The organism is Streptomyces sp. NPDC087428, assembly GCF_044744085.1.
Taxonomy (GTDB): Bacteria; Actinomycetota; Actinomycetes; order Streptomycetales; family Streptomycetaceae; genus Streptomyces.
This window is the reverse complement of sequence record NZ_JBIUXR010000004.1, coordinates 1-115,343: the sequence shown is the minus strand read 5'-3', so window position 1 is coordinate 115,343 and position 115,343 is coordinate 1. Positions and strand designations below refer to the sequence as shown.

Below are 115,343 nucleotides of genomic sequence, written 5' to 3'. Positions count from 1 at the left end.
CGTCGGCTGCCGGCCGAGGCGGTCTGGAGATGCGCAAACGGGTGTATGGCACCACGCTTGAACCATGGCTGAACACCTCGTACAACCCGGAGAGACGCCTCCCGTCGAGGGCTGCATCGCCGAAGCGCATGAAGAGCGCGCGGACGGCGGCATGTGGGAGCACCCATGGATCTGGCTGGGGCTCATCGTCTTTGGCGCGGTTCTCATCGCCGCCTTGTTCATCGCCCGCATATTCGCTCTGTGATCTGGCCGGCTACACCTCCCCACACGTGATGTCTCTGACAGACGAGGAGTTGGACTGCCCGGTCAGGGCTGTTGCGAACCGGGTGCGGAGGGACCCAAGGCCCGTTGGAGCGCTGCCGGAAGCTGTTGGGAGACCTCATCCCCCAAACGCCCGAACTCCCTCTTCAGGAGGGGGGTCGCCAGTCGCGCGATCCCGTGGAACTCGACCTGCGCGCCGTAGGTGATACGGGTGCCGCCAGGGTGCGGTTCGAAGTGCAGGTCGTCCGTCGATGTCGCGGTCTTGTTGCGCCCGACGAAGGTGAGCCGCTCGTTGCTCATCCGCGTCAATTCGTAGCGAAGCTCTGTGCGTCGTCCGCGGAACGAGGACACATTGAGCCACTCCGTGCCCACCTCCACCGGATCATTGGCATTGACCTGTCGGCAGGTGATGGTGCCAGGGTCCCACTGTTCGGCGTGGGAGAAGTCGGCCATGTAGGCCACGATCTCGTCGCGCGTTCGGTTTGAGTGCATGACTCGTTCGACCTTGATCACTACGACTCCTGGTGGTGTCACATCGTGTTCCGTGCGCGGACTGCCCGACTGCTCACGATTGTGCTCCTTCCCTGTGCGCGATCATCGGACGCAGGCCGTTTCGACTGACGAGTGACGGGCGCCTCCTCACAGCCCGTGGATGAGGGACGTCATCCACGGAGACGGTGCGAAGAGTGGAGTCGGTGGTGCTCGGTGACAGCCTGTCGGCTGCCGTCTGCTTGATCGCAGTGGCGCCTGGATTCGACGGGCGGAACATGTTCGGGTGGAGTTGTGAGGTTCGGCCCTCCCTCGCGTACGACGCGTCGTGCGCGGCGCATTTTGCGCGGGAGCGCCTCAGGTGTGATTCAACAGGTTGAAGAGCAAGCCGGAGTATCAGCTCACGATGTACAGAGGTCCGCGCCGGAGGAAGAGGAACATGAACACTCAACATCGCCGGACTCCGGACATCATCGTCGTCGGTGCGGGCCTTGCCGGCCTGGCTTGCGCTCTGGATCTGTGCCGCTCCGGGCAGCAGGTGACGCTTCTTGAGGCGTCCGACGGCGTGGGGGGCCGTATGCGCACGGATCGGGTGGACGGGTTCTTGCTGGACCGCGGATTCCAGGTGTTCAACACCGCCTATCCACAGGTGAAGCGGCGCGTGGAGTTGCGGAGCCTGCGATTGCGGCCCTTCACCCCGGGCATCATCGTGCATACGTCGACGGGGCCCGTGTCTCTCGCCGACCCGACTCGGAGGCCGGAGAAGGCCGGAACGCTGATGCCCGGCAGGGTTCTGTCCGTGCGGGACCTGGCCGCGATGGCGGCGCTCATCGCGCGAGACACCCTCCTGCCCGCCGATTGCCTCAAAAGACGGCCGGACCTTTCCACGGCCGACGCCTTGTCCCGCGCAGGGCTGTCGGCGAAGGCGGTCACGGAAGTCCTGCGGCCGTTTCTGGCCGGTGTGTTTCTCGAAGACCGGCTGGAGACCTCCGCCCGTTTCTTCCATCTGGTTCTGCGGAGCATGATCCGGGGAACGCTCTGCCTGCCGGCCGGCGGCATTGGCGCCGTACCCGCCCAGCTGGCAGACGGTCTCCCTGACGGCGTCCTTCGGCGGGAGACACCGGTCGCTGGAGTCACTGCATCGGGGGTCCTACTGGCGGATGGCAGTGAACTGCCGGCCAGATCCGTCGTGGTGGCGGCGGAGGCTGCTGCGGCGGCACGCCTGCTGCCCGGCCTGCCCGTGCCGGAGGGCCGGACGGTGACGACGTATTACCACGCAGTGGCGAGGACACCCCTGGCGGAGCCGACCCTAGTGTTGGACAGCACTGGACCGGTGCTGAACACCTGCGTGCTCACGGAGGTCGCGCCCACCTATGCTCCGCCAGGTACCGCGCTCGTCTCCAGTTCCGTACTGGGCGCCGAGCAATCCGGCGCGGACGGGGTCGTGCTCCCACGGCTGGCCGACCTCTACGGCACCGACACGAGCGGCTGGCAGCAGGTCGCCGTGCACACAGTCGAGAGGGCCCTGCCCGCGATGGAACCACCTTGGCCGCTGAGCCGTACGACGCGCTTCTCACCGGGCAGGTACGTCTGCGGGGACCACCGTGCGACCGGTTCCGTGCAAGGCGCGCTGGCGTCGGGCGCGCGGGCCGCCCGGGAAGTGCTGAGTGATCTGGCGCGAGGTTGACTAAGGCCGGACGCCGACCGCCGCATCCAGTCGCGGCCGGTCCGGGGAACAGAAGGTGGTGGTGCCTGCGCGGATGTAGTCGTGGCTGCGGCGTTCGGGAACCCCGGGCATCATCGGCAGTACCGGCTGGGACCGGTCCGGGGCCTGGATCTGCGACTTCTCGTCCACGCACAGCACGAGGGCCTTCTCCGGCGGGTCGAGGTAGAGGCCGACCACGTAGCGGACCTTGTTGATGAACAGCGGATCGGTGGACAGCTTGAAGGTCTCGGACCGGTGCGGGGCCAGGGCGAAGGCCCGCCGGATCCGCGAGATCGCCGACTGTGACATCCCCGTCGCCTGTGCCATCGACCGTGTTGACCAGTGGGTGGCATTCGCCGGCCGTTCTTCCGGAGTCTTGACGATCACCCGCTCGACATCCGCGTCGGTGATCTTGCGCGGCACACCGGGCCTGGGGCCGCAAGCTGGACGGAAAGGCCGCTGCTGCCAAAACGGCCCGCTGTTAGCGTGCCGCCTTCAGCGAAGTGCTCAACACGGCAGTCGAGAAAAGATACTTCCCCGGTAGTCCCCTCATAGGGATCCGATGGACAACCCCAGCAGTCAACGACGAGGTGGATCCCGCAGCGACACCCAATCCGGCGCAGGTTGCCCGGCTCCTTGGCGGCGTTGCCCAGCAGCGGGGGCGCGGCCCTCATCTGGAGGCGTTCTTCGGTTGTATGTACTACGCGGCCATGCGCCCGGCGGAGGTCATTTGCGCCACGCCGGGATCTCGTTCGGGCTGTACTCCGGCGTTGATCCAGCTGAATGCGCGCGTCGGGCAGAGCATCGGAGTCCTCTTCCGATATTACGCAAAGTTCCCGGACGGCGTACAAGACCAGGCGAACCGCGGAAGTAGGGCGCCTGCCGGGAAAAGTCCCGGGTCAGGCGCCTTCCTTTGTGTCTTTAGAAGAAGCCGAGCTTCTTCGGCGAGTACGACACGAGAAGATTCTTTGTCTGCTGGTAGTGCTCCAGCATCATCTTGTGGTTCTCCCGGCCGATCCCGGACTGCTTGTACCCGCCGAACGCGGCGTGGGCCGGGTACGCGTGGTAGCAGTTCATCCAGACCCGGCCTGCCTGGATGGCCCGGCCCGCCCGGTACGCGGTGTTCGTGTCGCGGGTCCAGACGCCTGCCCCGAGCCCGTACAGGGTGTCGTTCGCGGTGCGGATCGCGTCGTCGAAGTCCGAGAAGGACGTGACGGCGACGACCGGGCCGAAGATCTCCTCCTGGAAGACCCGCATCCGGTTGTCGCCCTCGAAGATCGTCGGCTGTACGTAGTAGCCGCCCGCCAGCTCCCCGTCGTACTCGATCCGCTTGCCGCCCGTAAGGATCTTCGCACCTTCCTGCTGGCCGATGTCCAGGTACGAGAGGATCTTCTGGAGCTGGTCGTTGGAGGCCTGGGCGCCGATCATCGTGTCCGTGTCCAGCGGGTGGCCCGGCACGATCTGTTCGGTGCGGGCGATGCCCGCCTCCAGGAACTCGCTGTAGTGGCCGCGCTGGATCAGCGCGCGCGAAGGACAGGTGCAGACCTCGCCCTGGTTGAGGGCGAACATGGTGAAGCCTTCGAGGGCCTTGTCGCGGAAGTCGTCGTCGGCCGACCAGACGTCGTCGAAGAAGATGTTCGGCGACTTGCCGCCCAGCTCCAGGGTCACCGGCTTGATGTTCTCCGAGGCGTACTGCATGATCAGCCGCCCCGTCGTGGTCTCCCCGGTGAACGCGATCTTCGCGACGCGCGGGCTGGACGCCAGTGGCTTGCCGGCCTCCGCGCCGAAGCCGTTGACGATGTTCACGACGCCCGCCGGAAGCAGGTCCGCCACCAGGCTCAGCCAGAAGTGGATGGACGCGGGGGTCTGCTCGGCCGGCTTGAGGACCACCGCGTTGCCCGCCGCGAGGGCAGGCGCCAGCTTCCAGGTGGCCATGAGAATGGGGAAGTTCCACGGAATGATCTGCGCGACGACGCCGAGCGGCTCGTGGAAGTGGTAGGCGACGGTGTCCTCGTCGAGCTGGCTGAGCGAGCCCTCCTGGGCGCGCAGCGCGCCCGCGAAGTAGCGGAAGTGGTCGATGGCCAGCGGAATGTCGGCCGCCAGGGTCTCCCTTACCGGCTTGCCGTTCTCCCAGCTCTCGGCGACGGCGAGCTCCTCCAGATGAGCCTCCATCCGGTCCGCGATCCGGTTCAGGACCGAGGCCCGGTCGCCCGCCGACGTGGCACCCCAGGCCGGTGCCGCGGCGTGTGCCGCGTCCAGGGCCAGCTCGACGTCCTCGGCGGTGCCGCGGGCGATCTCGGTGAACGGGCGGCCGTTGACGGGGCTCGGGTTCTCGAAGTACTGGCCCCGGGCCGGCGGTACGTAGGCGCCACCGATCCAGTGGTCGTAGCGCGACTCGTACGAGACGATCGCGCCCTCGGTGCCCGGCGCAGCGTAACGGGTCATCTCTGTGGCCTCCCGGATCCGGTGCCGCCCGCCGTTGGACGGCCCTCGGCGCGAGGCTAGGCAGCGCGACGTTGCAACCCCGTTGCGTACCGGGGGCGGGCGGTCAGTGCCGAATGGGTTCGCCGGGTTGCCGGTTGGGACGGCGCCGGCCCATAGCGTTCTCGCCGCGGATGCGTGCGCGCTCGCGGTGCTGGGCGGCGAGGACGTCGGGATGGCGGGCCTGAGCGCAGCGCCGGCGCAGACAGTGGTGGAGTTCCCTTTCTGGACCGAGTAGTTGGGGTGAGGGGAGTGAGACGACATCGCGCACCGTGTCCTCGTTCCCGGCCACCGGCTTCGCGATCACCGGCACGGTGTTCCCACCGGCCCAGGCCGGGCAGTACCATCGCCCGCCGGTAGCGCACCGTGCCGGTGGTGCTCTGCCGCGCAGTCTGCGGCAGCTTCCGCCTCTCCTGATCGGTCAGTCTGCGGACCGTCGCTGGTGGCGCCACCGTGCCTCCCCGCACCTGGGCGGACGCAACTCGCCCATCCAGACCACGCAGGCGCCGCCACCGGGCGGAAGCCGGTGAAGCCATCCGGGCACAGCGCTAACGCAGTTCCGAGTCGAGCGTCCTTGCACGGGCCAGCAGGGCGGGCCGCTGCGCTGCCGGCACGGCCGCGGCCAGGGCCTGCCACGCTGGGAGGTCGTCCTCGCCCCACGGGCTGGACGCCCAGTCCGCCAGCAGCCCCGGATCGCCGCGCGCGATCAGCGCGGCCCGCAGTGAATCGCCGAGCCGGCGCCGCAGCCGGACCACCGACGGTGCCTGCGAACCGGGCAGCAGAGGCCCCGCATAGGCACTCAGCGCCGCGGCCACAGCACCCGAGGCCAGTCGGCGCGCAACGGTGTCGAAGTCCGCGTCGACGGGGGAGGCGAGACGGTAGGGGCGGGAGAGCAGCAGATCGGGGCCGAGCAGACGGCGCAGCCGGGAGAGTTCGGCCCGCAGCGTCACCGGGGTGACCGACTCGTCCTCGTACAGTTCGACGAGGAGTTCCTCGCCTCCGATGCCCTCGGGGCGCCGGGCCAGCGCGACCATGATCTCGCTGTGCCGCCGGCTGAGGCGGAGCGCCCGGCCATCCACGATCAGCAGCGCCTCGTCCCCTGCCGAGGGCGGTCAGCCGTACCGTTCCGGCGGCCGGGGACGGGGCGAGCAGGGCCAGTTGGGATTCGGCGGCGCGGGCGACGGCCTGCACGAAGGCCAGGCTGTGAGGATGCGCGAGCCCGTTTCCGCCGGTGATGTCGACCGCGCCCAGCACGCGTCCGGTGTGCGGGTCGTGCAGGGGCGCGGCCGCGCACGTCCACTGCTGCACCGGACGCAGGAAGTGCTCGGCCGCGAACACCTGGACCGGGCGGTCCACGGCGATGGCCGTTCCCGGCGCGTTGGTCCCGGCGACGGATTCCGCCCAGCGGGCGCCCTCAACGAAGTTCATCCGCCCGGCACGCCGTCTGGTTACCGGGTGTCCCTCGACCCACAGCAGTCTGCCGTGGGCGTCGCACACCGCCAGGAGGTGTTCGCCGTCCGTCGCGTAGGCGCTCATCAGCTCCCGGATCACCGGCATGGTGCGGGCGAGTGGATGGGACTCGCGGTACGGTCCGACATCGTCGGCGTCCAGATCGAGCAGGGCCGCGCCGTCCGGGCAGACACGGGCCCGCGCCGAGCGGCGCCAGGACTCGCCGACCACCGGGCGGACCGGTCGCTCCAGGCGGCCGGCCGCGGTGAACACCTCATGTGCGTGCCGCAGCTCGCCGAGCCGTTCACCGGGGTCCGTATCGGCCGCCAGGGCCAACCAGGGGTCCGTCAACTCACCCTCCCGTCCAGGGGTGCCGTACACCCCCATCGTCGTCGCAGCGGCCGTCTGCGACAACCGTGGTGCGGAGAGCAGTCGGAAGGGCCGGACCCGGACACCGGTCAGGCGGTGCCGAGCAGGTTGACGAGGCGGATGTACCGGACCCAGTCCCAGTTCGGGCCCGGGTCGGTGTGGTCGGCGCCCGGGACCTGTGCGTGGCCGAGAATGTGCGCGCGGTCCTTGGGGATGCCGTAGCGGTCGCAGACCGAGGCGGTCAGCAGTGCCGACTTCTCGTACATGGCGTCGGTGAAGTACGCGGGCTGGTCCACATAGCCCTCGTGCTCGATGCCGATGCTCCGGGTGTTGTAGTCCCAGTTACCCGCGTGCCAGGCGATGTTCTGCTCCCGGACGCACTGGTCGATGTACCCGTCCACCGAGCGCACCACATAGTGCGCGGAGACCTGTTTCGCCGGATTCCGGAAGATCGCGACCGCGTCGGAGAACGTCTCCTGGGTGACATGGATGATCACATACTGCACGGGATACGCCGAAGGGCGCGTCGAAACAGTGTAGTTGGACGTCGATGCCGGCACCCAGTGGGCCGACGGATAGTCCGTGTCGCCCGCGGTCGCCGCAGCCGCCCGTGCGGAGGCAGGGAGCAACGCTGCCGCGGCCGCGGCAGCGGCGCCCTGAAGAATCCTTCTCCGGTGCATGTGAACTCCAGCTGTGTGTGGGGGAGTGGGAGAGGCGAGAGGGGGCCGGTGCGGACGGATCCAGGAGAACGGCTCGGGCGTCTGCGGCAGCAGGTCCTCGTGGGGGAGGGGCCGCCAACCGATTCCCCCGACATCCGGGAACTCCCTCATGTCCGATGACCGGAATGTGTTGTCCGATGCACGGCCGATCGGCTCGCGGACCTTACCGTACGGGCGCCGCACGGGTGACGGAAGACGGCAGGAGCCCGAAATCACCTCGGTGTGAGGGCTGTTGGACCACTCTGCCCACCCTGGAAGCCGGGGACGGTGGCGGTTTTCCGGTCTCCCCGTGCCCCGCCGGGACAGTCCCGGCGCTCAGAAGCACTCAGAGGCACTCAGCGGCGCGGGGCGACGGTCAGCGGACTACCGGGGCGCTCCGAGGGACTCGCAGGCCGCCCGGTCGGTGCGCTGCCGTTCCTGGGGACCGCGACGGCGGTGCGGGGGAGAAGCGCTCGCCCCCGCACCGCCCGCCGGTGCGCCGCCGTCAGACCTCGGCCTGGTCCGCGTCGGCCAGGGCCGCCGCCGGATCGTCGTCCGGGGGACCGGCCGGGATCCACCGCCCGCTCTCCTTGCGGTACGGATACCAGCGCCCGTCCCGTCCGTAGCGGAGCTGGACCGTGCCGTCCACCGACGTCCAGCGGTTGTGCTCGGCCCGCAGCCGGGGTGCCTCGTCCTCCTCCCAGGCGACGGCGAGCCGCGACCTGGCATGGGCCAGCGAGGCCGCGTCCGGGGTCCACTGCTCGTCGAGCACGGAGAGCGCCGCGGGGCCGCCGTACTGCCAGGCACGTACGGCGATCCGCAGGCCGGCCGGTGCGCGCCCCGACCCGGTCGCCAGCCGGGACGCGATCCACGGCACGGGACGCGCGTCCGCGGCCAGCCGCACCGCGTCCTGTTCCGGTGTCAGCCCGACCGGTAGGGGCTGCAGTTCGTGGCCCGGGGCCAGGGCGTCCGCGAGCATCCGGTGCGCACGCGCCGCGCTGTCCGTCGCCAGCATCTCCAGTGCCGTCGGGTCCACGCCGGGCTCCGGATCGGTCTCCGTGTCCAGCGAGGGTGACACACCGGCCTCGGCGGGAAGCCCGGGGAGCGGGGGCAGCGGCGGAAGGGCGTCGCCGGCGGCGTGGGCCTCCGCTGCCGGAACCCCGCGCACACCCCGCTCCCGGGACCCCGGTGCGGAGGCGTCGGCGGGCCCGGAAGGTCCGTGGCCCGCGGCGCGGGCGGTGATCCGCACCTGGAGGTCGTCGAGCAACTGTCGCTCGCCGCGTCCCCGCATCAGCAGCAGGACGAACGGGTCCTGGTCCAGCAGCCGCGCCACCTGATAGCAGAGGGCGGCGGTGTGCGGGCAGTGGTCCCAGGCCTCGCAGGTGCACTCAGGATCGAGGTCACCGATGGCCGGAAGCAACTCCACGCCCGCCGCGGAGGCGTCCTCGACCAGATGCGGCGGCATCTCCCGGTCGAGCAGCGCGGCGATATGCCCGGCGCGGTCGGCCGCCATGTCCAGGAACCGGTTCCACTCCTCCTCGCTCAGCTCCTGGAGCAGCACGTCGCTGCGGTACGCGCCCGCGTCCCGGTCCTGGACCACGGCGGTGATCCGGCCCGGTCGCACGGACACGACACCGACCCGGCCCTCACGGGCGAGCCGGCGCCCCTTCTTGAGCTGCTGACCGTCCAGCGCGGTGTCCTCCAGCGCTTTCAGCCACGCCCGGCCCCACCAGGAATGGGCGAAACCCCGGCCGCTCGGGGGCGGCAGGGCGGCAAAGGTGCGTTCCTGCGCGGGGGCCGAGGGCGCCGTGTCGTCCTGCTCGTCGCCCTCGTACCGGTCGGCGTATCCGTCGTGGGCGTACCCATCCGGCTCGTAGGCATCCGGCTCGTAGGCATCCGGCCCGTATCCGTCACTCATCGTGCGCCCCCTCGCAGCTCCACCAGGTCGGCCAGTTCCGCATCGCTGAGTTCGGTCAGGGCGCTCTCGCCGGAACCGAGGACCGCGTCCGCGAGCCCCTGCTTGCGGGCCAGCATGTCGGCGATCCGGTCCTCGATGGTTCCCTCCGCGATCAGCCGGTGCACCTGCACCGGCTGGGTCTGACCGATGCGGTACGCGCGGTCGGTGGCCTGAGCCTCGACCGCTGGGTTCCACCAGCGGTCGAAGTGCACCACATGGCCCGCCCGGGTGAGGTTGAGACCGGTTCCGGCCGCCTTGAGCGACAGCAGGAAGACCGGGGCCTCGCCCGCCTGGAATCGGTTCACCATCGACTCCCGCGCGGCGACCGGAGTGCCGCCGTGCAGGAACTGGGTACGGACCCCGCGTGCCGCCAGGTGCCGTTCGAGGAGCCGGGCCATCTGCACGTACTGGGTGAACACCAGAACAGCCGCACCCTCCGCGAGAATGGTGTCGAGCAGTTCGTCGAGCAGCTCCAGCTTTCCCGAACGGCCGGCGATCTGCGGCTCCTCCTCCTTGAGGTACTGCGCCGGATGGTTGCAGATCTGTTTGAGCGCGGTCAGCAGCTTCACCACCAGGCCCCGCCGGGCGATGCCGTCGGCGGCGGCGATCGCCGCGAGCGTCTCCCGTACCACCGCCTCGTACAGGCCCGTCTGCTCGGCCGTCAGGGAGACCGCGCGGTCCGTCTCGGTCTTCGGCGGCAGCTCCGGAGCGATGCCCGGATCCGACTTGCGCCGGCGCAGCAGGAACGGACGCACCAGCGCGCCGAGCCGCTCGGCCGCCGCGGGGTCGCTGCCGCCCTCCACCGCACGCGCGTACCGGGTACGGAAGGTGCCGAGCCGGCCGAGCAGGCCGGGGGTCGTCCAGTCGAGGATCGCCCACAGTTCGGAGAGGTTGTTCTCCACGGGGGTGCCGGTGAGGGCGACGCGGGCCTGCGCACCGATCGTACGCAGCTGTTTGGCCGTCGTCGAGTACGGGTTCTTCACGTGCTGCGCCTCGTCGGCGACGACCATGCCCCACCGGGTGGCGGCGAGCTTCGGTGTGTCCAGCCGCATCGTCCCGTACGTGGTGAGGACGAACTCGCCGTCCGCCAGGTTCTCCAGGCTTCGCGAGCCGCCGTGGAATCGGCGCACCGGGGTGCCCGGCGCGAACTTCTCGATCTCTCGCTGCCAGTTGCCCATCAGGGACGTCGGGCACACCACCAGGGTGGGGCCCGCGGCCGATTCGATGGTCTGCCGGTGCAGATGCAGCGCGATCAGGGTGATGGTCTTGCCGAGCCCCATGTCGTCGGCGAGACAGCCGCCGAGTCCGAGCGAGGTCATCGTGTGCAGCCAGTTCAGGCCACGCAGCTGGTAGTCGCGCAACGTCGCGGTGAGCGCCGCGGGCTGACCGAGCGTCGGCTGCCCGCCCTGCGCCGGCCGGGACTCCGGATCGGCGACCCGCTGCCGCAGCGTCTCCAGCCAGCCGGTCGCCCGGACCTCGACCCGGCGGCCGTCGATCTCGGTGGAGCCGGTCAGCACCGCGCCGAGTGCGTCGATCGGAGTGACCTTGCGGTCCTGGGTCTCGCGGGCGCGACGCGCTTCGTCGGGATCGATCAGCACCCACTGGTCGCGCAGCCGCACCAGTGGCCGGCCCGCCTCGGCCAGCCGGTCGAGCTCGGCGCGGCTGAGCTTCTGGTCACCGAGCGCGAACCGCCAGTCGAACGCGAGCAGGGCGTCCGCGGACAGCAGCGGTGCGGTGTCCGACTCGGTACGCCGAGGCTCCCGGGAATCGTCCGGCCCGCCCTCGCCGTCCTCGTCGTCGGGCGGTCCGATCACGGCGCGTGCCGTGAGCTTGCGGGCCAGCTCCCTGGGCCAGTGCACCTGCACGCCCGTCGCGGCCAGGGCCCGTGCGGCGGGGCCGAGCAGTTCGGAGATCTCCTCGTCGGCCGGTTCCACGGCGTCGGGCACGGCCGCCGACAGCAGCGGGGTCAGGGGCGGCCAGGCGCGGGCGGCCCGGCGCAGCATCAGCAGGGCGTCCATCCGGGCCTTCGGCCCGAGGGCGGCAGCGACCGGCCCGTTGCCCGTCCAGATCGTGGCGGCGTCGGTGACCAGGGTGGGGTCGCTGACGCTGTGGATCTGCGGAACCACACGGAAGGAGGGGCCGGACAGCTGTCCCCCGGACGCCTCGTAGGTCCGGTCGAGTCCGGACACCTCCACGCGCAGCGAGAGCCTGACCCCCGCGTCGTGCCCGGCCGCGACATCGGCGACCCAGGCCCGCTGGTCGGGCAGCCGCCGCGGAGCGTCCGCGGCGAACGCCGGGGCGCCGGTGGCGAGGGCCGCCGCGGGTGTGCGCGGCAGTCCGTCGGCGACCGCGTCGAGGAACTCCCGTACCAGCCAGTCCGGTTCGGGTAGCAGTAGGGGCTCAGCCGTCGCATCGAGCGGCACCGCGTGGGCACTTGGCGGCATGGAGGCGGCCAGTGCGCGGATCCGGGCCTGGTCGTCGGCCGTGAGCGGTCCGGCCCGCCACGCGTCGTGATCCGTGGCGCTCAGCCCAGGCAACAGCAGCCCACGCGCGGTGAACTGAAGGGCCAACAGCCCAGCGGCGCCCCAGAAGGAGGCCGCCGGCGAGGCGTGTGCCGAGGCCCGCGCGCGGGTCAGTACCGGCAGGGCGTCCCGTACGGGCAGCAGTCGCGCCGGTACCTCGTACGGCCGGCCGTCGGAGCCGGTCACGGTCAGGCCCTCGACGGTCCCGGGGGCATCGGGCGGGCTGCTACCGTCGGGGCACCAGAAGGCGACGCGTCCGGTCCGGGAAGGATCCGCGGGCAGGAACACCACCGAACAGCCGGCGAGTGCGGAGATCTCGGAGGGCGTTGCTGCGGGGAGGCTGTGCACAGCGATGTCAGATTCCTCAAATTTGACTAGTTGGCTGAGGTCGCCGAGGGTACTCCATCGCATCCGGCGGCGGGGCTAGTCGTCACGTGATTCACCTCACACACCTGAGTCCGGTATGTCGGCCAGGTGTAGCCAGCCCCCCTCCGGAATGAGGGGGTTGGCACCAGGAAACCTCGGGTGGTGGCTCCATGGCTGCTATACATCTGCGACCCGTACGTTTCATCAGGTCAGCGCACTTCTAGCGCACCCTTTAAGACCGGAGACATCATGCCTCAGGCCGCAATCACCGTCGCGGAACGAACCCGTGACAGTGCCGGAAGTGCCGGAAGTACAGGAAGTGACTTCGCGCCTCTGCTGCGGGCCGTCAAGGGACAGGGACTCCTCGAACGCCGCACCGGCTGGTACGCGGCGGGCATCACCGCGAATCTGCTCGCCCTGGGCGCCGTGATCACGGGAATGTTCCTCCTCGGCAACACCTGGTGGACCCTGCTCCTCGCTCTGCCCCTCGCCGTCTTCTGGTCCCGCACCGCGTTCGTCGGGCACGACGCCGGACACGCCCAGATATCCGGTGACCGCCGGGCGAGCCGGGCCATCGGCCTGGTGCACGCCAATCTGCTCCTCGGCATGAACGAAGCGTGGTGGAACGACAAGCACGTACGCCACCACGCCAACCCCAACCATGTGGACAAGGACCCGGACGTCGGCGTCGGCGCCCTCGTCTGGACCCAGAAGCAGGCCGCACAGCGCGAGGGCTTCGCCCGCTGGCTCACCCGCAACCAGGCCCGGCTGTTCTTCCCGATGCTGCTCCTGGAGGGCATCGCCCTGAAGATCTCCGGCTTCCAGTACCTGCGACAGCAGCCCGCCCGTGAGCGTGTCCTCTCCGCCCTGCTCCTGGTCGCACACCTCGGCCTCTACGCCACGCTGCTGCTCACCGTCATGTCGCCCGGAAAGGCCGTCGTCTTCGCGCTCGTGCACCACGCGCTCTTCGGCCTCCACCTGGGCATGGCCTTCGCCCCGAACCACAAGGGCATGGAGATGCCCGACCCCGACGGCGACCGCTGGGGGCACCTGCAGCGCCAGGTCCTCACCTCACGCAACGTACGGGGCGCCGTCCTCACCGACTGGTTCCTCGGCGGGCTCAACTACCAGATCGAGCACCACCTCTTCCCGAGCATGCCCCGGCCGCATCTGCGGCTGGCGCAGCCCTTGGTCAAGGGCCACTGCGAGGCTCTCGGCATGCCGTACGCGGAGACCGGACTCATCGAGTCCTACCGCCAGGCCCTCGACCACATGCACGAGGTCGGCGCGCCGCTCAGGTGACCGTTCCCGACGGGTTCGGGCAGGCTGGAACCGATGAGCACGCACAGGCGTTCTCACAGCAGGAGCGGCCACTGGCCGCGAAGGAGGCGTGGACGATGTCGAACAGCGCAAAGATCGCCATCGGGGGAGTTGTCGTCGCAGTCGTCCTGATGCCGTTCATCGGGTTCTGGCTGTCACTGCTGGTGCTCATCGGAGTCCCCGCGATCGCCTATCTGGTACTGGATCCCAGCCAGCGGCGCAGGCTCCGCAGAATCACTCGCAAGGAGATCGGCCGCTGAGCGATGCGGTCCTCCCCGATCCGGGCCCAGCGCTCCGGATCGGTGCCTCCGGGCCCCGGCTCCGGTGCCGGTGACGGCACCGGAGTCCGGGCGTCTCAGGAGGGCCGTACGGCCAGTGCGTCCAGGGCCTTGAGCAGACCGGGCAGTTCCGTGCCGCGCCCGACCGGCAGTATCTCGCCCGGTATCTCGTCCAGCAGCAGGAAGGCGATGTCGTCGGTCCTGGCCACCATGGACCAGCCGGGGCCGTCGGCACGGATCGTCCGGGCGTCCCCGGGGGCGAACGAGGAACGGACCCGTCCGGGCGGCGGCGGGGCATCGACATAGGCGTGGGCTTCGGCGAGAGCCCGCCTGACACCGGGATGCCTATCGGAGGAAGCGCTGTGCTCGGCGGCACCTTCGCTCTCCGCGGCGTCCTCGCCGTCTGCGGTGCTGTTGTCCTCGGCGGCGCGGGAACCCGTATCCGTACCGTTCCCACCGTCCGCGCCTGACGCGGCACCGTCGCCCCCGACGGCGCCCTCGCCCCCCGTGCCCCCGCCGCCCGCCGGCACGAACGTGGTCTCGTCGTCGATCTGTTCGCGCCAGACCGCCCACTGCAAGGCGATCGCGTCCGCGCCGAGGCGACGCTGGGCCGGGCCCCACTCATCGGTGTCCGGTGGAGCCAGCGGCGGCAGATCCCCGCCCTCCGCCCCGGGATCCGGCGCCGGGTCGTGCGGGGCAGGCACGCCCGGCGCGGCGATCGCCACGGCGAGCGGCCAGCCGGGGAGAGCGCAGACCACCGTGCGGTCGTCGGGCGACAGGTCGTACTCCATGCCGCAGTCCCAGGACGCTATCGCCACGGCCACCAGGGACACGTCATCGACGACGACGGTCCACCTGGCCCCGTCGCCGTCCTGGCCCATGACCAGGCCGAATCCTCCGGCGTACGGCTGGAGGCCGAGCGCCGCGCACGCGGCCGGGTAGTCGTCGCCGAGAACGCTCGGGAACTGCGCGGGGGTCAGCAGGACCGCGGTCAGCACATACAGTGCGTCGTCGTCGGCGACTGTGTTGTCCGTCCCGGTCACTGCACCCTCCTCGTCCGTCATGGTTGTCCGTCGGCGCACCTTAACCAGTGGGTAACCCACTCGTCGAGGCCCTGACAAGGCAGAACATCTTGCCCGGGTGCGCCGTGGACGGGGCTCCTACTCGTCGGCCAGGCCGAGCAGCGTACGGGCCACCGCTTCGGGTGACTCGTCGCGCTCACGGGCTAGCGCGATGACCGCCCGGCAGGCCAGTTCTCCGACGCCGAAGGAGAGCGCTTCCGGCGACACCCAGCCGCTCGCCTCGTCCATCCGCTCCTGGTCGTCCTCCACCGATGCCGCGACGAACGTGGCTGCCGCATCGAACAGGTTGTGCTGCCGGCGCTCCGGCGCCCTGGTGGCCACGCCGGACCGGCCACTCTTGCGTCCGGGGTTCACGGCTCTGCGGAGTATGCCGAACATGTCGGTCATGGAGACCGCCTTTCCTGGATATGTATGTGCCGGACAGGGCGTGCGCGCGCTGGGGGGACATGCCACGCCGTGCGCGGCGTCCCTGTCCTCCGTGCGTACTCACGTCCTGCCCGCAGACATAGGGTCGGACACTCGACCTGGACGAAGAGAGGAACGGTGCGGTGAAGCGTTACGACCGGCTCAGGGAGATCCAATGCCTGGATCCGGAGAGGGACTTCCTGGAGATCTACCGGATCACGGCCACGTACGAGTTCCCCTGGGACATCACCCGCGCCCTCGAACTCGCCCTGTACCGGACGTATGCCGTTCCCAGCATCGGCAGGCTCCTCTCAGAGACAGCGGAGCTGACAGGCCGTTCGCAGAAGAGGTACGACGACACCGCGTTGCTCCTGGACGCCGTGGTCGAGCACGGTTTCGACAGCGACCCGGGGCGTACGGCCATCCGCCGGATCAACCAGATGCACCGCAGCTACGACATCAGCAACGACGACATGCGCTATGTGCTGTGCACCTTCGTCGTCACCCCGAAGCGCTGGCTCGACGCCTATGGATGGCGCCGGCTGTCCGGGCACGAGCTGCGGGCCTGCGCCGCCTACTACCGGACTCTGGGCGCCCACATGGGCATCAAGGACCTGCCGCACACGTACGAGGACTTCGAGCGCACCCTCGACGCCTACGAGAGCGAGCACTTCGGCTGGGACGAGGGAGCGCGCGAGGTGTCGGACGCCACGCTGGCGCTGATGGCCTCCTGGTACCCGCGCCCCCTGGCGCGGGTCGTGCGTGGAGCGAGCCTCGCCCTTCTCGACGACTCGCTGCTGCGGGCCTTCCGCTACGGGCGTCCGGGCCCGGTGGCGCGGGGCCTCACCCGGGGCGCCCTGCGCCTGAGGGCCCGCGCGGTCCGTCTGCTGCCACCCCGCAGGACCCCGCACTACGCCCGCCAGAATCCGGAGATCAGGGGCTACCCGGGTGGTTACGAGGTATCCGCGCTCGGCACCCTCCCCACGCCCGGCCTGGGCGGCTGCCCGGTCCGGCACCTCCGTGGCCCGGACGTCCGGGCGGAGTGAGCGAGGGGACCGGCCGGCACGGTAGGCCAGACCCCTCGGACCTGGTCCTGATCCGGACGACAGCCCGAGGGGTCTCAGCCCGTCCGTTCGGCGAGGACGAGGAAGCGGTCCCTCTCGTCGACGTACGTATTCAGCCGCCAGCCCGAACGGGCCAGCAGCGGGCCGAGGTTGGGCTCCGCCCGCAGATCGTCGTCGGTGAGCGCCCGGCCGTGCCGCGCGGCCAGTGCCGCCCTGCCGATGGGATGGAACAGCGCCAGCAGCCCGCCCGGCCGCACCACGCGCGCAAGCTCCGCCAGGTCCCGTTCCGGTCGCGGCAGATGCGCGATCAGTCCGGCCGCGAACACCGCGTCGAGCGCGTGCGTCCGCACCGGCAGCCGGGCGGCGTCGGCCTGGAGCAGCAGCCCGCCGCGGTCACGGCCCGCGCGTGCCGCGGCCTCCAGCATGGCCGCGGTGAGGTCGGCGCCCAGCACCGTGCCCCCGGGGCCGACCGCTGCCCGCAGAGCGGGCAGCGCCCGTCCCGTACCGCAGCCCGCGTCGAGCACGGCGTCGCCCGCGCGCAGGCCGAGTGCGGAGACCGCCGCGGCGTAGGCCGGACCGTCGTCGGGAAAGCGGGTGTCCCAGTCCGCGGCGCGGGCGGTGAAGAAGTCCTGGACGCGCGTGTGGTCATCGGCCATGCGGACATGATCGCGTAATGACCGCTCGAACGAAACGGCATGGATACCAGGCGCATGTTTCGACCGTGCGGCGCGATCATTCGGGAGCGTGCCCGCCCGGGGCGCCCCGCCGGTCCGCCGGAAAGCCCCTAGCTCAGGGCCGCCGCCCGTCCTTGCGCAACTGGGCCAGCTCGTCGTTCATGGCGTCCAGGAAGCGCACCACGACCGCCAGTTCGGCCTCGTCGAACTGGCGCCGGGCCGTCTCCGTGCTGTCCGCCAGTGGCATGAAGAAGTCGCGGGCCACCGCCTTCGCCGCGGCGGCGTAGTGCAGATGCACCACCCGGCGGTCGCTGTTGTCCCGGACCCGCCGGATGTGCCCCGCGCGCTCCAGCCGGTCCAGACACGCCGTCACCGCCCCCGAAGTGAGGTCCAGCTGCTCACGCAGTCCTCCTGGAGTCATCGCCGCCCCCGTCCCCGTGCGCTCTGCGTCGAGGATCGCGATGAGCGCCTGCACATCCGTGGGGTGCAGGCCCTGGGACTGGGCGAACTCGTGGGCGATGCGATTGAACTCGCTGTTCATTCGGCGCAGCAGCACTGCGAACGACTGGAGCCCGGTGGGTCCGTCGTCCGTGCCTCTGTCCGGGCCTCCGTCTGCGGTGCGCATGTGTCCAGAGTAATATCTCTCAATCATTGAGATAATGAATGATCGAGAGAAAATGATCGTGCACCGACTTCTGGGGAATCAATGAAGCGCGTACCGCGGCACCGCATCGTCCGTTGGCTGGTGCCGGTGGCCCTGCTCGTCGTCTGGCTCGGCATCGGCGGGACGCTGGGCCCGTACGCCGGAAAGCTCGGCGAGGTGTCCACGAACGACCAGGCCGCGTTCCTGCCGCGCAGCGCGGAGTCGACGAAGGTGTCCGAGGCGCAGAAGGAGTTCCAACGGTCGGGGACCGTGCCCGCGATCGTCGTCTGGACAAGTGAGCGGGGCCCGCTCCCGGCGGGTGCGCGGGCGGCGTCCACCCGAGCTCTCGCATCCCTGGCCGGGGTGCCGGGAGTCGTCGGAACGCCTTCGCCGGCGCTGCCTGCCGACGACGGCGAGGCGCTCTCCGGCGTCGTACAGCTCGACTCCGACCTGGGTGACGCGCTGCCAGGCACGCTCGACCTGGTACGCGAAGCGGCCGACTCGGTGCCGGGCACCAAGGCCGGGATCGCCGGCCCCGCAGCGAGTCAGGCCGACCTCAAGGACGCCTTCGCCGGGATCGACGGGCTGCTGCTGGGAGTCGCGCTCGCCGCCGTGCTCGTGATCCTGCTGCTCGTCTACCGCAGTCTGCTGCTGCCGTTCCTGATCATCATCAGCTCCGTCCTCGCCCTCGGACTCGCCTGCGCGATCGTCTACGTCCTCGCGGACCACGACGTCGTACGCGTGGACGGCCAGGTCCAGGGCATTCTGTCGATCCTGGTGATCGGCGCGGCCACCGACTACGCGCTGCTGCTCACCGCACGCTTCCGCGAGGAACTCACCCGGCACGGGGACCGCACGGCCGCGGCCGTCGCCGCGCTGCGCCGCTCCTTCGGGGCCGTCGTCGCGAGCGCCGCAACCGTGGCCCTCGGCCTGCTCGCCCTGTTGTTGAGCGATCTGACGAACAACCGGGCTCTCGGCCCGGTGGGGGCCATCGGTATCGTCTGCGCGGTGCTGAGCACGCTGACCTTCCTGCCGGCGGCACTGGTCCTGTGCGGCCGGGCCGCCTACTGGCCGGCGAAACCGCGTCCGGCGGACGAGGCGGCCGGAGGACACGGCATCTGGCGACGGGTCGCGGCCCGCGTCGACCGCACCCCGCGCAAGGTCTGGATCTCCACCGCCCTGGTCCTCGTCGCCTGCGCCGCCTTCGCGCCCACGCTGAAGTCGCAGGGTGTACCGCTGGACGAGATCTTCGTGAACGACGCCCCGTCCGTATCGGCGCAGGCCACCCTCGGGAAGCACTTCCCGGGCGGATCGGGCAACCCCGCCGTCGTCGTCGCGAACAGCGCCCGCGTGGCAGAGGTGACCGCGGCGGCCGCGAGGACGCCAGGCGTTGCCTCCGCGGCACCCGTGACGGCCTCCGGACGGCCGGGCGCAGGGCCGCCCGTCGTGGTGGACGGCCGCGTGCGCGTCGACGCCACACTCAAGGACGCCGCGGACAGCGATGCGGCCAAGGCCACGATCCAGCGCCTGCGCGCCGCCGTGCACGCGGTTCCAGGAGCCGACGCGCTCGTCGGCGGGTACACCGCGCAGCAGTACGACACCCAGCGGACGGCCGAGCGCGACCGCGGCATCATCGTGCCGGTGGTGCTCGTGATCATTCTGGTGATCCTGATGGGGCTGCTGCGGTCGGTGCTGATCCCGGTCCTGCTGGTGGCCACGGTGGGCCTCAACTTCCTCGCGACTCTCGGCGTCTCTTCGCTGGTCTTCCGGCATGCCTTCGGGTTCAGCGGGACGGATGCCTCCGTCCCGCTGTACGGATTCGTCTTCCTGGTGGCTCTCGGCGTGGACTACAACATCTTCCTGATGTCCCGTGTCCGGGAAGAGGCGTTGGTGCACGGGGCCCGGCAGGGCGTGCTGCGGGGACTGGTCAGTACGGGCGGGGTGATCACCTCGGCGGGGGTGGTGCTGGCCGCCACGTTCGCCGCGCTGATCGTCATTCCGCTGGCGTTCCTCGCTCAGATCGCCTTCATCGTGGCTTTCGGCGTGCTCCTGGACACCCTGGTGGTGCGTTCACTGCTCGCGCCCGCGCTGGTCGTGGACATCGGCCCGAAGGCCTGGTGGCCCAGTGCGATCAGCGGCCGCGGGGCGAAGGCGCGGGAAGCCGCCGGGCCCCGGTGAAGCGGTACGGGTCCCGGTCCGCACCCCGTGTGCCGGGGTGCGGACCGGGACCCGTATCTGTCCGGTCGCCGTACTGAAGAAGTCAGACGTTGACGCCGTAGTCGGAGGCGATGCCCGCCAGGCCGGAGGCGTACCCCTGTCCGACCGCGCGGAACTTCCACTCCGCGCCGTGCCGGTACAACTCGCCGAACACCATCGCCGTCTCCGTCGACGCGTCCTCGCTGAGGTCGTAGCGGGCGAGCTCCACCCCGTTGGCCTGGTTCACCACACGGATGAACGCGTTGCGCACCTGGCCGAAACTCTGCCCCCGGCTCTGTGCGTCATGGATGGACACCGGAAAGACGATCTTCGCGACATCCGCCGGGACACCCGCCAGGTCCACATTGATGGACTCGTCGTCGCCCTCGCCCTCACCCGTCAGGTTGTCACCGGTGTGCTGGACGGAACCGTCCGGGCTGTTGAGGTTGTTGTAGAAGACGAAGTGCAGGTCGGAGAGGACCTTGCCGGTGTCAGAGCACAGCAGCGCGCTGGCGTCGAGGTCGTGATCGGCGCCCGTCGTCGTCCGTACGTCCCAGCCCAGGCCGACCGTCACCGCGGTCAGGCCGGGCGCCTCCTTCGACAAGGAGACGTTGCCGCCCTTGGCCAGGGTCACACCCATGAACTTCCTCCAATGATCCAGTGATCCGTTGATCAGCACTGCTTCGGCCGTCACCGAGTTGAACGACGGCCCTTCCCCTGTGGTTCCCTGATTGCGCAAGCCGTGAAGTGGGAGCGCGGCGCAGAGCCTGCGGTCGTGCCGCTCACTGAGGTGTCTCCTCCTTCATGGCCTTCGCCTCACTCTTCAGGATCCGCATGGATTTGCCCAGGGCGCGGGCGGTGTCCGGCAATTTCTTCGAGCCGAACAGCACCAGCACGACGATCGCGACGACAAGCAGGTGCCAGGGTTCGAGGCCGTTGCGCAGCATGCGCTTCACGCCCTTTCTTCGGGTGTCTTCCGGTCAATGTTTCCGGTAGGCGTTTATGGACGGTGGATCGGACCGACGATGGACGGGTCCGGTGATCCATCCGGACAGAGACAATTGCTACATTGCGCAACTGTACAACCATGCGTATGCGGTGAGAGTCCGACTCCATGGAAGCCGGACGATAGCTGGGGTGGACAATGGCTGGCGGTCACCAAGGGGCGGCGACAGGGGGGCGGCGGAGCCGCCTGCGCAGGACAGCCCTGTTCGGACTCTCCTTCCTCGTGCTCCTGGTCGCCGGAGTCGGCTGGGGATACCTCAAACTCACCGGAAGCATCGATACGTTCAGTGCCGACGGAGTCTCCGGCGACCGGCCGCCCGACACATCCGAAGGCCAGAACGTCCTCGTCATCGGATCGGACTCACGGTCGGGTGCCAACAGCGGCCTCGGCGGCGGTACGGGCGACGTCGGACGCTCCGACACCGCGTTCCTGCTCCATGTGTACGCCGACCACAAGCACGCCGTCGCCGTGTCCATACCCCGCGACACCCTGGTCGACATCCCGGCCTGCAAGAAGCCCGACGGCGGCTGGACGGCTCCCCAGCACAACGCCATCTTCAACGGGGCGTTCTCCGTGGGGGAGACGGCCGAGGGCAACCCCGCCTGCACGCAGAACACGGTCGAGCACCTCACCGGTCTGCGGGTCGACCACACCATCGTGGTGGACTTCGCCGGCTTCTCCGCGCTCACCTCGGCCGTCGGAGGGGTGCCCGTCTGCCTGCCGCAGGACATCTACCAGCGCGACCTGAATCCCAAGCGAGCCACCCAGGGGTCCCTCGTCTTCGGCAAGGGACCGCAGTCGGTCTCCGGGCAGCGGGCACTCGACTACGTACGGATCCGGCACGGCATCGGCGACGGGTCCGACATAGGGCGCATCAAGCGGCAGCAGGCCTTCGTCGGCTCCCTCGTGAAGAAGGTCAAGTCCCGTGGCCTGAACCCGACCACCCTGCTGCCGCTCGCCAACGCGGCGACCGACGCGATGACCGTGGACCCGGGGCTCGGATCGGCCGACCGGCTGCTGTCGTTCGCCATGTCGATGAAGAACGTCGACCTGCACAACACCAAGTTCGTCACCATCCCCTGGCGCTACCAGGGCGCCCGCGTCGCGATCGTGGAACCGGACGCCGACGCGCTGTGGGCGTCCCTCAAGGCCGACCGCACCCTCGACGGCCAGAACGCCGCCGGCAAGAAGGCGGGCGGCGGCCCCGCCGCATCCGGCGGGGCGTCCTCCTCTCCCACCGCTCCCGTCTCCGGTGCGGGAATCGACGTAGCCGTCTACAACGGAACCACCGTGACCGGGCTCGCGGCGCAGGCGGCGGAGCTCCTTCGCTCGCACGGGTTCACCGTCACCGGTACGGCCACCGCGAACGCCCAGGACCGGACCGGCACTCTCGTCACCTACGGCCCCGGCCTCCAGAACAAGGCGGAGACCACGGCCCGGCTCTTCCCGGGAGCGCGGACCACGGAGTCGGCCGACGCCGGAATCCAGGTGATCGTCGGCAGCGTCTACGCCGCGAACCCCTCGGCCGCCCCTGCGACACCGACGCCCGATACCGTGCCGTCCGCCGTCGCAGACGATGCCCGCTCGGCCGACGACGACCCGTGCAGCGACCTCTCGTACGGCTGAACCGACCACGGACGACTCAGGACGACGGCCGACCGTCCGCGGCTGCGAGGAGGGGCACCGGGGCAGGGCCCGTACCGGCCGGCCGCGAGAGCTTCGCGCCGCCGGGTCCGCCGCCCGGTCCGCCGCTGGTCCGTCGCCGGTTCCCGAGCGATCGGTGCTCGCCTTCGTTACGAAAGTCCCCGCTTCCGGTCGTAGCGGTTTCGCGCCGCCGCGAGGCCGCACGCGTACAGCGCGAGGACGCTGGCGAGCAACAGGTAGTAGAGCGGCGGCAGCGCGCTCATGCCCAGGGGCGGGCCGAGCGGGGTGAGAGGCAGCAGGACTCCGACGACCGCCAGGCCGGCCGCCGCCGCCCGCAGCGGTCCGCCCGAGCGGCCCTCCGCGGTCCGCCGGCCGGTGCGCAGCAGCAGCATCACCAGGGCCTGGGTGAGGAGGTTCTCGGTGAACCATCCCGAGTGGAACGCCGCCTGGCCGTCCGCCCGTGAATCGTGCAGAGCAAGGGCCAGCACGGCGAAGGTCGCCAGGTCGGCGGCGGCGTTCAGCAGCCCGAACCCGGTGATGAACCGCAGGAAGTCACGCGGACGCAGCACCGTCGGCCGCCTGAGCACGGAGGACGCGGGACGGTCGAAGGCGAAAGCGAGCTGCGCCGCGTCGAAACACAGGTTCTGGACCAGCACCTGCGCCGGAAGCATCGGAAGGAAGGGCAGCAGCAGACCCGCGGCCAGCATCGCGATCACGTTTCCGAGATTCGAGGAGAGCGTGATGCGCAGATACGTCGCGATGTTGCCGCTGCTGCGCCGGCCCGCGGTGATCGCGTGGTCTATGGCACCGAGATCCTTCTCGGCGAGGACGACATCGGCGGTCTCCCGCGCCACGTCGACCGCATTGCGCGGGCAGATGCCGACATCGGCGGCGTGCAGGGCCGGCAGGTCGTTGACACCGTCACCGAGGAATCCCGTGGTGCGGCCGGACGTCCGCAGCGCGGCGACGATCCGGGCCTTGTGCCCAGGGGTGCAGCGGGCGAAGACGGTCGCCCGGTCGGCCGCGCGGGCGAGCTCCGCCGAAGTCAGCGCGTCGACCTCCTCGGCGGAGACGACCTGTCCCGGATCCAGCCCGAGGTCCCGGCAGGCACGGGCCGCCGTGCCCGGGTGGTCCCCGGTGAGCACCTTCACGGCGACACCCCGGCGTGCCAGTACCTCCAGGGCCTCGGCAGCGCTCGGCGTGAGCGCGTCCCGCAGGGCCACGAAGCCGAGAAAGACCAGCCCGTGTTCGTCGGCCGGTGTGTACGTACCGAGCCGTGCGGGCCGCTCGGTACGGGCGACGGCGAGCAGGCGCAGCCCTTCGGCCGCCTCGCGCGCCGCCACCCCGGCCAGCCGCTCGCGTTCCTCCGGATCCAGGTCGCACCGCTCCAGGACGGCCTCCACCGCCCCCTTGGTCACCAGCACATGGGTGCCCAATCCGCCGGGGAGCCGGACGACCGCGGTGGAGAGGCGCCGCACCGGATCGAAGGGCAGCGCGGCCACGGCGTCGTACGACCCGACGGCGGTACGAGCAGTTCCGCCGCCCGTATCGGACGGCGGGTCCTCCAGTTGCTCCGAGGCGTCCAGCACCGCCTCGTCGAGGGCATCGGGCGCCGGAAGGTCGGCGAGCTGAAGCGTCCACATCGCGTTGACCGCCGCCCAGTGCAGCGCCTGCGGATCGGGGTTCCCGGCCCGGTCCAGCGAGCGGTCGACGACGGGCCGGTCCTGGGTGAGGGTGCCGGTCTTGTCCAGGCAGAGCACGTCGATCGCGCCCAGGTCGTGCAGCGCGGGCAGCCGTTTGACGATCACCCCGCTGTTCCGTGCGAGCTGCGAAGCGCCCCGGGCCAGCGCCGTGGTGACGATGACCGGCAGCATCTCGGGCGTCAGCCCCACCGCCACCGCGACGGCGAACGGCAGCGTCTCCAGCCCCCGTCCGCGCAGTGCGGCGTTGGCCATCAGGACCAGCGGCGGGGTGAGCAGCATGAACCGGATCAGGGTCCAGGAGATCCCCTGCACCGACCGGTCGAACGCGCTGGCCCCGCGGCGGTGTGCCGACCGGTCGTACGCCGCGGCGAACCGGGTGTCCGCGCCGGTCGCGACCACCACCGCCGTTCCGCTGCCGGACGTCACACTGCTGCCCTGGAAACACAGCTGACGCTGTGCGAACAGGCCCGCCGCTTCGTCGGGCACGCTGTGCAGCACGGCCGCGGCCCCCTCCCGCTGTCCGGCGTCCGCGGGATGTTTCCCGACGGGCGCGGACTCCCCGGTGAGGGCGGACTGGTGCACGGTGAGGCCGCTCGCGCGCAGGAGCTGCACATCGGCCGGCACGAGGTCTCCGGGACCGAGCCTGATCACGTCACCCGGCACGAGCTCGCCGATGGGCAGGTCGCGGGCCTGCGGCGCCGCGTCGGGGCCGCTGCGACGCAGGACCGTCGCGGTCGTCGCGACCAGCTCGCGCAGTGCGGCCGTCGCCCGGTCGGCGCGGTGCTCCTCCGCCGACCGCAGCAGACAGCTGACCACCACGAGCACCAGCGTCACGGACGCCGTACCCCACGCGTCCACCGCGGCCGAGACCAGCCCGAGGCAGAACAGTACGGAAGTGAAGGGGTCCCGCAGGGTGCGCACGAAGCGCAGCGGCCAGGGGACCGGGCGCCAGGCGGGGAGGATGTTCTCGCCGAACCGGGCCAGCCGTTCCTCGGCCTCCGCCTCCACCAGTCCCCGCGGCCCGCTGTCCAGCGAACGGAGGATCTGGAGTGAGGTCGGGGCGACGGGCGGTCGCACGGTCGCCGGGGGGTCGGCGGTGGCGCCGGGCATCGGTACGACGACGGCCGGCCGGTCGCCCGTCCCCGCCGCGGCAGCGTTCTCAGGCACCGAGCTCATGGAGCCGTACCGGTTGCGAGGCCGGGTAGCCGGCCCGCTCCGCGAGCTGGCCGACCATGAGCCGCACGACGGTCACCACATCGGGGTCGTCGACCAGGTACACCTGCCGACGGCCCTCGCGCCTGGAGCGGACGAGACCGGCCAGCTTCAGCTTCGTCAGATGCTGGCTCACCGACGGCAGCGTGCCGCCCACCCGCTCCGCGAGGCCCGTCACATCGCTCTCGCCCTGGGCCAGCGCCCACACGATGTGCAGTCGGGCGGGCGTCGCCAGCAGACCGAAGGCGGCAGCCGCCTGGGCCAGCACCTCCGCGGGTGGATCCTGGAAACCGCCGCCGGCACCTGTCGACACTCTTGTACTCCCGTCCGCGTGGGCCGACTCCTCGCACCCGAGGGGACCAGTGTAGGCGCCGGACGCGGCGAGCTTCCGGGGCGAGCCGTCATCGGCCGACGGTGAGCGGAGCACCCTTGGCGCGATCCCGTCCTGTCCGATCCGCGGAGGGACGCTTGCCCGTACGTGACCGGTGCGCAAGGCTTACACGCAAGTGGGGCACGGGGAACGTATGAACGGGGAGGAACGGAATGGCACTGGACAGGGGACTCGACTGGCTCCTTGACGATCTCACCAGCCGGGTGGAGCAGATACGGCACGCCCTGGTGCTGTCGAACGACGGCCTGGTGACCGGAGCGAGTACAGGTCTGGCCCGTGAGGACGCGGAACATCTGGCGGCGGTCTCGTCAGGGCTGCACAGCCTCGCCCGCGGTTCGGGACGGCACTTCCGTGCCGGAAAGGCCCGGCAGACCATGGTGGAGTTCGACGAGGCACTGCTTTTTGTGACGGCCGCAGGGGACGGCAGTTGTCTGTGCGTACTGAGTGAGGCCGAGGCCGACGTGGGTCAGGTGGCGTACGAGATGACGTTGCTGGTCAACAAGGTCGGGGAGCACCTCGGTGTGGCGGCGCGGCAGGACGGGAGCGCCGGAATCAACCGGATCTGACGAGACCCACCGGGTCCGACGAAACCCACTGCTCAGCACTGCCGCCCGGCCCGGGAGTTATCCACAGGCCGGGCGGCAGTCGTTCTCCCCGAGCTACCGTGGTCACGGAGAGTATTCGGATCTCACGGGGGAGAATCGTCATGCCGGTGACGGATGCGGGACACATGAACGGCGCTCAGACGGTCGCCGCAAGCCGGGCGGCTGCGGAACTTGTCTTGAAACGAGGGGAGTTCGAGCTGGCGGTGCACCTGGGAATTGTCCGGGTGGAGGCGGGGCGCAGCGGTGGGCGGCCCAGGGTCCGCCAGGAGGAGGTCGACCGGCTCAGGGCGGAGGACGGCTTCCCGGGAACTCTGCGGGAGCGGGTGCGCACGGTGGGGACGGCGGAGGGTGCGCGGCTGCTCGGCATCAGCCCGGTGCGCTTCACCCGGCTGGCCCGCGCGGGATGTGTCACACCGGTCGCGCTCTATCTCAATCGCTACCGGGCGGTGGTGTGGCTCTATCTCGCCCAGGAGCTGGGCGGGCTTGCGGCCCGCTCGCCCGAACTGCTGGTGGGCAGGAGTCCGGCCTGGATGCGCGACCGGCTGGACTCCGGTACGGACTGCCGCCCGCGCAACTGGCGCTCACGGCGGATCGAACGGCTGCTGACCCTCACCGGCGATCCCTGGGCGCGCGCGGCGGTCGTGGCCCAGGCGCTGGACCCTGCCCAGTTGGCGGAAGTGGTCGACGACCCGTACGAGCGCGCCTACTTCGCCAGGGTCCTGCCCGAACCGGTCTTCGGACAACGGGGGTCGTCAGCCACGCGGGACGCGTTGGAGCGTCTGATGCTGGCCGATGAACCGGACGAGATCCTCTGGCGACGGGTCAACCTCATCATGGAACTGGACAGTGCCCGCGAGCTCCGCCAGGCGCCACGCCCCGGGGACGAGCCGCAGTCGGGTCTGGATGCGTTTGGCCGACTGCCTGTGTCGGCCGAGCCTTACGAGCCGGCTGAGCGAGTAGAACCGGCCGAACCGAGCGGATCAGTACATCGTGGCGAACCGACCGAACCGACCGAACCGACCGAACTTGGCGAACTTGGCGAACTGGGCGAGCCGGCTGTGACGGCCGAGCCAGCCGGCGATCCGGCCAGGCCTGTCGAACCGGCCGCGCAGGGAAGCTCCGTCGGCCTGCTGGCCAGGCTCCGGCCGCGTCGGTGGAGTGCGGGTCGGCACCCTCGGGTGCGTGCGGGCCGCGCAGCTGCCCGCACCGCCCGGCGCGTCACACCCGGCGGGCACCGTCCGCTCGCCCGGCCGCGGGGAGGCTCACAGCGGGAGGATGCCGCGGGGAGGGAATAAGGGTTCGCGAACGGCGGTGGGAGCGGGCAGTCTTTGCGCCATGTTGATCAGGGAAGCAACTACCGGGGACTGGCCGGCCGTGTGGCCGTTCTTCCACGAAATCGTCTCCGCGGGCGAGACCTTCACCTACCCCCTCGACCTGGGGGAGAGCGACGCCCGTGATTGGTGGCTCGTCAAGTCGCCGAACCGTGCGGTCGTCGCGGTCGCCGACGACGGGACGATTCTGGGTACGGCGAAGATGAACAGAAACCACATGGGCAACGGCTTCCACATCGCGAGCGCCAGCTACATGGTCGACCCCCGGCACACCGGACGCGGCGTGGGACGGGCCCTGTGTGCGTACACGATCGACTGGGCCCGCACGGCCGGGTACCGCGCCATGCAGTTCAACGCAGTGGTGGAGACGAATACCGCTGCGGTCGGGCTCTACCGCTCGCTCGGCTTCGAGGTTCTGGGCACGTTGCCCGAGGGCTTCAACCACCCGAAACACGGGTTCGTGGGGCTGCACATCATGCACCGACGGCTCTGACCGCCGGCACCCGGCGTGCGGATCCGGTGTACGGATCCGGTGTACGCATCCGACTCCCGGCCCCCATCGCTCGCTCGCCGGCTCACTCGCTCCGTCGACCGGCGTGATGGAGGGGGCCGAGCGATACGGTCCGGTGCCGTGCGCTTACTTCGCGCCACCGCCGGATCGGCCGAGGCCCGTCGATGGTGTCCGGCATGTCCCAACCGGCGACGATGTGCCGCCAGTTGTGACACCGAATGGTGTGTGGGGCGGGTGCACATACCGGGGACGAGGGCAGTACTGTGCGCCCCACCGCCATTCGGGCGATGAAACATTTGCGGAGGAACAATCCATGACCATACCCAGGAGATCGCTGCGTGCCGCGGGAACCCTCGCTGCCGCTGCGGTTGTCGGCCTGACCGGCGTGGTACTTACCGCCGGCCCGGCCGCAGCTCACACCCCCACCTGGGACGTGACCTGTACCGAAGTGAGCCTTCACCTGACCGCCTACAACGACAAGGTCACCAACCGGGTGACCGTGACCGTTGACGGTAAGGAGCTGCTGCCGACGGAGAGCTTCGGCAAGGGGCTCGACAAGACGATCGACCTGCCCGAGCACGACAAGGCTCTGACGGTGCACCTGTCCGTCAAGGCCGGTGACGGCGACCAGTACTCGAAGGAAGACACCAAGCAGGCACCGGTGTGCGAGGGCAAGACGCCCACACCGACGCCGACGCCTTCCGAGACGAAGCCGTCCGAGACGCCCACCACGGCGACGCCCACCCCGGCAGACACCCCCAGCGACACCCCCAGCGACAGCCCCAGCGAGTCCGCTTCGTCGTCTGCGCCCGCCGCAGCCACGCCGAGCCCCAGCTCGCCGGACCTGGCCGAGACCGGTTCGTCGTCCGCCACCCCCATCATCGGTGGTGCGGCTGTCGCCGTCCTGCTGGCCGGTGGCGGCATCATGTGGTCCGTGCGCAAGCGTCGCACCGCTCAGCACTGACGTAGTCCGGCGGTCCGGGCGCGTTGAGTGCCTGGCAGTCGGACGAGGGGCGTGCCGCATCGCGTTCGGCGTGGCGGCGCGCCCCTCAATGCTGTCCGCCCGGCCCCGCCCCGCCGCCTCTGCCGACCGACGGATTCACTGGTTCCGCTGTGTCCCGGTGTCCCGATGGACCGGAGGGGACGTGGGCGGCGCAGCCGGACCGATCTCGCACCAGACGGCCTTCCCCTCACCGCGGGGCTCGATGCCCCACCGCGTGGTGACTGCGTCCAGGAGGAGCAGGCCCCGTCCTGAGGTTGCTGTCTCACCCGGTGTCCGGCGCCTGGGCCAGACGCTGGAGCGGTCCTGTACCGACAGCCGTACCCGTCGCACCGGTTCGGGCAGTACCTCCAGCGTGAGCACCGCTCCGCCCTCCGTGTGCAGCAGCACATTCACGAGCAGTTCCCCCGTCACCAGCTCGGCATCGTCCGCGAGTTCGGCCATGTCCCAGTCGGTCAGGGCCTGGCGTACGATCGTCCGTGCGTCGGAGAGCCCCTCCGGGTCGGCCTGGTGGATGTACTGATGCAGGCGGGGCGCCCGGGGCGAGCCCGGGTCCGGGCTGCGGCGCAGCACCAGCAACGCGACGTCGTCGCCCGAGCCCCAGCGTTCCCAGAGCCGGTCCGACAGATGATCGGCAAGCGCCTCCGCGCCCGCCGGACCCGCGCTGACCTCGTGGACGAGCGTGCGCACCCCCGCGTCGATATCGGCGCCTGGCTCCTCGACCAGCCCGTCCGTGTACAGGACCAGCGTTTCGCCGGGGACCAGGTCGAGCCGGGTCTCGGGGAACTCCTCGTCCTCGAAGTGGGTCGAGATGCCGAGGGGCAGACCTCCGCGTACCTGCGGGCTGCCGACCCGGCCGTCCATGTGCCGGATCAGCGGACCGAAGTGACCGGCCCGCACCACCCGCACCGTTCCGGTGCCGAGATCGACCTGGGCGTACGTACAGGTGGCGAACCGGTCCGTGTCCAGTTCGGCCAGGAACCGGGACGCCCGCGCCAGCACCGTCGAGGGCGGGTGCCCCTCCCCGGCGTACGCACGCAGCGCGATCCGCAACTGGCCCATGATCGCGGCCGCATGTGTGTCATGGCCCTGTACGTCGCCCACCACGATGCCGAACCGGTCCTTCGGCAGGGGGATCACGTCGTACCAGTCACCGCCCACCTGACGGCCGCTCCACGCCGCGTGGTATCGGACGGCGATCTCTCCGCCCTCGATGTCATGGATCCGCCGGGGCAGCATCGTGGACTGGAGACCGGTGGCGAATTCCCGCTCCTCGTCGAAGAGCGTCGCCCGCTGGAGGGACTGGGCGACGATCGCGGCCAGCCCCAGACACAGATTGCGCTCGTCGGCGTTGAACGCCGTGCGCTCGCGGTAGAAGAGCGCCAGCACGCCGAGTGAACGCGCCTGCGCGACGAGCGGCAGGTAGGCCGCGGCCTGGAACTTCAGCTGCCCCATATACGGTTCCAGCACCGGATAGCGCCGGGTGAGCGCGCCGAGCGAGCTCACGAAGCGTGGCCGGCCGCTGAGAACGGTGTCGGCCAGCGGGAACCTCCGGTCGAGACGGCCCTGCCCCCGCTCGTCGATGACCTCCAGGGACTCGCCGCTCAGAGCGATGACATTCAGCGCGGCGTTGTCCAGCAGTCCCAGCGCCAGCCCGTCGGCGCCGAGCCGTGCCAGCCCGCCCGGACCGGTCAGCGCGGCCGTCACATCGTCCACGGTCACCGCCCGCGACAACGCACTCGTCGTGCGTTCAACAATGTCGGTCTGGCGCTGACGGCGCTTTTCCAGTTCCAGCACGAAGGCCGAATGGGTGACTTCGGCCGTCGCGTCCCGCACCACGCCGATCACCCGGTGCGCCCGCCCGTCGGAGCCGCGCAGGATGCGCGCCTGGATATGGGTCCACTGATCGCCGCCCTCTTCGGTCGGGACCCGCAGGTGGACGCTGTACGAGCTGCGCCCGCTCCTGACGGCCTCCTCGATCGCCACGTCGAGACGGATCCGTTCCGAGGGCTCCAGCCGCTCCACCAGGGACTCCGGCCGCGAGTCGAATGCGGCCGGGTCCAGGCCGAACACCAGCACGCCGGCCTCGTCGATGTCCAGCGTCCGGGCATCGAGATCCCACTCGAAGCTCCCGGTGCGGTTCATGGCGAGCCGCTCCGCCGTCCCGGTGTCGCCGATGCGCGCCTTCTCGACCAGCGTGCGGGGTCGGGCGGGGATGATCGGTGGCCGGTCGTGATCGGTCATTCCTGCTCCGAAGATCGTCCGGCGGGGCTGCCGTCCTGCGTGACCCAATTGTCTGGCCGGTCGGGTACGGCTGCCACAGCGGATAATTCTCCGGACGCTGTCCCGGCCCCCGCCACGTGCCCGGGACACCCCTGGTACCCGGGCTTCGGGGCCGCCCCGCACAATGGCAGCGGAAGGCCGTCCGTGACCGGCGGACCGGCACGTACTGGGGCTGACCGGAGCGCACGTATGAACCACGAGGATCCCGTCCTGCTGCACACCGAGGGGCGCGTCCGCCACATCACCCTCAACCGGCCCCGAGCCCTGAACGCGCTGAACCACACCATGGTGCTGCGCATGGCGGAAGCACTCGACGCGGCGGAACGGGACGACTCGGTTGCCGCCGTACTGCTCACGGGGGCGGGGGAGCGGGGACTCTGCGCCGGCGGTGACATCCGCGCCATCCGCGACGACGCCCTGGCCGGCGGCGGGACCGCACGGGACTTCTGGCGCGACGAGTACCGGCTCAACGCCCGTATCGCCCGGTTCCCCAAGCCGTACGTCGCGATCATGGACGGCATCGTGATGGGCGGCGGTGTCGGTGTCTCGGCCCACGGCTCGGTCCGGATCGTCACGGAGCGTTCGCGCATCGCGATGCCCGAGACCGGCATCGGATTCGTCCCGGACGTGGGCGGCACATACCTGCTGGGCAGGGCGCCCGGCGAGCTCGGTACACACCTGGCGCTCACCGGGGATGCCGTCGGCGCGGCGGACGCCCTGCTCTGCGGGCTCGCCGACCACTTCGTCCCCTCGCGGGAGCTTCCCGGCCTGATCGCAGCCCTGGACGCCTGCGCCACGCCCGCGGACATCTTCGCGACGGTGGAGCGGTACGCCGTCGCGGCTCCCGGCGGCCTGCTGGCCGCACAGCGCGACTGGATCGACGCCTGCTACGGCGCCGGCACCGTCGAGGAGATCGTCGAGCGCCTCGCCGACCACGGGGCGCCTGCCGCGAAGGAGACCTCGGTGACGATCCTCGCGAAATCACCGACCTCACTCAAGGTGACGCTGGAGGCCGTCCGCAGGGCCCGGCGCCTCGACGGTCTGGAAGCGGTCCTCGACCAGGAGTTCCGCGTCTCGTCCACCGCCTTCACCCGGCCCGACATGGTGGAGGGCGTACGAGCCCAGATCGTCGACAAGGACCGTGATCCGCAGTGGAACCCCGCCGAACTCGCCGAGGTCACGGAGGCCGACGTGGCGCGGTTCTTCGCACCGCTGGGCGATGGCGAACTCGGTCTCGGCCCCGGAGCCCCGGCGGCCCGCTGAGGCGCCGCTCGGGTCAGAGGGCGCTCGGCCCGGTCACGGTACGGAACGCGATGCCCAGCAGGTCCGCGACGGCCCGGAAGTCCCTGGCGCGGTGGCCGGTGCACAGTGCCCAGTGGTGACCGATGCCCGTGGCGGACCAGGCATCGGTCCACTCGCCGGGATCGAAGCCGAAATCGACCCGGGAGGTCGTGTTGCCGATTTCCAGATGGGGACCGGGCACGACCTCTCCCTCGGACGCGATCAGAACGAAGGAGCCGTCGGCCTCCTGACCGATCCCGAAGGTGGTGACCGGCCCGTGGACGACGTCGAATTCGACGCTGACCCCCCAGCCCCGCTTGCCGTGGAACACACCCAGACCGCGCAGCAGCGGGTCCTTCGCGCTGATGGCCAGATGGGCGGGGCCGTCGTGCCCCATCTCCACGACCCGGTCGCGGAAGTTGAGCGCCTGCAACTCGGTGAACGAACCGCCCGCCCCCATGGTGTCGGCGATCAGCATGGCGAGGCTGGTACGGAGCTCGTACTCACCGGCCATCGGCACCCCGCGGGCGGTCAGCAGCGAGGCGCCCAGGATCATGCCGGCGCCCAGCCGTTCGTGCGTCTCGCCCTCCAGCCCCCGGTGGTAGTAGGCGAGGCTGTCGAGCGCGAAGTCCTCCACCAGCCGGTCCAGACCCACCGAGACCCTGGCCGCCCAGGTGAGGTCGCCCTCGTCGACGGAACCGTCCAGGGTGAAGACCTCGCGGGCCAGCGCCACCCGTTCCGCGGTCTCCCCTTCCGTGACGGCCGCGACCCTGACCCGCAGGTCGTCGAACTCCAGGACCTCGACATGACCGCCGAACTGCGCGGAGACCAGCGTCATGTCGGTGGAGACGTCGAGCATGCCCGGGTACAGGTGCCCCATCAGCCCATGACGGCCGTGACGCAGGGCCCCGCGCACACCGGCGGCCGAGATCCACCGTCGGATCCTGCCCCAGGCGTTCTCGTCACGCAGATGGCCGGAGACCGAGCGGAACGGGATGCCGCTGCGCCGGAACACATTGGCGACCTCCGGCAGCGGGCACTGACCGCAGTACGCCAGCCACTCGCCCGTGCCGGTGTTCCGATGGTCCATGGCCTCGGTCGGCTGGAGGTCGATCACCAGCACCGGTGTGTGGGTGCGCTGGGCGATCGGCAGCACCATCGACGCGGTGAGGTACGTCGTCAGGAACGTCACCACCAGATCGCAGTCGGCCCGGCGCAACTGCTCCGCGGCCCTGGCCGACTCCTGCGGATCGGAGACGAAACCCGCGTCGACCACCTCGCAGCCCATCTCCTCGAACCGGGCGGTCACGAACCGGGCCGACTCCCGCAGCTGATCGAGAAGGCCGGGGAACTGCGGCCAGTACGCACCGAGCCCGCCCGAGACCAGGCCCACCCGGGTGCGGCGGCGCGACGTCCGTACAAGGGGACTGCCGGGTTCGGCGGCGCGGTCGTCAGACATCAGTTACTGCCCTTTCTCATCAGCGATTCCTCGGTACGGTCCGCTCGGTAGCGATCCGGTCCGACGGAGGCCCGAACCGGGAGTGGTCCGGTCAGGCGTCCGCCGGGACCGGCCCCGGGCTGAGCCGGGCCTCCGCCCGGTCCCAGTGCTGCCCGTCTCCCCGCGGTTCGTAGTGCCGCAACTCCTGCGTACGGGCGACCAGCCGGCGCATGTCGGCGAGGTCGCCCACCAGGCCGTGGGCGCGGGCCTGCAACAGGATGTTGCCGAGCGCCGTGGCCTCGGCGGGCCCCGCCGTCACCGGCAGCCCGCTCGCGTCCGCCGTCCACTGGCACAGCAGCTCGTTGCGCGAGCCGCCGCCGACCAGATGGATCCGCGTCGGCTCACGCCCCGCCAGCTCCGCTGCCCGCCGCAACGTCCGGCGATGGGCCAGTGCCAGGCTCTCCAGCACACACCGCACGTACGCCCCGGGGCTCCCCGGAGGCGTCTGCCCCGTCCGCAGCAGATACGTGTCGATCCGGGACGGCATGTCGCCCGGCGCGAGGAACGCCTCGTCATCGGGGTCGATCACCGCGGCGAACGGCTCCGCCGCGGCCGCGTCGGTCAGCAGCGCGGCCAGAGCACGGTCCGGGCCCTCGCGGCCCCACGCCCGGCGGCACTCCTCCAGCAGCCACATGCCCATGATGTTGCGGAGGTATCGGACGGTGCCGTCGACCCCGCGCTCATTGGTGAAGTTCGCCGCCCGGGACTCCTCGGACAGCACGGGAGCGTCCAGTTCCAGACCGGCCAGCGACCAGGTGCCGCACGAGACGTACGCGAATTCCGGCTCCGTCGCCGGCACCGCCACGACCGCCGACGCCGTGTCGTGCGAGGCGACGGTGGTCACCGGGGTCCCGGCCGACAGACCCGTGGCCCCGGCGACGTGCGCCAGCAGCGTCCCCGCCGGATCGCCCGGATCACGCAACGGCGGAAAGAGCGAACGCGCCAGCCCCAACCGCCCGATCAGCTCGTCCGACCAGTCACCGAGGCGGGCATCGAACAGTCCGGTCGTCGACGCGTTCGTGATCTCCGCCCCCACCGACCCCGTCAGCCAGTGCACCAGCAGATCCGGCATCAGCAGCAGCGTCCGCGCCGCCTTCCACTGGGCCGTCGACCGGTGTGCCAGCAGTTGGAACACCGTGTTGAACGGCAGGTGCTGCAACCCGTTGACCGCATAGAGCTCCGCCGCACCGCAGCCTTCCGGCAGCCGCTCCGAGATCCCGCTGTTGCGCCCGTCCCGGTAGTGGAACGGCACCCCGAGCAGCGCCCCGTCGGCGTCCAGCAGACCGTAGTCCACCGCCCAGGTGTCGATGCCGATGGAAGCGACCGGACCACTGCGCCCGGCCGCCCGCAACCCGTCCAGCATCCCCTGGTACAGGGCCAGCACGTCCCAGCGGAGCCCGTCCGGCAGCCGCACCGGTGTGTTGGCGAACCGGTGTGCCTCGGCCAGCACCAGCGTCCCGGGACCGACCCGGCCCGTCATCACCCGGCCGCTGGTGGCACCGAGGTCCACGGCGGCGAAGACGGCGTCGTCGGCCGGGTGGTCGAATGAGTTCACAGCCATGGCGATCGTGTCCGGGTCATCGCAGGAAGGCCGCCGCCACACCGGCGTCGACAGGAATGTGCAGACCGGTCGTGTGCGTGAGGTCGCCACCGGTCAACGCGAACACGGCATTGGCGACATGCTCGGGCAGCACCTCGCGCTTCAGCAGCGTCCGCTGCGCGTAGAACTCGCCGAGCTTCTCCTCCTCGATGCCGTACGTCGCCGCCCGCTGCGCGCCCCAGCCGGCGGCGAAGATCCCCGAGCCGCGCACCACACCGTCCGGGTTGACGCCGTTCACCCGGATCCCGTGCTCGCCCAGCTCCGCCGCCAGCAGCCGCACCTGATGGGCCTGGTCTGCCTTGGTCGCCGAGTACGCGATGTTGTTCGGACCCGCGAACACGGCGTTCTTGGAAGCGATGTAGATGATGTCGCCGCCGAGATCCTGAGCCAGCATCATCCGGGCGGCCTCCCGCGACACGAGGAAGGAACCGCGCGCCATGATGTCGTGCTGCAGATCCCAGTCGCGGGCCGTCGTCTCCAGCAGCGGCTTGGAGATGGAGATCCCCGCGTTGTTGACGACGAGGTCCACACCGCCGAAGGCGAGCACTGCGGCCCTGAACGCCTCGGCGATCTGCTCCTCACTGGTGACGTCGACGGTCACCGCGACCGCCCGGTCGGCCCCGCCGAGATCCTGGGCGACCGCGGCGGCGTTCTCCGCGTTCATGTCCGCGACGACCACACACGCGCCCTCGGCGGCCAGTCGGTGCGCGATGGCCTTCCCGATGCCCGATCCCGCACCGGTCACCAGCGCCACCCTGGTGGCCAGCGGTTTGGCCTTCGGCATCCGGCGCAGCTTGGCCTCCTCCAGGTCCCAGTACTCGATCCGGAACTTCTCGGACTCCTCGATCGGCGCGTACGAGGAGACGGCCTCCGCGCCACGCATCACGTTGATGGCATTGAGGTAGAACTCCCCGGCGACACGGGCAGTCTGCTTGTCCTTCCCGAAGGAGAACATGCCCACCCCGGGCACCAGCACAATCGCCGGATCCGCACCGCGCATGGCGGGGGAGCCGGGGACTGCGTGCCGCTCGTAGTACGCGCGGTACGCCTCGCGGTACTCCTGGTGCAGCTCCTTAAGCCGCGCCCCGGCCTCGGCCACCGGCGCGTCCGCGGGAAGGTCGAGGACCAGCGGGCTGACCTTCGTGCGGAGGAAGTGGTCCGGGCACGAGGTGCCCAGCGCGGCGAGGCGCGGATGCTCGGCGCGGGAAAGGAAATCGAGCACCGGCTCGGCGTCGGTGAAATGACCCACCTGGGGGCGGTCCGTGGACGCCAGACCGCGGATCAACGGGGCGAGAGCCGCTGCTCGTTCCCGGCGCAGCTCGGCGGCCGGTGCCACCCGGTCGGGCAGTACGGGGCCGAAGGGCTCGGCCCTGCCGTGATCCTTCAGGAACGTCTCGGCGGTGCGGATCATCCACAGCGCGTTCTGTTCGCACGCGTCCGACGTCTCGCCCCAGGCGGTGATTCCGTGACCGCCCAGAATCACGCCGACCGCCTGCGGGTTGGCCTCCTTGACGGCCGCGATGTCCAGACCGAGCTGGAACCCCGGCCGGCGCCAGCCCACCCACGCCACCTTGTCACCGAAGCACTCGGCGGTCAGCTTCTCGCCTTCGGCCGCGCACGCCAGCGCGATCCCCGAATCCGGGTGCAGGTGGTCGACGTGCGCTGCCTCGACCAGGGCATGCATGGCGGTGTCGATGGACGGCGCGGCACCGCCCTTGCCGTGCAGGCAGAAGTCGAAGGCCGCCACCATCTCGTCCTCGCGCTCGATGCCCGGGTACACCTCCTTGAGGGCACGGACCCGGTCCAGGCGGAGCACGGCGAGACCCGGCTCCATCAGGGTGCCGAGGTCGCCCCCGGAACCCTTGACCCAGAGCAGTTCCGTCCCGCCACCGGTGACCGGGTCGGCGCCGACGGCCTTCACCGACGTGTTGCCACCGGCGTAGTTGGTGTTGCGGGGGTCGGAGCCGATCCGGTGCGCGCGCTCCAGGAGCGCTGCGACCTCGGGGTGCGTCGCGGACGTCATAAGGGTTCCTTCGGGGGTGAGAAGTGCGTTGGACGGCGAGGAGGACGTACGGACGGCTCAGGCGCCCCAGCCGGCCTGCGTGCCGCCCACCCGGGCGGCGGCGATGCGTGCCTGGTTGCCGGAGGCGAGGTAGGCGGCGAACGGGTCACGGGCCAGACCCTGTTCCTCACGCACCTCGGCGAGCAGTGGCCGCACATCCGTGTTGTATGCATCCATCAGGACGGCGTTCGAGGCGAGCACGTCGCCCGACTTCTGTGCGGCGCCGAGCGCGTCCCCGTCGACCAGCAACGCCTTGGCGGTCGCCTCCTGCACATTGGCGACCGACCGGATCACCGCCGGGATCTTCGCCTCGATGTTGTGGCACTGGTCGAGCATGAAGTTGACGTTGGTCTCGGACCTGAGACCGCCGTTCTTGACCACCTCGTGCATGATCCGGAAGAGCTGGAAGGGGTCGGCGGCCCCGGCCATCAGGTCGTCGTCCGCGTAGAAGCGGGAGTTGAAGTCGAACGCGCCGAGCTTTCCCTCCCGCAGCAGGATCGCCACGATGAACTCGATGTTCGTGCCGGGTGCGTGGTGACCGGTGTCCACGACCACCTGGGCCTTCGAGCCGAGCTTCAGGCAGTGCGCGTAGGCCGTACCCCAGTCCGGCACGTCCGTGGTGTAGAACGCCGGCTCGAAGAGCTTGTACTCCAGCAGCAGCCGCTGGTCGTCGCCCAGCCGCTCGTACACCTCAGTCAGCGCTTCCGACAGCCTGTCCTGGCGGGCAACGATGTCGTCCTGGCCCGGGTAGTTGGTGCCGTCGGAGAACCAGAGCTTGAGGTCGGGCGAGCCGGTCTCGTCCATGACGTCGACGCACTCCAGCAGATGATCGGTCGCCTTGCGCCGCACCGCCGCCTCGGGGTGGGTGACCGACCCCAGCTTGAAGGCGTCGTCCTGGAAGACATTGGAGTTGATCGCGCCGATCCGCAGCCCGAGGCTCTCGGCGTGCCGGGTCAGTGCGGCATAGTCCGCCACCTTGTCCCAGGGAATGTGCAACGACACCTTCGGTGCGACCCCGGTGAACGCGTGCACCTGCGCCGCGTCCTCCATCTTCTCGAACGGGTCGCGCGGCACGCCGGGCTGCGCGAACACCTTGAAACGGGTCCCGGAGTTGCCGTAACCCCACGAAGGAGTCTCGATCACCTGAGACTTCAGGGCTGCCTTGACGGCCGACACATCAGACATGAACACCTCGTAAGCAGAGTCATCCGGCGACCGGAGCCGTCAGGACGATGTGAATCGTTTCATCTGGAACGTACGCTAGGTTTGACGCCAACCACTAGTCAAGCAGCTAGCCAGTCTTCTTCTGGGTTTGAATCAATTCACCACGGATCGGGGCGACCCGGCCGAAGACGGACCGGGCCGGCCCGAGGTACTTCTCGGACCGACCCGATCGGGTCGGCCTCCGTCGCGTGGGGCGGCCAAGTCAGGTCAGGCGGCCCCCGCCACGTGGCCTCCGCCAGAAACTAGAAGGCGGTGCGGTCGTCGCTGCGGGCGTCCTCGACCAGGTACCCGTCGTAGAGACCTGCCCGCGCCTTGCGCCGCCAGGGCCTGGCCAGGGCGCTCGCGGGGTCCTGCGGGCCGAGGTCGGCGACGGCCAGTGAAGGCGTCCCGTCACGCGGGCACCGTGCGGCCCACTCGCCGTCCGGCCCGATGATTCCCGCCGGGGTGTCACCGTTGAGCCGGGCGGGGATGGCGAATCCGCCCCAGTACCGGTTGGTCGCCGCGTGCGCCCGCATCTCCGTGGCGAAGGCCGTTCCGCCTCCCGTGACACCTCCTGTTGTCGAGAACAGCACGCAGTCGACGTCGAGCCTTTCGTACTCCCCGAAGAGTTCCGGGAAGTGCGCCTCCATGCCGAGCGCGCAGCCGAACCGGACGCCGTCGACCTCGAAGGTCACCGGTGCCGAACCCGGTGCGTACATGTAGGAGACCTTCGTGTGGGACAGCATCCGTTCGTCGTAGCGGGTCGCCACCTCGCCGCGGTCGGAGATCACGTACAGACTGTTGTGCGGCCGGTTGGGTGCGGTGAGCCGGTGGACCGAACCGAGCACGGTCCACAGCCGGAGCTCCCTCGCCAGCCATGCGGTCAGGGCCAGTTCCTCCTGGAGCACGTCCCATCGGAGCCGGCTCCAGTCCGACGCTCCGACCTCGTCGGGGCCGTTGGCGGACAGCAGCCGCTTGTGCGGAAAGCAGACCGCGCCCTCGGGGAACTGCACGACCCTCGCACCGGCCGCACGTGCCCGGTGCATCAGACTCCGTACCTCGGCCCCGCCGGCCCTCAGTTCGGCGCTGCTGCGGGGGTTCTCACGGGCCGTGGTCTGAGCCACGGCCAAACGCAGGTGGTTCTCTTCCGGCATGACGTCTCCTCGAGGAGCCGAACGGAAATGCCGGAGGGCAGTCGAATAGGACTGGCCGGTCTTGGCGGCGCGGGCGCGCACCCGGCGCTTGAGATTCCTGTGGGCTGTCATCTGGCCTTCCACGCCACGGGCGCGAGCCCCCCAGCGACCACACCCGAGACGATCGGACCACGACAGCGACCTGAGACAGGAAGTCCCTTTGCCTCCGTGGAAGACCGAGCTGGGGACGGTCGGGGGAGGTGAGGCGTAGGCCGTCGCGGGCGGATCCCGTCAAGACCCGGATCCAGTGGAGCAGGACCCGGAGGCGTCAGGGCCGGGAGCCGGGCGGGCAGCGGAGCGGCTCCTGGCCCCGGGGGCCCGAAGTCGCTCCCGTGGCCCTCCCGGCACGGTTCGGTGTCAGCTGCCCGACATGCTCGGCTGGAGCGATCGGACGAGGTCGAAGAACTGGGACTCGTTGCCCGAGAACCCGGCCCGCCGCAGCGCGCCGTCGGCCTCCTCGATCGGTGCGGCGAGCAAGGGCATGTACAGAGGGGCGTCATCCGGGTCGGAGAGGACAGCCCGGGTGGCCTCCAGTAAACGGACGTACGCCTGCGCCGCGGCGAGTTCGTCATTGCGCATCTCAGCATCTCCAGGTCAGAGGTGTCGGACCCACAAGCATCCCCCATGGGTCTGACAACGCTGCGGTGCGACGGCACGGGGTGACGCCCCGAGAACGTCGTTGGCAGGTGGTGTCGTAGGTCGGGAAGCGCTGGTACGGGCCACCTCCAGTAACCATTACGGCACCGGCCCGCCTGTTGTGCGACTGACGTACGGGCGCGGAGCCCGGCCGTGGGTCGGGCCGGGAGCCGCGGGGAGGGTCGGCACGGTCGTCGCGGCGGGCGGTCCGGCCTTCGAGCCGCATAGACATGGTCCACTCCGTTGTTTGGTTCTCCGCTGTGAAGGCGAACGGCCGGGCCGCGTGGGGCCGTCGACCGGACGCGGCCCCGGACAGCCAGGGTGCTGTTCCACTGTGCGACGGAAAAATGGACCCGCACGTCCAGAGAAATGGCGAGACCGTGCCCGCGGCGTCGGGTGAGTGAGCTTGCAAGGCGGGGATCATTCCCGCACGGAAGCACGTGGACGGTGGACGACTGGCGTCAACGCGGCGCGTGCGTGTGCGGGCGTGGTGGGCCGGAGGCGCCACCACCGACCAGGCACACGAGCCCGTTGGCGGCACTACGGGCGACGCGCACCGGCCGGTGGTTCGACCTCCAGGAATCTTCGGCGCCGTGGCCCGCGGTACAGCAGCGCGGTCCAGCCCGACTCCCGCAGCACCTCCGCGCACCGGGGCAGTTCGGCGTCCTCCTCGTGAGCCGCCCCGCTGCCGGGCGGCCCGAGCCACTCGACCCGTACGGTGCCCGGCGTCGCGCCGGCCACCACCCGGTACCCGGTCGCCGTGCGCCGCCCCGACGCGTCAACGGCCGACGCGGACAGGCCCGATGCCTCGAGTGCGAGGGCGACGGCCCGTACCGGCCGGTGCAGTTCCCACGGGGCCGGCACGGACTCCGGGGCCGGGTGACCGGTGTTGGTCAGCCGCCGTATCTGCACCATCCCGGCGAACGCGGTCCGCACCGCGGCGGCGCGCCTCGCGGCCGGGCCAGGGGGCGACGGACCGTCCCCGGTGGCCGGTTCGAAACCGGTCTCCTCCTCGGCGCTCATCCGCCTCCCCTTCAACCCGTACGTACTTGCTGCCAGTGTGCGCCGCCCCACTGACAACGGGCCCCGCACACGGACGGCGAGGTCAGACGCGGCTCCCGAGCACCTTGCCCGGGTTCAGGATGCCGTGCGGATCGAGCGCCGCCTTCACCGCGTGATGCATGGCGAGCGCCGCGGGTCCCAGTTCCTTGTCCATGCCGCGCATCTTCAGCAGCCCGACCCCGTGCTCGCCCGTGACCGTGCCGCCGAGCGTGATCGCGTCGTCCAGGATGTCCTCGAAGGCCGACTGGGCACGGGCGCGTGCGGCTTCGTCACCCGGCGGCGTGATGATCAGGGGGTGCAGATTGCCGTCTCCGGCATGGGCGATATTGGCGATCAGGATGTCGTGCCGGGCCGCCGTCCGCTCGATCCGCGCCAGCATCTCCGGAACCGCGGTCCGCGGTACGCACACGTCCTCGGTCAGGACCGGGCCGAGCCGCTCCAGTGCCGGATAGGCCAGCCGCCGGGCCTGGAACAGGGCATCGGCCTCCTGCTGGTCGGTGGAGACCGCCGCCCAGCTCGCGCCGGCCCGGTCGAAGCACTTCCGGATCAGTTCGGCCTCGGCGTCACCCTCGGCTCCGGGGGTGTCGACCCGGCCGAGCAGCACCACGTCCGCGTCCGCGGACAGCCCCATCTTCTTCCAGGCGTCCACGGCGGCGAGACAGTGCCGGTCGACCAGTTCGAGCGCGGACGGGATGACGCCGGACGCCGTCACGGCGCTCACCGCCTCACCCGCGGCGACCACCGACGAGAAGTACCCCGCCACCGTGCGCTCCTGGAGCCGTGCGGGACGCAGGCGCACGGTGATTTCCGTGATCACCCCGAGCGTGCCCTCGGAGCCCACCATCAGCCCCGCCAGGTCGTATCCCGCCACGCCCTTGGCGGTACGGCGGCCCAGCGAGACGACTTCACCGAGCCCGTTGACGACCTCGAGGCCCAGCACGTAGTCCCGCGTCACCCCGTACTTGACGCAGCACATGCCCCCGGCGTTGGTCGCGACGTTCCCGCCGAGGGTGGACCACGGTGAACTGGCCGGATCCGGCGGGTACCAGAGCCCGTGCTCCGCACAGGCCGCCCGGAGGTCGTCGTTGACCACGCCGGGCTGCACCACTGCCAGCCGCTCGGCCGCGTCGATGTCGACGATCCGGTTCATGTCCTCGAACGACAGGATGACCGCTCCGTCGACGGCGTTCGCGCCGCCGGACAGACCGGTCCCCGCGCCGCGCGGCACCAGCGGAATGCGGTGGGCGACGCAGTGGCGCACCACGTCCCGCACCTCGTCGGTGCCCTGTGGGCGCACCACCGCGAGGGGCATCCCGTACGGAGCCCACTCGGCCTCGTCGTGCTGGTACCGGGCCAGGCCCGCCGGATCGGTCAGTACCCGCCGGGCCGGGATGCTGTCGACTGGTGCGTTCGCCACGATGGTGACCACCTCCCATAAAGATGTATTACCCACCATTGTCGCGCGGAGCAGCCGGTCCGTGGGGTAGGCCCCCCGTTCGGCGGTTTCCGGAGGCTCTGTCGCGGTGCCCGGCCCGGCAGGACCCTTGGCGAAATGCACCAGGTGGATCGGGCCCGCGGTGAAGCTCGGTAGGCTCGGTCGCTCATGAACCCCGTCCACCGGAGGATGCAGGCGCCGTGCCCGATATCGACCGAGCCCCCGGCACCGACCACGCGGACAGCACCGGCCGCGCCGGCCTGCGCGCCGACTGCGGGAACTGTTTCGGCCTGTGCTGTGTCGCGCTCACCCTGACCCGGTCCGCGGACTTCGCCATCAACAAGGACGCCGGGAAACCCTGCCGCAACCTTCAGGACGACTTCCGCTGCGGTATCCACACCCGCCTGCGCACCGAGGGCTTTCCGGGCTGCACCGTGTACGACTGCTTCGGAGCCGGCCAGAAGGTCTCCGGGGAGACCTTCGGCGGACAGGACTGGCGCGCGGCCCCGGAGAGTGCGCAGCAGATGTTCCAGGTCTTCCCGGTCATGCGTCAGCTGCACGAGCTGCTCTGGTACCTGACGGAGGCGGCCGAGCTGGCGCCGGCCCGTCCCCTCCACGGCGAGATCGGCCGCCTCCTCGACGCGACCGAGCGCCTCACCCACCTCGACGCCGACGCCTTCGCCGACCTCGACGTCGCGGCACACCGGGACGAGGTCGCCGCCCTGCTCTCGCGCACCAGCGAACTCGTACGCGCCGGCGCTCCCCGCAAGAAGAAGCGCAACCAGCGTGGCGCCGACCTCATCGGGGCCCGCCTCAGGGGAGCGGATCTGCGCGGCGCCGACCTGCGCGGTGCCTATCTCATCGCCGCGGACCTCACCGGCGCCGATCTCCGGCTCGCCGACCTCATCGGCGCGGACTTCCGGGACGCGGACCTGTCCGGTGCCGACATGACCGGAGCGCTCTTCCTGACGCAGTCACAGCTGAACGCCGCCCGGGGAAACGGCGCCACCCGGCTCCCTCGGTCGCTCGGCCGCCCCACACACTGGGAGCGTTGAGGGCGGCGGCCGAAAGTCATGCCCGGGGCGCGTCCCCGTTCAGTGGGGCCTCCAGTGCTGCCTTCAGCTGCTGGAGCGTGGTGCGGATGTTGCCGCGCTGGAACTCGGCGAACGTGTGTCCCCGGGTGGCCACCCTGTCGAAGGCGTTGGCCAGGAAGTCCGGCCAGCTTCGGCGGTCGTCGGTCCAGGTCTCGGTGACCCGTGTGCCACCGTCCACAGCCTCGAACCGGTACTCCCACGTGGCGATCGCGCCGGGAAGCCGCGGCCGCCGTGCACCGATCGCGTGGACCCGGAAGGCGAACCGCTCGCCCGGATCGGCCGCGGTCACCGTGCACCGCGTCGTCCAGCGCATCCGCCCACGCTTGTTTCGGCCCTCGAAGACCATGCCGACGTACGCGTCCCGCCGCTCCCCGAGCACCTTCGCACCCCGGTTCTCCGGACTCCAGCGCCCCATCGCGGTCGGGTCACTGAGCTGCTCGTACACGGCCGAAGGGGAGGCGAGAACCACGATGCCGTCCGACACGGACATGGTGCGGGGCATGAAGCACTTCCGATCCGCGGCCGACTCCGGCAACCACCGGGCGTCGGGCCGACCGCACGGCCGACGGGCTCCCGGATCCCACACCCTACTCACCGGTCACATAGGTCGCGGCGGCGGGCGCCAGCAGAACGTTCCCGGCGGCCCCGCACCCCGCACTCCGGGTCGAGGACACCCCGCTACCGAGAACGCCTCCCTGATCGAGAACGGTTCCGGTCCGTGGTTCGTTGCACAGGGTGGCGTATCCGGAACACCACCGACAACCGGACCGAGGAGCCCCGCACATGCCCAGCCGCACAGACCCCAGCCGTACCGAGCCCGGCAGCACCGAAGCAGGCCGCACCCGCTTGATCGAACGGCTCATGGAGCAGTTCCCGCACGTGCCGCGGGAGGCCGTGATCAAGGAGGACCTGCTGCGCGGCGGCCTGGCCTTCGACGAGTCCGCGCTCAGCGACAACGAGGGCGGTGACGTCAAGCCGAAGTCGTACTTCATCTTCTCCTTCGACCACGGCACCCTGCCCGAACTGGGGGCTGCCGCCCTGCGCCGGCCGCCGGAGGAGATCGTCCTCACCGGCGGACCGTACGAGCTTCGCCGCACCGTGGTCTCCGTGCGGGTCAACCCGGCTTCTCCCTATCGGGTCGCGGCCGACGACGACGGAGTGCTCGGGCTCTACCTCGACGGCCGGCGGATCTCCGACGTCGGCCTCCCCCCGATGCCGGACTACTACCGGCACACGCTGGAGAACGGCAAGTCCGTGATGGAGGTCGCGCCCACCATCCAGTGGGGCTACCTCGTCTATCTGACAGTCTTCCGCGTCTGCCAGTACTTCGGTGCGAAGGAGGAGTGCCAGTACTGCGACATCAACCACAACTGGCGCCAGCACAAGGCCGCGGGCCGCCCGTACACCGGAGTGAAGCCGGTCGAGGAGGTCCTTGAGGCACTGGCCATCATCGACCGGTACGACACCGCGAAGACGTCCACGGCCTACACGCTCACCGGCGGTGCCATCACCTCCCACATCGGCGGCCGGGACGAGGCCGACTTCTACGGCCAGTACGCGAAGGCCATCGAGGAGCGCTTCCCCGGCCGCTGGATCGGCAAGGTCGTCGCCCAGGCCCTTCCCAAGGCCGACGTGCAGCGGTTCCACGACTACGGCGTGCAGATCTACCACCCCAACTACGAGGTGTGGGACCCCCGGCTGTTCGAGCTGTACTGCCCCGGCAAGGAGCGATACGTCGGCCGCGACGAATGGCACCGCCGCATCCTGGACTCCGCCGAGGTCTTCGGCGCCCGCAACGTCATCCCCAACTTCGTCGCAGGCGTGGAGATGGCCGAGCCCTTCGGCTTCACCACGGTGAAGGAGGCCATCGAGTCCACCACCGAGGGCCTGCGGTTCTTCATGTCGCACGGCATCACGCCCCGCTTCACCACCTGGTGTCCCGAGCCCACGACTCCCCTGGGGAAGACGAACCCGGACGGCGCTCCGCTGGAGTACCACATCCGGCTGCTGGACGCCTACCGCTCGACGATGGAGGAGTACGGGCTCAGCTCGCCCCCCGGCTACGGTCCGCCGGGCCCCGGACGCGCGGTGTTCTCCGTCAGCTCCTTCATGGACAGCCTGCCGGCCCGCCCCGACGACGAGAGGCCCTGACCGCCGGTCAGCCGGCCGGCTGTGGATCCGCCGCGGCGGCGAGTTCCCGTACGACCTGGGCGAAGCCCCGTACAAGCGGGGTGTCCATGCCGTCCGCCCAGGCGGGCACCACCCACAGCGGTTCCACGTCGGTCAGCGGGGCCCAGGAGAGGCCCGGCCGCGCGTAGTACCGGGCCATGCTCAGGGGAGCGAAGCAGACGGAGGAACCCTCCGCCACCTGCTCCAGCATCTCCTCGACGTTGTCATTGGGCGGGCCCCACTTCGGACTCGAACCGTCCGGCCGGGGGTTGACCGCCCGCTCTCCGCCGCACGGTCGAGCTGCCGGAGGGCACGCTCCCGTTGTACGAGACGGGCCGCACCGCTGAGCGGCAGCGTACGGAGGTGCGCCAGCGGGTGGGGACGAAGTACAAGCAGTCCCAGGCTCGACAGATCGCTGAGGCGACGATCCGCAAGGAGGTCACTGCGAAGAATCGCCCCGCCGACCTGATCAATATCGCGCTGGAGAAGGTGGTGGCGGCCGGGCTGGAACTGCCGACGTTCTCCACCTTCGACACGATGGCCTCCACGATCCGCACCGAGGTGAACACCTCGATCTGCTGGGGCATTCACAACCGGATGAGCCTCGCGGAGCAGGCGCGGATGCTGTGGTTGCTGGAAGAGCGAGACAGCGACGGCATCACGCAGTTCAACCGGTTGAAGCAGACCGCCCAGGGCCCGAGCTGGTCGCACTGCAAGCGCCTGTTCACGCACTTGCAGTGGCTGGACGAGCTCGGCGACACCGCGGTGTGGGTGGACGGTGTCGCCGCACCAAAGGTCACCGACTTCGCCCGGGGAGGCAGATGCGGCAGACGCCTCCGAGCGCTCGGCGAGGACGGCAAGACCGTCGACATCGCCTTCTCCACGCAGAACTGGCGCAAGGCCGTGCTCGACGAGACGCGGCCCGGCCGGTTCGTCCGCAAGCGCTTCGAGGCGATGGTCCTCACCCACCTCGCCGAGGAGCTGCGCACCGGGGACGTCGCGGTGGTCGGCTCGGAGGAGTACGCCAGCTGGTCCGAGCAGCTGCTCGCGTGGGAGGGCATCCAGGAGAAGCCGGCCGACTGCCTGGTGGAGGTCGGACTGTGCGAGGAGAGCGAGGCCGGCGCCTTCGACGCGACGTCCTTCCGCCGGTAGCTGGAGGACAAGCTGCGCGGCGCCGCCGCGGCGGCGGATGCCGGGTACCCGGACAACGAGGGCCTGGTCATCGGCCCGGAGACCGGCATCCCGTCACTCAAACCGCACCGTTCCAAGGGGCAGCGGCCCTCGGCATCTCCCAGGCGTGGGGCGACGGCACCGCCGTCAGCGCCCCCGGCACTGTCCCGAGGGGCAGTACGTGGGGGTCGTCCGCGGCCAGACCGGCTTCAATCGTCAGTACCTCAATGCGAAACTGCGCTACTACCGCGACTTCCGGACCCGGTGGCCGGACCTGGAAGCATGGTTCGCCGAACCCCTGGTGGAGCGGGCGGGCCGGCTGCCTGGGGAGCCTTTCCACCGCCCGTCGTTCCCCACCTCCCACCGGGCCCGGACCTACCTGACCTATCTGGGCCTGCGCGGGTACGCGACATTCGACTACCGGTGGATGTTCGCCGTCGGCCAGCTGCGCGTTCACGACCAGGCCGCCCTGCTGGGGATCGATCCGGGCACCATGGTGCTGGTCGAGGAAGCTGTCGCACTCGGCTATAACCGGATGTCGGCAGGCGATGCACTGGTCGGTGGCCCGGATCGTGTTGCGCAACGGCCTGACCGATGTCGCCGACATCACTGGCGGCCACGTCGCCGAGGTCCTGGAAGCCATCCGTCTGTTCCCCGAGGACCCGGAGTTCGCGTCCTTTTACCCGTCGGCGCAACAGTTCTACGAGGGCCCGGCGAAGAGCTGGATCACGCACCTGCACCAGCTTGAGGTGGTGCTCTTCCATCGCGGCCAGGTCGCCAAGCAGCCACGCAAGCTCATGCCGTCGTGGAAGCCGCCGCTGACGCTGCCTCCCCGGATGCTGGCCGTCGCACAGAAGTGGCTGGCGGCCCGCAAACTGACCGACGCTCCCTCGACAGTGGACAAGCTGGAGCTCGCGGTGCGCACGTTCTGCCGGTGGCTGGAGGCCAACCATTCCGGTATCACGACGTTCGCCGACGTCACACGCGACCACTGCCTGGGCTGGATCGGGCACATCGCCGAAGCGCCAACCGAGAAGACCGGCAAGCCGCTCGGTGTCATGTCACGGATTCAGCGGATCTCCGGGCTGTCGCAGTTCTTCCGGGACACCGCGCTCTGGCAATACCCGGACGTGCCCGGCCACCACACCCTCATCGGCGCCGGTGACGCACCGAAATTCCCGCTGAAAGTGCCCCGCTTCATCCCTGACGACGAACTCGACCAGTTGATGCCGGCCATCGACGCGATCGTCTGCCCGTTCCAACGCGCCGCACTGCTCGTGGCCCGCTGGTCCGGCGCCCGACGCACCGAGATCCAACGGCTGCCCATGGACTGTCTGGACCGCTACCCCGACGGCACCGCACGACTGCGTCTCTCCGGTCGCAAAATCCACCTGCCTGGCCTGCCCCGTCCGCCCCCAGTGCACCAACGCGGTCAGCGGCCCGCGCGCGCTCGCACTGCTGCCCACCCGCGAACTGCACGAGATCCAGCAACAAAACCGTCTGGACCAGCACACCAAGGACTGGCAGCACCGATACGCGATCCGCGCCGGCATCGAAGCCACCCTCTCCCAGAACGTCCGCATCTGCGGCCTGCGCCGGACACGCTACCGAGGCCTGCCAAGAACACACGTCCAGCACGTACTCACCGGCCTGGCCTGCAACTTCACCCGCATCACCGACTGGATCGCCGACCCGACCCGACCCCGACGAGCCCCAAGTCATTTTCACGCCCTCTGTACGGCCGCCAGCTGACCCACACAAGATCGCCAACAGAGTCACGGCATTGGCCCTAGACCTGGCCTCCGTCTCCGCGCATGCAGCACTGACGACGAGATGCTTCCACTGGGCGGCCCGGCACCCCCAACGTCTCCTGGTACCGCTGTGGTTATGGGCCGGACTGCGCCTGCCCTGACCGGTACCGTGTCAGCCGTGAACGATTACACACAGCGGGCGCAGGTCATCGAACAACGACAGGTGGTCGACGCCTGGCAGAGGATCGAGTCGTGGTTGCATCAACATGCTCCGGCGACATTGGCTAGGCTTCGGCCCGGTGCATCCGAGGCGGAAATCGCGGCCTTGCAGCAGACACTGGGCGTTCGGCTTCCTGAGGGGCTAAAGGCGCTGTGGCGTCAACACTCCGGATCTCTTCCCGATCCACTGGCGAGCTTCATGCTCGGCAAGGGTGCGTTGATAGACTTCGATGCAGTTCTCAGCGTTTACCGGCAGAAGATGCTGCTGCAGCGACGCGAGGATGAGTTGAAGCGGCAGAGGGGGGGCGGTGATGAATTCACTATGTGGCGCGCAGCGTGGATCCCCTTCTGCTCTTTCGGTGTAGATTGCCTCTCTGGTCTCTGCCTGGACGTCGAATCGGGGAGGTTGTGGTACTGGAGCGAGTACGCCGAGCGCACTGTTAGGTTCGAGTCGCTCACCGCCTACTTGGAGGAGATGGCCGACGTTCTTGAAGTGCCGTCCCTGGCAACTGGTGACAAGCCTGGCCTGGTAAACGGCGTTCTGGTGTGGGGGTCGCCTCGTAATGCTGTGGAACGAGCGTTGTGGGAACCGATTGCTGAGTGAGGCATGTGGGGGCGGCAGGTCGAGCCCGCCCCCACACATCAAACAGAGCTAGCTGACCTGCTTCCAGGCACAAGCGGCGGTGGAAGTACAGTGCTCGAAGCCGGGGTTGCTGAGGTAGAACGCGTCGTTGTCCAGCATCCGCCACGAGGGGGCCGGAAATTTGCTGAACACCCCGGAGTTCTGATCACCGGGGATGGTGGCCCTACCACACTTCTCCTGACTGGAAAGGCCGTTCTTATCTTCCCGGGTATCGGCGAAGATTCCGAAGGTGGATCCGGATGGGGCTGCGTAGAGCTGCGCGCACTGGTCGCCCGACGTTACCTCGTTGGCACCGCCAGGGAAGCCGCCGCTCTCATGGGTGGAGGCCATGGCAAACTCGTCACAGGTCGGCGAGCCCAATGCGGTGTCCATCGAATGCCGTGTCCAGGAGTCCGGGCACACCACCTTTCGACTGTCGTCGCTTGTCCACGTCGAGCCGTCGTCGGTCTTGACCGCGGTGTCCGGGCCAAGGTAGTGCAGGGGTGCATCGCCTGTGCCCGGGATGCCCGTCATCCTGTGCTGCATCAGCCAGTAGTAGGCACCGGCTGCCGGGTAGAGATTGGTGTCGGCGGTGTAGACCGGGGTGAAGTACGGCAGCACGCAGCCTGGCGTACTACCCCCGGGAACGAGGTCGTCGCAACGTACCTTGAGCTCGTCACCGCTGGAGCCGAAGTCGGCGTTCGCCATCAGATCGAGATCGACATCGACAAACCCCGTCATGTCCCAGGTGAGACCGATGGTCTCCTTGCCTGTGCCCAGCCACTTTGTCGTGGTACTGGCAACCTGAGTCTCGTATACGTCGCTGGGCAGCCAGTACGCTGCTTCGCTCGCGCCCGTCTCGTAGTTCTTCCACGTCGGCAGTGTGCTGTCGCAGGCGCCACAAACCACCCCAGGTTTCCACGTCAGACGGACACCCAGCAGAGCAGGGTCGATATACGTCGGAGTGACAAACAGCTGCTGGTCGAACTCGGCGAAGTCACTGCCACCGGCGCCCTTGTTCGGGTAAGTCTTAAGTTGCTGCTGGAGCTTGAACGTAGCCGTTCCGAACGGCGGCTTGGTCTCGTCGCCACCGGACGTAAATATCAGCGTCGCTTCGCCCAGATCGTTCAGACAAGCGTCGGTGCGGTTCATGTAATCATGGCCCGACGGCTTGCCGCCGCACCACTCCACCAGATCCGACACCGCAGCTTGGGCGGATTTTAGAGACTCTGCATTGTCCTTCGATGCTGGATGGAACTCGATGCACACCTTCTGCCCTTGCGCATTGGGCTTCGAGCAGCTCCGCCCGCCGTCAGCGGACCGGACCGCCAGGGCTCCCGGATCACTGCGGAAGATCTCCTGCTCGGTCTGGGCCACCGGGTCGATGGTGGAAGACGACTGCGGAGCGGGGAAGGTCACGTACGGGCTGATGCGGAACTTCGCCCACGGCGACCAGTCTGTCTCGTACAGGGCACCGTCGAAGGCGGAGGTGTGGAAGGTGTAGGTGACGCCCTGCTTCAGTCGCCCCTCGGGAACGGTGACCTCGGCGGTCCCTCCGGAGGGAATGAAGTCTGAAACGAGGACGCCGTAGCTGTTCTCGTCGGTGAGCTTGACCTGGTCCTTTGCGTTGCCGTTCGAGTCGGTAGTCCAGACCTCGAATGTCACGTTGCTCTTGTCGCCATCGGCATCGGTCACCGTGTTACGCAGTACGGTCTCCGGGCTAGTGACAGTCCAGACACTGGCCGCCTGCTTAAACTCCGGCCCTGCCTTCGGAGTTGTACCGGATTTTGGCCGGCTGCCCGCAGCAGCCACCCGAAGTTCGGGACCGGCTGCTGGACGTGTCGACGGCGCTGCGTTGGGGTCGACGCTACCGATGGAGTCGGCGGCGAATGCAGGGCTGGATCCTATGAGGAGCGCGAGAGCGGCGCCTATGGCCGCCCTGCGCAGGAATCTCACTGTTCGTCTGCGTCTCAAGTCTGCTTTTCTCCTTGCGAGTTGGGCGAGTGACGTGACCTCGCTGCCACCCTGTCTATGCGGACCGAGACCACCCCAGCAAGACCACTAAGTGGGGCGTACACCTGGTTTCAGGGCGTGTCGGATGTGGCGATGGACACGGTTGCACGTCCAGCGATCACGATCGTGCGAGGAAATCGTGCATCCGCGCTGTGCTGGTGCCGGTGTGACGGTAGCTCTCAGGCCACCAGCGGCCGGGGCCCGCTGAACCATTCGACGGACCTCGGGCCCCTCACCTCAGACCGGTTGCGGAGCGTCCGTGGACCGCGCCTACAAACCGCTGGGCGGTATCAGGTCTCAGCTCGAAGACTGCCGCGATGTGCAGAGGATCGCGGACGTCTACGGCTTCGACCTCGTCCAGGTTTCGGTCCTGTCGCAGGAGGTCGAGGCTGGCTTCCTGTCCACGCAGAGCAGCTTTGAGCCACTACCGGCTGACCGGGCCCGGACACAGCGCGGCGACCCGGGACCGGGCGACGGGCCGCGTCTGGCTGATCACCGGGGCCTCCACCGGATTCCGCCGCGCCCTCGCCGCCCGGGACACCGTCGTTGCCACGGTCCGCAGGCCGGAAGCGCTCGACGACCCCGTCGCCGCACACCCCCGACCGCGCCGTCGCACTTCAGCTGGACGTCACTGACACGGCGCGCATCGCGGACGTCGTCGCGGACACCGTGCTCTGGTACGGGCGGATTGACATGGTGGGCAACAACGCCGGGATGGGGATGATCGGCGCCGTCGAGGAGACGGGTGACCGCGAGCTGCGTGACCTGATGGACCTGCGCTCCTTCGGGCCCGCCGCGCTGGTGCGCGCCGTGCTGCCGTACATGCGCCGCAACGGCTCCGGCGCCGTGGTCCAGACGAGCGGCATGGGCGGCCGCTTCACCTTCCCCGGTGTCGACGGTCGACGACTACTCGGCGACGAAGCTCGCCCTGGGAGGTCGGTCCGAGGCGCTCGCCGACGAGGTGGCCCCGCCCGGGATCAAGGTGCGATCGTCGAGCCCGGATTGTTCGGACCGGGTTCGACGGGGGCGGTGCCCTGCACCAGACCGCTCCGCTCGCCGCTTACGAGGAGACCGTGGGCCCGGTCCGCACCTGTCTGCCCGGCTCCGACGGCAAGCAGTGGGGTGATCGGGACAAGGCGGCCGAGGCCATCCTGACCGCTCTGGCCGCAGAGCACACCCCCGCTCCGGCTGCCCCTCGGCAACGACGCCACGGGCCTGGTCCTCGCCGGCCTCGACGTCTCTCGCGCCGAGGTTCTGACCTGGGAGAAGCTCAGCCGCAGCACCGCATTCGAGGACTGAAGCGCTAATGCCCCCGGTCCGTGGGCGCGGAACAGGGACCCGCACGAGCATGTATCCCGAGATCCCGCAGGCGAGGTCCGGCCCTCACGCCCGGACCTCACACCCCGCGCCCGGCCTCAGGCCCGCCACTCGGCGGTGCGCTCCGGGGACGCCGAGACCAGGGCCTTGTCGATCGCCGCCGCGTCACCCCGGTTGCCGTACACCGGAGTCCCCGGCTGCTGGCGCCACGACGTGTCGAGCCCGCCGGCGTCCACCGTGTCGAAGCCCAGCTCGTCGATCAGCTCACGGACGGTCTCCTTGGCGGCCGTGTCGTCACCGGCCACCGGCAGGGCCTGCCGGTCCGCGGTGCCGGCGGGCCGGCCATGGGTGATGATGTCCTGCGCGTACGTCCCGTTGAAGGCCTTGATGACGGGGTGGCCGATCTGCGTCTCCGTCCAGCGGCTCTCCGGCAGGCCTTCCTCGATAGCGGCGATGCGGCCGTCGCGCTGCGGGTAGTAGTTGCCGGTGTCGATGACCGCGACGCCCTCGACGGCGGCGTCGAGGAAGCCGGCGGGCAGTGCCGGAACGGCCTTGAGCGGAATGGTGACGACCACGACCTGGGCGCCCCGGGCGGCCTCCGCCGCGGTGACCGCGGTGGCGCCGGTCTCCTCGGCCAGCGCGGCGAGCGTCTCCGGGCCGCGTGAGTTGGCGACGGACACCTCATGGCCCAGGCCGGTGAGGCGCCGGGTGAGGTTGCCGCCGATGTTCCCTGCTCCGATGATGCCGATCTTCATGGATCCGACCTTCCGATGGTCCCTGCGCTGCGTGAAATGCTCCCTGCCGGTTCACCAACCCGGCACTGCCCAGAGCTATTCCGGGTGACGAAGAAACGATTCCTCTGCCACTCCGACGGATGGGACCCACAAGTCGCGGGCACTGAACGGATGAAAGCGGAATCACGCGGACCACTTGAAGGCGGTGCCCATGCTCCATGGTGTCGATGTCAGCTCGCATCAGTCGTCCTTCGACACGGCCGGTCTGGACTTTGTCTTCATCAAGGCCACCGAGGGGCGCTCGTACGTCAACCCGCATCTGACCGAGCAGACGAAGCGCGCACGGGACGCGGGCTGCGTCGTCGGCTTCTACCATTTCCTGTGGCCCGGGAACATCACGGCGCAGGCGGAGTACTTCCTGAGCAAGGCGCCGGAGAAGGCGGGGGAGCTGCTGGCCGTCGACTGGGAGGAGAACGGTGAGGGCACCCGTGCGAGCAACGCCGAGAAGGACCGGTTCATCCGCGAGGTCAAACGGCTGCGGCCGCACCACCGGGTCCTGCTGTACTGCAACCGCTACTTCTGGCTGAACCACGACACCACGTCGTACGCCGGGGACGGTCTCTGGATCGCCGACTACGTCACCGCGGGCAAGCCCCGCATCAAGGCCACCTGGCGCATCCACCAGTACACCGACCATCCTCTCGACAAGGATGTCGCGAACTTCTCCTCGCGGTCCGCGATGCGCACCTGGGCGCGGGGGTAACGACCGGGCCGGTAGCGAGAAGGGGCGAGAACCGGCCATCCGAAATACTCTGTTCCGAGGCTTGTGTGCCTGGCGGGCGCGGTTTCGCGCAGGAGGCCGGGTACACCGCACCGAAGCGGAGGAGTACTCATGAGAGCCGCCGTCGTCCGCAGCTTCACCGAGCCTCTCGTCATCGAGGACAGGCCGGTCCCCACCCCGGCCGGACAACAGGTCCTGGTACGCATGGAGGCCTCGGGGCTGTGTCACACCGACATCCATGCGGCCCACGGGGACTGGCCGGTCAAACCGAGTCCGCCCTTCGTCCCCGGCCACGAGGGCATCGGCATCGTCGAGGCGGCCGGCGACCAGGTCACCCATCTCGCGGTGGGGGACCGGGTGGCGATCCCCTGGCTCGGCGAGGCGTGCGGACACTGCGACCACTGCGTCTCCGGCTGGGAGACGCTCTGCCTGGCGCAGCAGAACAGCGGCTACTCGGTCGACGGCAGCCATGCCGAGTACGCCCTCGCCCACGGCACGTACGTCGTGCCCGTGCCCGACGGCGTCGACCCACTGGACGCGGCGCCCCTGACCTGCGCGGGCGTCACCACGTACAAGGCGGTGAAACTCTCCGGGGCGCGTCCGGGGACCCGCGCCCTCGTCTCCGGGATCGGCGGGCTGGGGCACCTCGCCCTCCAGTACGCGCGGATCTTCGGCGCCGAGACCATCGCCGTCGACGTCACCGACGAGAAGCTGGCGCTCGCCCGGGAGCTGGGTGCCGATCATGTCATCGACGCCCGCGTCCAGGACGTCGCGGAGGAGACGCACCGGCTCGGCGGCGCCGACGCAGCCATCTCGCTCGCGGTGAGCAACGAGTCGTTCGGCGCGGCCTACGGTGCGCTGCGCCGGGGCGGCACGCTCGTTCTCGTGGCGCTTCCGGCGGAGGGGAAACTGGAACTCCCGGTCTTCGACACGGTACTGAACGGCACGAAGGTCGTCGGCTCGATCGTCGGGACCCGTGAGGACCTGGCCGAGGTCTTCCGGCTGCACCGGCTCGGCCGCACCCGTGTGGTCCGCGAGAGCCGCGATCTGGCGGACATCAACTCCGCGATCGACGAAGTCCTCAAGGGGAAGGTGTCGGGACGCCTCGTCTTCGACCTCGCCAGCCCGCCGGCGTGACCGTCGGCCCCGGGGCGCCGGGCTCCCGCCATCGGCCCGGTCAGTAGGACTGCAGCTCGATGAGGTGGCCCCCTCGGGGTCCCTTACAGGGGCGGTGCGGGGCCGGGGCCCCCCGGCCGGGGCCCCCGGCCGGGGCTCGCATGTCCCCGCGACCGGAACGGCGTGCTGAGCCAGGCAGCGCGCCGTCCCGGCATCGACGTCCGCGACCCGGCAGACGGACACCGGCGGTGCGACTGCATCCGTAGGTTGTCACCCATCGTTGGTGACGCCCTACGATATAGGTGATGAACACGAACGAGACCCCGCCCAGCCTCCTGGGACTCACGACCTATCTGATGTCCAGGACCGGCAAAGTCGCGCGCGGCCGACTGGCGGCCCGGCTGACGGAGCGCGGGCTGCGGCTCTGGCACATGGCGGTGCTGGCGGCACTGGCCGACTTCGGCCCTCATGTGCAACGGGAGCTGGCGGCCCGGCTCTCGATCGACCGCAGCGACGTCGTGAAGATCGTGGACGACCTGGCCGTCGCCGGACTCGTGGAGCGGGCCCGCGACGCCACCGACCGGCGCCGCGTCACGGTCACCGTGGCGCCGGAGGGCCGTACGCTGCTCGACCGGCTCCACGCGGAGGCGCTCACCATCCAGGACGACCTGCTCGCGCCCCTGACCGTCGCGGAACGTACGCAGCTGGCAGCCCTGTTGAGACGCGTGCACGACCACGTCCAGGACGATGCCGGGGCGCGGCGGCCAGGTCGATGACTGATTCGGGCCCCGTGGTGCGGCAGACTTCTGCGGTGACCACAGCCGCGGCTCAGCCGCCTCGTGACCGTGCGCTCGGGCGCGGTATCTCCACCCTCATCCCGCAGGCCGCGACGGAGTCTCCGGCCGAGCAGGCCGCTGCGGTTCTGACCGCGATGCAGAGCGTTCCGGTCCGTGTCGGTGTGCTCCAGGCGGCGGTGGTGCTGCTGGAGGAGCGGGTGCGTGCGACGAGTGACGAGGCGGAACGCGCGGCGGCCGCGACCACCGTGGCGATGCTCCGCACGGCGATCAGCCAGGCTCGCTGACCCGGCGCGACGGCACCGCGACGGCCCGGCTCATTCCGGCCAGGGCGAGTCGAGGATCGTACGGACGAAATCGCCCCGCTCGAAGCCCGGCACGTAGTGCTCCAGCACATCCGCCTTGACGTTGCCGAACGTCGTCCCCGGCTTCTGGCGGATGCCGTCGGTGAACGCGCCGAGGATGCGTTGCTTGAAATCCGGCCGTGGGTGCAGGGCGACGATCCGGGACCGGTCCTCCTCGGAGATGTCCTGGTAGCCGATGCCGAGTACGTCGTACTCGACCCCGGCGGTCACCAGTGCCACCTCGGGCTCCAGGTACTGCGGGATACCCGGTGTGGTGTGCAGCGCGATGGCGGTCCAGACCCTGCGGACGCTGTCCTCCGGGACGTGGTGCCCCTGGAGGAACCTCCGCGCCTCGTCCGCGCTGTCCACCTCGAAGCGGCGCCCGCTCGTACGGAAGCGCTCACCGAGACCGAGGTCGTGGAACATCGCGCCGATGTAGAGGAGTTCGGGGTCGTAGCCGAGATCGCGGTTGCGGCCCTGGAGTGCCCCGAACCAGAAGACGCGGCGCGAGTGGTGGAAGACGAGTTCGCTCGTGGTGTCCCGGACCAGTTGGGTCGCCTCGCGTGCCAGAGCCGTGTCCGGGACCCGTAGTCCGGCCACGGAAGTGGGTTCGTTGGTCACGGGGTTCACCTGGCTCTCCGGGGCGTATGGCCGACGGACGGTATGGGAGTCCCATCCGTCCGGCGGGCGGTGTGACGAACCGCCCGCACCTCCACCATCCGCGTCCGTCCCGCGGGCCACAACCCGGCGCCGCTCCGGGCGGGCCGCCTGCCGGTGCTCGGACCGGACGGCCGAAAGTCGTTCCTCGGCCGGGGCTGTGATGGCTGTGCCTGCGCGAACCATTGACACCCCTCCCGGCCTCTCACTACCGTCACGCCAGCATTTCGAACGTACGACGAAATATCGAACATCAGTGATGCGGCTGCTTCGCCGTCCGACTCGACAGAGGTGGTCGGAGGTGGCCGTCCGCTGTGCCGAGCGCTCTTCGGCCGCACTGCCCGAACCATGTCCGAAATACCGAACAATCCATGTGGGGCATCCCCGGCCCGCCCAGCCGTTTCCCTCGCACCCGGAGGATCGACATGCGCACCTCACTCACCGCGACCGTTCCGCGTGCCGCACGGACCGCCACGGTCCTCACCGCCCTCGCCCTGTCCGTCACTCTCGCCGCCTGTGGACAGAGCGGCGAGGGCGGCAGCAAGGAGAAGGAGTCGGGCGGTAAGGGCTCCACCATTGGAATCGCCATGCCGACCAAGTCGTCGGAACGCTGGATAGCCGACGGCAAGAACATGGCTGCCGAGTTCAAGAGGCTCGGCTACAAGACGAATCTGCAGTACGGCGAGGACGGCGTCGACCAGCAGGTCTCCCAGATCGAGAACATGATCACGAAGGGGGTGGACGTCCTCGTCGTCGCCGCCATCGACGGCCGCGCACTCAGCGACGTACTGCACCAGGCGGGGGAGCAGGGCATCAAGGTCATCTCGTACGACCGGCTCATCCTCGGCACCCCGGACGTCGACTACTACGCCTCCTTCGACAACGAGAAGGTCGGCGAGCTCCAGGCCGGTTACATCCTCGACAAGCTCGGGCTGAAGTCCGGCAGTGAGAAGGGCCCGTTCAACATCGAGCTGTTCGCCGGATCCCCGGACGACAACAACACGCGCTACTTCTTCCAGGGCGCCTGGAAGACCCTCAAGCCCTACATCGACAAGAAGCAACTGGTCGTCCGCAGCAAGCAGACCGAGCTCGACCAGATCACCACCCTGCGCTGGGACGGCGGCACCGCCCAGAGGCGTATGGACGACCTCCTGACGAGCGCCTACTCCTCCGCCCAGGTCGATGCCGTGCTCTCCCCGTACGACGGCATCTCGATCGGCGTCATCTCGTCCCTGAAGTCGGACGGGTACGGCACCGGCGCCAAGCCGTACCCCGTCGTCACCGGCCAGGACGCCGAGGTCGCCTCCGTGAAGTCGATCATCGCGGGACAGCAGACACAGACCGTCTACAAGGACACCCGCGCCCTGGCCAAACAGGCGGTCCAGATGGCCGACGCCGTACTCAACGACAAGAAGCCCGAGGTCAACGACACCAAGACGTACGACAACGAGAAGAAGGTCGTGCCGGCCTTCCTCCTCGACCCGGTGAGCGTCGACAAGAGCAACTACCGTGCCCAGCTGGTCGATTCCGGCTACATCAAGGCGAGCGACCTCCGATGACAGGCACCACGGAGGGCCCGGCGGCAGGGCCCGCCCCGGTCCTGGAGATGCGGTCCATCGTCAAGACGTTCCCCGGCGTCAAGGCACTCTCCGACGTCTCCCTGACCGTCGCCGAGGGGGAGGTGCACGCCATCTGCGGGGAGAACGGCGCCGGGAAGTCGACCCTGATGAAGGTCCTCAGCGGAGTGCATCCGCACGGCAGCTACGAGGGCGAGATCCGCCTCCGGGGCGAGGACTGCGCGTTCAAGGACATCCGGGCGAGCGAGGCGCGCGGCATCGTGATCATCCACCAGGAACTCGCCCTGGTGCCGTACCTCTCCATCGCGGAGAACATCTTCCTCGGCAACGAACACGCCCCACGCGGCTTCATCCGCTGGAACGAGACGCTGCGCCACGCGGCTGACCTCCTCGACCGGGTCGGCCTGCGGGAGAATCCGCAGACCAGGGTCGCGGACATCGGAGTCGGCAAGCAGCAACTCGTCGAAATAGCCAAGGCCCTGGCCAAGAAGGTCGAGCTGCTGATCCTGGACGAGCCGACCGCCGCGCTGAACGACGAGGACAGTGCCCAGCTCATCACCCTCATCAAGGAACTGAAGAGCCAGGGAATCTCCTCGATCATCATCTCGCACAAGCTCGGCGAGATCGCCGCGGTCGCCGACTCCGTCACCGTGCTGCGCGACGGCCGGACCGTCGAAACCCTCGACGTACACGCCGAATCGACCACCGAGGCCCGCATCATCCGGGGCATGGTCGGCCGCGAACTGGACAGCCGCTTCCCCGAACGGACCCCGTACGAAGGGGAGCCGGGGGCCCACCCCGCCCTGGAGATCCGCGACTGGACCGTCCACCACCCGATCGACCGGCACCGCAAGGTCGTCGACCACGTCTCCGTACGGGCCCGGCGCGGGGAGATCGTCGGCCTCGCCGGACTGATGGGCGCCGGCCGCACCGAACTGGCCATGAGCGTCTTCGGCCGCAGCTACGGGACAGACATCAGCGGCACGGTCCTCAAGGACGGCCGGGAGATCCGGACCCGCACCGTCTCCGAAGCGGTCCGCCACAAGATCGCCTACGTCACCGAGGACCGCAAGCAGTACGGGCTCAACCTCATCGACACCATCGGCCGCAACATCAGCCTCGCCGCCCTGGGCAAGGTGTCACGGCGCGGGATCGTCGACGAGCACGAGGAGACCCGGGTCGCCGAGTCGTACCGCACCTCCATGAACATCAAGGCCCCCACCGTCTTCGAGCAGACCGGCCGACTCTCCGGAGGCAACCAGCAGAAGGTCGTCCTCAGCAAATGGATCTTCGCCGGTCCGGACGTCCTCATCCTCGACGAACCCACCCGCGGGATCGACGTCGGCGCGAAGTACGAGATCTACACCGTCATCGACCGGCTCGCCGCCCAGGGCAAGGCCGTCGTGCTCATCTCCTCCGAACTCCCCGAACTCCTCGGCATGTGCGACCGCATCTACACCATGTCGGCCGGCCGGCTCACCGGCGAAGTCCCGCGCGCGCAGGCCACCCAGGAGATCCTCATGCGCCATATGACCAGCGACAAGAGGTAGCAGGAAATGGCCCAGACCCCCACCGCCACCCCAAAGCGCACCGACAGGGCGGCCGCCGCCCCCTCCGTGGCGACCGGCACGGTCCTGCTGGACGCGGTCCGCCGCAACACGCGGCAGTACGGGATGCTCATCGCCCTCGGACTGATCGTCGTGCTCTTCGGGATATGGACCGACGGCGTCCTGCTCAAGCCGAACAACGTCACCAACCTCGTCCTCCAGAACAGCTACATCCTGGTCCTGGCCATCGGCATGATGATCGTCATCATCGCCGGGCACATCGACCTCTCGGTCGGCTCGCTGGCCGCCTTCGTCTCCGCCGCCTGCGCCGTGATGATGGTCGAGCACGACGTGCCCTGGGTGCTCGCACTCGTTCTCGGCCTCGCCCTCGGGGCGGTCGCGGGCGCCTGGCAGGGCTTCTGGATCGCGTACGTCGGCATCCCCTCGTTCATCGTGACGCTGGCCGGGATGCTGCTGTTCCGCGGCGGAACGCAGATCCTCCTGGGCAGCCGCTCGCTCGGCCCGATCCCCGACGGCTTCCAGAAGATCTCCACCGGATACCTCCCGGAGGCCGGACCGCACACCGACTATCACAACCTCACCCTGCTCCTCGGGCTCGCGCTGCTGGCCTTCGCCCTGCTCCAGGAGGTCCGCGACCGACGCCGTCAGAAGCGCTACGAACTCGACGTCCTGCCCCGGAACCTCTTCCTCGCCAAGTGCGCGGCCATGGCGGCGGCCGTACTCGCGTTCACCATGACCCTGGCCAGTTACCGCGGTGTCCCGGTGGTGCTGCTCCTGCTCGCCGCCCTGCTGATCGGGTTCGGCTACGTGATGCGCAACGCGGTGATCGGCCGTCATGTGTACGCACTCGGCGGCAACCGCGCCGCGGCGAAGCTGTCCGGCGTCAAGGACCAGCGCGTCACGTTCCTCGTGTTCGTGAACATGGGCGTGCTCGCCGCACTCGCGGGCGCCGTCTACGCGGCCCGCCTCGGCGCCGGCGTGCCTCAGGCCGGCACCAACTTCGAACTGGAGGCCATCGCCGCCGCGTTCATCGGCGGCGCCTCCATGAGCGGCGGCGTCGGCACGGTCTTCGGCGCCGTCATCGGCGGCCTCGTGCTCGGCGTGCTGAACAACGGTATGTCGCTGGTGGGCATCGGCACCGACTACCAGCAGGTCATCAAGGGACTCGTGCTCCTCGCCGCAGTCGGCTTCGACGTCTGCAACAAACGCAAGGCCGGCTCGTGACCACTCGTCCCCGGACGGCGGCCCGGCGCCCTCCTCGCGGTGACGAGCATTTCGGTGGCGCCGCGACCAGGGGCTCTGCGATCCTGCTCACCGCGCCCGGCAGGGGCGGTGAGCGAAGGACGGCAGAGCAGCCTTGACGAGAGTCTTCGACACGACATGCGGTCAGGTACGGGGAAGCGCCCCGGACCGGGGTGTCGTCGCCGTCCTCGGCATTCCGTACGCCGAGCCGCCGTTCGGAGCGGACCGGTTCCTGGCACCACGCCCCCGCCGCCCCTGGGCGGGCATCCGCGACTGCGTGGACTTCGGGCCCGTCCCACCGCAGTCGGCGCAGTTGCCGGGAGCCCCGAGCTGGTCGCCCGGTGACGAGGACGTCCTCAGCCTCAACATCTGGACCCCGGCCGCGGGCAGCGCCGCCCCCGGCCACCCGCGGCCGGTGCTCGTCTGGATCCACGGCGGCGCCTACACCTTCGGGTCCGGTGCGCAGCCCGACTTCGACGGCGCCGCGCTCGCCCGCGCAGGCCTGGTCGTCGTCACGCTCAACTACCGCCTCGGCTTCGAAGGCTTCGGCCACGTCCCGGCCGACGGCGATGCCCCCTGCCCGCCCAACCGCGGGCTGCTCGACCAGGTCGCCGCCCTGACGTGGGTGCGCCGCAACATCGCCGCCTTCGGCGGGGACCCGGGAAACGTCACCGTGGCAGGGCAGTCCTCCGGAGCGACGTCGGTGGCCTGCCTGATGGTCATGGACGGCGCGCGGGGGCTGTTCCGCCGCGCGATAGCGCACAGTGCGGTCGGCCCCTGCTACTCACCGGAACTCGCCGGACACCTCATGGAGAAGGTGGCCGTCGAGGCGGCGGTCCCCGCGACGCGCGCCGGACTCACAGCCGCCTCGCCGCAGACGCTGGTGAAGGCATCCGACGCCGTCGTGGACGGATACCGGCGGAACCCGCATTCAGGACGCCACCACTGGGACCCGGTCATCTACGGCCCGGTCGCCGACGGAGTGCACCTGCGCGCCGACCCGCTCGCCGCCCTCGCCGACGGGGCGGCCTCCGGCATCGACCTGCTCGTCTGCCACACCACCCAGGAGTACTGGCTGCTGGACGCCGTCGGCAGCAGCGCGAAGGTCACCACGGAGGAACAGCTGAACCGCTTCGCCGCGGACTTCGGGCTCCCGGACTCCTTGACGCGGGGCTACCGCGGGCTCATGCCCGAAGCCCCCGTGGGCGACGTCCACCTCGCCCTGTACGGAGACCTGATGTTCGGCGAGTACAGCAGCCGGCTCGCCGACGCCCACACACGGGCCGGCGGGCGCACCTTCCTGTCCCGCTTCGCACGGCAGCGGGGCGGATCGCAGCCGGTCGCGTACGCCTGGCACTGCGCGGACGTCCCGTTCGCCTTCGGGAACCTCGGCGAGGAGAGTGTCCGGTTCCTGACCGGTGGCGCGCCGACGGCCGCGGATCACCACCTCTCGGACCGGATGGCCGCCGCCTGGGCCGGATTCGCCGCCACCGGCGAACCGGGGTGGGAGCCGCCCGGCGCCTCCGGCGGCCCGGTCCGGACCTGGGAGACAACGGACACCAGCAGGGCACCGGCCCCTGGCCACTGGTCGGACAGCGGTACGGTCCGCGCACTGTGGCGGAGCTTCGGCTACCGGCCCCTGCGGCCGTGACACGATGCGCCCGGCGGCCCTTACAGGGGCGGCAGCCGCAACGGCCCCCTGCCCTCCCGCACCTTGCCGGCCGGCCGCACCTCGCCCACCGGCTCGCCCCGCGCATCCGTCGTCACCACCACGGCCCGGTCGCCCAGGCACCGCTTCTCGCCGTCCGGCCGCTCGCAGTAGAGCACGTACCCGGTGAGCCGGTCGACCGTTCCCGGTTCCAGCCTCCACACCCCCTGGTACGCGCTCATCTGCACATTCGGGTATGACGCCCGGAGCCGCGCCCTCACCGCGGCCCCGACGGTCGCGGCGAACTTCTGCCGTGTCTCGAAGGGCTGGACGATCCGGGCGCTGCCCGTGGTGTCGATGCGCCCCTGCGAAGCGGAGTAGCTCGCGACGAAGTACGGACGCGACTGCAAGGCGGCCAGCAGACGTGTTTCGCTCAGCCGCATCGCGGTCGGCTGCGACTTCTTGCCCGCCGGGCGGCGCCTGGCGACGGCGGGGGAGACGATGTTCACCGAAGCCCCCCGCGCGTGCGCGGTCCCACCGCTGCGCCCGTCCGCCTCCACCCAGCGCCGGACGCAGGAGCCGATGTCATCGAGCACGCGTGACACGGTGGCGTTGGCCGGCGAGGCCACGATCCACGGGGCTCCGGACGAGGGTTCCACCCCGATCACCTCGTGGCCGCAGCTCCTGAACGTACGGGTGAGGAGCCGCAGCCGGGCTGCTTCGGACCGGCCCCGTCCGATCGCGTCGGCGAGGACTTTCCGGCAGTCATGCGTATTGCACGTTCCGGCCTCGGCGTCGACGCGGATCCGGACGACCGCGTCGGGGTCGCCGGTCACGGAGAAGGCGACCTCCGAGCCGCCCGCCTGCGGGAACAGCTTGTGCACCTCGACCACTCGGAGCACTCCCGGGTAGTACTCGTCGGCCAGCGTCTCGGCGAACCGGCGGTCCTCCTTCGTGCTCAGCGTTCCGCAGCCGCCGAGCACGAGCGCGACCGAGCACATCAGGGCACCGGTCAGCCCGGCTCCGAGCCTGCGCGGCGTTCCCGACGAACCGCGCCCCGACGAACCGCGTCCCCATGACCCGTCTCCCCACGATCTGTGCATATCCGCTCTCCTCGCCCCGCCCGCCCCGAACGGCACCCTCCGGCGCCGCCCCGTTGTTCATCTGACGTGACCGTAGGGCGAGTTCGGGGCCACAGGATGAGTACGCCTACTCAACGGGTGAGCCCGACCGGCCACTCATGCATTGGCATGGACCTGCAAACGACTCTGGGCTACAGTCCGGAGCGGCACACTCTGAGAGCGCTCTCAGGAGACGTCTCCCGGACGCCTGCTGTTCCTCCCCCACTTCGCCGGAACAACAGAAGGGCCAATGCCTTGAGACGCATCACAGCTCTGCGAACCGCTCTGTCCGCCGTGCTCCTCGTCGGAGCCTGGGCGGGCGCGGGCTTCCCCTCCGCCTCCGCCGCAGACACCCCCGCCACCGTCTCCGACGCCCCTCCGGCGTCCGCCGGACTGCTCGCCGCCATGCAGAAGGACTTCGGACTGACGGAAAGTCAGGCCAGGGCGAGGCTGTCCGCGGAGAAGACGGCGACCGCGATACAGGGAAAGGCGAAGCGCGCCGCCGGAGCCGCGTACGGCGGCTCCTGGATCGACCAGTCGACGGGCGGCCTCACCGTGGCCGTCACCAGCGACAAGCAGAAAGCGGCCGTACGGGCGACCGGCGCGGCCGTACGCCTGGTCACCCACACCGCGCGGCGGCTCGACACCGTCAAGGCCCGGATCGACAAGCTCGACGCGCCCGACGGGGTCAGCAGCTGGCACGTCGACCCCGAGGCCAACAAGGTCGTCGTGAACGTTGTCGCCTCTGCGCAGGATGACAACGATGTCCGCAAGTTCGTCGAGCGGGCCCGCGCGGCCGGACCGGTCGTCGTCGAGCAGACCGCCCAGGCACCGCGGACCTTCGCCGCCGGGACCGTGGGCGGCGACCCGTACTACACGGGCAACGTACGGTGCTCCATCGGCTTCTCCGTGTACGGCGGCTTCGTCACCGCCGGACACTGCGGACAGGCGGGTGGGGGCGTCAGCGGATGGGACGGCTCCGCCATCGGCAACTTCCAGGGCTCGTCCTTCCCCGGCGACGACTACGCCTGGGTGAGCGTGGGCAACGGCTGGTGGACCGTCCCCGTGGTCCTCGGCTGGGGCACCGTCTCGGACCAGCTCGTACGCGGCTCCGCCGTGGCCCCCATCGGTGCCTCGATATGCCGCTCCGGATCCACCTCCCACTGGCACTGCGGCAACGTACTGGCCACCAACGAGACGGTGAACTACAGCCAGGGCGCCGTCTACCAGATGACCAAGACCAGCGTGTGCGCGGAGCCGGGCGACTCGGGCGGCTCCTTCATCAGCGGCGACCAGGCACAGGGAGTCACCTCGGGCGGCTGGGGCGACTGCACCTCGGGTGGCGAGACCTGGCACCAGCCGATCAACGAGATCCTGAACCGCTACGGGCTGACGCTCCACACGGCGTGAGCGCCGAGATCCTGAACCGGTACGGGCCGGCGCACCACACGGCCTGACCACCACCACCGGTCCCGAGGGCCTGCCGCGCGGAGCTCACCGCTTCCGCGCGACAGGCCTTCGCACGCCACCGGCCTCCCCGGCGGACGCCGCCGCGCACGTTCCCGCACGACCGGTACGCGCCCCACTCGCGCCCCCGCCGGGATACCCCCTGCCCCCGGCCGGCACGACGACGGGGACCCGGCGCGGCCCCCGGGACGTACACTCCACTCATGGGCCATACAGACGCGGTGAGGGAGTGCCTGGGACAGGCACCTCACCTGCTGTGCCCCGCCGCCCCCCAGGCGCGATGCCGCGCCCTGCACGGGCACGGCTGACCAGGACCCAACAGCCGGCCGCGCCGCGACGCCATTCCGCTTCCGGCCGTGCCCGCCCCTCCGTCATCGGAGTTCTTCCGCCACCGGAGTTCTTTCACCGCCTTCGCTGCACAACACGGCAGCACCCCACACCATGCGCAGCTCCTGCGGCGCGCCGTCGGCAACCCCGCGGCGGCGGCCGCCGGGTGGCGAGCCGCATTTTCGAGAGGACCCTGCATGAAACTGAGGGAGTTGCTGGCCGGGCACGATCACGAGGTCCTCCTCGGCGATCCGGAGACCCCGATCACCGCCGGAGCATGCTTCGACGCCCACCGCGTGACACCGGGTTCGCTGTACATCGCCGTACCCGGCCACCGTGAGGGCGGTCCCGAGGCCGTCGGCCCGGCGCTGGCGCGGGGCGCCGTGGCCGTGCTGGTCGACAGCGAGGCACCGGAGATCCTCGCGGCGGTGCGGGCATCGCCCGACGGCGCGTGCGTGGTGCGGGTGGCGGACACCCGGACGGCAGCGGCGGTCGTCACCTCCCGCTACCACGGGGAACCCGGCCGGACCATGGACATGGTGGCCGTCACCGGCACCAACGGAAAGACCTCGGTCTCGTACATGGTCGAATCCGTACTCAAGATCGCCGAGGGCGCGCGAGTCGGAGTGATCGGCACCGCAGGAAGCCGGATCGGTGACGAACTCATCCCGATGCCGCGTTCCGTCCTGACCACCCCCGAGTCACCGGACTTCCAGTACCTCCTGGCGCACATGCGCGACCACGAGGTCGGCACGGTCGTCCTGGAGGCCACCTCGATGGGCCTGCTGCACCACCGGGTGGACCGCGCCTTCCTCGACGTGGGCATCTTCACCAACCTCACGCAGGACCACCTGGACGACCACGGCACCATGGAGAACTACCGCGACGCCAAGCTCCGCCTCTTCCAGGGGCTGTGCCGGAGCGCCGTGGTCAACGCGGACGACCCGGTGGGCGCGGCCATCGCCCCGTCGATGCCGGGCATGGTCACCACGTACGGCATCGACGCCGAGGCCGACTACCGGGCCACGGACCTGAGCATGAACGCCTTCGGCACCCGCTTCACCCTCCACCACGAGGGCAGCAAGTACCCGGCGGCGATCCCGGTCCCCGGACGGTTCTCCGTGTCCAACGCGCTGGCCTCCGTGGCGGCCTGCCACCTCCTGGGCCACGACCTCGCCGGACTGGTGGCCGCACTCGACCGGATGCCTCCGGTGCCCGGCCGGCTGGAACGCTTCGAGACTCCGCGCGGCACCGCGGTGATCGTGGACTACGCCCATTCCCCGGACTCCCTGGACAAGGTCCTCAGCGCGGTCCGGGACTTCTCGCGGGGCCGGGTCATCACCGTCTTCGGCTGCGGCGGAGACCGGGACGTCACCAAGCGTGCCCAGATGGGTGAGATCGCCGGGACCCGCTCCGACCTGTGCGTCCTGACGTCGGACAACCCCAGGAACGAGGACCCCGAAGCGATCATGGACCAGATCGCCCCGGGTCTGGAGGGCAGCGGAACCAGGTTCGAACGCTACGCGGACCGGCGCTCCGCGATCGCCTTCGCCCTGGAGTCCGCCGGACCCGACGACATCGTGCTGGTGGCGGGAAAGGGCAGCGAGCCGTACCAGATCGTCGGCGAACAGCTCATCCCGTTCAGTGACATGGCGACAGTGCGCGAGATCGCCGCCCTGCAGGTCTGACAGCCGGCGCTCTGCGACCGCCGCGGAGCGCCACCTCCCCGCAGGGCGTCAGCCCCGGCCCTGGATCGGTGAGCGGCACGCTGCCACCCGGGCAGTACGCAGCTCTCGCTGGTGGGCAGACCCATGACGCCCGTCCGCGGGCCTGCCGGCCGCCCATTCCGGAACCACAGCCCTACGCGTAGTACTTCGGAGCTACACGACAGGTGTGCCCCACGGGGGGACTCCGACTACAGAGCGCAGTTCATACCTTCCTTCCGGAAGCACGAAGCACATCCGGAAGGAAGGACGCACCCCCCATGCCCGCTCGCTCCCGCAACAGCCGGCTGCGCCGGACCCTGTTGGCCGCGCTCGTCGTCACCTCGGTCGCCGCGCCCGTGTCCGGGGCCGCCGGTCCCGCAGCCGTACCGGCACCCGCTCCGGCCGAGTTCGCCCCGCTGCGGGACGCCACGCAGGCCGCTCTCGACGCCCGCTACGCCGCCACGCGCCACGGCATCCTGGCAGCCGAGCGCATGGCCGCGGGCCACGGCGACCGGAAACGGGCTGCCGCACTGCGCGGGATGGCGGACCCCCGCCGCCACTTCCTTCTCTTCGACGGCCGCGACGGCGGCCGGACCGCCGAGGTCTTCGGAGACCTGGCACAGGCCGAGCGGATCGCCGTACTGGTGCCCGGCGCCGACACCAACCTCGACAGGTACTGGCGCCTGACGAACGATTCCGCCTCCCTGCGAAGGGAGTTGGGCCCGAAGTCCGCCGTCGTCGCGTGGCTCGGCTACGAAACGCCGGCCACGTTGAGCCCGGCGGCCCTCACCACCGGTCGAGCCGACGCGGCGGCACCCGGGCTCCGACGGTTCACGCACGACCTGCACACCGCCGGACCGGCCGCCAGGCTCTCCCTGCTCTGCCACTCCTACGGCTCGGTCGTCTGCGCTCGGGCCGCGCCCGGTCTGCGGGACGTGGCCGCCCTCGTCCTCTACGCGAGCCCCGGCACCGGAGCCGACAACGTCCACGCGCTGCACACACGTGCCACCGTCTGGGCCGGCCGGGGTGCGGACGACTGGATCGCCGGCATTCCGCACACCCGTCTGCGCCTCCCCTTCGTCTCCATAGGCTTCGGAACAGACCCGGTGTCACGGAATTTCGGAGCCCACACCTTCGACGCGGGCACCGGCGGACACAGCGACTACCTCAGGCCCGGTTCCCGGTCCCTGAGGAACATCGCCCGCATCGTCGCGGGCACGGCGCCCTCAGGGAGCGGCCGTCATGCGTGAACTCATCCAGCGGATCGACGCCGCGACCCCGCACCACCGCGACCGGTCCCTCGACGCGCTGCGTGCCCTCGCCATCCTGGGAGTCGTGCTCGGCCACTGGCTGGTGACCGCTCTGGTCGTCGACAGCGGCACGGTCCATGTCGCCAGCCCGCTCCAGCACATGCCCGAACTCGCCCCGGTGTCCTGGGTATTCCAGACACTCGCGGTGTTCTTTCTGGTGGGCGGACAGGTAGCGGCCAGGAGCTATGCGTCGGCCCTCGCCCGGGGCACCACGTACAGCCGCTGGCTCGGTGCCAGGACCGGCCGGCTGTTCCGGCCGGTCGCGGCGCTGCTGGTGGTCTGGGCCGTGACGGCGGGCACGATGCTCGCCTCCGGAGTCGGCTACGACAACCTGCACGCCCTGCTGAGACTCGTCCTCTCACCCCTGTGGTTCCTGCTGGTCTTCGCCGCGCTCACCGCCCTGACACCACTCGTCGCCCGGCTCCACCCGCTGTGGCCCGTCGTCGTGGTCGTCCACGTCGACATCATCCGGCTCGGGCTCGACGGGCCCGCCCGGCTCGGCTGGATCAATGTGGCCGCGGGCTGGCTCGTCCCGTACTGCCTCGGCGCGGCTTGGGCCCGCGGTGACCTGAGGTCCCGCACGACCGGCTGGATCCTGCTCATCGGCGGCGCGGCGGCCACCGCCCTGCTGGTCCTCCTCGCCGGATACCCCGCGGCCATGGTCGGCGTACCGGGCGCCGGTATCTCCAATCTCAACCCGCCCACCCTGGCCGCGGTCACCTTCGGACTCGCCCAGTGCGGGGCGGCACTGCTCCTGCTCGGGCCGCTGGGGCGGGTACTCCTGAAGCCTGCCGCATGGGCGGCGGTGGCCCTGGTCAACCTCAGCGCCATGACCGTCTTCCTCTGGCACCAGACGGCGTTGATGGCGGTTACCGCGACCGGCCTTCTCACCGGCCGCGCACTGCCCGGCCTGCACACGCGTCCGGACGGGATGCAGTGGATCGTTTCCCGGCTCCTCTGGCTACCGGCCTTCGCCGTCGCGCTGACCGTGTGCTGGGCGGCGTTCAGATCGTACGAACAGCGCAGGCGGGGACGCACCACAGTGGTGAGGGAAGCACGCCCCAGCCGGACCGGTGAGGCTCACCGTGCATAAAGTGACAGCCATGCGTAGGCGATGGGCTCGGTCCGGGGCACTGCTGACAGGGCGTCTGAAGGCACTCCCGCGCAGCGTCGCCCACGATCTGTGGACCACGGCCGGTGACCCACCGCCCCGTCCGGACCGGCCCGGACTGCACGACTGGCTCCCGGCCCTCCTGGTGCCACTCGTGCTGTGCACGGTGCCAATCGCGGCCTTCAGCATGAACACCCTCGCGTGGCAGTACGGGCTGGGCCCCCGGAGCGCAGTTCTCCTCGGCGGGATTCAGTCCGCGGCACTCATCGCCGCCCTGTACCGGCCGGTGCCCGCCTGGTGGGTGGTGACCACCGTCATGATCATTGTCACGCTGACCGCGAGATTCCAGGGCGCCGACGCCGCGCTTCCCTGGACCTGGCCCGGAATCGTCGTACAGGCAGGGGTACTGCTCATGATGGCGTTGCGGCTGCGCCCCCGGATCGCCGTCGAAGCACTCACCCTCAGTGTTCTGGCGGGCCTGGCCTGCGCCCCGTACGGCTTGGTGGATCCCACCGGCGACACAGGCGTCGCCGTGACCGTCCTCACCACGGCCGTCGTGGTCGGCGCCGCACTGCGCGGCCGTCAGGTCGCCCGCACCGAACTCGTCGTGCAGGAGGAACGCACCGCCGAGGAACGCAGTCGCCGCACTCTCCTGGAGGAGCGCAGCCGCATCGCCCGCGAGCTCCACGACGTCGTCGCCCACCACATGTCGGTGATCTCCATCCAGGCCCAGGTCGCCCCGCACCTGGTGGATGATCCGTCCGACGAGCTCAGGGAGAACCTCGCGGGTATCCGGGAGAACGCAGTCGACGCGCTCACCGAACTGCGCCGCGTTCTCGGCGTGCTCCGCTCCGAGGACGCCCGGTCCGCCGAGGCGCGGCACACGCCCCAGCCCACCCTCGACCGCCTGCCCGAACTGATCGACAATGTACGAGGAGCCGGCCTCAGGGTCACCACGGCCATCACAGGAACCCGCAGACCCGTCCCACCCGGCGTCGCGCTCTCCGCCTTTCGCATCGTGCAGGAATCCCTGAGCAACGCCATGCGGCACGCGCCCGGAGCAGCGGTGAGCGTCCGGATTGCGTACCGGCCGAACTGCATCACCGTCCGGATCACCAACACCGCGCCGGACACCCCGGCCCCGCCCCCGCGCGACATCGGCCACGGACTGCTCGGTATGCGTGAACGCACCGCCATGCTGTCCGGGGACTTCGCCAACGGGACTACCCCTGACGGCGGTTACGAGGTAGTGGCGATACTTCCGCTGGAGGAACCCGTATGACCATTCGTGTTGTCATCGCCGACGACCAGATGATGGTCCGCCAGGGATTCACGGTCCTGCTCGACGCCGAGCCCGGGATCGAGGTCGTCGGCCAGGCGGTCGACGGCCTGGACGCGGTGGCCAAGGTCGCCGCACTCACGCCGGACGTCGTGCTGATGGACATCCGTATGCCCGGGATCGGCGGCATCGAGGCTACGCGCCGCATCACCGAGCCCGCGGGGTCCACGGTCAGGGTTCTCGTCCTGACCACATTCGACCTCGACGAGTACGTGTACGAAGCGCTGCGTGCGGGTGCCTCCGGATTCCTCCTCAAGGACGCCTCAGTGGCCGAACTGGCGCAGGCCGTAAGGGTAGTGGCGGCGGGCGACGCCCTCCTCGCGCCGAACATCACCAAGCGGGTCATCGCCGAGTTCTCCCGAGTCACCCGGACACCCCGGATTCCGGAAAGGGGCCGCGCGGGCGTCCTGACGGAACGCGAGACCGAGGTACTGGGACTCGTCGCGCAGGGGCTCTCGAACGCCGAGATAGCTGCGTATCTGGTGGTCGCGGAACAGACGGTCAAGACCCACGTCGGCCGGATCCTGGGCAAGCTGGGACTCCGGGACAGGACCCAGGCCGCGGTGTTCGCCTATGAGAGCGGCCTGATACGCCCTGCCGGCTACTGAACCCGGGTCAAGACACGGCGGAGGCCGTCGAACGCCGTGGGGCCGCCCGCCGGAAGAGCGCGGTCCACAGGAAGGACTCGCCGAACAGCGACGACTCGGACGGCTCGTCCCGCATACGGCGCAGCTCGATCTCCGTGAGGTCGGAGAAGATCCAGCGCAACGCCTCGGGCGTGTAAGCGAGTCCGCCGTGGAGACGTGACTGGTGGTAGAAGTCCCGGTCGCTCAGCTCCGAGCCCATCGCACCGGCCGCGAAACAGGTGAGGGCGAGGTGACCGCCCGGTGCCAGGGCCCGGTCGAGCAGGGCGCGGTAGCTGATGCGCCGGTGCGGCGGCAGATGGTGGAAGCAGCCGGAATCGTAGATCAGGTCGTACGGTCGCTCGGGTGCGGCGGCGAGGAGGTCGAAGGCGTCCCCGCAGCGGAAGCGGACGTTGACACCCGCTTCCGCGGCCCGGCTTCCGGCCCAGGCGATCGCTGTCGGCGACAGGTCGACGGCGTCCACCTCGAATCCCCTGGACGCGAGACGGATGGCGTTGCGGCCGGGACCGCAGCCCAGATCGAGGGCCCGCCCAGGCTTGAGCAGACCCCGGTCGAGCAGTGATTCCAGGTTCTCGTCGGGCTTCGACACGAAGAACGGCACGGGCTTCGAGCGATCGGCGTAGAAGTCGTCCCACCAGGAAGCCCCGCCCGTCGTCCAGCGGTCGGCCTCCGGCGCGAACAGGCCGTCGAGCAGCCTCAGCACGTCGTCCACGGTTCGTATGTTCCGGTCCATCCGGACCCCCTTTCCCGATACCGGAACGATAGGTCCGCAACGCATGGAAGGCCAGGTCAGATGGGTTGCCCCGAGCCTTGTCGCGGGTTCCTGAGAGGCTCGTGCGCAGACCGGTGGACGCCTTCTGCGCACCGGCGGCGAACGGCTCCGCGAAGGCCCGTCGGGTGGCGCCACGGGCCCGTTCCCGCTGCCGCCGAGCCCACTGTTCCGGTCTGTTCTCCGCACCACCGGCCGGACCCGGAATCAGACGCCGAGCCCCTGTGCGGTGAAGCCCGCGCGGGCCGCGAGCGCGGTCAGCTCCTTCACCCGCGCGGTCCGCAGGCACACCACCGGGTAGCAGTCCGACTCGATGTCAAGGACGGCGAGCGCCGCACCGACGTCGCGGTAGTGCCGGCCGCACGCCTCCAGGAAGTCGTGGGTCGGCAGGAGCATGTCCGCCGCCCCGGCCAGCACCCAGGGATCAACCGACGGCCGGGACGCCAGCCCCCGCAGCTGCGACCGTATCTCCTCGGAGTCTTCCTTCCAGTCCAGCTCCGCCAGCAGCCGGTGCTCGGCCAGCGCGTCGACGAGCGCTATCCAGGCGAGGCCGGGCACGGGCTCATCGATACCCCGGTCCTCCAACACGGCGGCATGGTCGCGCACGTACCCCGAGGGGTCGTCGTGAGCGTGCAGTACCCGCTCGGCGACCGCCTCATGGGCCGGAGCGAGCAGGGCCACGACAGCGGCCAAGGAGGTACGGGCTCCGTCGGTACCGGACATGGCGTCGCTCCTTCGGCAGCTGTGCGACTGCGTCCCACAGTGTGATGAGGGCACCCGTCCGGCGCCCTGGAAAAACCCTGCCACAGGGGTACGACAACGAGGCCCCGGAAAGCAGCGTCGCCCTGGGGTGCCGGAGAGGCCTCGGACGACGTATCAGCCGTCGAGGACACCGATTTCCAACCTGCGGAGCCGGTCCGGATCCGCCACCACGTCGATCCCCGTGACCAGTCCGTCGACGATCGTGAAGCCGAGAACCAGCCGCAGCCGGCCCAGAGGCGCCATCGCGAGCGCGACCGCACCGTCGACCAGCGCGACCCCGGTGAAGAGCGCCCGCCCCGTGGCCGCCATCGCACCCTTCGCCACGGTGTGCGCGCCACGGACCACGACGGGTTCGGGGGTGGGCACGACGGAGCGGTCGGCGTGAAGCACCACGTCCGGATGGAGAAGTGTGACCAGGGCGTCGAAGTCACCGCCGCGGGAGGCGGTCAGGAACGCTTCGACGACCCGTCGGCGCCGCGTCAGGTCCGCGTCGGGCAGGGCCGTGCGCCCCTTGACCCGGCGACGGGCCCGGCTCGCGAGCTGCCGGGCCGCGGTCGGCGAACGGTCGAGCATCGGGCCGATCTCGTCGAACGGCACGGCGAACATGTCGTGCAGGACGAAGGCGAGGCGCTCCGCCGGCGCCAGTGAGTCGAGGACCACCAGCAGCGCCAGCCCCACCGAGTCGGCGAGCAGCGCCTCCTGCTCGGGATCGCCGTCCTCCTCGGCGCCGCCGGCCCGGTCGCCGTACGTGTCGAGCGGATCCTCGCGCCGCGTGCGACGGGCGCGGAGGATATTGAGACAGACCCGGCCCACCACGGTGGTCAGCCACCCGGTGAGGTTCTCCACGTCGCCGATGTCGGCCCGGTCGGCCCGCAGCCAGGACTCCTGCAGGGCGTCGTCGGCCTCGCTCGCCGAACCGAGCATCCGGTAGGCCACGGCCTTCAGACGGCCCCTGTCCCGCTCGAATTGTTCGGCCAATGACGTGAGGTCGTCCATCGGGCGCAGTCCTTTGTCAGCGGGTGTCACGCAGTTGACACCCGACAACCTACTGGTGTGACCGTGGACGAGGACCGCGCACCTGACGGTCCGCTCAGGGACGGCGCACCGTCCCTGAGCGGACCGGCTCAGACTCCGGCCGCTCGCGCCGCCTCGTACACCTCGGTCGCCACGTCGATGAGCTCCGTGGCGTCACGGGCTGTGCTCTGGAGGTCCAGCATGAACTCCGGAACGCCGGTGGCGGCGTGTGCCACCAGGTCCTCGACGATCTGCGCAACGCTTCCGTGGAACGGCTGCCGGTCCCGGGCCGCCACCGGCTCGGTGCTGTACCGCGCGTTGGCACGGGCACAGACACCGACCGGCCGCTCACGCCCCCGCTCGGCCGCGACGTCCCGCACCCGCTGCCACTGCTCGGCCAGTTGCGACGCGCCCATGGCCACGGGCATCCAGCCGTCGGCCCGGTCGACCAGCCGGCGAGTGGCCCGGGGTCCGTTCGCCGGGAGGAAGACGGGGATGGGACGGGCCGGTTTGGGGCCCACCTCGGACGGGGCGATCGTGGTCAGATCCCCCTTGTACGAGACGGGGTCCGGCCCCCAGACGGCCGCGCAGACGTCGAGCAGCTCGTCCAGGACCGCGCCGCGCTTCTCGAAGGGAGCGACGGCCGCGGCCGCGTACTCGTCCAGGGACCAGCCCGTGCCCAGCCCCGCGATCACCCGGCCACCGCTGGCGGCGTCCAGCGAGGCGAGTGAACGGGCCAGCTGGAAGGGGACGTGCAGTGGTGCGACGAGAACACTCGTCCCGAGCCGGGCGCGGTCGGTGGCCGCGGCGGCCAGTGTCAGGGTGACCAACGGGTCGGCGACGCTGCGGTACTGATCCGGCCAGGCCAGCCCCGGGACTCCGTACAGGCCCTGGGTGGCCGGCTCGGGGAACAGGACCCTCTCGAACACCCACAGGCTCTCGTACCCGACTGCTTCCGCGGCCCGTGCCACGTCGGCCACGTCGCGGCCGAGCTCGTACTGCTTCATCTGCGGAAGGCCAAGACCGAGCGGGATCGGCATACGTGTGGCTCCCTCTAAGAGATGTATGGGACAACTACCTTACGCCGAAGCAGTGATGACGGGACGTCCTACCCGGTGAAGCGGTGGCTCCCGGAGCCGACCCGGTACACCGCGCAACCCCCTTCCTCGCGCAGGAACGTCGCACGGGTGTGGGTGACCGAGGCCGTGGTGTCCGTGGGGACCCACACCTCGGCGCTCGTGTTGGGAGGCACGGTGCACCTCAGATCGATGCTGCCGGAGCGCAGTTTCCACTGGGTGGAGACGGGGCCGTAGACCGAGGCGAACGTGGCGCGGGCCGAGGTGACGTCGCCGCCCGGCCGGGGACGGATCACGATCTCGCGGAAACCGGGCCGGCCCGCCGAGATCCCGGCGATGTTCGTGTACATCCACTCGCCGACGGACCCGTAGGCGTAGTGGTTGAAGGAGTTCATGTCGGGGGTCTGGAAGCCGCCGTCGGGCTGGATGGAGTCCCAGCGCTCCCACATGGTGGTGGAGCCCTTGTCGATCTGGTAGCCCCAGCTGGGGAAGGAGCGCTGCCGGAGCAGGCGGTAGGCGACATCGGTGTGCCCGGTGTCGGTGAGGACCGGCAGCAGCCTGGGCGTACCGAGGAAGCCCGTCGACAGATGCCAGTCCTTGGCCTCGATCAGCGCGACGAGCCGGTCGGCCGCCGCCTCCCGCAGCGCGTCCGGCAGCAGGTCCATCGACAGGGACAGGACATACGCGGTCTGTGTGTCGCCCTTCACCCGTCCTTCGGCGGTGACGTAGGCGGCCTGGAACGCCTTCCGCACGCGCGCGAAGAGATCGAGGAAGGCGGCGGGGTCCTCACCGAGTTCCTTGGCCGTCCGGGCCGCGAGATCGGCACTGTGCGCGAAGTACGCGGTGGCGATGACATCTTTCGGGGTCTCGTCGGAGACGTTCAGCCAGTCGCCGTACCCACTGGCCGGCCGCAGCAGGCCGTCGCTGTTCTTCTCCAGGTACCTCAGCCAGGCCCGGATGGACGGCCAGGCGTCCTCCAGGACCTGCCGGTCCCCGTACGCCTGGTACAGCGACCACGGGACCGTGACGCCCGCGTCGCCCCAGCCGGCCGCGCCGTTGCCGACATTGCCGACGACGGGAGCCACATCCGTGAAGGCACCCTCCGCGGTCTGGGCGTCCCGCAGGTCCACGAGCCACTTGGTGAGGAAGCGGGCCGACTCCATCGTGTAAGCGGCCGTCGGCGCGAAGACGTTGATGTCGCCCGTCCACCCCAGACGCTCGTCGCGTGCGGGGGTGTCCGTCGGGATGGAGAGGAAGTTGCCCCGCTGGCCCCAGGTGATGTTGTCGTGCAGTTTGTTGAGCATCGGGACGTCGGTCTCGAACTCGAAGGTGAACGGGGCGGACGTGTGCATGACGCGACCGGTCAGGGCGCCGGCCCGGGGAGTGCCGGGGAGCCCGGTCACCTCGACGTAACGAAATCCGTGGAAGGTGAAGCGCGGTTCGTACGTCTCTGCGCCGCCGCCCCTGAGGACGTAGGTGTCGGTCGCCGCGGCGCTCCGAAGGTTCGCGGTGTAGACGGTGCCGTCGGGATTGAGGACCTCGGCGTGCCTCAGCCGTACCGTCGTACCCGCGTCGCCCGAGAGGCGCAGCCGCACCGAGCCGACCATGTTCTGGCCCAGGTCGAAGACGAAGACCCCGGGCGCGGGCTCGGTCACCTTCTTGGCGGGAAGCTCCTTGGCCACCCGGACCGGGCCGTCCACCTGCGCGACGATCAGCCGGGGTGCGGTGTCACCCGCGCCACGGACCTCGGACCAGGTCCGGTCGTCGAAGCCGGGAGAGGTCCAGCCCGCGGTCTCCTTGCGCGCGTCGTACGTCTCTCCGCCGAGGAGATCGGCGGAGAGGATCGGCCCGGAGGCGGCCCGCCATTGCGTGTCCGACGTGATGCGCCGACTCGTACCGTCCGTGTACTCGATCTCCAACTGGGCAAGCAGCGCGGGGCGTTGTCCGTACTGGTGGGGCCCGAACATGCCGACATTGCCCGCGTACCACCCCGGCGCCACATACGCACCGATGGCATTCGCGCCGGGCCGCAGCAGCGCGGTGACGTCGTACGTCTGGTACTGGACGCGCTCGCGGTAGTCGGTCCAGCCGGGGGCGAGCTGATCGCGGCCCACGCGGCGGCCGTTGAGATGGGCCTCGTACAGGCCGAGAGCGGTGGCGTACAGGCGCGCCCGTGCGACCTTCTTGCGCGGCAGCTCGAACTCGCGCCGCAGTTGGTTGGCCGCGAACACCGCCGGAACGACCTTGCCCCACGGGCCGGCTCCCCACGCGGCCGCCTCCTTCGCCGGCGGCCAGCCGCTGTCGTCGAAGTCGGGTCCGCGCCAGTCGCCCCCGGGCTCCTTGTCCATCGACTTCCAGGATGCGTCGGTGACGACGTGCTGTTCACCGGATGCCATGCGCAGGGTGAGGGCGGCGATCAGGCCGGCGGCCCCTTCGCTCGCGTTGGCCGCCGATACCGCGAGGACATTCTTTCCCGGACGCAGGTGGGCGAGGACGTCGACGACCGCCGGGTGGCGCCAGCCCTCGTTGTCGGTCGCGAGGTCGGTGTGCGCGACCTCGGTTCCGTTCACGGAGACCGCGTACACGTTGTCGGCGCTGATGGCGAGGGTTGCCGCGGTGACCCCGTCCGCGACATCGATGGTGCGCCGGAACCAACGAGTGCCCTCCGGCGCGCTGTTGGCGGGCTCGCCCTCGGGGAACCAGATCCAGGAACTGCTCTCCAGCGACGGCGCGTCCGTGAGGGACGGGGGAGCGGACACCCAGGTGGCGGACCACCGCGCGGGGTCCATGAGGCCGGTCTCCCACCACGAGGGCGCGCTCCAGCCGGACTCGCCACCGGCCGTGTCCCACACCCGGACAGACCAGAAGTACCGTGTCCGCGGCGTGAGCGGAGGCCCTGCGTAGGGGACGAGAACCGATTCGCCGGAAACCACCTTCCCGCTGTCCCAGACGTCCGGGTGCGACAGCCCGGACGCGCTGGAGGCGACCCGGATCTGATAGGCGCTCTGCTGAACATCGGCCTCTTCCGAGGCGACCGGCCAGCTCAGCCGAGGGTGCTGTGTGTCGAGGCCCAGGGGATGCTGAACGTACTCGACGGTCGGTGTGGTGACGCGTGGTGCACCGCGCCGCGTCTGTACCGGGGAGGGTACCGATACCGGTGCGGCGACGGCTGGTGCGGCTCCTGCTGCCACGGCGCCCACCGTGGCAGCTGCGCCCGTCAGGATGTTCCTCCTGCTGATCAATGCGGCCCCTCACAGAGAAGTGATGAATCGATTCACAGAATGGACGTAGCTGAACGTAGAGGTGAGCGAGGTGTGGGTCAATGAGTGTGCAGGGAGTTTCTTGATGGTGCGATACCCGGCTGCGCCTCCTTCGCATTCCTTGCTGTGTAAGTGGGTTGAGGATTTGAACGGTTTCAATCGATCAGTGAGAGGGGGTGACACGAACGTCTCCAACGGCTGTATCCGGCCACCCCGGCGACGCCCGCGCCGCTGGCCCCGCACCAGCATCTCTGACTAAAGTCAGAGAATGGATGCGGAACAGATCGACCAGGTGCGGCGGTTCAACCGGACCGTCACCGAGCGCGTGGGCGTGCTCCAGGACAGCTACCTTGCCTGCGACCGGCCCATCGGCGAGGCCCGGCTGCTGTGGGAGATCGGCGAGCAGGGCCAGGACGTACGGCGGCTGCGCGAGCGTCTCGGGCTCGACTCCGGATACGTCAGCCGGCTGCTGCGCGCCCTGCGGGCCGACGGTCTGGTCACGGTCGAACCTGACCCCCGGGACAGGCGGGTGCGTCAGGTCCGGCTCACCCGGGCGGGCCACGCGGAGCGTGCCGTGCTCGACGGCCGCAGCGATGAACTGGCGGGCTCCCTGCTTGCCCCGCTCGACACCGGCCGGCGCGCCCGGCTCGTCGCCGCGATGGCCGAGGTCGACCGTCTGCTGACCGCCTCGACGGTGACCCTGGACGCACTCGACCCGGAACACCCCGATGCCCAGCACTGCCTCCGGTCCTACTCCGGCGAGCTGGCGGAACGCTTCGAGACCGGCTTCGACCCCGTGCTGAGCCTGCTGTCCGATCCGGCGGGGCTCCGCGTGCCGTACGGTCTGTTCCTGGTCGCCCGGCTGCACGGCGAGCCCGTCGGCTGCGCCGGTCTGAAGCTGCCTCAGGACGGTCCGGCCGAGATCAAGCGCATGTGGGTCGCGCCCCGCGCCCGGGGCCTCGGCCTCGGACGCCGGTTCCTGGCCGAGCTGGAGGCGCGGGCCCGCGAACACGGCCGCGACGTGTTGCGTCTGGACACCAACCGGGCGCTCACCGCCGCCATCCGCCTGTACCGTGCCACCGGCTTCGAGGAGGTCCCTGCCTTCAACGAGGAGCGGTACGCCGACCACTGGTTCGAGAAGAGAATCCCCGCGGTCTCACCGCGGTGACGTCACGCACGTTGTCCAGCGGCAGTCACGGGCAGGCCGGCCGGCCCGAACCCGGCTGCCCAGGGGCGCCGCTCAGCGGCCGAGTTGACCAGGTGTGCGACGCAGCCGCTCCGCCAGTTTCCGTCGCGAGGGACGGGCGGTGATGTCACCGCCGCGGGACTGCCCGGCCAGGAGCACGCGCAGGACAGGGGAAGATTCGGCGTCGGAGGCCGGCCGGATCCTGATCTCGCCGCCGCTGCGCTCCAGGCCGTCGGTGTCGACCACGATCCCCGGCCTGGTCACCAGAATCAGATTCCTCCCGATGCGCAGGTCGACACCGATGTGAAGGGTGTTGTGGGTGATCAACGCGTCGGTGAAGTCGAGCTTCGCCTCGCAGCACATCAGGCGGATTTCCACGGCGTGGAACCAGCCAGCGGCCGGTGCGCGAGACCTCACCGAAGCGCTGGTCGATCCGGACCAGATCCTTGGCCTGCGGAGGCATCCCTTCGGAGGGCAGGCCGGCGGTCAGCCGGGCCCGATCGCCGGCGGTGCGGGCGGACAACGCCGCGTCCAACCGCTCGTCCAGCTCGGCAGAGGTGATCCGGCCGTCGCCCGCGGCAACCTGAAGGACCTCCACGACCTGGTCCCGGTCCCGGTCGGACGCCCGCATGCCGGCCTTCGCGAGGGGGCCGGAAGAGTCGTCGGCTGGCCTGAGTTCACCCGTCATACGGGCATTCTGGTGTACCGCCCGGAGCTCCGCGGCGTTGGCGATCACGCCCCCTGCGGAGAGCGGGAAACCACCGTCCCCACCGGTCTCCCGCTCCCCAAGGGAGAGCGCCACCCAGAGATCCGAGCGGCCGCACATGTGTCAGGACCTGCCCCTACTCGGCCAGGGCCCAGACCTGGTTCTGCTGATTGGGACGGGAGTTGGCGCAGGTGTCGACGAGCAGGGGATTGCTGTCGGTGGTCCGCGAGGCATACGCGTCGAGGCAGTGCCCGGGGGCTCCGGTGTTCTCCAGGAAGCCGTTGCGCCCGTACGTCCACTTCTGGGTGGCGCTGCCGTCGCAGGGGCTGAGCACGGCCCAGTAGCCGTTGTACGTGCTGTCGTTCCGCCGCACCGCGTCGAGGCACTTGCCCAGGGTGCGGACGGTGCCGTCGGCCGGCAGGGACCAGCGCTGGTTGGCTCCGGCGTTGCAGGTGTACAGGACGACCGGGTTGCCCGCCGCCGTGCCCGCGCCGCTGTCGTCGACGCACTTGCCGCCGATGCCGGTGATCTGACCGGTCGGCTGACGGCCGGTGCAGCCCGCGCCGGGGGTGACCCGGAAGATGGCAGTGCCGTGCGGGGGCACGGTGGCGCCGATGGTGGCCGTGGTCGTCGTGGCTCCGGTCCAGAGGTCCTTGACCGAAACCGAACAGGAGCCGCCGCCCAGGAACCCGATGTCGGCCGGCGTCGTGCCGGCCCGGACGGCCGTGGAGCCACGGTTCAGGAGGGACACGGCGAGGTCGCCGCCGGCCAGGGGCCGGGCCAGTACATCTGTGGTGCCGTTGCGTGAGACGACTCCGGCCTGTCGGCCGAGCGGATCCTGATCGATGGCGATGATGTCCGTATTGCCCACGGTGGCAAGGGAGGAGGGGCTGAGCGCGGCGACGTCCGTGCTGAGGATCAGCGGCGAGGCCATCATCGACCAGAGTGCGAACTGGGTCCTGGACTCCTCGTCGGTGAGCGCGTCACCGGTGATGAGGAAGTCGGGGTCGTTCCAGCTTCCGGGAGCCGCATAGCGCGACAGCAGCGAGTTGTATGCGTATTGCGCCATGACTCCGGCACCGTTGGTGCCCTTGTCCCACGCGGATCCGCCCATGTTGCGCATCTTGACGTCGTACCCGCCCCGCCAGAGCTGCCCGCTCCCGGAGGCTCCGTCGATCACGTCGTACCAGTCGGACAGATCGGATGCGCCGATGTAGAAGTACGCGGGGGACGATTCGGAGAACACCATGTCGCGCCCTGAGGCATTGGCCTTCATCGCGGCGGCGAAGTCGTTGTACGCGGAGATGTAGCCCGTGGCGCTGCTCGCGGAGGTCGGCATGTTGCAGCCGTCGAGCTTGATGAAGTCGACGCCCCAGGAAGCGAAGAGGTCCGCGTCCTGCCGGAAGTGACCCCAGCTGCCCGGGAAGCCGCCGCAGGTTGTCGTGCCGATGTCTCCGTAGATACCGAACTTGAGCCCCATTTTATGCAGTTGGGATCCGATGTATCCCATTCCGCTGGGGAACTTGGCGCTGTCGGCGGCGAGAGCGCCGTCGGCGCCTCGGGTCATGGTGCTCCAGCAGTCGTCGACGGTGACGGTGTCGTAGCCCTTCGCGGCCAGACCGGTGTCCACAAGTGCCTGGGCCTGCTGGAGGATGAGCTGCTGCGTCGGCCCCTGGTCCCCGTTGTTCGGCACGTTGGTGCCGCAGCCGTAACGCGCCCAGTTGTTGAAGCCCATGGGCGGCGTGAGGGCCAGGGCGTTGCCGTTGGGGCTGGTGGCCGTGGGGGATGCCGCAGCCGTCGGTGCAGTCACCGTTCCTGTCAGCGTTCCTGCCAGCGCGACGGTGGCGGCCACGGCTGTGAGGGCCGTCTTCCACCCGCGGGACCGTTGGGTTCTCTTCATGATGACGCCGGTACTCCTGTCACTCAGCTTGAGCATGACAAAGGTAGGAGTTGTCAGTGCAGTACGTGAACCGGGTTATGTCAATGGATGCTCGAAAGGTCATTGTTGCAATCAACTTCAGCCACCAGTGGCACGCCTTGGTCGCAACTGGGTTACTTGGCAGTCTCGTTGAGATCCGATGTATGGACGCTCCGGTGGTTCCGTGAGAGGGGCATCCGGTTGTGCGCGGCGTCGGGAGCCGGTGTGAGGACCGTTGACAAAAGTGTGACCTGCTAGAAACCTGTCACCTCGGCACCGCAAAAAATTGACCAGATCACTCAAAATACTAGGCAATGAGCGTGAGTTTCCCGGCAGGTGGCTCACTCTCCCTCCTGCCGGCGTACCTGATCGCCCCCATCGGTGCACCGGCAGCCCACACCCCGGCCCCTGCCGGCCGCGTGACGCGGTACGCGTCGTGCGGCCGGTGACGCGTCGTCGTGCCCTCCCGGTCCCGCAGCCCCACGGAACAGAGGACAGCATGAGATGGAAGCAATTCAGATGGCGGTTCCTCATCGGTGCGGTGACAGCCGCGCTGATGACGGTCGGGCTCCTGCCGGTCACCGCCTCGGCAGCCGTACAGGGTCCCGACCTCGCCCTCGGTAAGCACGCGACGGCCAGTGGGTCGAACGGCGCCTACCCGGCGTCGAATGTCACCGACGGCAGTCAGCAGACGTACTGGGAGAGCTCCGGCGCTCTCCCGCAGTGGGTGCAGATCGACCTCGGGGCCCGGTTCGACGTCGACCAAGTGGTGCTGAAGCTGCCGAACACCTGGGAGGCACGGACCCAGACCCTCGACGTCCAGGGCAGCGCGGACGGAAGCAGCTTCAGCGCCTTGTCCGCCTCGGCCGCACGGGTCTTCACACCGTCGGCGGGCAACACCGTCACCGTCGGTTTCACCGCCAAACAGGCCCGGTACATCCGGATTCAGGTGACGGCCAACACCGGCTGGAACGCGGCACAGCTCTCCCAGGTGGAGGTCTACGGGGAGGACGGAGGGGACGATCCGGGCCCGCCGACGACCGTCGGATCCAACCTGGCACTGAACAAGCCGATCGAGGCGTCCTCGTACACGCAGAACTTCGTGGCGTCCAACGCCAATGACGACAAGCCCGGCACGTACTGGGAGTCGAACGGCTACCCGGCGACGCTGACGGTGAAGCTCGGCGCCGACGCCGACATCGAGGCAGTCGTCGTCAAGCTCTCACCGGACCAGGCCTGGGCGGCCCGCACCCAGGGGCTTCAGGTCCTCGGCCGCTCCCAGTCCGCCACCGGCTTCACCTCGCTGAAGGACCGGGCCGACTACGCGTTCAGCCCCACCGGCAACCAGAACACGGTGACGATCCCGGTGACCGGGCGGTACGCGGACGTCCAGCTCAAGTTCTTCTCCAACACCGGTGCTCCCGGTGCGCAGGTCGCCGAGATCCAGGTCGTCGGCACCGCCGCCCCCAACCCGGACCTGATCATCTCCGAACTGACGTGGTCGCCCACCTCGCCGTCCGAGAAGGACGACGTCACCGTGAGCGCCACCGTGCGCAACGTGGGTACGGCGCCGGCCGCTGCGACAACGGTCGATGTCAGTCTGGAGGGCGTGGTCGCCGGCAGCGCGCCGGTGAGCGGCCTCGCCGCCGGCGCCTCGGCCACCGTTCAGGTCGACGTCGGCAAGCGGCCGATGGGCACGTACAGCGTCTCCGCGGTGGTCGACCCGACCGACACGGTCATCGAGCAGGACAACAGCAACAACAGCCGCACCGCGTCCTCGAAGCTCGTGGTCGCCCAGAGCCCCGGCCCCGACCTGGAGGTGCTCGGCATCACCTCCAGCCCGGCGAATCCCGCAGTGGGCTCCGCCGTCAGCTTCACCGTCTCCGTGCACAACCGCGGCACCACCGCGGTGAGTACACCGACGGTGACCCGACTCGCCGTGGAGAGCACCACGCTGAACGGCACGACCGGCGCCATCCCCGCCGGAGGCACGGTGAGTGTGCCCATCAGTGGGAGCTGGACCGCGAAGAGCGGGGGTGCGAACCTGACCGCCACCGCGGACGCGACCGATGTCGTCGCCGAGACGAACGAGAACAACAACGTCTTCTCGCGCGCCATCGTCGTCGGCCGCGGGGCTGCGGTTCCGTACACCGAGTACGAGGCGGAAAAGGGCGACTACCAGGGCACGTTGCTGACGTCCGACAAGAAGCGCACCTTCGGCCACACCAACTTCGCCACCGAGTCCTCGGGGCGCCAGTCCGTGCGGCTCAACTCCACCGGCGAGTACGTCGAGCTCACCTCGACCGTTCCGTCCAACTCGATCGTGGTCCGCAACTCCATCCCCGACGCCCCCGGCGGCGGCGGAACGGAGGCCACGATCAGCCTCTACGTCAACGGCACCTTCGCCCGCAAGCTGACTCTCTCCTCCAAGCACAGCTGGCTGTACGGTGACACGGACAGCCCCGAGGGTCTGACCAACAGGCCCGGGGGTGACGCCCGCAGGCTGTTCGACGAGTCCAACGCACTGCTGGGCCAGACCTACCCCGCCGGTACGAAGTTCCGTCTCCAGCGCGACGCGGGCGACTCGGCCTCCTTCTACATCATCGACCTCGTCGACCTGGAGCAGGTGGCACCGGCGGCCGCCCAGCCGGCCGGATGCACCTCGATCACCGCATACGGAGCCGTCCCGAACGACGGGATCGACGACACGGACGCCATCCAGCGGGCCGTGACGGCCAATCAGAACGGTGACATCGGCTGTGTGTGGATCCCGCCGGGGCAGTGGCGGCAGGAGCAGAAGATCCTGACCGACGATCCGCTGAACCGGGGCCAGTACAACCAGGTCGGTATCCGCGACGTCACGATCCGCGGTGCCGGCATGTGGCACTCGCAGCTGTACACCCTGACTCCGCCGCAGGACGCGGGCGGCATCAACCACCCGCACGAGGGCAACTTCGGCTTCGACATCGACGACAACACCAAGATCTCGGACATCGCGATCTTCGGCTCCGGCACCATCCGGGGCGGCGACGGCAATGCCGAGGGCGGCGTCGGTCTCAACGGACGCTTCGGCAAGAACACCAAGATCACCAACGTGTGGATCGAGCACGCCAACGTCGGCGTGTGGGTCGGCCGCGACTACGACAACATTCCGGACCTCTGGGGACCCGGTGACGGCATCGAGTTCACGGGTATGAGGATTCGCGACATCTACGCGGACGGCATCAACTTCGCCAACGGAACCCGCAATTCAACGGTGTTCAACTCCTCCTTCAGGAACACCGGCGACGACGCGCTGGCCGTGTGGTCGAGCAAGTACGTGAAGAACCCGTCGGTGGACATCGGCCATGACAACCACTTCCGCAACAACACGATTCAGATGCCCTGGCGGGCCAACGGCATCGCGATCTATGGCGGTTACGGCAACACGATCGAGAACAACATCATCTCCGACACCATGAACTACCCCGGCATCATGCTGGCGACGGACCACGATCCGCTCCCGTTCTCCGGGCAGACTCTGATCGCCAACAACGAGCTCTTCCGCACGGGCGGGGCGTTCTGGGGCGAGGCCCAGGAGTTCGGCGCCATCACACTGTTCGCGGCCAGTCAGGACATCCCGGGCGTCACGATCCGGGACACCGATATCCATGACTCGACCTACGACGGGATCCAGTTCAAGTCGGGCGGTGGATCGGTGCCCGGAGCGCAGATCTCGAACGTCCGCATCGAGAACTCCGTCAACGGGTCGGGGATTCTGGCCCATGGAGGTGCACGGGGCAGTGCGACCCTGACCGATGTGACCATCACCGGTTCGGCCGACGGCGATGTCGTGGTCGAACCCGGATCACAGTTCGTCATCAACGGCAGCGCCGGCAAGGCGTCCGCCAAGAAGTAGCTCAGGTCCTCGGACCGGACACGACCCGGCCCCCGGCCGGCACGCCATCACGGCGCGCCGGCCGGGGGAGCGGTGTCGGGGCTGACCCGGCCCGTTGCCGTCGCCTCAGCCGCGGAGGACCTTGCGGAGGAGCTCACCGAACTCGGCGGGATGCGTGGTCAGGCCGGTGTGCCCGCCGGGGAAGTGCTGGAGTTCGGTGCCGAGGCGCTCGGCCAGGAAAGCTGCCGGACGGTAGGGCAGCTCACCGCGTGAGCCGTCACCACAGGCGAGTACGAGCCGGTCCGACAGTGCTTCGAGCCGGTTGATGTCCGGGGCGTAGGACATGAAGGCGGGCACGATGCGTCCGACGAAGTACGGCAGGTTGGCCATCGTCTGCTCGGCCCGCGCCGCTGCCTGCGGCGGGAGCCCGACCGAGGCCGCCGGCTCAGCCGTGTCACTGTCCTTCTTCAGCCCCGCGGCGAATACCGCCATCGCCGGCATGAGCCCCTCCGTACGGAGCGTCTCGGCCACCCGTGCGACGAGCGCGCGATGCCCGGAAGCGTCGGGAAGGACCTCCACCATCGGCGGCTCGTGCGCCACGACGCGTTCGACGTGTCCGGGACGGGCGGTGAGCAGGTGCACGGCGACGATCGCGCCCGAACTTGTACCGAAGACGCGGGCGGGCTCACCGGGCGAGAGCAGCTCCAGCACGCGGAACGCGTCATAGGCATGCTCGGCCACTCGCTGTTCGGCCCCGGGGTCGGCAAGCGTGCTGCGGGACATACCGCGCGGGTCATAGGTCGCGACGGTGTATTCGGCGGCCAGATCGTCGGCGACCGCGTCGAAGGACGCCGCACCGCCCGCCCCTCCGGGGATCAGCAGGAGAAGCGGACCGTGACCGCGCACCTCGTAGTGCAGGGTCGCACCATCCACGCGAAGGCTTCCGATGGTCGGCTCCGTCATGAGCAGTCCCCTTCCAGGGGCGGCGGCCAGTGCTCCAGCAGGGTGTGCAGGGCGTCGAGGGCCCGGACCCAGGACTGCTGCGGGGAACGTGCGTGCGCGAACCCTCCCGCGGCCTCCAGGGCGACGAATCCGTGGAACGTGCTGCGCAGGAGGCGGACCGCGTCGGTGAGGTCGGGCTCGGCCAGTCCGTAGCCCCGCAGCATGCCGTAGGTCAACTCGACCGCGCGCCGCGGTCCGGGCGCTTTCACGGCCAGCTCGGGATCGATCTGCATGGGGGTCTGCGTCGCCATGTAGCGGCCCGGATGCTCGTGGGCGTACTCCCGCCAGGCATCCGCGAACGCGACCAGCGCGTCTCGGCCCGCGCGCCCGGCGGTGGCCTCCGCGATGCGCACGGTCTTCTCGTCCGCCGCGAGCAGCGCGATCCGCCCACGCAGGTCGTCCAGGCCGCGGACGTGCGTGTAGAGGCTCGCGTCCTTCACCCCGAGCCGCCGTGCCACCTGAGACATCGTCACCCGGTCGAGCCCGACCTCGTCGGCCAGTTCGGCGCCCGCGACCGTCACCCGTTCGACTGTCAGACCAGCCCGCACCATGCATCCTCCCAAGAACCTAGGATCTCTAGATATAACCTAGGGGTCCTAGGGATGGCAACCGGGAGAGAGGCCCTCAGTCCTTGCGGCCTGTCGTGGCGACGGTGACGCCGAGGCCGATCATCGCGAGTCCGCCGGCACCGCCGACCAGCGCGAGGCGCTGCGGGGAGCGGGCGAACCAGCATCGCGCAGTGGCGGCGACCAGGCCCCACGCGCTGTCGGAAGCCACCGCGATGACATTGAAGACCAGGCCGAGCAGCAACGTCTGCACCATGACGTGCCCCTGTCCCCGGTCGACGAACTGGGGCAGTACCGCGGCGAAGAACACGATGGTCTTGGGATTGGCCACGCCGACCGCGAACCCCTCCCACAGGGTGCGCAGACCGCCCTGGGCGGGGCCGCCGCCGGTGAGAGCGGCGTGCAGCGAACCGCGCTGCCGCACCGCCTTGACGCCGAGGTACACGAGGTACGCGGCGCCCGCCAGCTTCAGTACCGTGAAGACGAGGACCGAACGCTCCACCACGGCCCCGACTCCCAGGGCCACGGCCACGACCAGTGCATAAGCTCCGAGTGTGTTCCCCGCGACGGTGGTCAGTGCGGCACGACGCCCGTGCGCCAGCGCCCGTCCGATCACGAACAGCACGCTGGGGCCAGGGATCACGATCAGCAGGAATGACATGGCAGCGAATGCCGGCAGTCGGTCGGTGGACACCATGGAACTCATGTAAGCACGGGAGCCGTTGACGCCCACAGCCCCTTTCCCGTGCGGACCGTGAGACGGCATCGGGTCAGGCGTCCGCATGCGATATGCCCGGCGTTCCCCGTCGCGCAGGCCGGTGACTCCCCGGAATCCCCGGCGCCACGGACGTGGCCGTTTCCGGTGTGATCCGCGATCCAACGGAACGCCCGCAGGTGCGGCATGACCTGCTGCGTGGTGCCGGCTCGGCGAGCGGGAATGAAACGAAAAGAATACTAAGTAACCCACATTGGCGACAGGGGGGCCTCTCCCTATTTCTTCCGGACCGAACGTCCGGTTCAATGACTGCGAGGTCAGTCACGGCACTCGGGGGGAATCTCATCAAGTCGTCGGTCGAGGATTGAAGCCGCTGGAAGCGGAAAAGAATGTAGCGGGCTCGTGCAGGACATCTCATGCGAGCTCACCGCATCGGGTCGGATCTCATTCTCGCCCAACCGCATTCACCCTCAAGGGTGTGTGGGTGCTTGGTATCAAATTCCGTTACGCCCCTGGGGCTTTCGTCTTCCGCATGAAGCCGGCAGCCCTGGTTCCCCTTGCAGCGACGCAGGCGGCGCGGCCGGTCAGCATGTCCACGGAGGTGTTTCGGGTGTACGAATACGAACGACGCGCCGACGGCTGCATTCACCCCGCGCGGCGATTATCGGCGAGGTACCACCACCAGAGCATTCTGCGTGTCCTCGCTTATCCTCTGCTCCTGGCGGCCACCTTCGTGGTGGCTGCCGGCTCGCTGATTCTGCACGTGGATCCCGGTCGGGTCAGCCCGCTCTTCCTGGTGGGTACGCTCCTCTACCTGACCGTGCTCGAGCGGCTGATCCCGCACCGGCGCGACTGGCATCCCAGCAGGACGGAATGGCGCTGGTACGGCGTCTACTTCCTCCTCACCATGGCAGGCAGTGCCCTGGCACAGTTCGGGGTGACGACCGCGGTCGGGAGGATTTCGCCGGCCGATCCGGCGCTCCCTCTGTGGGCCGAGATCCCGGCCGCCCTGCTGAGCGGTTCGCTGGCCAGCTACCTGGTACACCGGCTGGGGCACACCAACCCACTGCTGTGGCGGCTGCACGGTGTGCACCACGTACCGCAGAAGGTCAACGTCGCGAACAACGGCGTCAACCACGTCCTGGACATCGCCCTCGCCCAGGGCGCCGTCCAACTCACCCTGTCACTGGCCGGATTCTCTCGTGAGTCCGTACTCGCCACCGGGCTGTTCGTGGCCGCGCAGGGCTACTTCGTCCACGCCAACATCGACGTACGCATCGGCCGGCTCAACCACGTCCTGGCGAGCCCCGAGCAGCACCGGCTGCACCACAGCACGGATCTGTCCGAGGCAGGCCACTACGGATCCGACCTGTCGTGCTGGGACCACCTCTTCGGAAGTTTCACCTGGCGGTCGGGGCGTGAGCCGGCCGCGGTCGGTCTCTGCGATCCCACGTCCTTCCCAGGGACCGGCGAGATTCTCGGAAGCCTTCTCCATCCGTGGCGCCGTGTGAAGAGGACCGGGGGCGAAAGCGTCTGACCCCGGAACCCGGGCCCCCGGCCCTGCACCACTGACTTCGGCGCTGCCTCCCCGGCAGCGCGTCCACCTGATGAGGAGTGTGCGAACTTGGCTGACGCGATCAATGACGCTTCTACGGGCAAAGTTGCGATCATCGGTATCGGCTGCCGCTTTCCCGGCGAAGCATCGGACCACCGGACCTTCTGGCAGAACCTGCTGGACGGCAAGGACTGCGTCATCCCCACGCCCGCGGACCGATACGACGTCAACACCCTGAAGAGCCGCCACCGGGACAAGCCCGGTCGCCTGGCAGGCGGCAGGGGCGGATACATCGAGGGTTTCGACGAGTTCGAACCGGCCTTCTTCGGCATCAGCCCCCGCGAGGCCGACCACATGGACCCCCAGCAGCGCAAGCTCCTGGAAGTGGCCTGGGAGGCACTGGAGGACGGCGGTCAACGGCCCGCCGATCTGGCAGGCAGCGACACGGCCGTCTACGTCGGTGCGTTCACGCTGGACTACAAGATCCTTCAGTTCGCCGACCTGAGCTTCGGCACGCTCGCCGCTCACACCGCGACCGGCACGATGATGACGATGGTGTCGAACCGGATCTCGCACTCCTTCGACTTCCGCGGCCCCAGCCTCTCGGTCGACACCGCGTGCAGCTCGTCCCTCGTCGCAGTCCACCTGGCGTGCCAGAGCCTCAACAGAGGAGAGACCGGTCTCGCACTCGCGGGCGGGGTGCTGCTGCACATGGCACCGCAGTACACCATCGCGGAGACGAAGGGCGGATTCCTGTCGCCCGAAGGACGTTCCCGCACATTCGACGCCTCGGCCGACGGCTACGTACGTGCCGAGGGCGTCGGCCTGGTCGCGCTCAAGCGGCTGGAGGACGCCCTGCGGGACGGGGACCCGATCCACGCGGTGATCGTCGGCAGCGGCGTCAACCAGGACGGCCGGACCAACGGCATAACCGTCCCCAACGGGGAGGCCCAGGTCTCACTCGTGCGACGGGTCTGTGCCGAGGCCGGCATCACCCCCGGCGATCTGCAGTACATGGAGGCGCACGGCACCTCGACACCCGTGGGCGACCCGATCGAGGCCAACGCCCTGTCCCGCGCACTCGCCATCGGACGCGCCCCGGGCGCCGCCTGCTACGTCGGCTCGGTGAAGGCGAACATCGGTCACACGGAATCGGCTGCCGGGATCGCCGGACTGATCAAGACCGCCCTGGCCCTCAAGCACCGCCGGATCCCGCCCCACATCAACCTCGAAAGGATCAACCCCGCCATCGACCGGGCCTCCTCGCCGTACGACATCCCCACCCGGGTGACGGACTGGCCCGAGCACGAGGGGCCGGCGCGGGCCGGGGTCAACGCCTTCGGCTTCGGCGGCACCAACGCCCACGCGGTCCTTGAGGAGGCACCCGCACACACGGCGCGGCCGGCACCCTCCCGGTCCTCCCACGCCTCCCGGCCCTTCCGGTCGCAGGAGCGGAGCTGGAGCATTCTCCCCCTGACCACGCGTCACCCGGACGCCCTCCCACAGATGGCGCAAGGCATCAGCCGCGAGCTCGCGGGCGGCCACGGACCCACGGTCGCACTCGACGACCTCGGACACACACTCGCCCACCGGCGCCAGCACCTCGAATCGCGTCTCTCCGTCGTCTACTCCTCCAAGGAGTCACTGGACGAGGCGCTGGACACCTATCTGCGGGGCGATCCGCATCCCCGGGTGGTGCAGGGGCGGCAGCTGGACGCCCCGGACCGGCGACTGGTCTGGGTGTTCACCGGCATGGGCCCGCAGTGGTGGGCCATGGGACGCGGGCTGCTGGCGAGCGAACCGGTGTTCCGGGACGCGGTCACCGCGTGCGACCGGGAGATCCGGAAGATCGCGGGATGGTCCCTCATGGACGAGATGGCGGCCGACGAGAACCGGTCGCGGATGGCGGAGACCTGGCTCGCACAGCCGGCCAACTTCGCTGTACAGATCGGTCTGGCGGCCCTGTGGCGTTCGTACGGCGTCCGCCCGGACGCGGTGGTGGGGCACAGCACCGGAGAGATCGCCGCCTTCTACGAGGCGGGCGTCTACTCGCTGGAGGACGCGGTCAGGATCGCCGTCCACCGCAGCCGCCTCCAGCACACCCTGTCCGGAACGGGCACCATGCTCGCCGTCGGCCTGCCCGAGGCCGAGGCCGACCGCTGGGTGCGCCCCTACGGGGACCGGATCTCCGTGGCCGCCGTCAACAGCCCCGCCGCGGTCACCCTCGCCGGGGACGGAACGGCGCTGACCGCGCTGGCCGACGCGTTGCGCACCGAACAGGTCTTCACCAAGTTCCTTGCGGTGGAGGTCCCTTACCACAGCGCCGCAATGGAACAGATCAAGGACGAACTGCTCACCGCGCTCGCAGATATCGAGCCCCGTCCGGCGACGGTTCCGGTCCACCTCACGGGCCAGGAGGGCGTCGCCGAGCACGTCGAGCTGGACGCCGCCTACTGGTGGAAGAACGTCCGTGACCGCGTACGCTTCCGCGCGGCCGTGGACCGGCTCGCCGACGACGGATACCGGCTGTTCCTTGAGATCGGCCCCCACCCGGTCCTCGGACACTCCATCCGCGAATGCCTGGAGGCCAAGGGGCGCACCGGCGTCTCGGTACCCTCGGTGCGCCGCGAGGAGGACGAACCCGAGCGCTTCGCCGTGTCCCTGGCGACACTCCACAACTTCGGGCTCGGCATCGCATGGGACGTACTCCAGCCCGTCGGGGAGACGGTCCCGCTGCCCCGCTACCCATGGCGCCGCGACCGCCACTGGACGGAGCCCGGCGCCGTCGCACAGGTCCGTCTCGGGCTGCTCGACCACCCCCTGCTGGGCCGCCGCACGGACCACACCGAACCGACCTGGCAGGCCCGGCTCGACACCGAGCGGCTGCCGTACCTCGCCGATCACCGCATTCAGGAATCCGTCGTGTTTCCCGCGGCCGGCTATCTGGAGATGGCCGCACAGGCCGTGCGGGAGCTGACCGGCGGCACGGACGTCGTGCTGGCCGACATCGATCTGCGCAAGGCGCTCTTCCTCGCCGAGGACGACGTCCGCACGGTCCACCTCTCCGTTTCGCTGGAGGACGGCGGCTTCGTCGTCGCGTCCGCTGCGGCCGGTCCCGAGGGGGAGCGCACCGTGCATGCGAGCGGAGTGGTGCGTACCGCGCAGCGCCGCTCGGCCGGGCCGGCGCTGCACGCGGGCCCGATCAGGGAACGGAGCCTGCGCCGGCTCGACAGCCAGGAGTGCTACGCCGCACTGGCCGCGCTGGGCTACCAGTACGGTCCCGCCTTCCAGGCCATCGAGGAGGTCTGGATCGGCACCGACGAGGTCTTGGCGCGGATCAGTCCGCCCGCGGTGATCGGTGACGGCGCGGCAGGCCACCACATTCACCCGGTGCTGCTCGACGCCTGCTTCCAGGCTCTGCTGACGCCGCAGATCCTGGCCGGGGAGACATCGTCGGCGGGCACCAGCATCCGGCTGCCGCTGTCGCTCGACGAGATGAGCGTCTCGCCCGTCGGGGACCAGCCCCTGTGGGTACACGGCACGGTGCGCCGCCACGACGGGGACGAACTGGTCGGCGACCTCGCGCTGTACGCCGAGGACGGGACGGCGCTGGGCCGTGTGCGCGGTTTCCGTGCGGCTGACGTGGAGAAGGCCTCGGGGGCCGTCTCCCGGAGCACCGTCGACTCCTGGCTCGCGGAACCCGTCTGGACCGACCGCCCGTGGGCGGCCTCCGGGGAAGTGGCGCGGGGTCCCGGCACGGAGGAGCCACAGGACTGGCTGGTCCTGGCGGATGACGGGGGAGTCGGGGACGCCTTCGCGGAGCTGGTGACCGCGCGCGGCGACCGCTGCCGCACGGTACGCGTGGGCGACCACGACGACCGGTCGGCGGAGAACGGGAAGTTATCCGGCGCACCTGACCGCGCTGCCCTGCTGGAGCAGCTCTTCGCCGAGCTGGACCGGGACGGCGCGCCCTTCCGCGGAACGGTCGTGCACCTGTGGAACCTCGACCTGCCCGACATCGCGGACTGTGAGCGCAAGGATCTGGCACGGGCCGCGGACAGCGGCGCGTACTCCCTCGTCGCGCTCGCCAGGATCCTCCTCGCCCGGCAGGCCGGCGGACGGCTGCACGTGGTCACCCGCGGTGCCCAGCCCGTGTCACCGGGGGAAGGGGCCGAACCGCTCGGGGCGCCCGCCTGGGGTGTGACGCGCGTTCTCCGGCACCAGGAACTGGCCGGACACCGCGGCAAACTCGTCGACCTCGACCCCGCGCAGGAGCCCGGCGCACCCGGCATCCGCGCGGACGCCGAGGCACTGCTGCGCGAGTTCCTCAACGACGACGAGGAGGAGATCGGGCTGCGCGGGGGCCTCCGGGCGACCAGCCGCATCCGGCCCGCCGAGGGGCTGACACGCCCGCTGCCGCTCCGCCTGCGGGCAGACGGGAGCTATCTCGTCACCGGCGCGTTCGGGGCACTGGGCCGACTGCTGTGCCGGACGCTGGTGAAGCGCGGGGCGCGTCGGCTCATCCTGATGAGCCGGACCCCCGTGCCGGGACGCGAGGCCTGGCAGGCGACCGACCCTGCCACGGCGCAGGGCAGGGCCGTAGCCCTCCTCAGGGAGCTGGAGGACGCCGGCGCACAGACGGTCCTGGCGCCGGTCGACGTGACGGACGAGCACGCGCTGACCGCCTGGCTCGACCAGCACCGGCGGGGCGGAGCACCGCCAGTGCGCGGCGTGTTCCACCTGGCCGGCCAGGTACGGGACAGGCTGGTCGCCGACATGGACCGCCCCACGTTCGACGCGGTGCTCGACCCGAAGGCCGTGGGGGCGTACCTGCTGGACAAACACCTGCGGGACGAACCACTCGAACACTTCGTGCTCTTCGCCTCGATCGCCTCGCTGCTGACGACCGCGGGCCAGACCAACTACGCCGCGGGCAACGCCTTCCTGGACGCGCTGGCCCATCGGCGGCGTGCGCAGGGCCTGCCGGCCCTGAGTCTCGACTGGGGCCCCTGGGCGACGGGAATGATCGAGGAACTGGGCCTGGTCGACCACTACCTCCACAGCCGGGGAATGAGCTCGCTGTCCCCGGAAGCGGGAATGACCGTACTGGAACGCGTCATCGGACAGGACCGTGCACAGCTGCTCGTCGCCACGGTCGTCGACTGGCCGACCTTCCTGGCCTGGTACGACTCCCCGCCACCGCTGGTCACCGAATTGGCCGCGGCCGCTCAGGAACACGCGGTGGAGGAGGGTGGCGGATTCCTGGACGCGTTCCGCGACGCCGGGGAGACGGAACGCCGCCGCCTGGTGACCGACCGGTTCACGGCGCTCACCGCCACGGTCCTCCGGGCCGCGGCGCACGAGATCGACCCCGCGGCCGGGCTCACCGGGCTGGGGCTCGACTCACTGCTCGCGATGGAGCTGCGCGCCAGGACACAGGCCGATCTCGGCATCGCCCTGCCCGTGGTCGCCCTGCTGAGCGGTACCTCCGTCGGCGAACTGGCCGGCCGGCTGTACGACGGCCTGGCAGAACGGGTGGCGGCGGGCAGCGCGGGGGAGAGCGACGCGACGGCCGTCGAGGTGTTCACCGACGAGCTGAACCATCCCCTGACCCAGAACCAGAAGGCGCTCTGGTTCCTCAAGCAGCTCAATCCCGACGGCTACGCCTACAACATCGGCGGCGCCGTGGAGGTGCGCGCCGAACTCGAACCCGAGCTGATGTTCGACGCGGTGCGCACACTCATCGCGCGCCATCCGTCGCTCCGTGCCAACTTCCATCTGGAGGACGGCGTGCCGGTGCAGCGCACGACCTCCGGGACGGAGCCCGACCTCGGCCTGTTCGACGTCCAGGGCCAGGGCTGGGAGGACATCCAGCGAACGATCATCCGCGAGTACCGCAAGCCGTACGACCTCGAACACGACCGGCTGGTGCGGTTCCGGCTGTTCAAACGCGGGCCGAGCCGCTGGGTCATCATGAAGGCCGTTCACCACATCGTCTCGGACGCGATCTCCACCTTCACCTTCATCGAGGAACTCCTCGCGGTGTACGAGGCACTGAAGCAGGGCCGGGAACCCTCGCTGCCGCCGGTGGGCGCCAGGTACCTGGACTTCCTCAACCAGCAGAACCGGTTCCTGGCAGGCCGCGAGGCCGGCGGAATGCTTGAGTACTGGCGCTCCCACCTGCCCGCCGAGGTCCCGCTCCTGGACCTGCCGACCGACCGGCCCCGTCCAGCCGTGCAGACACACAACGGCGCCTCGGAGTTCTTCGTCCTCGACGACGAGCTCAGTGCCCGGGTCCACGCGCTGGCACAGGAACACGGCGTGACACCGTTCATGGTGCTGCTCAGCGCCTACTACGTACTGCTGCACCGCTACTCCGGCCAGGACCACGTCGTCGTCGGCAGCCCGGTGACCGGCCGCACCCACCAGGAGTTCGCCTCGGTCTACGGCTACTTCGTCAACCCGTTGCCGCTGCACGCGGACCTGTCCGCGGGCCCCACGGTCACGGAGTTGCTGGAGCAGGTCCGCAGGACGGTCCTGAACGGCCTGGACAACCAGGAGTACCCGTTCGTCCTGCTGGTCGAGGAGCTGGGGCTCCAGCACGACCCCAGCCGCTCGGCCGTCTTCCAGGCCATGTTCATCCTGCTCACCCACAAGGTGGCCACCGAGCAGTACGGATACCGGCTGGAGTACATCGAACTCCCCGAAGAGGAAGGACAGTTCGACATCACCCTGTCCGTCTACGAGGACGAGGCGGAGGGGCGGTTCCACTGCGTGCTCAAGTACAACACCGATCTCTTCCTGCCTCAGACCGTGCGCCGCATGGCCTCGCACTACGTCCAGCTGCTCGACAGCATGACGCGGGCGCCCGCCGAACTGCCCACCCCGAGGCTGGAGATGCTCGGCACGCAGGAGCGCGGGCAACTGGTCACCGAGTGGAGCGGCGCCTCCCGGCTGCCGGCCGTCGCCGAGCGGCAGCCGGACCGGGACAGGGCGGTCCATCACCTGATCGGGGACGTCGCCGCCGCACACCCCGAGGCTGTCGCCGTCTCGGTGCCGACTCTGCGGGGAGGTACGGCAGACCTGACGTACGGGGAGCTCGACCGCAGGGCGAACGCCAGGGCCCGGCGGCTGCGCGAGCTGGGCGTGGTGCCCGGTTCCGTCGTGGGACTGTGCCTCGACAAGTCGCCTGAGCTGGTCGTCACCCTTCTCGCGGTGCTCAGGGCGGGAGGCGCCTACCTGCCGGTCCACCCCGATCAGCCGGCCGACCGCGTCGCCCACGTACTGGGCATCGCGGAGGCCGGCCTCATCGTCGTCGACGACGCGCGTGCCGCGTGGGCCGAAGGCCTGCCGGCCACCGTGGTGACCCCGGCCGGGCTGCGCCCGACGGAGACGGAGGGACCGGCCCCGCAGGGGACGGCCGACCTCGACTCGCCCGCCTACGTCATCAACACCTCGGGATCCACCGGCCGCCCCAAGGCCGTGCGGGTCAGCCATCGCAGTCTCGCCTCCGCGTACGGGGCGTGGTTCGAGGAGTACCGGCTGGCGGACGAGGCACGCGTCCATCTCCAGATGGCGGAGCCCTCGTTCGACGTGTTCACCGGCGACCTGGTGCGCGCCCTGTGCTCGGGCGGCCGCCTGGTACTTGCCGACCGGGACCTGATCTTCGACACAGCCCGGCTGTACCGCACGATGCGGACGGAACGGGTCGACTGCGCGGAGTTCGTCCCCGCCGTCGTACGGGGCCTGATGGACCACTGCGAGCGTGAGGGGGAACGGCTCGACTTCATGAGCCTGCTGGTGGTCGGTTCCGATGCGTGGAAGGTGGCGGAGTACGAGCGGCTGCGCGGTCTGTGCGGTGCGGGCACCCGGGTGATCAACTCCTACGGCGTCACCGAGGCCACCATCGACAGCGCCTTCTTCGAGGGGCCCGCGGACGGCCTCGAGCCCGGCCTGATGGTGCCGATCGGCCGGCCGCTGTCGAACAGCACACTCCATGTCCTCGACGAGCACGGAGAACCGGTCCCGCCCGGCGTGCCGGGCGACCTGTGGATCGGCGGCGAGGGAGTCGCGATCGGGTACGCCGGGGACCCGGACCAGACGGCGCAACGCTTCGTGACGTGGAACCTGAGCCGCGAGCCCGGCGCCGCACCGGTACGGCTGTACCGGACCGGCGACGTGGCGCGCTGGGACACGCACGGCCGGATGCACCTCCTCGGACGCAGCGACCACCAGGTCAAATTGCGCGGTCACCGGATCGAGATCGCGGAGATCGAGTCGCATCTGGCGGACTGGCCGGGTCTCGCCCGCGCGGTGGTGGCCGTCCGCCCCGACGCCGCGGGGGACGCGACCCTCTGCGCCTACTGCGTGGCGGAGCCGGGGGAGACGCTGGACCGGCGCGCCCTGCGCCGCCATCTCGCGGGAGCGGTACCCGCCTTCATGGTCCCCTCCCACGTCGTCGAGCTGCCCGGACTGCCGCTCACCCCGCACGGAAAGATCGACGTCGCCGCGCTCCCGGTCCCGGCCGTTGCGGACCGGCAGCAGTCGTACGAAGCGCCGGTGACCCTCTACGAACGGAGCATGGCCCGGCACTGGGAGGCGCTGCTCGGGATGGACCGGGCGGGACTCGGGGACGACTTCTTCGAATCCGGTGGCAGTTCGATCAAGCTGATCGAACTCCTCCACCACCTGCGGACCGAGTTCGGCATCGGCGTCCCCGTCAGCCGCCTGTACCAGGCCACGACCCTTCACGGCATGGCCGCGGCCGTGGAGGACCTGGTCAACAGCACGACATCCGAAGAACTTCCCTACCTGACCTTCAACCCCGGGCAGGGGCAGTCCGTCTTCTGCTTCCCCCCGGCGGGTGGCCACGCGCTCGTCTACCGCGGCTTCGCGGAGCAGCTCCGCCAGAACCGGATCGTCGCGTTCAACTATGTGCCCGGCGACGACAAGGTGGCCCGCTACGCGGATCTGGTGGAGTCCGTCGGATCCGAGGGCCCCTGCCGGCTGCTCGGGTACTCGCTGGGCGGCAACCTCGCGTTCGAGGTGGCCAAGGAACTCGAATCACGCGGGCGCGAGGTCTCGCACGTCGTGGTGCTGGACTCCCGCCGCATCCTGGAGAGGTACGAGCCGGGCGAGGAGGGCGTCAGGACCTTCGAGGCGGAGCTTGGCCGCCACCTGTACCAGCACACCGGCTCCGAGATCGTCGCCAAGACGGTGCTCGAACACGCGGCCGAGTATCTGGAGTTCTGCGGCAGAACCCCCAACACCGGGTCGGTGGCGGCCTCGGTCGGCGTCGTGACCGACGAGGAGAAGGCAGGCCTCTACGCCGTCGGAGCCCCGGGTGCCTGGCACGGCAGCTCCACCGGCGGGACCCATGTCCTGCGGGGCTCCGGGACCCACGCCGACATGCTCGACCCCAAACACCTCCCGCGCAACGCCGCCCTGGTACGCGCCCTTCTCACGGGGGACGCGGACCATGCCGGATGAGGACGACTGGGACACCCCGCACCGCACGCCCGGCAGCGCGCCCCGCGTCATCGTCATCGGCGCGGGCATGGCAGGCCTGTCCACCGGCTGCTACGCGCAGATGAGCGGGATGCGGACCCGCATCTTCGAGAAACACGTGCTGCCCGGCGGGTGCTGCACCGCCTGGTCCCGCGACGGCTACCTCTTCGACTACTGCATCGAGTGGCTGATCGGCACCGCCGCGGGCAACGACGCCAACCAGGTCTGGCGTGAACTGGGCGCGCTCGACGGCAAGACGGTCAGGAACTTCGACCTGTTCAACAAAGTCGTCGACGAGGGCGGCCGATCGGTGACCTTCTGGAACGATCCGGCACGCCTGGAGGAACACCTGCTGCGCGTCTCGCCCGCCGACGCACGACTGATCCGCTCCTTCTGCCGTGACCTGAGGCGGTTCACGGAGATCGAGCTCTATCCGTTCCTGACCGCGCCCGCCCTGCGGACCGTACGGGAGAGAGCGGCGACACTGCGCACCGTACTGCCGGCCTTCCGCCTCTTCTGGCGCACCGCGGCCACGCCGATGCACCGGTTCGCGGACCGGTTCGAGGACCCGCTGCTGCGCAGGGCCTTCCGGAACATCTTCTTCCAGGATCCCGAGGGCTTCCCCCTGCTCCCGTACCTGTTCAACATGGCCAGCGCCTACCACGGCAACGCGGGCTTCCCACAAGGCGGTTCGCTCGGCCTCGCTCGGTCGGTCGAGGAGCGGTACACCGGACTCGGCGGGACGGTGACCTACCGCGCCCGCACCGAGAAGGTACTGGTGGACAACGACCGGGCCATCGGGATCGAGCTCCGCAACGGCAGGAGGTACTACGCCGACCACATCGTGTCGGCCTGCGACGGACACACCACGATCTACGGACTGCTGGAGGGCAGATACACCGGAGCGAGGATCGACAAGCTCTACTCCGAACTACTCGAACGCCCCGGAACGCTGTTTCCCGCCGTGGTCTCCGCCTTCGTCGGCATCCGCGGCGCCCTTCCCACCGAGGACGCCCACAGCACCACCTACCTGCTCCCGCCCGAGGAGGCCGCCGAACTGCCCGGCGCGCTCCAGAGCAGCCTGGTGGTCCAGCTGCGCTCGCGCTACTCGGACGGCTTCGCCCCGCCCGGGAAGTCGGTGGTCCACTGCACCTACTTCAGCGACTACACGTACTGGAAGGCGCTGCGCCACAGCGACCGCAAGGCCTACTGGGCGCAGAAGCGCCAGGTGGCCGACTTCGTACGGCGGTTCCTGGAGCGGCTCTGGCCGGGCACGGCCGAGCGGATCGACCTGGTGGACGTGGCCTCGCCGGCGACGACCCGCCGCTACACCGGGAACCACAACGGCTCGATCCTGGCCTGGAAAGCGTTCTCCGACGCCGACGACGTGTCCGCCGAGCTGGTCGGCAAGGACCGGATGAGGCTGCCCGGACTCAGCGGGTTCTCCATGGCCGGCCAATGGGTCGGCATGGGCGGCCTGATCCGAGCCGCGTCCACCGGCCGCTTCGCCACCCAGTACCTGTGCGAAGAACTGGGCCTCCCGTTCAGGGCGTGGGAGAGCGGCGGTACCGCTCCCTGGCACCCGGGCAGACTGGGGCAGCTGCCCCAGCTCGACCGGTGGTCCTCCAAGGAGGGAACCGGCGCGTGACGACAGAGAAGAGCGGCCCCACGGCACGGGCGCCGCGCGACAGGCAAACCATGATCATCATCGGTGCCGGACTCGGCGGTCTCTCCACCGGCTGCTACGCCCAGATGAACGGCTACCGGACCCAGGTGCTGGAGATGCACGAGATCCCGGGCGGCTGCTGCACCGCATGGGAACGCGGCGACTTCACCCTGGACGCCTGTGTCAGCTGGATGCTGGGCAGCGGCCCCGGCAACGAGATGCACCAGATCTGGCTGGAGCTCGGCGCGTTGCAGGGCAAGGAGGTACGCCACTTCGACGTGTTCAACATCGTGCGCGGACAGGACGGCAGAGCGGTCTACTTCTACTCCGACCCGGACCGGCTGCAGGACCACCTCACCGAGCTCTCGCCCGTCGACGCCAAACAGATCCGGGAGTTCTGCCGTCAGCTGCGCTCCTTCCGCAAGGCGCTGGCCGTCTACCCCTTCCTCAAACCGGTGGGGCTGATGGGGCGAGTGGAGCGCTGGCGCATGCTGGCCTCGTTCGTCCCGTACTTCAACGCGGTGCGCAAGTCGATCTCGGTGCTGATGTCGGACTACTCGGCCCGGTTCAAGGATCCGCTGCTGCGAGAGGCGTTCAACTTCGTCCTCTACGAGAAACACCCGGCGTTCCCCGTACTGCCGACCCACTTCCAGCTCGCCTCGCACGCCAACCTCTCGGCGGGCGTCCCCGAAGGCGGATCGCTCGGCCTCGCCGAGTCGATCGAGCAGCGCTACCGGAGGCTCGGCGGCCGGGTCACTTACAACACCAAGGTCGAGGAGGTCGTCGTCGAGGACGACCGAGCCGTCGGCGTCCGGCTCAGCGACGGCCGGGAACTGCGTGCGGACATCATCGTGTCCGCCTGCGACGGCCCCACCACGATGATGAAACTCCTGGGAGGCCGCTATCTGAACGACGCCTACCGGCGGCTCTACACCGAGACCATCAACGAACCGGGCATGGTGTTTCCCGGCTACTTCACCCTCTTCCTGGGACTCAAACGGCCCTTCCCCGAGGGCGACCCGTGCACGACCTACCTGCTGAACGAGGAACAGGCGGCCGAGCTGACCGGCATCCGCCACCGGAGCATCAACGTCCAGTTCCGCAGCTGCCACTACCCGGAGCTCTCGCCGAGCGGGACGACCATCGTCTACGCCACCTACTTCTGCGACATCGCCCCCTGGCGCGCCTTGGACGAAGGCCCGGAACAGATCACCCGGAGCCGGGGCGGCCAGGAGCTCCACACGCTCCCCGTGCGGCACGGCCGCGGCTACTACGCGGCCAAACGGCGGGCACGCACGGCGCTCGTGAAGTTCCTGGAGGAGCGTTACCCCGGCCTTGAGGACGCCATCGCGGTGCGCGACGTGTCGAGCCCGCTCACCCAGGTCCGATACACGGGCAACCACGACGGGACAGTTCTGGGGTGGCAGCCGTTCGTGGAGAGCGGCGAAACCCTGGAGGAACTCGTCAAGAAGCACGGTCCCGGGCTCCCCGGCCTGGACAACTTCTATCTCTCCGGCGTCTGGGCGACGACGGGCGGACTCATCCGGGCCGCCGCGGCGGGCCGGCACGTCGTGCAGTTCGTCTGCCGTGACGACGGCAGACCGTTCACCGCCTCCCTCGACGAGACCCGGCCACCGCCGACCCATCTCGTCATTCCGGTCGGAGGCCGCCCCGAGGGCTCCACCGCGGCCCCTTTCGACCTCACCGGTATGGAACAGGAGCAGAAGTGAAGATCAAGGAGTGGGTCGTCCGCGAACACGTCGAGGGCGCTCCCGACGTCGACCGGATCTACGAGAAGATCGTCCGCGACATCGACGTGGACCTGGCTCCCGACGAGATGCTGCTGAAGACGCGGTACGTCTCGGTCGATCCCTATCTCCAGGGCATCGCGCTGGACACCCCGCTCGGCCGGCACATGGGCGCCGACTCGATCATGGAAGTGCTGGAGGCGGGTCCGCGGGCCGCGCACCAACCGGGTGACCTGGTACAGGGTTTCGGCGGCTGGCGGTCCCACCTGGTCAGCGCGGGCGAGGAATCGCTGTGGCAGACGGGAACCTTCCCGATGGTGTTCCCCGCCTTCCGCCGCCTCGACCCGTGCTGGTACGACGACGCGCTGCCCCTGGCGACCGCGCTGAGCGCGATGGGCGGTCCGGGCATGACCGCCTGGGGCACGCTCTCCACGTTCCTCGACGCCGGGCCGGGAGACACCCTGGTGATCAGCGGTGCTTCCGGAGCGGTGGGGACACTCGTCGGCCAGCTGGCCCGGATCGCGGGCGCCCGCGTGGTCGGCACGACGTCGAGTCCGCAGAAGGCGGAGTACCTGTCACAGCTGGGGTTCGACGCGGTCGTCGTCTACCGGCAGGGCGACAGCGCCGAGAGCGTGCGCGACGCGCTCGCCCGAGCGGCTCCCGACGGCGTCGACCGCTACTTCGACAACCTCGGCGGCGCCGTGACCGACGTGGTCTTCTCCCTGCTCAACGTGGGCAGCCAGGTGGCGGTGTGCTGGCAGTGGGCGACCCAGGTCGGCCAGGACGCGGTAGGACCCCGGCTCCTGCCGTACATCATGTTCCCGCGCGCCACCGTGCGCGGGATCTTCTCCCTGGAGTGGTTCACCGACGAGAACTGGCAGTCGCTCCACACCGAACTGGGCGGCAGGGTACGGCGGGGGGAGGTCGTCTGTGACCACACCCTCCACCACGGCTTCGACAGCATTCCCGCAGCCTACGGGAGCCTCTACCACGACCGGGGGACCAACCTGGGCAAGGTACTGGTCGAGCTGTGACCGCACGGCGAGGACGCGGTCGCCGACGCACGGAACGGTAGCGGGCGACCTCATTACCCGTGAGCACCCGCCGCCGTCCCCTCTTCCCTCCCCCCGATCCGTCCAGCAGCCCGTCCTGTCCCGTCGGACACACACAGCCAGGAGGCACTTTGTCCGCCGCAGTAAGCACCAGCAAGAGTGCTGGTCCCGAACCGTTGTTGGCCCCGCTCCACCGCATGGAGTTCGAGGTACCCGGCCCGCCGCGGCTCACCGAGCTCACGGACGGGTCGCCGGCCTGGCTCGTCAGCCGGTATCCCGATGTCAGGCAGGTGCTGAGCGACAGCCGGTTCGGCCGCTCCGAGCTGTACGCGCCGGACGGGCCGTCCCTGTCCCAGCTGCCGGGGCTGGTCAACGACCCCGACCTGATGTTCAACCAGGACGGCCCCGACCACCTGCGACTGCGCCGCACCATGCGCCGCGCGTTCACTCCGAGAGCCGTCGCCCGATGGCAGCCCTGGATCGCGGCGATCGTGGAACAGCTGCTGGACAGCCTGGCCCTCGGCGACGGACCGGTGGACATCGTCGCGGAGTTCACGCTGCCGCTGCCGGTGGCCGTGATCAGCCGGCTGATGGGGCTCGACGGGGCCGCGCGTGAGCGGATGCGCCACTGGAGCGACCACGCGTTCACGGACGGCTCCCGCTGCGGTGACGAGGTGGGCGCGGCCATGGCCGAGTTCTCCGCGTTCGGCGCTGAACTGCTCGCCGCACGGCGACGCGAGCCCGGGGACGACCTGGTGAGCGGCCTGGTCCAGGCCGCCGACGAGGAGGGCGGCATTCCCGAGGCGCAACTGGTCAGCCTCGTCTGCGGGCTGGTGGTCGGGGGCCACGACAGCACGATGACCATGCTCGGGAACTCACTCCTGTACCTGCTCACCGAGCGGCAGGAGGCCTGGCCGCTCCTGGCGGCCGCAGGAGAGTCGGCCGGAGTGGTGGCCGACCGCCTGCTCCACCTGATTCCCCTCGGCGACGACCGCGGGAGCACACGTCGCGCGGCCGAGGGCGTCGAGGTCGGGGGCGTTCTCATCCCGGCCGGAGCGGTGGTCCTGGCGGACTGCGGAATGGCCAATCGCGACCCCGACGTCTTCCCGGCAAGCACGGCGGACGACCTGTTCGCACCGCTGGAAGCCCCCACCCTGTCCTTCGGCGCCGGCCCGCACTACTGCCTGGGCGCCTGGCTGGCCCGGGTCGAACTCCAGCTGGCCCTGCACCGACTGGCGGCCAGGTTCCCGGGACTCCGGCTGGCACAACCGCCGCGATCCGTCCACTGGCGTGTGGGGACCACCTCACGCAGTCCGGAACGCCTCCTGGTGACCTGGCCGCGGACGGAGCCGGCCCGGTGGCTTCCGCGCCCTGCGGCTCCGGGCGCGTGAGCGGGTCAGACCGGCTGCACGAGGCCGCTGACCGGGTACGAGACGGTGTCCTGAGCGGGACGGGACAGATGGACGGCGGTGTGGAAATGGCCGTCCGTCTCCTTCCCCCGGGGGTCCTCGCCGGCCGCGGTCACTGCTGCGACGGCGAACTGCCGCTCCTCGTCGCTGGTGAACCGACGCTGGACGAAAGTAGGGGAAGCCGCCTTCTCCGTGACCAGTCCGAAGGAGTCCAGGCACTGCGCGATGGGCCGGTAGGAGCCGGTACGCAGCACCAGTGCCGCCACCCACACCGGGGCGTCGGCCGATTCGAGAAGTGGCCGGAAGGTGCGCGACGACAGGAAGCTGGCCCCGCCGGTGACCGTGATCAGACGGGTGCGCCGCGCCGCGCGCAGGAGGGCGGCGGACGGCGCCGCGACCTCCAGGTTCTCGCCGAAGCCCTCGTCCAGCAGGCCCACCTCGCGAGCGTAGGCGACGGCATTGGGCGCCGCGTCGAGGCCGAACACGCGGACCGCGTCCGGGCGGCGCCGGGACCGGTAGAACTCGCGGTCCCAGGCGATCAGCTCACTGGTGGTCATCGCCGACGCCCTGGACGAGGTGTAGTGGGCGTACAGGTCGTCCAGCGTCAGATCGTGGTTCAGCAGGGCCGCGTTGATGCCGTAGGAGCAACAGATGTCCAGTATCGCTCCGCCCCCGGTGGCGCACACGCCGGTCGCGAGCAGCCGGCGGTGGAATCCCTGGGCGTGGTGCGGGGTCCGGTAACCCAGCGGCTGGAATGCGCGGAAGAAGGCCCGGGGATCGGGGCGGTCGTAGATCTCGTCGAAGGGCGTCATGGACTCCTGGGCCCCGGGCATCGCATCGTCCGGCCGGTCGCCCGCCCGCTTCTCGTGATCATTGCCCGTTTCGCCCGATGTTTGAACTGTCACACGCACTCCTCTGTCGGCCTGCCTCGCCCGCCGTCGTCCCGGTCAGCATCGGTCCGAAGGAGAGGAAGCGGAACAGGCACGGAAAGGAACCGGCCAACCACCGGCCAGTCACCGTGCGATCAGGCTTCTGTCCCGGACCGGACGGCTCCGACGTTTCCGGCGGCCCGGACATGCCGGCCGTCAACACGCCGGGTTCGAACAGATGGTGGGCTCACTCGTCTGTGGATCCATACTGGTTCAACATCAACTCCTGTCCGATGAGGAAGTGTTCGTCCCGGTGACATCACGCGTAGCCCCGATCCGGCCACTGCCCGAGCTGCTCCGGGAACATGCGGGCCGCTTCGGCTCGAAGGTTGCGTTCCAGGACCCCGTGTCCCGTGTGACGTATGCGGAGTTGGAGCTGCGCACGGGACGGCTGGCCGGCCATCTGGCCGGACTCGGGCTGCGGCACGGCGAGCGGGCTGCGGTCCTTCTGGGCAACCGCGTCGAAGCCGTGGAGAGCCTGCTCGCTGTCACCAGAGCGGGCGCGGTCGGCGTGCCGATGGACTCACGGAGCACGCGAGCCGAGCTGGCTCACATGCTGGACGACAGCGGAGCCCGGGTCGTCTTCACCGACCGGTCCCATCTGGGCCTGCTGGGGCCGCTGTTGCCGGAGCGCCCGCACCTGCGCGTGGTGCTCCTCCGGTCGGCGGGTAGTGACGCAGCGGCGTATACGGAGGCCGGCACGTTCTCCTACGAGGACATGGCCGACACCGAACCGACCGTCCCCGCCCCGGACGACCTCGGGCTCGACGAGGTGGCATGGCTGCTCTACACCTCCGGGTCGACCGGCATCCCCAAGGGCGTGCTGTCCACACAGCGCAACCGCCTGTCGCCGGTGGCCGCCGGTTTCGTTGCCGTTCTCGGTATGTCGGCCGACGATCGACTGCTCTGGCCGCTGCCTCTGCACCACGCCATGGGCCAGATCCTCTGTGTCATCGGGGTGACCGCGACCGGAGCGTCCGCTGTCATCCTGCCGCGGTTCTCCGCGGCGGACGTGCTGGGTGAACTCAGTCGGACGGAGAACCCGTTCACGTTGCTGGCCGGTGTGCCGGCGACGTACGCCAAGTTCCTCGACGCCGTACGTGCCGAGGGGCTGACGGCCCCCGGGCTCCGTGGCTGCGTCAGTGGAGGTGCGGCCGCCGGTCCCGTCTTCGAGCGGGCCTTCGAGGAGATCTGCGGGGTCCCGTTCCTCGAGCACTACGGGAGCACCGAGGCGGGGCCCGTCACCATGCCCGCGCCGGGCGCCGCCCGTGCGGCCGGCTCGTGCGGCCGGGTGCTGCCGGGCTCCCGGGTACGTATCGGCGACGGCAGCACGAGCAGCGGCGGTGGTGAAGCGTCGGGCGAGGGCGAGTTGTGGGTCTCCGGCCCCGGTGTCATGGCCGGGTACCACGGCCGGCCCGACGACACCGCCCTGGTGCTGCGCGACGGGTGGTACCGCACCGGTGACCTCGCCCGGATCGACGCCCGCGGCGAAGTCACCATCACGGGCCGGGTCAGCGAGCTGATCATCCGCGCGGGCGAGAACATCCACCCCTCCGAGGTGGAGGCGGTGCTGCTGACGCTGCCGGACATCAAGGACGCCGCCGTGACCGGCCGGCCCGATGACGTACTCGGTGAGGTGCCGGTCGCCTATCTGGTCCCGGAGAAGGCCGGCGCACTCGACAGGAGAGCGGTCCTCGCCGCCTGCCGGGAGCAACTGTCACCGTTCAAGATCCCCGCTGCTCTCTATGAGGTGGACGGGATCCCGCGCACCGCCTCGGGGAAGGCCAGGCGGTACGCGCTCGCCGACCGCCCGGCGAGGCTTCTGGAGGCGGAAGCCTCCTCGCCCGCTGGGACGGACGCGGTGGATCTGCAGGCTCTGGTACGGGGCGAGGTCGCCGGCGTACTGGACTGCGCGGTCGACGAGGTGGAGCCGGGCACCGCGTTCCGCGATCTGGGTCTTGACTCGTTGACGGCGACCGAACTGTCCAGCCGTCTGTCGGCGGCGACCGGTCTCTCCCTGTCCGAGGCCGCCGCCTTCGACTTCCCCACCGCGACCGAGATGGCCGCGCACCTCGCGGCGCGGCTCACCGGTGAACCGGCCGCCGCCGGCCCCGTCCGCCCGGACGGGGCCGGAACGGACGACGACCCCGTGGTGATCGTCGGGATGGCGTGCCGTTTCCCGGGCGGGGTGGAGTCCCCGGAGGATCTGTGGCGGCTCGTCGATGACGGTGTCGACGCCATCACCCCGTTCCCCACCGACCGGGGATGGGACATCGACGGACTGTTCGACCCGGATCCCGGGCGGGCGGGCCGGACGTACGTACGCGAGGGCGGCTTCCTGACCGGTGTGGACCGATTCGACCCGGCCTTCTTCGGTATCTCGCCCCGCGAGGCACTGGCGATGGATCCGCAGCACCGGCTGCTGCTCGAAGTCGCCTGGGAGGCCTTCGAGCATGCCGGAATCGATCCCGGCACGGTGCGCGGGACGCCTACTGGTGTGTACGCGGGGCTCATGTACAGCGACTACGCCGGCCGGTTCGCCGATACCCCCGAGCACGTGGAGGGGCATCTCGGTATCGGGAACGCTGGCAGTGTCGCCTCCGGCCGGATCGCCTACACCCTGGGTCTGGAGGGGCCGGCGATCACGGTGGACACGGCGTGCTCGTCGTCGTTGGTGGCGCTCCATCTGGCCGCCCAGGCACTGCGCAGGGGCGAGTGCTCACTCGCGCTGGCCGGCGGTGTCACGGTGATGTCGGGGCCCAGCTCCTTCGTGGAGTTCAGCAGGCAGCGCGCGCTGGCCCCCGACGGCCGCTGCAAGGCGTTCGCCGCTTCGGCGGACGGCACCGGGTGGGCCGAGGGCGCGGGAATGCTGCTGATGACCCGGCTCTCCCACGCCAGGCGGGCGGGGTACCGGGTACTGGCCGTGGTACGCGGCTCCGCGGTGAACCAGGACGGTGCGAGCAACGGCCTGACGGCGCCGCACGGACCGGCCCAGCAACGGGTGATCCGCCAGGCACTGTCCGACGCGCGGCTGGAGCCGGCGGAGATCGACGCGGTGGAGGCGCACGGCACGGGCACCCGGCTCGGTGACGTCATCGAGGCGGAGGCGTTCCTGGCGGCCTACAGCCGGGCCGGGGCGCGGGAGAACCCGCTGTGGCTGGGCTCGGTCAAGTCGAACATCGGGCACACGCAGGCCGCGGCGGGCATGGCCGGTGTGATGAAGATGGTCCAGGCGATGGAGCACGGCGTGCTGCCCCGTACGCTGCACGCCGACGAGCCCACACCGAGGGTGGACTGGTCCTCTGGCGCGGTGTCGCTGCTGACCGGGGCGGTGCCGTGGCCGCGGACCGGCCGGCCCCGGCGGGCGGGTGTCTCGTCCTTCGGGATCAGTGGCACCAATGCGCACGTGGTACTCGAACAGGCGCCCGCGGCGGACCGGTGCGCCCCGGACGAGGTCCTCGTGGCCGGACCGGAGGTCACTGCGGCGGCCGTGCCGTTCCCGGTGTCGGCGAGGAGCGCCGCAGGGCTCCGGGCACAGGCCCGACGGCTGCACGACGACGTGGCCGAGCGCCCCGGAACACGCCTGCTGGACCTCGGGTTCTCGCTGGCCACCACCCGCGCCGCCTTCGAGCACCGTGCCGTGGTGGTGGCCGGTGACCGGGACGGGCTGCTCGCCTCCCTCGGCGCGGTGGCCGAAGGGAAGCAGCATCCGGGGGTGAGTACGAGCGGCCCCCGCCCGGCGGGCCCGGTCGTGTTCCTGTTCACGGGCCAGGGCAGTCAGCGGGCCGGTATGGGCCGCGAACTGTATGAGACCCATCCCGTTTACGCCCGTTCCTTCGACGAGACCTGCGCGCTGCTGGATCCGCTCCTGCCGAAGCCGCTGCGCGAGGTTGTGTTCGCGGACGACGGAGCCGAGGAACCGGACGAGAGCGGACTCCTGCACACGACACGGTTCGCGCAGCCCGCGCTCTTCGCCCTGGAAGTGGCCCTGTTCCGGCTGCTGGAGTCCTGGGGCGTACGCCCGGACATGGTGGCGGGGCATTCCGTCGGCGAGGTGGCGGCGGCGCATGCTGCCGGGGTGTTGTCTCTTGCGGATGCGTGTGTGCTGGTGACGGCGCGGGGTCGTCTGATGGATGAACTTCCCGCGGGCGGGGCCATGGCCGCGATACGGGCCGAGGGGAGCGAGATCGCCGCGTATCTCGCCGGCAGGGGGCGGGGGGTGGACATTGCGGCGTTGAACGGCCGTTGGGTGGTCGTTTCCGGTGACGAGCCGGCGGTGCTGGAGGTCATGGCGTACTGGCACGAACAGGGTTGCGAGACCAGGCGGCTGCGGGTGAGCCACGCGTTTCACTCCGCGCGTATGGAACCCATGCTTGACGCGTTCGCCGTGGTGGCGCGGGGGATCATCTACTCCCGGCCCGTGCTCCCCCTGGTGTCGGTGGTGGCGGACCGGTCCGCGACGGACGCGGAACTGCGCTCGCCCGGCTACTGGGTGGACCATGCACGCCGTCCGGTCCGCTTCACCGACACGGTGCGGTTTCTGCGGGAGCGGGGCGGGACCCACTATGTGGAGCTCGGCCCGGACGGTGTGCTCTCGGGTATCACGCGGGACTGTCTGTCCGACATGCAGGCAACCGAGCCGGTGACGGACGGAGCCACGCCCGCACCTCTGGTCGTCCCGGCGTTGCGCGGGTCCCGGCCGGAAGCCGAGGCACTGCTCACCGCCGTTGCTGTGCCGCGGGAGCACCCGCTGACCGGCGTGGTGCACACCGCGGGTGTGCTGGACGACGGTGTGATCGCGGCGCTCACACCGGAGCGCATGGATCGTGTGCTGCGGCCGAAGGTGGACGGGGCGCTGGCCCTGCACGAGTTGACCCGGGACAGTGACCTGTCGGTCTTCGCCCTGTTCTCCTCGGTGGCCGGTGTGTTCGGATCCGGTGGCCAGGGCAACTACGCGGCGGCGAACTCGTTCCTGGACGCGCTGGCACAGCACCGCAGGAGCATCGGTCTGCCCGGCACCTCCCTCGTCTGGGGCCCCTGGCAGCAGACCGGTGGAATGACCGCCGAGCTGGCAGGCGCGGATCTGCGCCGGATGGCCCGCTCCGGCCTCGTCCCGCTGCGGACCGATGAGGGCCTCGCGCTCTTCGACACCGCCGTCGGGAGCGGGGACGCCGTCCTGGTCGCGGCACGCCTGAACCCGGAGGTGCGCGGGACCGCCGATGCGCCCCTCTCCCGTCTGCCCGGCCGCGGGCCCTCCCGCCGGACACCCGCGGAGCCCGAGGCCGGCGGTTCCCTGCGACGACGGCTGGCCGGCACGCCGTCCGGCGAACACGGCGCACTGCTTCTGTCGGAAGTACGGACGGAAGCCGCCGCGGCGCTCGGCTACACCGCGGGACAGTCCGCGGTCGAGGCGGACCGTCCGCTGGCGGAGCTGGGCCTCGACTCACTGGCCGCGGTCGAGCTGCGCAACCGGCTTGCGACGATGACGGGCCTCGCCCTGCCCGCCACGCTCCTCTTCGACCACCCCACCCCGCGCGCGGTCGCCGCCCACCTTGAGGAACGCTTTTCCGGGACGGCCCCGGAAACACCCTCCGTCCCGGTCGCGGCCCGCACGGCCGGTGCGACGGGCGGAGCCCCGGAAAGGACTGCGGAACCGGGTGGCACCGACTCCCTGTCCGCGCTCTTCCGTACGGCGTGCGCACTCGGCAAGGCATGGGACGGCATGGCACTTCTGACGATCGCCTCCCGCTTCCGTGACGTCTTCGACAGCACGGAAAGCCGCGGCACCCCGCCTGCGGCTGTCAGCGTATCGACCGGCCCCGCCCGCCCCCGGCTGATCTGTTTCCCGGCGCTCAGCGCGCTCTCGGGCCCTCATGAGTACGCCCGCTTCGGGTCGTCCCTCCAGGGGCTGCGGGACGTCTCGGTGCTGCCGAATCCAGGATTCCTGCCGCGCGAGGCCCTGCCCGCCACACTGGAGGCGTTCGTATCGGCACAGGCCGCCGCGGTTCTCGCGTGCTCGGGCGACGAGCCGTTCGTCCTGCTGGGGCGCTCGGCCGGCGGCTGGGTGGCGCAGGCCGTTGCCGAACACCTGGAACGCGCGGGCGTGCGCCCGTCCGCCGTCGTCCTGGTCGACACCTTCCCCGGGGACAGTGTCAGCGGCGCGCAGGACGGGCCCGCGCTCTCGGCCATGACCGTCGGAATGCTCGACAAGGCTGCCCAGTTCGCCTCGGCGGAGACCGACCGGCTCACGGCGATGGCCGGCTACCTGGACCGGTTCTCCGGCTGGGAACCCTCGGAGCTCTCGGCCCCCACGCTCTTCGTCCGGGCCGGGGACGCTCTGCCCGGTATCGAAGCGGCGGAGCCGTGGAGCCTGCCGCACTCGGAAGTCACCGTGCCGGGCGACCACTTCAGCGTCCTGGAGGAGCATGCCCGCACGACCGCCCTCGCTGTCCACGCGTGGCTCTCCGAGCACCGCTGACCCTGAATCCTGCCCTGATTGATTCCCGCCCTGATTCCGTCCCTGATTCCGGAGCGGATGACCAGTAGCCGTAGGACTCGCCGTGCGCACGGCGAGCCGGCCGGGTTACACGCACCCTGCGCAACGGTGGCGCCGCGAGCCGGGCGGTACGTGCTTGCGGCGCAACTGCTCACCCTATGAAACGGCGGCTGACGCACGAGCTGCCCGGCACCGCGTGTGGGAGCCTCTGTGGTGTGGTGTGGTTCTTTTTGTTGTGTGGGGGTTTGGTGGTGCGGGTGAGTTTTCCGGGGTGTTTGTTTGTTGTTCTGCTGTTTTGTGGGGTGTGTTGTGTTGTTGTTCTCGATGTGGTGGCGCAGCGTGGTTGGCGGGATGGGTGGCAGGGTGGCTGTGGTGGGGAGGTTGTGATGTTTCGTAGCTGGTAGGGGTGTTGGAGGTTGGTTTGCGGTCAGTGGTCATGGAGTGTGGTCAGGTCCGTAGGCCCGTAGGAAGGTGTCCACTGCGGTTTCGGCTATGGTGCGGGTTTCGGTGGTGGGGACCGTGCGGGTGCCGAGCCGGGAGCGCGTCTCTATCGGGCCGGTGAGCAGGGCGAGGAGCTGCTCGGCGGCCTGGTGGTCCGCGCCGGCCGTGGCCAGGTGGCGGGCCCGGCCTGACCGGCCGCGAGAGGCATTGTGTGTCTGGGGAGGGTGGTGGTG

At 70.0% G+C, this 115,343-nt stretch carries 79 protein-coding genes and 5 pseudogenes; 41 read left to right on the top strand and 43 right to left on the bottom strand.

The window, feature by feature from the left end; genetic code table 11:
* Positions 1-64: 64 nt before the first annotated feature.
* Positions 65-244, top strand: a complete 180-nt coding sequence (locus ACIO3R_RS10210) for a DUF6480 family protein (protein WP_385025862.1) — start codon at positions 65-67, stop codon at positions 242-244.
* Positions 245-306: 62 nt separating this feature from the next.
* Here ACIO3R_RS10210 and ACIO3R_RS10205 read toward each other — a convergent pair whose 3' ends face one another.
* On the bottom strand, positions 307-774 hold the full coding sequence (locus ACIO3R_RS10205; protein ID WP_402104972.1) for an SRPBCC family protein: 468 nt from the start codon (positions 772-774) through the stop codon (positions 307-309).
* 415 nt (positions 775-1,189) lie between these two features.
* Between ACIO3R_RS10205 and ACIO3R_RS10200 the strand changes: the two genes are divergently transcribed.
* Positions 1,190-2,437: an NAD(P)/FAD-dependent oxidoreductase gene (locus tag ACIO3R_RS10200; protein ID WP_402104970.1), complete on the top strand. Its 1,248-nt coding sequence runs from the start codon at positions 1,190-1,192 to the stop codon at positions 2,435-2,437.
* A gap of 57 nt (positions 2,438-2,494) precedes the next feature.
* Here the strand turns inward: ACIO3R_RS10200 and ACIO3R_RS10195 are convergent.
* The 6 genes and pseudogenes from ACIO3R_RS10195 to ACIO3R_RS10170 form a co-directional block, all read right to left on the bottom strand.
* Positions 2,495-2,890, bottom strand: a pseudogene (locus ACIO3R_RS10195) (IS630 family transposase); the annotation flags it as partial.
* A 486-nt stretch (positions 2,891-3,376) separates the two neighbouring features.
* The gene (locus ACIO3R_RS10190) at positions 3,377-4,900 is read right to left on the bottom strand and encodes an aldehyde dehydrogenase family protein (RefSeq protein ID WP_402104969.1); all 1,524 of its coding nucleotides are present in this window, start codon (positions 4,898-4,900) and stop codon (positions 3,377-3,379) included.
* Between the two features lie 584 nt (positions 4,901-5,484).
* Positions 5,485-6,736, bottom strand: a pseudogene (locus tag ACIO3R_RS10185) (GAF domain-containing protein).
* Between the two features lie 107 nt (positions 6,737-6,843).
* A complete protein-coding gene (locus ACIO3R_RS10180) occupies positions 6,844-7,434 on the bottom strand; it encodes an N-acetylmuramoyl-L-alanine amidase (RefSeq protein WP_385025874.1) in 591 nt (196 codons plus the stop codon).
* A 523-nt stretch (positions 7,435-7,957) separates the two neighbouring features.
* Entirely contained in the window at positions 7,958-9,370 is a 1,413-nt protein-coding gene (locus tag ACIO3R_RS10175) for an SWF or SNF family helicase (protein WP_402104967.1), read from the bottom strand.
* A complete protein-coding gene (locus ACIO3R_RS10170) occupies positions 9,367-12,279 on the bottom strand; it encodes a DEAD/DEAH box helicase (protein WP_402104965.1) in 2,913 nt (970 codons plus the stop codon). The genes ACIO3R_RS10175 and ACIO3R_RS10170 overlap by 4 nt, the downstream gene beginning before the upstream one ends.
* Before the next feature lie 267 nt (positions 12,280-12,546).
* Between ACIO3R_RS10170 and ACIO3R_RS10165 the strand changes: the two genes are divergently transcribed.
* Both ACIO3R_RS10165 and ACIO3R_RS10160 read left to right on the top strand, forming a co-directional pair.
* A complete protein-coding gene (locus ACIO3R_RS10165; protein ID WP_402104963.1) occupies positions 12,547-13,599 on the top strand; it encodes a fatty acid desaturase family protein in 1,053 nt (350 codons plus the stop codon).
* A 95-nt stretch (positions 13,600-13,694) separates the two neighbouring features.
* Complete coding sequence (locus ACIO3R_RS10160) at positions 13,695-13,877, top strand: hypothetical protein (RefSeq protein WP_123465650.1); 183 nt, start codon at positions 13,695-13,697, stop codon at positions 13,875-13,877.
* A gap of 95 nt (positions 13,878-13,972) precedes the next feature.
* Here the strand turns inward: ACIO3R_RS10160 and ACIO3R_RS10155 are convergent, their stop codons facing one another.
* On the bottom strand, positions 13,973-14,938 hold the full coding sequence (locus tag ACIO3R_RS10155; RefSeq protein WP_402104962.1) for a hypothetical protein: 966 nt from the start codon (positions 14,936-14,938) through the stop codon (positions 13,973-13,975).
* Positions 14,939-15,055: 117 nt separating this feature from the next.
* Positions 15,056-15,364, bottom strand: a complete 309-nt coding sequence (locus tag ACIO3R_RS10150) for a hypothetical protein (protein ID WP_385025890.1) — start codon at positions 15,362-15,364, stop codon at positions 15,056-15,058.
* A 161-nt stretch (positions 15,365-15,525) separates the two neighbouring features.
* Between ACIO3R_RS10150 and ACIO3R_RS10145 the strand changes: the two genes are divergently transcribed.
* Entirely contained in the window at positions 15,526-16,428 is a 903-nt protein-coding gene (locus ACIO3R_RS10145) for an oxygenase MpaB family protein (RefSeq protein WP_402104959.1), read from the top strand.
* Positions 16,429-16,502: 74 nt separating this feature from the next.
* On the opposite strand, the gene ACIO3R_RS10140 is transcribed toward ACIO3R_RS10145, so the two are convergent.
* Together ACIO3R_RS10140 and ACIO3R_RS10135 are read right to left on the bottom strand one after the other, a co-directional pair.
* Complete coding sequence (locus ACIO3R_RS10140) at positions 16,503-17,102, bottom strand: class I SAM-dependent methyltransferase (RefSeq protein ID WP_385025896.1); 600 nt, start codon at positions 17,100-17,102, stop codon at positions 16,503-16,505.
* Between the two features lie 133 nt (positions 17,103-17,235).
* Positions 17,236-17,745 carry a MarR family winged helix-turn-helix transcriptional regulator gene (locus tag ACIO3R_RS10135; protein WP_385025899.1) on the bottom strand — a complete coding sequence of 170 codons (510 nt, stop codon included), beginning with the start codon at positions 17,743-17,745 and terminating at the stop codon, positions 17,236-17,238.
* An 81-nt stretch (positions 17,746-17,826) separates the two neighbouring features.
* On the opposite strand from ACIO3R_RS10135, the gene ACIO3R_RS10130 reads away from it, so the two are divergent.
* Positions 17,827-19,941 (top strand): MMPL family transporter, encoded by a 2,115-nt coding sequence (locus ACIO3R_RS10130; protein WP_385025902.1) that lies wholly within the window; start codon positions 17,827-17,829, stop codon positions 19,939-19,941.
* A gap of 82 nt (positions 19,942-20,023) precedes the next feature.
* Here the strand turns inward: ACIO3R_RS10130 and ACIO3R_RS10125 are convergent, their stop codons facing one another.
* A complete protein-coding gene (locus ACIO3R_RS10125; protein WP_123466495.1) occupies positions 20,024-20,599 on the bottom strand; it encodes a TerD family protein in 576 nt (191 codons plus the stop codon).
* 142 nt (positions 20,600-20,741) lie between these two features.
* Complete coding sequence (gene tatA / locus ACIO3R_RS10120; RefSeq protein ID WP_363028264.1) at positions 20,742-20,906, bottom strand: Sec-independent protein translocase subunit TatA; 165 nt, start codon at positions 20,904-20,906, stop codon at positions 20,742-20,744.
* Between the two features lie 260 nt (positions 20,907-21,166).
* On the opposite strand from tatA, the gene ACIO3R_RS10115 reads away from it, so the two are divergent.
* Entirely contained in the window at positions 21,167-22,591 is a 1,425-nt protein-coding gene (locus ACIO3R_RS10115; RefSeq protein ID WP_402105267.1) for an LCP family protein, read from the top strand.
* A gap of 167 nt (positions 22,592-22,758) precedes the next feature.
* Here ACIO3R_RS10115 and mgtA read toward each other — a convergent pair whose 3' ends face one another.
* Both mgtA and ACIO3R_RS10105 read right to left on the bottom strand, forming a co-directional pair.
* The gene (gene mgtA, locus ACIO3R_RS10110) at positions 22,759-25,488 is read right to left on the bottom strand and encodes a magnesium-translocating P-type ATPase (RefSeq protein WP_402104956.1); all 2,730 of its coding nucleotides are present in this window, start codon (positions 25,486-25,488) and stop codon (positions 22,759-22,761) included.
* Positions 25,472-25,837, bottom strand: coding sequence for a metalloregulator ArsR/SmtB family transcription factor (locus tag ACIO3R_RS10105; RefSeq protein ID WP_363028225.1), 366 nt, complete (start codon positions 25,835-25,837; stop codon positions 25,472-25,474). Before ACIO3R_RS10105 ends, mgtA begins: the two co-directional genes overlap by 17 nt.
* A 230-nt stretch (positions 25,838-26,067) precedes the next feature.
* Between ACIO3R_RS10105 and ACIO3R_RS10100 the strand changes: the two genes are divergently transcribed.
* From ACIO3R_RS10100 to ACIO3R_RS10085, 4 genes are all read left to right on the top strand, one after another.
* Positions 26,068-26,481, top strand: coding sequence for a roadblock/LC7 domain-containing protein (locus ACIO3R_RS10100; RefSeq protein WP_385037372.1), 414 nt, complete (start codon positions 26,068-26,070; stop codon positions 26,479-26,481).
* A gap of 140 nt (positions 26,482-26,621) precedes the next feature.
* The gene (locus ACIO3R_RS10095) at positions 26,622-27,815 is read left to right on the top strand and encodes a DUF6397 family protein (protein ID WP_402104954.1); all 1,194 of its coding nucleotides are present in this window, start codon (positions 26,622-26,624) and stop codon (positions 27,813-27,815) included.
* A 40-nt stretch (positions 27,816-27,855) separates the two neighbouring features.
* Positions 27,856-28,344, top strand: coding sequence for a GNAT family N-acetyltransferase (locus ACIO3R_RS10090; RefSeq protein WP_402104952.1), 489 nt, complete (start codon positions 27,856-27,858; stop codon positions 28,342-28,344).
* Between the two features lie 331 nt (positions 28,345-28,675).
* On the top strand, positions 28,676-29,326 hold the full coding sequence (locus tag ACIO3R_RS10085) for an LAETG motif-containing sortase-dependent surface protein (protein WP_385037363.1): 651 nt from the start codon (positions 28,676-28,678) through the stop codon (positions 29,324-29,326).
* A gap of 135 nt (positions 29,327-29,461) precedes the next feature.
* Here ACIO3R_RS10085 and ACIO3R_RS10080 read toward each other — a convergent pair whose 3' ends face one another.
* Positions 29,462-31,606, bottom strand: a complete 2,145-nt coding sequence (locus ACIO3R_RS10080; protein ID WP_385037360.1) for a SpoIIE family protein phosphatase — start codon at positions 31,604-31,606, stop codon at positions 29,462-29,464.
* A 228-nt stretch (positions 31,607-31,834) separates the two neighbouring features.
* On the opposite strand from ACIO3R_RS10080, the gene ACIO3R_RS10075 reads away from it, so the two are divergent.
* A complete protein-coding gene (locus tag ACIO3R_RS10075; RefSeq protein WP_402104950.1) occupies positions 31,835-32,908 on the top strand; it encodes an enoyl-CoA hydratase/isomerase family protein in 1,074 nt (357 codons plus the stop codon).
* Positions 32,909-32,921: 13 nt separating this feature from the next.
* Here ACIO3R_RS10075 and ACIO3R_RS10070 read toward each other — a convergent pair whose 3' ends face one another.
* The 8 genes from ACIO3R_RS10070 to ACIO3R_RS10035 form a co-directional block, all read right to left on the bottom strand.
* Complete coding sequence (locus tag ACIO3R_RS10070) at positions 32,922-34,385, bottom strand: arabinose isomerase (RefSeq protein ID WP_402104948.1); 1,464 nt, start codon at positions 34,383-34,385, stop codon at positions 32,922-32,924.
* A 91-nt stretch (positions 34,386-34,476) separates the two neighbouring features.
* Positions 34,477-35,985, bottom strand: a complete 1,509-nt coding sequence (locus ACIO3R_RS10065) for a rhamnulokinase family protein (RefSeq protein ID WP_402104947.1) — start codon at positions 35,983-35,985, stop codon at positions 34,477-34,479.
* Positions 35,986-36,001: 16 nt separating this feature from the next.
* On the bottom strand, positions 36,002-38,047 hold the full coding sequence (locus ACIO3R_RS10060) for a bifunctional aldolase/short-chain dehydrogenase (protein WP_402104945.1): 2,046 nt from the start codon (positions 38,045-38,047) through the stop codon (positions 36,002-36,004).
* Between the two features lie 57 nt (positions 38,048-38,104).
* On the bottom strand, positions 38,105-39,271 hold the full coding sequence (gene rhaI, locus ACIO3R_RS10055) for an L-rhamnose isomerase (RefSeq protein WP_402104944.1): 1,167 nt from the start codon (positions 39,269-39,271) through the stop codon (positions 38,105-38,107).
* A 281-nt stretch (positions 39,272-39,552) separates the two neighbouring features.
* On the bottom strand, positions 39,553-40,443 hold the full coding sequence (locus tag ACIO3R_RS10050; protein WP_402104942.1) for a carbon-nitrogen hydrolase family protein: 891 nt from the start codon (positions 40,441-40,443) through the stop codon (positions 39,553-39,555).
* Between the two features lie 396 nt (positions 40,444-40,839).
* Positions 40,840-41,061 (bottom strand): hypothetical protein, encoded by a 222-nt coding sequence (locus ACIO3R_RS10045; RefSeq protein WP_385041978.1) that lies wholly within the window; start codon positions 41,059-41,061, stop codon positions 40,840-40,842.
* 597 nt (positions 41,062-41,658) lie between these two features.
* Positions 41,659-42,141, bottom strand: coding sequence for a hypothetical protein (locus tag ACIO3R_RS10040; protein ID WP_385041976.1), 483 nt, complete (start codon positions 42,139-42,141; stop codon positions 41,659-41,661).
* Positions 42,142-42,223: 82 nt separating this feature from the next.
* Entirely contained in the window at positions 42,224-43,597 is a 1,374-nt protein-coding gene (locus ACIO3R_RS10035) for an FAD-binding oxidoreductase (RefSeq protein WP_402104939.1), read from the bottom strand.
* 218 nt (positions 43,598-43,815) lie between these two features.
* On the opposite strand from ACIO3R_RS10035, the gene ACIO3R_RS10030 reads away from it, so the two are divergent.
* Complete coding sequence (locus ACIO3R_RS10030) at positions 43,816-44,670, top strand: pentapeptide repeat-containing protein (protein WP_402104937.1); 855 nt, start codon at positions 43,816-43,818, stop codon at positions 44,668-44,670.
* A 16-nt stretch (positions 44,671-44,686) separates the two neighbouring features.
* Here the strand turns inward: ACIO3R_RS10030 and ACIO3R_RS10025 are convergent, their stop codons facing one another.
* Positions 44,687-45,211, bottom strand: coding sequence for an SRPBCC family protein (locus ACIO3R_RS10025; RefSeq protein WP_385041008.1), 525 nt, complete (start codon positions 45,209-45,211; stop codon positions 44,687-44,689).
* A gap of 281 nt (positions 45,212-45,492) precedes the next feature.
* Here ACIO3R_RS10025 and ACIO3R_RS10020 point away from each other — a divergent pair, with 281 nt between their 5' ends.
* Positions 45,493-46,860 carry a radical SAM protein gene (locus ACIO3R_RS10020; RefSeq protein ID WP_385343650.1) on the top strand — a complete coding sequence of 456 codons (1,368 nt, stop codon included), beginning with the start codon at positions 45,493-45,495 and terminating at the stop codon, positions 46,858-46,860.
* Positions 46,861-46,867: 7 nt separating this feature from the next.
* Here the strand turns inward: ACIO3R_RS10020 and ACIO3R_RS10015 are convergent, their stop codons facing one another.
* Positions 46,868-47,089 (bottom strand): hypothetical protein, encoded by a 222-nt coding sequence (locus ACIO3R_RS10015; protein WP_385041005.1) that lies wholly within the window; start codon positions 47,087-47,089, stop codon positions 46,868-46,870.
* 89 nt (positions 47,090-47,178) lie between these two features.
* Between ACIO3R_RS10015 and ACIO3R_RS10010 the strand changes: the two genes are divergently transcribed.
* The 3 genes from ACIO3R_RS10010 to ACIO3R_RS10000 all read left to right on the top strand — a co-directional run bounded on the left by ACIO3R_RS10010 (position 47,179) and on the right by ACIO3R_RS10000 (position 50,622).
* Positions 47,179-48,030, top strand: coding sequence for a hypothetical protein (locus tag ACIO3R_RS10010; RefSeq protein WP_402105266.1), 852 nt, complete (start codon positions 47,179-47,181; stop codon positions 48,028-48,030).
* 1,413 nt (positions 48,031-49,443) lie between these two features.
* Complete coding sequence (locus tag ACIO3R_RS10005) at positions 49,444-49,800, top strand: transposase (RefSeq protein ID WP_402105265.1); 357 nt, start codon at positions 49,444-49,446, stop codon at positions 49,798-49,800.
* Between the two features lie 177 nt (positions 49,801-49,977).
* Positions 49,978-50,622, top strand: coding sequence for an SMI1/KNR4 family protein (locus tag ACIO3R_RS10000; RefSeq protein WP_402104935.1), 645 nt, complete (start codon positions 49,978-49,980; stop codon positions 50,620-50,622).
* A 48-nt stretch (positions 50,623-50,670) separates the two neighbouring features.
* Here the strand turns inward: ACIO3R_RS10000 and ACIO3R_RS09995 are convergent, their stop codons facing one another.
* Positions 50,671-52,335: a hypothetical protein gene (locus tag ACIO3R_RS09995; protein ID WP_402104933.1), complete on the bottom strand. Its 1,665-nt coding sequence runs from the start codon at positions 52,333-52,335 to the stop codon at positions 50,671-50,673.
* Between the two features lie 749 nt (positions 52,336-53,084).
* On the opposite strand from ACIO3R_RS09995, the pseudogene ACIO3R_RS09990 reads away from it, so the two are divergent.
* Positions 53,085-53,952: pseudogene (locus ACIO3R_RS09990) on the top strand (SDR family NAD(P)-dependent oxidoreductase).
* A 116-nt stretch (positions 53,953-54,068) separates the two neighbouring features.
* Here the strand turns inward: ACIO3R_RS09990 and ACIO3R_RS09985 are convergent.
* Positions 54,069-54,743: pseudogene (locus ACIO3R_RS09985) on the bottom strand (NADPH-dependent F420 reductase); the annotation flags it as partial.
* Between the two features lie 172 nt (positions 54,744-54,915).
* On the opposite strand from ACIO3R_RS09985, the gene ACIO3R_RS09980 reads away from it, so the two are divergent.
* The 4 genes from ACIO3R_RS09980 (at position 54,916) to ACIO3R_RS09965 (ending at position 57,682) form a co-directional block, all read left to right on the top strand.
* Positions 54,916-55,467, top strand: a complete 552-nt coding sequence (locus tag ACIO3R_RS09980) for a glycoside hydrolase family 25 protein (protein WP_385028755.1) — start codon at positions 54,916-54,918, stop codon at positions 55,465-55,467.
* A gap of 129 nt (positions 55,468-55,596) precedes the next feature.
* A complete protein-coding gene (adhP, locus tag ACIO3R_RS09975) occupies positions 55,597-56,622 on the top strand; it encodes an alcohol dehydrogenase AdhP (RefSeq protein WP_385028758.1) in 1,026 nt (341 codons plus the stop codon).
* Positions 56,623-56,906: 284 nt separating this feature from the next.
* On the top strand, positions 56,907-57,377 hold the full coding sequence (locus ACIO3R_RS09970; protein WP_385028761.1) for a MarR family winged helix-turn-helix transcriptional regulator: 471 nt from the start codon (positions 56,907-56,909) through the stop codon (positions 57,375-57,377).
* A 35-nt stretch (positions 57,378-57,412) separates the two neighbouring features.
* Positions 57,413-57,682: a hypothetical protein gene (locus ACIO3R_RS09965; protein ID WP_385028764.1), complete on the top strand. Its 270-nt coding sequence runs from the start codon at positions 57,413-57,415 to the stop codon at positions 57,680-57,682.
* Between the two features lie 30 nt (positions 57,683-57,712).
* Here the strand turns inward: ACIO3R_RS09965 and ACIO3R_RS09960 are convergent, their stop codons facing one another.
* On the bottom strand, positions 57,713-58,360 hold the full coding sequence (locus ACIO3R_RS09960; protein WP_385028767.1) for an HD domain-containing protein: 648 nt from the start codon (positions 58,358-58,360) through the stop codon (positions 57,713-57,715).
* Positions 58,361-58,821: 461 nt separating this feature from the next.
* Between ACIO3R_RS09960 and chvE the strand changes: the two genes are divergently transcribed.
* The 4 genes from chvE to ACIO3R_RS09940 all read left to right on the top strand — a co-directional run bounded on the left by chvE (position 58,822) and on the right by ACIO3R_RS09940 (position 64,434).
* Complete coding sequence (gene chvE, locus ACIO3R_RS09955) at positions 58,822-59,955, top strand: multiple monosaccharide ABC transporter substrate-binding protein (protein ID WP_402104930.1); 1,134 nt, start codon at positions 58,822-58,824, stop codon at positions 59,953-59,955.
* Entirely contained in the window at positions 59,952-61,523 is a 1,572-nt protein-coding gene (mmsA, locus tag ACIO3R_RS09950) for a multiple monosaccharide ABC transporter ATP-binding protein (RefSeq protein WP_402104928.1), read from the top strand. The genes chvE and mmsA overlap by 4 nt, the downstream gene beginning before the upstream one ends.
* A gap of 6 nt (positions 61,524-61,529) precedes the next feature.
* Complete coding sequence (gene mmsB / locus ACIO3R_RS09945) at positions 61,530-62,765, top strand: multiple monosaccharide ABC transporter permease (RefSeq protein ID WP_402104927.1); 1,236 nt, start codon at positions 61,530-61,532, stop codon at positions 62,763-62,765.
* A gap of 133 nt (positions 62,766-62,898) precedes the next feature.
* Complete coding sequence (locus ACIO3R_RS09940; protein ID WP_402104925.1) at positions 62,899-64,434, top strand: carboxylesterase/lipase family protein; 1,536 nt, start codon at positions 62,899-62,901, stop codon at positions 64,432-64,434.
* Positions 64,435-64,454: 20 nt separating this feature from the next.
* Here the strand turns inward: ACIO3R_RS09940 and ACIO3R_RS09935 are convergent, their stop codons facing one another.
* Positions 64,455-65,534, bottom strand: coding sequence for an SCO7460 family lipoprotein (locus ACIO3R_RS09935; protein WP_385028779.1), 1,080 nt, complete (start codon positions 65,532-65,534; stop codon positions 64,455-64,457).
* Positions 65,535-65,807: 273 nt separating this feature from the next.
* Between ACIO3R_RS09935 and ACIO3R_RS09930 the strand changes: the two genes are divergently transcribed.
* The 6 genes from ACIO3R_RS09930 (at position 65,808) to ACIO3R_RS09905 (ending at position 73,420) form a co-directional block, all read left to right on the top strand.
* Positions 65,808-66,962, top strand: coding sequence for a S1 family peptidase (locus ACIO3R_RS09930; RefSeq protein ID WP_402104924.1), 1,155 nt, complete (start codon positions 65,808-65,810; stop codon positions 66,960-66,962).
* A gap of 581 nt (positions 66,963-67,543) precedes the next feature.
* Complete coding sequence (locus ACIO3R_RS09925) at positions 67,544-69,034, top strand: UDP-N-acetylmuramoyl-L-alanyl-D-glutamate--2,6-diaminopimelate ligase (RefSeq protein ID WP_402104923.1); 1,491 nt, start codon at positions 67,544-67,546, stop codon at positions 69,032-69,034.
* Between the two features lie 296 nt (positions 69,035-69,330).
* On the top strand, positions 69,331-70,302 hold the full coding sequence (locus tag ACIO3R_RS09920) for an alpha/beta hydrolase (protein WP_402104921.1): 972 nt from the start codon (positions 69,331-69,333) through the stop codon (positions 70,300-70,302).
* Positions 70,295-71,455, top strand: a complete 1,161-nt coding sequence (locus ACIO3R_RS09915; RefSeq protein ID WP_402104919.1) for an acyltransferase — start codon at positions 70,295-70,297, stop codon at positions 71,453-71,455. Before ACIO3R_RS09920 ends, ACIO3R_RS09915 begins: the two co-directional genes overlap by 8 nt.
* A gap of 10 nt (positions 71,456-71,465) precedes the next feature.
* Positions 71,466-72,755, top strand: a complete 1,290-nt coding sequence (locus ACIO3R_RS09910) for a sensor histidine kinase (protein ID WP_402104917.1) — start codon at positions 71,466-71,468, stop codon at positions 72,753-72,755.
* Positions 72,752-73,420 carry a response regulator gene (locus tag ACIO3R_RS09905; protein ID WP_385028795.1) on the top strand — a complete coding sequence of 223 codons (669 nt, stop codon included), beginning with the start codon at positions 72,752-72,754 and terminating at the stop codon, positions 73,418-73,420. The genes ACIO3R_RS09910 and ACIO3R_RS09905 overlap by 4 nt, the downstream gene beginning before the upstream one ends.
* Before the next feature lie 7 nt (positions 73,421-73,427).
* Here ACIO3R_RS09905 and ACIO3R_RS09900 read toward each other — a convergent pair whose 3' ends face one another.
* The 5 genes from ACIO3R_RS09900 to ACIO3R_RS09880 form a co-directional block, all read right to left on the bottom strand.
* The gene (locus ACIO3R_RS09900) at positions 73,428-74,189 is read right to left on the bottom strand and encodes a class I SAM-dependent methyltransferase (protein WP_385343690.1); all 762 of its coding nucleotides are present in this window, start codon (positions 74,187-74,189) and stop codon (positions 73,428-73,430) included.
* A 243-nt stretch (positions 74,190-74,432) separates the two neighbouring features.
* Positions 74,433-74,948 carry a DUF6630 family protein gene (locus ACIO3R_RS09895; protein ID WP_402104915.1) on the bottom strand — a complete coding sequence of 172 codons (516 nt, stop codon included), beginning with the start codon at positions 74,946-74,948 and terminating at the stop codon, positions 74,433-74,435.
* A 153-nt stretch (positions 74,949-75,101) separates the two neighbouring features.
* Complete coding sequence (locus tag ACIO3R_RS09890) at positions 75,102-75,983, bottom strand: sigma-70 family RNA polymerase sigma factor (RefSeq protein WP_385028804.1); 882 nt, start codon at positions 75,981-75,983, stop codon at positions 75,102-75,104.
* A gap of 128 nt (positions 75,984-76,111) precedes the next feature.
* Positions 76,112-77,041, bottom strand: coding sequence for an LLM class F420-dependent oxidoreductase (locus ACIO3R_RS09885; protein WP_385028808.1), 930 nt, complete (start codon positions 77,039-77,041; stop codon positions 76,112-76,114).
* A 68-nt stretch (positions 77,042-77,109) separates the two neighbouring features.
* The gene (locus tag ACIO3R_RS09880; protein ID WP_402104913.1) at positions 77,110-80,319 is read right to left on the bottom strand and encodes an alpha-L-rhamnosidase; all 3,210 of its coding nucleotides are present in this window, start codon (positions 80,317-80,319) and stop codon (positions 77,110-77,112) included.
* A 286-nt stretch (positions 80,320-80,605) separates the two neighbouring features.
* Between ACIO3R_RS09880 and ACIO3R_RS09875 the strand changes: the two genes are divergently transcribed.
* The gene (locus tag ACIO3R_RS09875) at positions 80,606-81,505 is read left to right on the top strand and encodes a GNAT family N-acetyltransferase (protein WP_402104911.1); all 900 of its coding nucleotides are present in this window, start codon (positions 80,606-80,608) and stop codon (positions 81,503-81,505) included.
* A 72-nt stretch (positions 81,506-81,577) separates the two neighbouring features.
* Here ACIO3R_RS09875 and ACIO3R_RS09870 read toward each other — a convergent pair whose 3' ends face one another.
* The 3 genes and pseudogenes from ACIO3R_RS09870 to ACIO3R_RS09860 form a co-directional block, all read right to left on the bottom strand.
* Positions 81,578-81,901 (bottom strand): hypothetical protein, encoded by a 324-nt coding sequence (locus tag ACIO3R_RS09870; RefSeq protein WP_385028855.1) that lies wholly within the window; start codon positions 81,899-81,901, stop codon positions 81,578-81,580.
* Positions 81,902-82,055: 154 nt separating this feature from the next.
* Positions 82,056-82,154: pseudogene (locus ACIO3R_RS09865) on the bottom strand (DUF1707 domain-containing protein); the annotation flags it as partial.
* Positions 82,155-82,365: 211 nt separating this feature from the next.
* Complete coding sequence (locus tag ACIO3R_RS09860) at positions 82,366-84,129, bottom strand: ricin-type beta-trefoil lectin domain protein (protein WP_402104909.1); 1,764 nt, start codon at positions 84,127-84,129, stop codon at positions 82,366-82,368.
* A 517-nt stretch (positions 84,130-84,646) separates the two neighbouring features.
* Between ACIO3R_RS09860 and ACIO3R_RS09855 the strand changes: the two genes are divergently transcribed.
* Complete coding sequence (locus ACIO3R_RS09855; protein ID WP_402104908.1) at positions 84,647-88,045, top strand: CARDB domain-containing protein; 3,399 nt, start codon at positions 84,647-84,649, stop codon at positions 88,043-88,045.
* Between the two features lie 105 nt (positions 88,046-88,150).
* Here the strand turns inward: ACIO3R_RS09855 and ACIO3R_RS09850 are convergent, their stop codons facing one another.
* The 3 genes from ACIO3R_RS09850 to ACIO3R_RS09840 form a co-directional block, all read right to left on the bottom strand.
* Entirely contained in the window at positions 88,151-88,987 is an 837-nt protein-coding gene (locus ACIO3R_RS09850; protein WP_402104906.1) for an alpha/beta fold hydrolase, read from the bottom strand.
* On the bottom strand, positions 88,984-89,577 hold the full coding sequence (locus ACIO3R_RS09845; protein WP_402104904.1) for a TetR/AcrR family transcriptional regulator: 594 nt from the start codon (positions 89,575-89,577) through the stop codon (positions 88,984-88,986). The genes ACIO3R_RS09850 and ACIO3R_RS09845 overlap by 4 nt, the downstream gene beginning before the upstream one ends.
* A 73-nt stretch (positions 89,578-89,650) precedes the next feature.
* A complete protein-coding gene (locus ACIO3R_RS09840; protein WP_402105263.1) occupies positions 89,651-90,289 on the bottom strand; it encodes a LysE family translocator in 639 nt (212 codons plus the stop codon).
* A 661-nt stretch (positions 90,290-90,950) separates the two neighbouring features.
* Between ACIO3R_RS09840 and ACIO3R_RS09835 the strand changes: the two genes are divergently transcribed.
* From ACIO3R_RS09835 to ACIO3R_RS09810, 6 genes are all read left to right on the top strand, one after another.
* Positions 90,951-91,844 carry a sterol desaturase family protein gene (locus ACIO3R_RS09835; protein ID WP_385028849.1) on the top strand — a complete coding sequence of 298 codons (894 nt, stop codon included), beginning with the start codon at positions 90,951-90,953 and terminating at the stop codon, positions 91,842-91,844.
* 87 nt (positions 91,845-91,931) lie between these two features.
* Positions 91,932-101,351, top strand: a complete 9,420-nt coding sequence (locus tag ACIO3R_RS09830) for an amino acid adenylation domain-containing protein (protein ID WP_402104903.1) — start codon at positions 91,932-91,934, stop codon at positions 101,349-101,351.
* The gene (locus ACIO3R_RS09825) at positions 101,341-103,017 is read left to right on the top strand and encodes a phytoene desaturase family protein (RefSeq protein WP_402104901.1); all 1,677 of its coding nucleotides are present in this window, start codon (positions 101,341-101,343) and stop codon (positions 103,015-103,017) included. Before ACIO3R_RS09830 ends, ACIO3R_RS09825 begins: the two co-directional genes overlap by 11 nt.
* A gap of 50 nt (positions 103,018-103,067) precedes the next feature.
* Positions 103,068-104,765 carry a phytoene desaturase family protein gene (locus ACIO3R_RS09820; protein WP_385028852.1) on the top strand — a complete coding sequence of 566 codons (1,698 nt, stop codon included), beginning with the start codon at positions 103,068-103,070 and terminating at the stop codon, positions 104,763-104,765.
* Positions 104,762-105,817, top strand: coding sequence for an MDR family NADP-dependent oxidoreductase (locus ACIO3R_RS09815; RefSeq protein ID WP_385028832.1), 1,056 nt, complete (start codon positions 104,762-104,764; stop codon positions 105,815-105,817). The genes ACIO3R_RS09820 and ACIO3R_RS09815 overlap by 4 nt, the downstream gene beginning before the upstream one ends.
* Before the next feature lie 215 nt (positions 105,818-106,032).
* A complete protein-coding gene (locus ACIO3R_RS09810) occupies positions 106,033-107,226 on the top strand; it encodes a cytochrome P450 (RefSeq protein WP_385028834.1) in 1,194 nt (397 codons plus the stop codon).
* Positions 107,227-107,231: 5 nt separating this feature from the next.
* On the opposite strand, the gene ACIO3R_RS09805 is transcribed toward ACIO3R_RS09810, so the two are convergent.
* Entirely contained in the window at positions 107,232-108,149 is a 918-nt protein-coding gene (locus ACIO3R_RS09805; RefSeq protein ID WP_402104900.1) for a hypothetical protein, read from the bottom strand.
* Positions 108,150-108,426: 277 nt separating this feature from the next.
* Between ACIO3R_RS09805 and ACIO3R_RS09800 the strand changes: the two genes are divergently transcribed.
* Positions 108,427-114,651, top strand: a complete 6,225-nt coding sequence (locus ACIO3R_RS09800; protein ID WP_402104898.1) for a beta-ketoacyl synthase N-terminal-like domain-containing protein — start codon at positions 108,427-108,429, stop codon at positions 114,649-114,651.
* A gap of 452 nt (positions 114,652-115,103) precedes the next feature.
* On the opposite strand, the gene ACIO3R_RS09795 is transcribed toward ACIO3R_RS09800, so the two are convergent.
* Positions 115,104-115,343, bottom strand: a 240-nt coding sequence (locus ACIO3R_RS09795; protein ID WP_402104897.1) for a TetR/AcrR family transcriptional regulator C-terminal domain-containing protein, incomplete at its 5' end; no start/stop codon positions are given.

Bases quoted from the DNA above. Each gene is read 5' to 3' on its own strand.
- ACIO3R_RS10180 (WP_385025874.1), bottom strand. From the start codon at position 7,434: ATGCACCGGAGAAGGATTCTTCAGGGCGCCGCTGCCGCGGCCGCGGCA.
- tatA (WP_363028264.1), bottom strand. From the start codon at position 20,906: ATGCTGCGCAACGGCCTCGAACCCTGGCACCTGCTTGTCGTCGCGATC.
- ACIO3R_RS09890 (WP_385028804.1), bottom strand. From the start codon at position 75,983: ATGGACGACCTCACGTCATTGGCCGAACAATTCGAGCGGGACAGGGGC.
- ACIO3R_RS09915 (WP_402104919.1), top strand. From the start codon at position 70,295: ATGCGTGAACTCATCCAGCGGATCGACGCCGCGACCCCGCACCACCGC.
- ACIO3R_RS10130 (WP_385025902.1), top strand. From the start codon at position 17,827: ATGAAGCGCGTACCGCGGCACCGCATCGTCCGTTGGCTGGTGCCGGTG.
- ACIO3R_RS10080 (WP_385037360.1), bottom strand. From the start codon at position 31,606: ATGACCGATCACGACCGGCCACCGATCATCCCCGCCCGACCCCGCACG.
- ACIO3R_RS10060 (WP_402104945.1), bottom strand. From the start codon at position 38,047: ATGACGTCCGCGACGCACCCCGAGGTCGCAGCGCTCCTGGAGCGCGCG.
- ACIO3R_RS10140 (WP_385025896.1), bottom strand. From the start codon at position 17,102: ATGGCCGATGACCACACGCGCGTCCAGGACTTCTTCACCGCCCGCGCC.
- rhaI (WP_402104944.1), bottom strand. From the start codon at position 39,271: ATGTCTGATGTGTCGGCCGTCAAGGCAGCCCTGAAGTCTCAGGTGATC.
- ACIO3R_RS10020 (WP_385343650.1), top strand. From the start codon at position 45,493: ATGCCCAGCCGCACAGACCCCAGCCGTACCGAGCCCGGCAGCACCGAA.
- ACIO3R_RS09850 (WP_402104906.1), bottom strand. From the start codon at position 88,987: ATGACGGAGCCGACCATCGGAAGCCTTCGCGTGGATGGTGCGACCCTG.
- ACIO3R_RS09910 (WP_402104917.1), top strand. From the start codon at position 71,466: ATGCGTAGGCGATGGGCTCGGTCCGGGGCACTGCTGACAGGGCGTCTG.
- ACIO3R_RS09845 (WP_402104904.1), bottom strand. From the start codon at position 89,577: ATGGTGCGGGCTGGTCTGACAGTCGAACGGGTGACGGTCGCGGGCGCC.
- ACIO3R_RS09860 (WP_402104909.1), bottom strand. From the start codon at position 84,129: ATGAAGAGAACCCAACGGTCCCGCGGGTGGAAGACGGCCCTCACAGCC.
- ACIO3R_RS09900 (WP_385343690.1), bottom strand. From the start codon at position 74,189: ATGGACCGGAACATACGAACCGTGGACGACGTGCTGAGGCTGCTCGAC.
- mmsA (WP_402104928.1), top strand. From the start codon at position 59,952: ATGACAGGCACCACGGAGGGCCCGGCGGCAGGGCCCGCCCCGGTCCTG.
- ACIO3R_RS10175 (WP_402104967.1), bottom strand. From the start codon at position 9,370: ATGAGTGACGGATACGGGCCGGATGCCTACGAGCCGGATGCCTACGAG.
- ACIO3R_RS10065 (WP_402104947.1), bottom strand. From the start codon at position 35,985: ATGGCTGTGAACTCATTCGACCACCCGGCCGACGACGCCGTCTTCGCC.
- ACIO3R_RS09925 (WP_402104923.1), top strand. From the start codon at position 67,544: ATGAAACTGAGGGAGTTGCTGGCCGGGCACGATCACGAGGTCCTCCTC.
- ACIO3R_RS10100 (WP_385037372.1), top strand. From the start codon at position 26,068: ATGGCACTGGACAGGGGACTCGACTGGCTCCTTGACGATCTCACCAGC.
- ACIO3R_RS09810 (WP_385028834.1), top strand. From the start codon at position 106,033: ATGGAGTTCGAGGTACCCGGCCCGCCGCGGCTCACCGAGCTCACGGAC.
- ACIO3R_RS09825 (WP_402104901.1), top strand. From the start codon at position 101,341: ATGCCGGATGAGGACGACTGGGACACCCCGCACCGCACGCCCGGCAGC.
- ACIO3R_RS09970 (WP_385028761.1), top strand. From the start codon at position 56,907: ATGAACACGAACGAGACCCCGCCCAGCCTCCTGGGACTCACGACCTAT.
- ACIO3R_RS09885 (WP_385028808.1), bottom strand. From the start codon at position 77,041: ATGCCGATCCCGCTCGGTCTTGGCCTTCCGCAGATGAAGCAGTACGAG.
- ACIO3R_RS10040 (WP_385041976.1), bottom strand. From the start codon at position 42,141: ATGAGCGCCGAGGAGGAGACCGGTTTCGAACCGGCCACCGGGGACGGT.
- chvE (WP_402104930.1), top strand. From the start codon at position 58,822: ATGCGCACCTCACTCACCGCGACCGTTCCGCGTGCCGCACGGACCGCC.
- adhP (WP_385028758.1), top strand. From the start codon at position 55,597: ATGAGAGCCGCCGTCGTCCGCAGCTTCACCGAGCCTCTCGTCATCGAG.
- mgtA (WP_402104956.1), bottom strand. From the start codon at position 25,488: ATGAGCTCGGTGCCTGAGAACGCTGCCGCGGCGGGGACGGGCGACCGG.
- ACIO3R_RS10210 (WP_385025862.1), top strand. From the start codon at position 65: ATGGCTGAACACCTCGTACAACCCGGAGAGACGCCTCCCGTCGAGGGC.
- ACIO3R_RS10085 (WP_385037363.1), top strand. From the start codon at position 28,676: ATGACCATACCCAGGAGATCGCTGCGTGCCGCGGGAACCCTCGCTGCC.
- ACIO3R_RS10090 (WP_402104952.1), top strand. From the start codon at position 27,856: ATGTTGATCAGGGAAGCAACTACCGGGGACTGGCCGGCCGTGTGGCCG.
- ACIO3R_RS10070 (WP_402104948.1), bottom strand. From the start codon at position 34,385: ATGTCTGACGACCGCGCCGCCGAACCCGGCAGTCCCCTTGTACGGACG.
- ACIO3R_RS10150 (WP_385025890.1), bottom strand. From the start codon at position 15,364: ATGACCGACATGTTCGGCATACTCCGCAGAGCCGTGAACCCCGGACGC.
- ACIO3R_RS09920 (WP_402104921.1), top strand. From the start codon at position 69,331: ATGCCCGCTCGCTCCCGCAACAGCCGGCTGCGCCGGACCCTGTTGGCC.
- ACIO3R_RS09935 (WP_385028779.1), bottom strand. From the start codon at position 65,534: ATGCACAGATCGTGGGGAGACGGGTCATGGGGACGCGGTTCGTCGGGG.
- ACIO3R_RS09905 (WP_385028795.1), top strand. From the start codon at position 72,752: ATGACCATTCGTGTTGTCATCGCCGACGACCAGATGATGGTCCGCCAG.
- ACIO3R_RS09855 (WP_402104908.1), top strand. From the start codon at position 84,647: ATGAGATGGAAGCAATTCAGATGGCGGTTCCTCATCGGTGCGGTGACA.
- mmsB (WP_402104927.1), top strand. From the start codon at position 61,530: ATGGCCCAGACCCCCACCGCCACCCCAAAGCGCACCGACAGGGCGGCC.
- ACIO3R_RS10015 (WP_385041005.1), bottom strand. From the start codon at position 47,089: ATGCTGGAGCAGGTGGCGGAGGGTTCCTCCGTCTGCTTCGCTCCCCTG.
- ACIO3R_RS10075 (WP_402104950.1), top strand. From the start codon at position 31,835: ATGAACCACGAGGATCCCGTCCTGCTGCACACCGAGGGGCGCGTCCGC.
- ACIO3R_RS09895 (WP_402104915.1), bottom strand. From the start codon at position 74,948: ATGTCCGGTACCGACGGAGCCCGTACCTCCTTGGCCGCTGTCGTGGCC.
- ACIO3R_RS10050 (WP_402104942.1), bottom strand. From the start codon at position 40,443: ATGCCGGAAGAGAACCACCTGCGTTTGGCCGTGGCTCAGACCACGGCC.
- ACIO3R_RS09875 (WP_402104911.1), top strand. From the start codon at position 80,606: ATGGATGCGGAACAGATCGACCAGGTGCGGCGGTTCAACCGGACCGTC.
- ACIO3R_RS10200 (WP_402104970.1), top strand. From the start codon at position 1,190: ATGAACACTCAACATCGCCGGACTCCGGACATCATCGTCGTCGGTGCG.
- ACIO3R_RS10135 (WP_385025899.1), bottom strand. From the start codon at position 17,745: ATGCGCACCGCAGACGGAGGCCCGGACAGAGGCACGGACGACGGACCC.
- ACIO3R_RS09820 (WP_385028852.1), top strand. From the start codon at position 103,068: ATGATCATCATCGGTGCCGGACTCGGCGGTCTCTCCACCGGCTGCTAC.
- ACIO3R_RS10045 (WP_385041978.1), bottom strand. From the start codon at position 41,061: ATGCGCAATGACGAACTCGCCGCGGCGCAGGCGTACGTCCGTTTACTG.
- ACIO3R_RS09840 (WP_402105263.1), bottom strand. From the start codon at position 90,289: ATGGTGTCCACCGACCGACTGCCGGCATTCGCTGCCATGTCATTCCTG.
- ACIO3R_RS10165 (WP_402104963.1), top strand. From the start codon at position 12,547: ATGCCTCAGGCCGCAATCACCGTCGCGGAACGAACCCGTGACAGTGCC.
- ACIO3R_RS10160 (WP_123465650.1), top strand. From the start codon at position 13,695: ATGTCGAACAGCGCAAAGATCGCCATCGGGGGAGTTGTCGTCGCAGTC.
- ACIO3R_RS10190 (WP_402104969.1), bottom strand. From the start codon at position 4,900: ATGACCCGTTACGCTGCGCCGGGCACCGAGGGCGCGATCGTCTCGTAC.
- ACIO3R_RS10125 (WP_123466495.1), bottom strand. From the start codon at position 20,599: ATGGGTGTGACCCTGGCCAAGGGCGGCAACGTCTCCTTGTCGAAGGAG.
- ACIO3R_RS10095 (WP_402104954.1), top strand. From the start codon at position 26,622: ATGCCGGTGACGGATGCGGGACACATGAACGGCGCTCAGACGGTCGCC.
- ACIO3R_RS09980 (WP_385028755.1), top strand. From the start codon at position 54,916: ATGCTCCATGGTGTCGATGTCAGCTCGCATCAGTCGTCCTTCGACACG.
- ACIO3R_RS10025 (WP_385041008.1), bottom strand. From the start codon at position 45,211: ATGCCCCGCACCATGTCCGTGTCGGACGGCATCGTGGTTCTCGCCTCC.